This is a genomic window from Streptomyces sp. NPDC050738, assembly GCF_040654175.1.
In the GTDB taxonomy this organism is placed as follows: Bacteria; Actinomycetota; Actinomycetes; order Streptomycetales; family Streptomycetaceae; genus Streptomyces.
Genome location: NZ_JBFAHN010000006.1, coordinates 392,139 through 491,689, shown reverse-complemented (window position 1 = coordinate 491,689; position 99,551 = coordinate 392,139). Strand labels below are relative to the sequence as shown.

The 99,551-nt window shown below is 69.7% G+C and carries 96 protein-coding genes (1 of these 96 only partly in view); 56 read left to right on the top strand and 40 right to left on the bottom strand.

Annotated features, from left to right (window positions below):
* Positions 1 to 188 precede the first annotated feature (188 nt).
* On the bottom strand, positions 189 to 905 hold the full coding sequence (locus AB0H78_RS19240; RefSeq protein WP_363235630.1) for a PspA/IM30 family protein: 717 nt from the start codon (positions 903 to 905) through the stop codon (positions 189 to 191).
* 61 nt (positions 906 to 966) lie between these two features.
* Positions 967 to 3,069 carry a TPM domain-containing protein gene (locus AB0H78_RS19235; RefSeq protein WP_363235629.1) on the bottom strand — a complete coding sequence of 701 codons (2,103 nt, stop codon included), beginning with the start codon at positions 3,067 to 3,069 and terminating at the stop codon, positions 967 to 969.
* A gap of 133 nt (positions 3,070 to 3,202) precedes the next feature.
* On the opposite strand from AB0H78_RS19235, the gene AB0H78_RS19230 reads away from it, so the two are divergent.
* Complete coding sequence (locus tag AB0H78_RS19230; protein ID WP_363235661.1) at positions 3,203 to 4,246, top strand: hypothetical protein; 1,044 nt, start codon at positions 3,203 to 3,205, stop codon at positions 4,244 to 4,246.
* Positions 4,247 to 4,325: 79 nt separating this feature from the next.
* On the opposite strand, the gene AB0H78_RS19225 is transcribed toward AB0H78_RS19230, so the two are convergent.
* From AB0H78_RS19225 to AB0H78_RS19210, 4 genes are read right to left on the bottom strand one after another with little or no spacing between them, the layout of a single operon-like run.
* A complete protein-coding gene (locus AB0H78_RS19225) occupies positions 4,326 to 5,528 on the bottom strand; it encodes a family 1 glycosylhydrolase (RefSeq protein WP_363235628.1) in 1,203 nt (400 codons plus the stop codon).
* A gap of 60 nt (positions 5,529 to 5,588) precedes the next feature.
* Positions 5,589 to 6,434, bottom strand: a complete 846-nt coding sequence (locus AB0H78_RS19220; protein WP_363235627.1) for a carbohydrate ABC transporter permease — start codon at positions 6,432 to 6,434, stop codon at positions 5,589 to 5,591.
* Complete coding sequence (locus AB0H78_RS19215) at positions 6,431 to 7,426, bottom strand: sugar ABC transporter permease (RefSeq protein WP_363235626.1); 996 nt, start codon at positions 7,424 to 7,426, stop codon at positions 6,431 to 6,433. The genes AB0H78_RS19220 and AB0H78_RS19215 overlap by 4 nt, the downstream gene beginning before the upstream one ends.
* Before the next feature lie 5 nt (positions 7,427 to 7,431).
* Positions 7,432 to 8,682, bottom strand: coding sequence for a sugar ABC transporter substrate-binding protein (locus AB0H78_RS19210; protein WP_363235625.1), 1,251 nt, complete (start codon positions 8,680 to 8,682; stop codon positions 7,432 to 7,434).
* Between the two features lie 219 nt (positions 8,683 to 8,901).
* Here AB0H78_RS19210 and AB0H78_RS19205 point away from each other — a divergent pair, with 219 nt between their 5' ends.
* Positions 8,902 to 9,873 carry an acetylxylan esterase gene (locus AB0H78_RS19205; RefSeq protein ID WP_363235624.1) on the top strand — a complete coding sequence of 324 codons (972 nt, stop codon included), beginning with the start codon at positions 8,902 to 8,904 and terminating at the stop codon, positions 9,871 to 9,873.
* A 15-nt stretch (positions 9,874 to 9,888) separates the two neighbouring features.
* On the opposite strand, the gene AB0H78_RS19200 is transcribed toward AB0H78_RS19205, so the two are convergent.
* The 5 genes from AB0H78_RS19200 to AB0H78_RS19180 form a co-directional block, all read right to left on the bottom strand.
* Positions 9,889 to 10,953, bottom strand: a complete 1,065-nt coding sequence (locus AB0H78_RS19200; protein ID WP_363235623.1) for a LacI family DNA-binding transcriptional regulator — start codon at positions 10,951 to 10,953, stop codon at positions 9,889 to 9,891.
* Positions 10,954 to 11,060: 107 nt separating this feature from the next.
* Entirely contained in the window at positions 11,061 to 11,834 is a 774-nt protein-coding gene (locus AB0H78_RS19195; protein WP_363235622.1) for a succinate dehydrogenase/fumarate reductase iron-sulfur subunit, read from the bottom strand.
* Complete coding sequence (locus AB0H78_RS19190) at positions 11,831 to 13,786, bottom strand: fumarate reductase/succinate dehydrogenase flavoprotein subunit (RefSeq protein WP_363235620.1); 1,956 nt, start codon at positions 13,784 to 13,786, stop codon at positions 11,831 to 11,833. The genes AB0H78_RS19195 and AB0H78_RS19190 overlap by 4 nt, the downstream gene beginning before the upstream one ends.
* A 16-nt stretch (positions 13,787 to 13,802) precedes the next feature.
* Positions 13,803 to 14,621: a hypothetical protein gene (locus AB0H78_RS19185; protein WP_363235619.1), complete on the bottom strand. Its 819-nt coding sequence runs from the start codon at positions 14,619 to 14,621 to the stop codon at positions 13,803 to 13,805.
* 17 nt (positions 14,622 to 14,638) lie between these two features.
* Positions 14,639 to 14,926, bottom strand: coding sequence for a hypothetical protein (locus AB0H78_RS19180; RefSeq protein ID WP_363235618.1), 288 nt, complete (start codon positions 14,924 to 14,926; stop codon positions 14,639 to 14,641).
* Between the two features lie 301 nt (positions 14,927 to 15,227).
* On the opposite strand from AB0H78_RS19180, the gene AB0H78_RS19175 reads away from it, so the two are divergent.
* From AB0H78_RS19175 to AB0H78_RS19120, 12 genes are all read left to right on the top strand, one after another.
* Positions 15,228 to 17,261, top strand: coding sequence for an ABC transporter family substrate-binding protein (locus tag AB0H78_RS19175; RefSeq protein WP_363235617.1), 2,034 nt, complete (start codon positions 15,228 to 15,230; stop codon positions 17,259 to 17,261).
* Positions 17,262 to 17,552: 291 nt separating this feature from the next.
* On the top strand, positions 17,553 to 19,424 hold the full coding sequence (typA, locus tag AB0H78_RS19170; protein WP_363235616.1) for a translational GTPase TypA: 1,872 nt from the start codon (positions 17,553 to 17,555) through the stop codon (positions 19,422 to 19,424).
* A gap of 418 nt (positions 19,425 to 19,842) precedes the next feature.
* Positions 19,843 to 21,474, top strand: a complete 1,632-nt coding sequence (locus tag AB0H78_RS19165; protein WP_363235615.1) for an ABC transporter substrate-binding protein — start codon at positions 19,843 to 19,845, stop codon at positions 21,472 to 21,474.
* A gap of 141 nt (positions 21,475 to 21,615) precedes the next feature.
* Positions 21,616 to 22,545, top strand: a complete 930-nt coding sequence (locus AB0H78_RS19160; protein WP_363235614.1) for an ABC transporter permease — start codon at positions 21,616 to 21,618, stop codon at positions 22,543 to 22,545.
* The gene (locus AB0H78_RS19155; RefSeq protein WP_363235612.1) at positions 22,538 to 23,479 is read left to right on the top strand and encodes an ABC transporter permease; all 942 of its coding nucleotides are present in this window, start codon (positions 22,538 to 22,540) and stop codon (positions 23,477 to 23,479) included. The genes AB0H78_RS19160 and AB0H78_RS19155 overlap by 8 nt, the downstream gene beginning before the upstream one ends.
* Before the next feature lie 14 nt (positions 23,480 to 23,493).
* Positions 23,494 to 24,552, top strand: a complete 1,059-nt coding sequence (locus AB0H78_RS19150; protein WP_363235611.1) for an ABC transporter ATP-binding protein — start codon at positions 23,494 to 23,496, stop codon at positions 24,550 to 24,552.
* A complete protein-coding gene (locus tag AB0H78_RS19145) occupies positions 24,545 to 25,666 on the top strand; it encodes a dipeptide ABC transporter ATP-binding protein (protein ID WP_363235610.1) in 1,122 nt (373 codons plus the stop codon). Before AB0H78_RS19150 ends, AB0H78_RS19145 begins: the two co-directional genes overlap by 8 nt.
* 206 nt (positions 25,667 to 25,872) lie before the next feature.
* Positions 25,873 to 27,504, top strand: coding sequence for an ABC transporter substrate-binding protein (locus AB0H78_RS19140; protein ID WP_363235609.1), 1,632 nt, complete (start codon positions 25,873 to 25,875; stop codon positions 27,502 to 27,504).
* Between the two features lie 85 nt (positions 27,505 to 27,589).
* Complete coding sequence (locus tag AB0H78_RS19135; protein WP_363235608.1) at positions 27,590 to 28,513, top strand: ABC transporter permease; 924 nt, start codon at positions 27,590 to 27,592, stop codon at positions 28,511 to 28,513.
* A complete protein-coding gene (locus tag AB0H78_RS19130) occupies positions 28,506 to 29,474 on the top strand; it encodes an ABC transporter permease (protein WP_363235607.1) in 969 nt (322 codons plus the stop codon). Before AB0H78_RS19135 ends, AB0H78_RS19130 begins: the two co-directional genes overlap by 8 nt.
* Positions 29,475 to 29,480: 6 nt before the next feature.
* Positions 29,481 to 30,467: an ABC transporter ATP-binding protein gene (locus AB0H78_RS19125; protein ID WP_363235605.1), complete on the top strand. Its 987-nt coding sequence runs from the start codon at positions 29,481 to 29,483 to the stop codon at positions 30,465 to 30,467.
* Positions 30,448 to 31,494: a dipeptide ABC transporter ATP-binding protein gene (locus AB0H78_RS19120; RefSeq protein ID WP_363235604.1), complete on the top strand. Its 1,047-nt coding sequence runs from the start codon at positions 30,448 to 30,450 to the stop codon at positions 31,492 to 31,494. The genes AB0H78_RS19125 and AB0H78_RS19120 overlap by 20 nt, the downstream gene beginning before the upstream one ends.
* On the opposite strand, the gene AB0H78_RS19115 is transcribed toward AB0H78_RS19120, so the two are convergent.
* From AB0H78_RS19115 to AB0H78_RS19095, 5 genes are all read right to left on the bottom strand, one after another.
* On the bottom strand, positions 31,495 to 32,616 hold the full coding sequence (locus AB0H78_RS19115; RefSeq protein ID WP_363235603.1) for a dipeptide ABC transporter ATP-binding protein: 1,122 nt from the start codon (positions 32,614 to 32,616) through the stop codon (positions 31,495 to 31,497).
* A gap of 19 nt (positions 32,617 to 32,635) precedes the next feature.
* Positions 32,636 to 33,712, bottom strand: coding sequence for an ABC transporter ATP-binding protein (locus AB0H78_RS19110; RefSeq protein WP_363235602.1), 1,077 nt, complete (start codon positions 33,710 to 33,712; stop codon positions 32,636 to 32,638).
* Positions 33,713 to 33,724: 12 nt separating this feature from the next.
* Entirely contained in the window at positions 33,725 to 34,702 is a 978-nt protein-coding gene (locus AB0H78_RS19105) for an ABC transporter permease (RefSeq protein ID WP_363235600.1), read from the bottom strand.
* A gap of 109 nt (positions 34,703 to 34,811) precedes the next feature.
* Complete coding sequence (locus AB0H78_RS19100; RefSeq protein WP_363235599.1) at positions 34,812 to 36,593, bottom strand: ABC transporter substrate-binding protein; 1,782 nt, start codon at positions 36,591 to 36,593, stop codon at positions 34,812 to 34,814.
* A gap of 95 nt (positions 36,594 to 36,688) precedes the next feature.
* Positions 36,689 to 37,723 (bottom strand): ABC transporter permease, encoded by a 1,035-nt coding sequence (locus tag AB0H78_RS19095; protein WP_363235598.1) that lies wholly within the window; start codon positions 37,721 to 37,723, stop codon positions 36,689 to 36,691.
* Between the two features lie 385 nt (positions 37,724 to 38,108).
* Between AB0H78_RS19095 and AB0H78_RS19090 the strand changes: the two genes are divergently transcribed.
* On the top strand, positions 38,109 to 39,104 hold the full coding sequence (locus AB0H78_RS19090) for a hypothetical protein (RefSeq protein WP_363235597.1): 996 nt from the start codon (positions 38,109 to 38,111) through the stop codon (positions 39,102 to 39,104).
* Here AB0H78_RS19090 and AB0H78_RS19085 read toward each other — a convergent pair whose 3' ends face one another.
* Positions 39,105 to 41,246 carry a prolyl oligopeptidase family serine peptidase gene (locus tag AB0H78_RS19085; RefSeq protein WP_363235596.1) on the bottom strand — a complete coding sequence of 714 codons (2,142 nt, stop codon included), beginning with the start codon at positions 41,244 to 41,246 and terminating at the stop codon, positions 39,105 to 39,107.
* A gap of 163 nt (positions 41,247 to 41,409) precedes the next feature.
* On the opposite strand from AB0H78_RS19085, the gene AB0H78_RS19080 reads away from it, so the two are divergent.
* The 7 genes from AB0H78_RS19080 to AB0H78_RS19050 all read left to right on the top strand — a co-directional run bounded on the left by AB0H78_RS19080 (position 41,410) and on the right by AB0H78_RS19050 (position 47,880).
* A complete protein-coding gene (locus AB0H78_RS19080) occupies positions 41,410 to 41,604 on the top strand; it encodes a hypothetical protein (RefSeq protein ID WP_363235595.1) in 195 nt (64 codons plus the stop codon).
* 54 nt (positions 41,605 to 41,658) lie between these two features.
* Positions 41,659 to 42,570, top strand: coding sequence for an N-acetyl-1-D-myo-inositol-2-amino-2-deoxy-alpha-D-glucopyranoside deacetylase (mshB, locus tag AB0H78_RS19075; RefSeq protein ID WP_363235594.1), 912 nt, complete (start codon positions 41,659 to 41,661; stop codon positions 42,568 to 42,570).
* Positions 42,571 to 42,661: 91 nt separating this feature from the next.
* Positions 42,662 to 43,072: a DUF6113 family protein gene (locus tag AB0H78_RS19070; RefSeq protein WP_363235593.1), complete on the top strand. Its 411-nt coding sequence runs from the start codon at positions 42,662 to 42,664 to the stop codon at positions 43,070 to 43,072.
* Between the two features lie 265 nt (positions 43,073 to 43,337).
* On the top strand, positions 43,338 to 45,386 hold the full coding sequence (locus AB0H78_RS19065) for a hypothetical protein (protein ID WP_363235592.1): 2,049 nt from the start codon (positions 43,338 to 43,340) through the stop codon (positions 45,384 to 45,386).
* A gap of 145 nt (positions 45,387 to 45,531) precedes the next feature.
* Positions 45,532 to 46,467 carry an ABC transporter ATP-binding protein gene (locus AB0H78_RS19060; protein ID WP_363235591.1) on the top strand — a complete coding sequence of 312 codons (936 nt, stop codon included), beginning with the start codon at positions 45,532 to 45,534 and terminating at the stop codon, positions 46,465 to 46,467.
* Positions 46,464 to 47,204: an ABC transporter permease gene (locus AB0H78_RS19055; RefSeq protein ID WP_363235589.1), complete on the top strand. Its 741-nt coding sequence runs from the start codon at positions 46,464 to 46,466 to the stop codon at positions 47,202 to 47,204. The genes AB0H78_RS19060 and AB0H78_RS19055 overlap by 4 nt, the downstream gene beginning before the upstream one ends.
* A gap of 232 nt (positions 47,205 to 47,436) precedes the next feature.
* Positions 47,437 to 47,880: a hypothetical protein gene (locus AB0H78_RS19050; RefSeq protein ID WP_363235588.1), complete on the top strand. Its 444-nt coding sequence runs from the start codon at positions 47,437 to 47,439 to the stop codon at positions 47,878 to 47,880.
* 16 nt (positions 47,881 to 47,896) lie between these two features.
* Here the strand turns inward: AB0H78_RS19050 and AB0H78_RS19045 are convergent, their stop codons facing one another.
* Complete coding sequence (locus AB0H78_RS19045) at positions 47,897 to 48,340, bottom strand: DUF2000 domain-containing protein (protein ID WP_363235586.1); 444 nt, start codon at positions 48,338 to 48,340, stop codon at positions 47,897 to 47,899.
* Positions 48,341 to 48,389: 49 nt separating this feature from the next.
* Between AB0H78_RS19045 and AB0H78_RS19040 the strand changes: the two genes are divergently transcribed.
* Positions 48,390 to 49,271 (top strand): AraC family transcriptional regulator, encoded by an 882-nt coding sequence (locus tag AB0H78_RS19040; protein ID WP_363235585.1) that lies wholly within the window; start codon positions 48,390 to 48,392, stop codon positions 49,269 to 49,271.
* Here AB0H78_RS19040 and AB0H78_RS19035 read toward each other — a convergent pair.
* Positions 49,184 to 50,032, bottom strand: coding sequence for a transglutaminase-like domain-containing protein (locus AB0H78_RS19035; RefSeq protein ID WP_363235583.1), 849 nt, complete (start codon positions 50,030 to 50,032; stop codon positions 49,184 to 49,186). The genes AB0H78_RS19040 and AB0H78_RS19035 overlap by 88 nt on opposite strands.
* Positions 50,033 to 50,049: 17 nt before the next feature.
* Positions 50,050 to 51,060, bottom strand: coding sequence for a GNAT family N-acetyltransferase (locus tag AB0H78_RS19030; RefSeq protein WP_363235582.1), 1,011 nt, complete (start codon positions 51,058 to 51,060; stop codon positions 50,050 to 50,052).
* Between the two features lie 113 nt (positions 51,061 to 51,173).
* Between AB0H78_RS19030 and fdxA the strand changes: the two genes are divergently transcribed.
* Together fdxA and dapC are read left to right on the top strand one after the other, a co-directional pair.
* Positions 51,174 to 51,500 carry a ferredoxin gene (fdxA, locus tag AB0H78_RS19025; protein ID WP_363235581.1) on the top strand — a complete coding sequence of 109 codons (327 nt, stop codon included), beginning with the start codon at positions 51,174 to 51,176 and terminating at the stop codon, positions 51,498 to 51,500.
* A gap of 90 nt (positions 51,501 to 51,590) precedes the next feature.
* Positions 51,591 to 52,688 carry a succinyldiaminopimelate transaminase gene (gene dapC, locus AB0H78_RS19020; protein ID WP_363235579.1) on the top strand — a complete coding sequence of 366 codons (1,098 nt, stop codon included), beginning with the start codon at positions 51,591 to 51,593 and terminating at the stop codon, positions 52,686 to 52,688.
* A 77-nt stretch (positions 52,689 to 52,765) separates the two neighbouring features.
* Here the strand turns inward: dapC and AB0H78_RS19015 are convergent, their stop codons facing one another.
* Both AB0H78_RS19015 and AB0H78_RS19010 read right to left on the bottom strand, forming a co-directional pair.
* On the bottom strand, positions 52,766 to 53,248 hold the full coding sequence (locus tag AB0H78_RS19015) for an ATP-binding protein (RefSeq protein ID WP_363235578.1): 483 nt from the start codon (positions 53,246 to 53,248) through the stop codon (positions 52,766 to 52,768).
* A 283-nt stretch (positions 53,249 to 53,531) separates the two neighbouring features.
* Positions 53,532 to 54,428 (bottom strand): hypothetical protein, encoded by an 897-nt coding sequence (locus AB0H78_RS19010; protein WP_363235577.1) that lies wholly within the window; start codon positions 54,426 to 54,428, stop codon positions 53,532 to 53,534.
* Positions 54,429 to 54,467: 39 nt separating this feature from the next.
* On the opposite strand from AB0H78_RS19010, the gene dapE reads away from it, so the two are divergent.
* Positions 54,468 to 55,547: a succinyl-diaminopimelate desuccinylase gene (dapE, locus tag AB0H78_RS19005; protein WP_363235576.1), complete on the top strand. Its 1,080-nt coding sequence runs from the start codon at positions 54,468 to 54,470 to the stop codon at positions 55,545 to 55,547.
* Positions 55,548 to 55,612: 65 nt separating this feature from the next.
* On the top strand, positions 55,613 to 56,362 hold the full coding sequence (locus AB0H78_RS19000; protein WP_363235575.1) for a TIGR00730 family Rossman fold protein: 750 nt from the start codon (positions 55,613 to 55,615) through the stop codon (positions 56,360 to 56,362).
* Positions 56,363 to 56,572: 210 nt separating this feature from the next.
* Here the strand turns inward: AB0H78_RS19000 and folP are convergent, their stop codons facing one another.
* A complete protein-coding gene (gene folP / locus AB0H78_RS18995; protein WP_363235574.1) occupies positions 56,573 to 57,433 on the bottom strand; it encodes a dihydropteroate synthase in 861 nt (286 codons plus the stop codon).
* 54 nt (positions 57,434 to 57,487) lie between these two features.
* Between folP and AB0H78_RS18990 the strand changes: the two genes are divergently transcribed.
* Both AB0H78_RS18990 and AB0H78_RS18985 read left to right on the top strand, forming a co-directional pair.
* Complete coding sequence (locus AB0H78_RS18990) at positions 57,488 to 57,880, top strand: hypothetical protein (protein ID WP_363235573.1); 393 nt, start codon at positions 57,488 to 57,490, stop codon at positions 57,878 to 57,880.
* Positions 57,877 to 58,467: a DNA-3-methyladenine glycosylase I gene (locus AB0H78_RS18985; protein ID WP_363235571.1), complete on the top strand. Its 591-nt coding sequence runs from the start codon at positions 57,877 to 57,879 to the stop codon at positions 58,465 to 58,467. The genes AB0H78_RS18990 and AB0H78_RS18985 overlap by 4 nt, the downstream gene beginning before the upstream one ends.
* A gap of 3 nt (positions 58,468 to 58,470) precedes the next feature.
* On the opposite strand, the gene AB0H78_RS18980 is transcribed toward AB0H78_RS18985, so the two are convergent.
* Positions 58,471 to 59,274, bottom strand: a complete 804-nt coding sequence (locus AB0H78_RS18980; protein ID WP_363235570.1) for an enoyl-CoA hydratase-related protein — start codon at positions 59,272 to 59,274, stop codon at positions 58,471 to 58,473.
* A gap of 298 nt (positions 59,275 to 59,572) precedes the next feature.
* On the opposite strand from AB0H78_RS18980, the gene AB0H78_RS18975 reads away from it, so the two are divergent.
* Complete coding sequence (locus AB0H78_RS18975) at positions 59,573 to 59,740, top strand: DUF3117 domain-containing protein (RefSeq protein WP_003966491.1); 168 nt, start codon at positions 59,573 to 59,575, stop codon at positions 59,738 to 59,740.
* A gap of 152 nt (positions 59,741 to 59,892) precedes the next feature.
* On the opposite strand, the gene AB0H78_RS18970 is transcribed toward AB0H78_RS18975, so the two are convergent.
* A complete protein-coding gene (locus tag AB0H78_RS18970) occupies positions 59,893 to 60,558 on the bottom strand; it encodes an O-methyltransferase (RefSeq protein ID WP_363235660.1) in 666 nt (221 codons plus the stop codon).
* Positions 60,559 to 60,685: 127 nt separating this feature from the next.
* Here AB0H78_RS18970 and sigE point away from each other — a divergent pair, with 127 nt between their 5' ends.
* The 5 genes from sigE (at position 60,686) to AB0H78_RS18945 (ending at position 65,201) form a co-directional block, all read left to right on the top strand.
* Positions 60,686 to 61,477, top strand: coding sequence for an RNA polymerase sigma factor SigE (gene sigE / locus AB0H78_RS18965; RefSeq protein ID WP_363235569.1), 792 nt, complete (start codon positions 60,686 to 60,688; stop codon positions 61,475 to 61,477).
* Entirely contained in the window at positions 61,474 to 62,400 is a 927-nt protein-coding gene (locus tag AB0H78_RS18960) for a zf-HC2 domain-containing protein (RefSeq protein ID WP_363235568.1), read from the top strand. Before sigE ends, AB0H78_RS18960 begins: the two co-directional genes overlap by 4 nt.
* A 70-nt stretch (positions 62,401 to 62,470) precedes the next feature.
* The gene (locus tag AB0H78_RS18955; RefSeq protein WP_363235567.1) at positions 62,471 to 63,922 is read left to right on the top strand and encodes a trypsin-like peptidase domain-containing protein; all 1,452 of its coding nucleotides are present in this window, start codon (positions 62,471 to 62,473) and stop codon (positions 63,920 to 63,922) included.
* A 115-nt stretch (positions 63,923 to 64,037) separates the two neighbouring features.
* On the top strand, positions 64,038 to 64,499 hold the full coding sequence (locus AB0H78_RS18950) for a sec-independent translocase (RefSeq protein WP_329122415.1): 462 nt from the start codon (positions 64,038 to 64,040) through the stop codon (positions 64,497 to 64,499).
* Positions 64,500 to 64,559: 60 nt separating this feature from the next.
* A complete protein-coding gene (locus AB0H78_RS18945) occupies positions 64,560 to 65,201 on the top strand; it encodes a hypothetical protein (RefSeq protein ID WP_363235566.1) in 642 nt (213 codons plus the stop codon).
* Between the two features lie 69 nt (positions 65,202 to 65,270).
* Here the strand turns inward: AB0H78_RS18945 and AB0H78_RS18940 are convergent, their stop codons facing one another.
* The 3 genes from AB0H78_RS18940 to AB0H78_RS18930 are packed head-to-tail and all read right to left on the bottom strand — an operon-like array spanning position 65,271 to position 68,255.
* Positions 65,271 to 66,404, bottom strand: coding sequence for an Mrp/NBP35 family ATP-binding protein (locus tag AB0H78_RS18940; protein ID WP_363235565.1), 1,134 nt, complete (start codon positions 66,402 to 66,404; stop codon positions 65,271 to 65,273).
* A gap of 44 nt (positions 66,405 to 66,448) precedes the next feature.
* Positions 66,449 to 66,979, bottom strand: coding sequence for a DUF1003 domain-containing protein (locus AB0H78_RS18935; RefSeq protein ID WP_363235564.1), 531 nt, complete (start codon positions 66,977 to 66,979; stop codon positions 66,449 to 66,451).
* Positions 66,969 to 68,255 carry a CBS domain-containing protein gene (locus tag AB0H78_RS18930; protein ID WP_363235563.1) on the bottom strand — a complete coding sequence of 429 codons (1,287 nt, stop codon included), beginning with the start codon at positions 68,253 to 68,255 and terminating at the stop codon, positions 66,969 to 66,971. The genes AB0H78_RS18935 and AB0H78_RS18930 overlap by 11 nt, the downstream gene beginning before the upstream one ends.
* A gap of 189 nt (positions 68,256 to 68,444) precedes the next feature.
* On the opposite strand from AB0H78_RS18930, the gene AB0H78_RS18925 reads away from it, so the two are divergent.
* The gene (locus AB0H78_RS18925; protein WP_363235562.1) at positions 68,445 to 69,206 is read left to right on the top strand and encodes a hypothetical protein; all 762 of its coding nucleotides are present in this window, start codon (positions 68,445 to 68,447) and stop codon (positions 69,204 to 69,206) included.
* A gap of 43 nt (positions 69,207 to 69,249) precedes the next feature.
* On the opposite strand, the gene AB0H78_RS18920 is transcribed toward AB0H78_RS18925, so the two are convergent.
* A complete protein-coding gene (locus tag AB0H78_RS18920; RefSeq protein WP_363235560.1) occupies positions 69,250 to 69,756 on the bottom strand; it encodes a hypothetical protein in 507 nt (168 codons plus the stop codon).
* A 137-nt stretch (positions 69,757 to 69,893) separates the two neighbouring features.
* Here AB0H78_RS18920 and AB0H78_RS18915 point away from each other — a divergent pair, with 137 nt between their 5' ends.
* Positions 69,894 to 70,787 carry a DMT family transporter gene (locus AB0H78_RS18915; RefSeq protein WP_363235659.1) on the top strand — a complete coding sequence of 298 codons (894 nt, stop codon included), beginning with the start codon at positions 69,894 to 69,896 and terminating at the stop codon, positions 70,785 to 70,787.
* Positions 70,788 to 70,796: 9 nt separating this feature from the next.
* On the opposite strand, the gene AB0H78_RS18910 is transcribed toward AB0H78_RS18915, so the two are convergent.
* On the bottom strand, positions 70,797 to 71,912 hold the full coding sequence (locus AB0H78_RS18910) for a magnesium and cobalt transport protein CorA (protein WP_363235559.1): 1,116 nt from the start codon (positions 71,910 to 71,912) through the stop codon (positions 70,797 to 70,799).
* A gap of 371 nt (positions 71,913 to 72,283) precedes the next feature.
* Here AB0H78_RS18910 and AB0H78_RS18905 point away from each other — a divergent pair, with 371 nt between their 5' ends.
* Complete coding sequence (locus tag AB0H78_RS18905) at positions 72,284 to 72,868, top strand: suppressor of fused domain protein (protein WP_363235558.1); 585 nt, start codon at positions 72,284 to 72,286, stop codon at positions 72,866 to 72,868.
* Positions 72,869 to 72,874: 6 nt separating this feature from the next.
* On the opposite strand, the gene AB0H78_RS18900 is transcribed toward AB0H78_RS18905, so the two are convergent.
* A complete protein-coding gene (locus AB0H78_RS18900) occupies positions 72,875 to 74,092 on the bottom strand; it encodes an MFS transporter (protein ID WP_363235557.1) in 1,218 nt (405 codons plus the stop codon).
* Positions 74,093 to 74,243: 151 nt separating this feature from the next.
* Between AB0H78_RS18900 and AB0H78_RS18895 the strand changes: the two genes are divergently transcribed.
* From AB0H78_RS18895 to AB0H78_RS18885, 3 genes are all read left to right on the top strand, one after another.
* A complete protein-coding gene (locus AB0H78_RS18895; RefSeq protein WP_363235555.1) occupies positions 74,244 to 74,876 on the top strand; it encodes a DUF6758 family protein in 633 nt (210 codons plus the stop codon).
* 106 nt (positions 74,877 to 74,982) lie between these two features.
* The gene (locus AB0H78_RS18890; protein WP_363235554.1) at positions 74,983 to 75,840 is read left to right on the top strand and encodes a PHP domain-containing protein; all 858 of its coding nucleotides are present in this window, start codon (positions 74,983 to 74,985) and stop codon (positions 75,838 to 75,840) included.
* Between the two features lie 64 nt (positions 75,841 to 75,904).
* Positions 75,905 to 76,510, top strand: coding sequence for a MarC family protein (locus AB0H78_RS18885; RefSeq protein WP_363235552.1), 606 nt, complete (start codon positions 75,905 to 75,907; stop codon positions 76,508 to 76,510).
* Between the two features lie 63 nt (positions 76,511 to 76,573).
* Here the strand turns inward: AB0H78_RS18885 and AB0H78_RS18880 are convergent, their stop codons facing one another.
* Positions 76,574 to 76,726 carry a hypothetical protein gene (locus AB0H78_RS18880; RefSeq protein WP_206968883.1) on the bottom strand — a complete coding sequence of 51 codons (153 nt, stop codon included), beginning with the start codon at positions 76,724 to 76,726 and terminating at the stop codon, positions 76,574 to 76,576.
* A 261-nt stretch (positions 76,727 to 76,987) separates the two neighbouring features.
* Here AB0H78_RS18880 and AB0H78_RS18875 point away from each other — a divergent pair, with 261 nt between their 5' ends.
* Positions 76,988 to 77,884, top strand: coding sequence for an NYN domain-containing protein (locus AB0H78_RS18875; protein WP_363235551.1), 897 nt, complete (start codon positions 76,988 to 76,990; stop codon positions 77,882 to 77,884).
* Between the two features lie 10 nt (positions 77,885 to 77,894).
* On the opposite strand, the gene AB0H78_RS18870 is transcribed toward AB0H78_RS18875, so the two are convergent.
* Together AB0H78_RS18870 and AB0H78_RS18865 are read right to left on the bottom strand one after the other, a co-directional pair.
* On the bottom strand, positions 77,895 to 78,731 hold the full coding sequence (locus AB0H78_RS18870; RefSeq protein ID WP_363235550.1) for an alpha/beta hydrolase: 837 nt from the start codon (positions 78,729 to 78,731) through the stop codon (positions 77,895 to 77,897).
* 88 nt (positions 78,732 to 78,819) lie between these two features.
* On the bottom strand, positions 78,820 to 80,637 hold the full coding sequence (locus AB0H78_RS18865) for a DEAD/DEAH box helicase (RefSeq protein ID WP_363235549.1): 1,818 nt from the start codon (positions 80,635 to 80,637) through the stop codon (positions 78,820 to 78,822).
* Positions 80,638 to 81,060: 423 nt separating this feature from the next.
* Here AB0H78_RS18865 and AB0H78_RS18860 point away from each other — a divergent pair, with 423 nt between their 5' ends.
* Entirely contained in the window at positions 81,061 to 81,807 is a 747-nt protein-coding gene (locus tag AB0H78_RS18860; RefSeq protein WP_363235548.1) for a ferritin-like fold-containing protein, read from the top strand.
* 12 nt (positions 81,808 to 81,819) lie between these two features.
* On the opposite strand, the gene AB0H78_RS18855 is transcribed toward AB0H78_RS18860, so the two are convergent.
* From AB0H78_RS18855 to AB0H78_RS18840, 4 genes are all read right to left on the bottom strand, one after another.
* Positions 81,820 to 82,095, bottom strand: a complete 276-nt coding sequence (locus AB0H78_RS18855; protein WP_363235658.1) for a hypothetical protein — start codon at positions 82,093 to 82,095, stop codon at positions 81,820 to 81,822.
* A gap of 143 nt (positions 82,096 to 82,238) precedes the next feature.
* On the bottom strand, positions 82,239 to 82,466 hold the full coding sequence (locus tag AB0H78_RS18850; protein WP_363235547.1) for a DUF3107 domain-containing protein: 228 nt from the start codon (positions 82,464 to 82,466) through the stop codon (positions 82,239 to 82,241).
* Between the two features lie 121 nt (positions 82,467 to 82,587).
* Positions 82,588 to 83,229: a TetR/AcrR family transcriptional regulator gene (locus tag AB0H78_RS18845; RefSeq protein ID WP_363235545.1), complete on the bottom strand. Its 642-nt coding sequence runs from the start codon at positions 83,227 to 83,229 to the stop codon at positions 82,588 to 82,590.
* A 146-nt stretch (positions 83,230 to 83,375) separates the two neighbouring features.
* The gene (locus AB0H78_RS18840) at positions 83,376 to 83,552 is read right to left on the bottom strand and encodes a hypothetical protein (RefSeq protein WP_363235544.1); all 177 of its coding nucleotides are present in this window, start codon (positions 83,550 to 83,552) and stop codon (positions 83,376 to 83,378) included.
* Positions 83,553 to 83,675: 123 nt separating this feature from the next.
* Between AB0H78_RS18840 and AB0H78_RS18835 the strand changes: the two genes are divergently transcribed.
* The 12 genes from AB0H78_RS18835 (at position 83,676) to moeZ (ending at position 97,530) form a co-directional block, all read left to right on the top strand.
* Positions 83,676 to 84,632 carry an alpha/beta hydrolase gene (locus tag AB0H78_RS18835; protein ID WP_363235543.1) on the top strand — a complete coding sequence of 319 codons (957 nt, stop codon included), beginning with the start codon at positions 83,676 to 83,678 and terminating at the stop codon, positions 84,630 to 84,632.
* 149 nt (positions 84,633 to 84,781) lie between these two features.
* The gene (locus AB0H78_RS18830) at positions 84,782 to 85,798 is read left to right on the top strand and encodes a DUF3152 domain-containing protein (protein WP_363235542.1); all 1,017 of its coding nucleotides are present in this window, start codon (positions 84,782 to 84,784) and stop codon (positions 85,796 to 85,798) included.
* 67 nt (positions 85,799 to 85,865) lie between these two features.
* A complete protein-coding gene (locus AB0H78_RS18825) occupies positions 85,866 to 85,961 on the top strand; it encodes an Ms4533A family Cys-rich leader peptide (protein ID WP_363235541.1) in 96 nt (31 codons plus the stop codon).
* A 178-nt stretch (positions 85,962 to 86,139) separates the two neighbouring features.
* Positions 86,140 to 87,867, top strand: a complete 1,728-nt coding sequence (locus tag AB0H78_RS18820) for an ABC transporter substrate-binding protein (protein WP_363235540.1) — start codon at positions 86,140 to 86,142, stop codon at positions 87,865 to 87,867.
* A gap of 2 nt (positions 87,868 to 87,869) precedes the next feature.
* Entirely contained in the window at positions 87,870 to 88,859 is a 990-nt protein-coding gene (locus tag AB0H78_RS18815) for an ABC transporter permease (RefSeq protein ID WP_363235539.1), read from the top strand.
* Entirely contained in the window at positions 88,856 to 89,845 is a 990-nt protein-coding gene (locus AB0H78_RS18810; protein WP_363235538.1) for an ABC transporter permease, read from the top strand. The genes AB0H78_RS18815 and AB0H78_RS18810 overlap by 4 nt, the downstream gene beginning before the upstream one ends.
* Entirely contained in the window at positions 89,842 to 91,518 is a 1,677-nt protein-coding gene (locus tag AB0H78_RS18805) for an ABC transporter ATP-binding protein (protein ID WP_363235536.1), read from the top strand. The genes AB0H78_RS18810 and AB0H78_RS18805 overlap by 4 nt, the downstream gene beginning before the upstream one ends.
* Before the next feature lie 192 nt (positions 91,519 to 91,710).
* The gene (locus tag AB0H78_RS18800) at positions 91,711 to 93,315 is read left to right on the top strand and encodes a DUF3492 domain-containing protein (RefSeq protein ID WP_363235657.1); all 1,605 of its coding nucleotides are present in this window, start codon (positions 91,711 to 91,713) and stop codon (positions 93,313 to 93,315) included.
* A 112-nt stretch (positions 93,316 to 93,427) separates the two neighbouring features.
* Complete coding sequence (locus AB0H78_RS18795) at positions 93,428 to 94,459, top strand: hypothetical protein (RefSeq protein ID WP_363235535.1); 1,032 nt, start codon at positions 93,428 to 93,430, stop codon at positions 94,457 to 94,459.
* 158 nt (positions 94,460 to 94,617) lie between these two features.
* Positions 94,618 to 95,580 (top strand): NAD-dependent epimerase/dehydratase family protein, encoded by a 963-nt coding sequence (locus tag AB0H78_RS18790; protein ID WP_363235534.1) that lies wholly within the window; start codon positions 94,618 to 94,620, stop codon positions 95,578 to 95,580.
* The gene (locus AB0H78_RS18785) at positions 95,568 to 96,284 is read left to right on the top strand and encodes a spherulation-specific family 4 protein (protein WP_363235533.1); all 717 of its coding nucleotides are present in this window, start codon (positions 95,568 to 95,570) and stop codon (positions 96,282 to 96,284) included. Before AB0H78_RS18790 ends, AB0H78_RS18785 begins: the two co-directional genes overlap by 13 nt.
* Positions 96,285 to 96,351: 67 nt before the next feature.
* A complete protein-coding gene (gene moeZ, locus AB0H78_RS18780; RefSeq protein WP_329122474.1) occupies positions 96,352 to 97,530 on the top strand; it encodes an adenylyltransferase/sulfurtransferase MoeZ in 1,179 nt (392 codons plus the stop codon).
* A gap of 65 nt (positions 97,531 to 97,595) precedes the next feature.
* Here the strand turns inward: moeZ and AB0H78_RS18775 are convergent, their stop codons facing one another.
* Together AB0H78_RS18775 and AB0H78_RS18770 are read right to left on the bottom strand one after the other, a co-directional pair.
* Positions 97,596 to 98,390 carry a ParB/RepB/Spo0J family partition protein gene (locus tag AB0H78_RS18775; RefSeq protein ID WP_363235532.1) on the bottom strand — a complete coding sequence of 265 codons (795 nt, stop codon included), beginning with the start codon at positions 98,388 to 98,390 and terminating at the stop codon, positions 97,596 to 97,598.
* Positions 98,390 to 99,151 (bottom strand): ParA family protein, encoded by a 762-nt coding sequence (locus tag AB0H78_RS18770; protein ID WP_363235531.1) that lies wholly within the window; start codon positions 99,149 to 99,151, stop codon positions 98,390 to 98,392. Before AB0H78_RS18770 ends, AB0H78_RS18775 begins: the two co-directional genes overlap by 1 nt.
* A gap of 103 nt (positions 99,152 to 99,254) precedes the next feature.
* On the opposite strand from AB0H78_RS18770, the gene AB0H78_RS18765 reads away from it, so the two are divergent.
* On the top strand, positions 99,255 to 99,551 hold the beginning of the coding sequence (locus tag AB0H78_RS18765) for a PP2C family protein-serine/threonine phosphatase (RefSeq protein ID WP_363235530.1). 825 nt of this gene lie beyond the right edge of the window; the window shows 297 of its 1,122 coding nt (coding positions 1–297); the start codon lies at positions 99,255 to 99,257; its stop codon lies off the right edge, out of view.

Here is a 99,551-nt window from a genome sequence, read left to right as displayed (position 1 = left end):
GTCTGCACGTGGAAGCGCACGCCGGGCAATTTCAGCCCCTCCGGCGTTTGAGGAGCGGGGGTCCGGGGGCGGAGCCCCCGAAACGCCCGACGGGGTTCGGGGTCTGGGGCCTGCCCCAGTTCGGGAAGGGGCGGGTAGGGGAACAAGCCCGCGCAGCGGCCCCCGCGGCCCCCTCGGCCCCGGCCCCCCTATGACCCCGACTTGAGCGCAGCGAGCCTCGCCTCGACCTCCGCCGAGTCGCCCAGCCCGTCCAGCTGCTCGAACTGCGCGTCCAGCGAAGACTCCGCCAGCTCCTGCTTCCCCATCGCCTTCGCCTCCTCCCTCCGCACCTTGTCCTCGAACCGCCCCAAGTCACTCGTGGGATCGAGCACGTTGATGTTCTTCACCGCGTCCAGCATCGTGTTCTGCGCCTGCGCCGTCTTCGCCCGCGCCACCAGCTCGTCCCGCTTCGACTGGAGCTCGGTCAGCTTCACCTTCATCTGGTCGAGCCCGGTCTTCAGCTTCGCCACGACATCCGTCTGCGAGGCGATCGTCGGCTCCGCCGTCTTCGCCTCCTTCTCCGACTGGACCTGCCGCCCCAGCGCGACCTTCGCCAGGTTGTCGAACTTGTCCGCGTCGGCGGCCGAGCCGCCCGCCCGCAGCTCGTCGGCCTTCTTGGACGCGGCCAGGGCCTTTCCGCCCCACTCCTTGGCCGCCTCCACGTCCTCCGTGTGGTCCTGCTCCATCAGCCGCAGATTGCCGATGGTGGTGGCCACCGCCTGCTCGGCCTCCGCGATGTTGTTGGTGTAGTCGCGGATCAGCTGGTCGATCATCTTCTGCGGGTCCTCGGCCTGGTCGAGGAGTGCGTTGATGTTGGCCTTGGCGAGCTGGCTCACACGCCCGAAGATGGTCTGCTTGTCCGACATGGCATTTCTCCTTGTACGCAAAGGGAGTTACGGAGAGGGGAGTCGAGCTGCGAACGCAGGGTCAGAAGCGGCCGCCTCCGCCCATCCGGCCCCCCGTGCCCCCGCCGCCGAAGCTGCCGGGACCGCCGCCCCCGAACCCGCCGCCGTAGCCGCCTCCCCGGCCGCCGCCTCCGCCGAAGAGCCCGCCGAGGATGATCCCGCCGAGTACGGCGCCGCCGATCCCGCTGCCGCCGCCACCGCCCCGGCCGCCTCCCCCGAAGCCCCCGCCGCCGTAGCCCCGTACGTCCTGCTCGGCGAGCTGCTGCGCCTGCCGGGCCAGCGCGTCCGCCTGCTGCACCTCGGCCAGCGCCGCCTGCGGGTCGGACGCGGCCAGGCCCGATCCCTGCTGCAGCCTGCGCTGTGCCTCCGCGAGACGCGTACGGGCCTGGCTGCCCACCGCGCCCCTGTTGGTCGTGATGTAGTCCGCCGCGACCCCGACCGAGCTGGTCGCCGCCAGCGTCGCCTGGTCGAGCAGCGCCACCGCCCGCTGGGTCCCGGCCTCCCGCTCGCGCGCCCCGGCCAGGGCCTCGTCCAGCACCGCGTCCGCCTCCTCCAGACGCCGCAGGGCGTCGATGGGGTCGTAAGGACCGGCGGCCATCTCCTGTCGTACGTCGGCCGCCACCGACTCCGCCCGCGCGATTCGCCCCCGCAGATCGGCGGTGGAGACCTCGGACCCCGTGCCCTGCAGCAGCCCGCGCGCATCGGCCAGATCCGTCTCGGTCTCGGTCAGCGCGCCGGGCAGTTCGCCCTCCGCGGCCTTGATCTCCTGCCCGAGCCTGTCCACCGCGTCCACCAGCGTGCCCGCCTGGTCGACCGCGCCCTCGGTGGCCCGTACGTACACCGCCGCCTTGCCGTTGTCGCCCGCGTCGACCGACTGGCGCGCCTGGTTGAGGTTGGTCGTGGCGAACAGCAGCCGGTCCTTCGCCTGCTCCACATGCCCGGTGACGGCCGCCGAGGCGCCGGGCGCGTAACGCTGCCGCAGCGTCGCAAGGACGCTCTCGGCCGCCCCCGTACGTGCGGTGACCTGCCGGAACCTCGCCTCCGCCAGCTCCAGTGCCTGCGGGGCGTTCTGCTCCATGGCGCGCAGCCGGTCGAAGCTCTCGGACTCCGCGTCCAGCCGCCGGTTCGCCTCCTCGCAGCGGCTGACGATCTCGTCCATCATCTGCCGGCAGGTCGCGTCGTCCTCGGGGAAGGCGTCGTCGAGCTGCTGCCGGATGCGGAAGGCGGCGGTCAGCTCGCCCTTCGCGTACGTCACGGCGTCCTTGAAGGGCTGGGCCGCCTCGTCCCCGAACTGGGCGGCGGCGAAGCCGAGTTCCTCGTCGCTGGTGCGGATCGCGTTGTCCGTGTCGACGAGGAGCTGCTTGGCCTTCGCGTCGAGTTCGGGCAGCGGCATCGGGGCCGGCTCGGCGGGCGGCCCGCCCCAGCCCGCGCCACCGCCCGGCGTGGTCCTGGCCCCCGCGCGCTTCTTGCGCTGGGTGTACGCGAATGCCGCCAGCGCCCCGACCCCGCCCACCGCGACGACCGGCACCAGGACATCGGCGGCGCCGCCCCCGTCGTCCGAGGCGGAACCACCCGGGTCCGCAGGGCCCGGGGTGATCGCCGGCGTGGGGATGGGCGTGTCGGAGAGCACCGCGCTGTAGCCGTCGGCGGCGCCGATCGCCGCGCCCGCCCAGTCGTTCTGCCGCAGCGGCGGGACGATGGCGGTCTGCGCGACATCGGCCAGCTCGGAGGCGGTGAAGGCGGTGGTCTGGCTGCCGATCGAGTACGCGTACTGGCGGTCGTGGGTGGCGACCGCGAGCAGCAGGTCGTTCTGGCCCAGCCCGTTCTTGGTGGCCGTCGTGTCGGCCCAGCTCTGCGCGGACTGCCCGGAGAAGTCCCGTACGTACGCGACGAAGAGCTGGATCCGGTGCTCGTCGTAGAGCGCGTCGAGCGCCTTGACCGCATCGGGCCTGCGCTCGCGCAGCGCGCCCACCTTGTCGGTGATCTGTCCGTCGCTGGACAGCGTGATGGGGGAGTCGGCATGGGCGGCGGGGGCCGGCACGGGCAGGACAAGACCGCAGACCGCTGCGAGAGCGGCGACGAGAACAGCGGCCCAGCCGGGTATGTGCGGCCGGTCTGACTTCACGGACGGCGTCACATTGGGGAGCCTATGACCGCCTTTGCACCCCCGCTACTCGGCCGTGGGAACCGGAACGCCCCCTCCCGCACTCTTGGCGCTCACAGGCACGCGGATCATGGAGGCAGTACGGGTGAAAGCACTGGCGGCGATACGCGCACGGCTGAGCAGCCCGCGCCTGAAGTGGCCCAAGCGCATCGCGCTTGCGCTCACCCTGGTGATCCTGGTCCCGGTGATCGCCGGGGCCACGGCCCTGCGCATCGGCTACGCGGGCGACTACGAGGACGGCACGCTCACCCGCGGCCGCGACGCGATCTGGCTCGGCCACGCGTGGGTCGACGGCCGTAAGACCGAGGCGGACGTGGACGCCTTCGCGGACCGGATACGCGGGACGGGCATCCGCGACCTCTACGTCCACACGGGCCCGCTGGAGCACGACGGCACCCTGCCCGCGAGCGTGTACCCCAAGGCGAAGTGGCTGATCGACACGGTGCACCGGAAGATCCCCGGCGTACGGATCCAGGCCTGGCTCGGCGACGTACTCGCCTCCGAGGGACCCGACGGCATGAAGCTGAGCGAGGCGTCCACCCGCAGCGCGGTCGTCACCTCGACGCGCCAGGTCCTGGACACCGGCTTCGAGGGCGCCCACTTCGACCTGGAGCCCCTGCACTCCGACGACCGGAACTACCTCGCGCTCCTGGACACCCTGCACGCCCTCACCCGCTCACGCGGCGCCCAGCTCTCGGTCGCCTCGCACCAGATCGACCCGCTCCCCGGGCTCCACTCGCTCGCCGGAGTCCTGAGCGGTCACGAGAAGTGGTGGTCGCAGGAGTTCTTCGGGCAGGTCGCGCGGCGGGTCGACCAGATCGCGGTGATGTCGTACGACACCTCCATGCCGGTCCAGAGCCTGTACGGGGGGTACGTCGCCCAGCAGACGACCCTGGCCCTTGAGGTGACCCCCAAGAATGTCGACCTGCTGATGGGGCTGCCCTTCTTCCACGAGGACAAATGGGGCCACACGGCCTCCGCCGAGACCGTCTCCGCCGCGGTCCGCGGCGCCCGGCTCGCGCTGGGGCGCACGGACAAGGACCGGGAGCGGTTCGGGGTCGCGCTGTACGTCGACTTCGCGGCGACGGACGCCGACTGGACGGCGTACAAGAAGGGCTGGAGCCGGCAGGGGAGTTGAAACGGGAACGGCGGCGGGAGCCGGCGGATGTCAGGTGTCCGCCGGCTCCCGGGTCTGATCCTTCCCATCCGGGAAGGGGCTACGCGGCCGAGCGCGGCAGCTCTCGCGTGCGGCCGAGCCCGCCGAGCCAGCCGGCGGACGGCTTGGCCGTGCGCTCGAAGGTCTTCGGGTCGACGGAGATCAGGCCGAAGGTGGGCCTGAAGGAGCCCCACTCGTAGTTGTCGAGCGCGCTCCAGGCGAGATAGCCGTGGATGCTGAGCCCGTCCTCGATGCAGGCCGCGACCTCGCCGAGCGCCCCGGTGTAGTAGTCGACGCGGCGTGCGTCGTCCGCGGTCGCCATGCCGTTCTCGGTGACGATCAGCGGGACATCCGGGCCGACGACCTCGGCCGTGTGCCGCAGCGCGTGGCCGACCGCGGCCGGGTAGTACTCCCACTGCGTCAGGGTCCGCTCGGCGTCGGCGGGCGCGGGCAGCGGGCCTTCGGGGCCGATCTTGGTACGGGTGTAGGACTGCACGCCGATCCAGTCGTCGCCGCGCGAGGCCTCGATGAAGACGTCCTCGCGGGGGTGACGGTAGGCGGCGGTGACCTCTTCGGCGCCGGGCAGGGCCTGGTAGACCTGGTTGGCGATCGTCCAGCCGACCTGGATCGCGGGGTCGATCGCCTTGACCGCCCTGGCCGACGCGTGATGGGCGGCGATGACCGCCTCGGTGGTCTCGTCGTCGGGGGCGGGCAACCCGGCCGGCGGGAAGCCGACATTGCCGGACTTCGCGAGACCGGCCATCACCGAGATCATGTTGGGCTCGTTGATCGTGCAGACGTGACGGACGCCCTCGCCGATGATGGGCGCGCAGGCGGCGGTGTAGCGGGCGAAGAGCTCGACGGCCCCTTCGGTCGTCCAGCCGCCGCGGTCCTCGAACCAGCGCGGCACGGTGAAGTGGTGCAGCGTCACCATCGGCCGCAGACCGCGGGCGATCGCCCCCTCGACCATCCGGCGGTAGTGGGCGATCTCGGCGCCGGAGAACTGGCCCTCGGCGGGCTCGATACGGGCCCACTCGACGGAGAACCGGTAGTCGGTGAAGCCGAGTTCGGCCAGCAGGTCCATGTCCTCGTGCCAGCGGTGGTAGCTGTCGCAGGCGTCCAGGCTCGGCTCCTGGACCTGGTCGGTGCCGCTGTGCTCCTTGCGCCACCAGTCGCTGTTGATGTTGTTGCCCTCGATCTGGTGGGCGGCGGTCGATGCGCCCCAGAGGAAACCGTCGGGGAAGCGGGTGGAGGCGTGCGTCATCGCAAGTTCTCTCTCGTACGAACGTGTAAAGGGTGGGGGGGAGACGGGGCGGAGGCGGGGCTACTTCATGCCCGCGGTCGCGATTCCCTGGGTGAAGTGCCGCTGCAGTACGGCGAAGACCAGCAGCACCGGCAGCACGACCAGGAGGGACCCGGCCATCAGCATTCCGTTGGAGCCCGCCGACTGGTTGGGGTCGGTGGCGAAGGTGGCCAGGGCGACCGGCAGCGTGTATTTGTCGGGGTCGTTGGTCGCGATCAGCGGCCAGACGAAGTTGTTCCAGGATCCCAGGAACGTGATGATCGACAGCGTCGCGAGGGCCGGCTTGACCAGCGGCATCACGATCCGCCAGAAGATGTACCACTCGCGGGCGCCGTCCATCCGGGCCGCTTCGAGTAGCTCGTCGGGGATCGACTGCATGAACTGCCGCATCAGGAAGACCCCGAAGGCGCCTGCCGCGAACGGCAGTACCAGGCCCGCATACGAGTCGATCAGGTGCAGCTTGCTCATCAGGACGAAGAGCGGCAGCAGCATGAGGTTGCCGGGGACCATCAGGGCGCCGAGGACCAGCGCGAAGATCTTGTTGCGTCCCGCGAACCTCAGCTTGGCCAGGGCGTACCCGAGCATCGAGCAGAACACCAGGTTGGAGACGGTGACCAGGACGGCCACGATCACCGAGTTCATGAAGTAGAGCGGCATGTCCAGCTTGTCGAGCAGCTGGGAGAAGTGGCTCAGGGTCCACTGGCTGGGCAGCCAGACCGGCGGGGAGGCGGCGAGCTCCTTGTCGGTCTTGAAGGCGGAGAGCGCCATCCACAGGAAGGGCGCGGACATGACCAGCAGCCCGGCCGAGAGCAGGACGTAGACGAGGGGCTTCTTCGTACGGGGCCGCTTGAACTGCACGGTGCTCATTTGGTGTTGTCCTTCAGCAGTCGGAGCTGGAGCACCGTGATGCCCATGATCACGACGAAGAGGACGTACGCCATCGCGCTCGCATAGCCCATGTGGAAGAAGTTGAAGCCCTCGCGGTACATGTCCAGCGAGACGGTGAGGGTGGAGTCCGAGGGGCCGCCCTGGGTCATCACGAACGGTTCCTCGAAGACATTGAGGTACCCGATGGTGGTGATGATCGTCGCGTACAGCAGCGTCGGCCGCAGCAGCGGGACGGTGATCCGCCGGAACTCCTGCCACAGCCCTGCCCCGTCGAGCTTCGCCGCTTCCCGCACCTCGGTGGGGATGGCCTGCAGACCCGCGATGAAGAGCACCATGACCGTGCCGAGGTTGCGCCAGACGGCCATCGCGATCAGCGAGGGCATCGCCAGCGCCTCGTTGCCGAGGAAGTCCGGTGCGGTGAGCCCCACTTCGGAGAACAGGCCGGCGATCAGCCCGTCCGACGGGTCGAGGACGAAGCGCCAGACGACGGCGACCGCGACGATGCTGGTGACGACGGGAGCGTAGAAACCGATGCGGAAGAAAGTCCGCGCGCGGTCGATCCCGTTGTTCAGCAGGACGGCGACGACCAGACCCAGGACGATCGTCAGCGGTACGCCCACGACCACGAAGTACGCCGTGTTGAAGAGCGCCTTGAGGAACTTCTCGTCGCTGAACAGGTTCGTGTAGTTCTCGAAGCCGATGAACTTCGCGCTGAGCGGGTCGGTGACGTTACGGATCCCGAAGTCCGTGAAGCTCATGAGGAGCGTCGCGACGATCGGGAAGGCCATGAAGACGGTGAACAGGACGAGGAAGGGCGTCGAGAAGAGCCAGCCCGCCGCGTTCTGCACGCCCATGGAGCGCCGCTTGCGCTGCCGCCCTGCCCGCAGGCCCCCGGCGCCCGGGGAGCCGTTGCTCCCCGGTGCGCCTTCTGCCGCGGCCAGTTCGGCGGCCGCTCCGGTCGTGGTGCTCATGACGGTTAACCCAGGAGGCTTTCGATCGCGGACTGCGCCTTCTTGGCCGCGTCCTCGGCGGAGGACTTGCCCTGGGTGACGGACCCGATCGCGTCGTCGACCTTCGAGGTGATCTCGGTCCACTTCGCCAGCGGCGGCGAGGTCTTGGCGCTCGCCATCTGCTCGCCGTAGATCTTCAGGCTCGGGTCGGTGGCCAGGTCACCGGTCTTCCAGGCCGCGGTGTTGGCCGGGAGGTCCTTGGAGCGCTTGAACCAGTCGGCCTGGCCCTTGGCATCGGTGAGGTACGCGATGAAGTCCTTGGCGGCGGCCTTGTGCTCGCTGTCCTTGGAGATCGCCAGGCTGGAGCCGCCCGCCATCGAGACGGAAGTCTTGTCCGCCGGGATCTTGGCGACCGCCCACTTGCCCTTGAGCTGCGGCTGGCCGTCGTTGATGAGGCCGGTCTGCCAGGGGCCGCCGAAGAACATCGGGACGGTGTCGTTGCCGAAGTCCTTGATGACGTCGTAGCCGGGCTGGACGCTCTTCTTGGCGATGCCCTTGTCGAAGTACGAGCCGTACTCCTTCAGCGCCTTGACGGTCGCGGGGCTGTCGAAGACGGCCTTCTTGCCGCTGTCGTCGACGATCGCGCCGCCGGCCGAGTACAGGAACGGGTAGAAGTTCTGCACCGTGTCCAGACCGCTCGGCTGGATCGACAGGCCCCACTTCGTGCCGGCCTTCTTCTGGTACGCGGTGGCGAGGGCCTGCATCTCGGACCAGTTGGCCGGGGCCTTGGTGATGCCGGCCTTCTGCGCCAGGTCGGTGCGGTAGTAGAGGACCCGGGTGTCGACGTACCAGGGCACGCCGTATGCGGTGGAGTCCACGACGCCCTGGTTCCAGGCCGCCGGGAAGAAGTCGCCCTGCTTGAAGGTCTTGGTGTCCACCGGCTCGAGCACGCCCATGTCGGCGAACTCGCCCATGTAGCTCCCGCCCATCTGCGCGACGTCCGGCAGCGTGCCCGCCGCAGCCGCGGCGACCAGCTTCTGGTGCGCGACGTCCCAGCCGACCGGGGTGACCTTGATGGTGATGTTCGGGTGCGTCTTGTTGTACGCCTTCGCGACGTCCCCGAGCTTCTCGCCCTCGGCGCCCATGGCCCAGACGGTCAGCGTCTGCTTCGAGTCGGCGGCGACGTCCGCACCGCCGGAGCTTCCGCAGGCGGTGAGTACGAGTGCCGATGCGAGCCCGAGAGCGACGACCGAAGCGGTTCTGGCGGTGCGGTGCATGGAGGGCTCCTCCTTGAGCTTCCCTGACATCCCTGATGTATGCGCATCCTGTAAGCGCATACATCACTCTGTGGCAGCTGCTTCGGAAACCACAAGAGGGGTCTTGGTCACACTCCCGTAACGGGACTGCCTTATGTGAAAGGTAAATGAACCATTTGCGCGATACAGGTATATGTGACGCACTTCGCTCCCTCCCGGGCGCCGCATAGGCTCCCGCCCATGGCCGCCTTCGCACACGGTTTCCCCTTCGATCCCGCATACGGGCACACCCGGGAAGAGCTCCTGCGCGTTCCCGCGCCCGCCCCGCCCGCCGATTTCGGCGCCTTCTGGCGGTCCGCGTACGAGGCCGCGCGCCAGGTCGACACCGCGCCCGAGGTGGGCGCGCCGGTCGAGGAGCGCGACGGCGTACGGATCCACGAGGTGAGCTATCTCTCGGTGGGCGGAGTGCGCCTGGGCGGCTTCCTGGCCCTGCCCACCGAGGGCCCCGCCGCCCACGGCTTCGTCATCGCGCACGGCTACGGCGGCCGCGACCACGCGGGCCCCGACGTACCGCTCCCGCTGCCCCGCTCGGCGGCGCTGCTGCCCGCCGTACGCGGCATGAGCAGCGGCAGCCTGATCCCCGGCATCCCCTCGGACTCCGCGGCCCACGTCCTGCACGGCATCGCCTCGCGCGACAGTTACGTCATCGGCGAGTGCGTGGCCGACCTCTGGTGCGCGGCCTCCGCCCTGCACGAACTGGTCCCCGCGCTCGGCCCGCTCGGCCTCCTCGGCGAGAGCTTCGGCGGTGGCCTCGGTGCGCTGGCCCTGCCCTGGGACGACCGCTTCGCCGCCGCCCAGCTGACCGTCCCCACCTTCGGCAACCACCCGCTGCGGCTCACACTGCCGTGCACGGGCAGCGGGGAATCCGTACGCGCACACCATCGCGAACACCCCGAAGTCACCGCCGTACTGCGGTACTTCGACGCGGCGACGGCCGCATCCCTGATCCGGGTCCCGACCCTGGTGGCCCCGGCGCTCTTCGACCCCGCGGTGCCGCCGCCGGGCCAGTTCGCCGTGTACAACGCGCTGCCGCCGGGTTCACCGGAGCCGCACGTCCTGTCGGCGGGCCACTTCGAGCACGCGGGTACGGAGAAGGAGCGCAGGCTCCTGACCGAGGCGTGCGCCCGTTTCTTCGCCGAGCACCTGGCCTAGAAGCTCCCCGGCGGGTCAGCAGCCGCAGCTGCCCCGCCGCGCCACGTTCACGGGCAGCATCAGCGACACGGGCTCGCCCCCGCGTCCCGCCCCAAGGCGCTGCACCAGCAGGTCGACGGCCTCCTCGCCCATCCTGCGCATCGGCTGGCGCACGGTGGTCAGCGCGGGCCGCACCAGGCGGCTCAGCGGGATCCCGTCGAAGCCGGTCACCGCCATGTCCTCGGGCACCCGTACACCCCGCCGCTCCAGTGCGTGCAGGGCGCCCACCGCCATCTGGTCGTTGGCGAAGAGCATGGCCTCCAGGGGCTCGCCGCCCCGGTCGAGCAGGGCGTCGGCCGCCCGCGACCCCTCCGCCTGTGTCATGAGCGGCGCCTGCAGATCGGGCTCTTCGCGTACGGGGATGCCCGCCGCCAGACACGCCTCGCGATAGCCGGCGAACCGCGCCCGTACGTCCGGCGAGTACTCCTCCCCGCCCACGAAGGCGAGCCTGCGCAGCCCGTGGTCCTCCACCAGGTGCCGGGTCAGCTCGCGCTGGCCGTCGGCGTTGGCGACCTCGATGTGGTCGAGATGGTCCAGCTGGTCGCTCTCGCGCGGGCCCGCCAGCATCACCACGGGCAGCCGCCGCGAGATGACCTCCAGCTCCTCGGTCGGCACGGTCCTGGCCAGTACGGCGAACCCGTCCACGCGCCCCGCCACCTTGGCGACCAGACTCTCGGGCCCACCCTTCAGCGACGCGGCGATCAGCAGCGCGTACCCGTGCCGGCGCGCGGCCCGCTCCATGCCCCGGATGATCTGGTCGGAGTAGAGCATCGCGGCGTCGTCGTCGGCCTCGTCGCCGGCCTCCGCCTCGGTGGCCGGGTCGGCATAGTCAGGGAAGCAGAGGCCGAGGACGCCCGTCGACCGGCTGGCCAGGCCGCGCGCGTTCCCGCTGGGTACGTAACCCAGCTCGCGCGCGGCGGCCAGCACCCGGTCGCGGGTCTGCTGCCGCACCGAGTCGGGGTTGCGGTAGACCCGCGACACCGTCGCGATGGACACACCCGACTGCTCGGCGACGTCGTACACCGTGGGGGCTGAGCTCACCCGATCAACCGCCTAGATCTCTGGGAACGCACTGCGAACACCTCGCATGAAAGCGCATTCAGACTAGGCGCGGATCCGACCCGCGGGCAAGCAAGACCCCTCTGACCTCACCCGGAGCCGCGCCGCCCGATCTTGTTCCCGAGCCAGACCAGCGGGTCGTACTTCCGGTCCACGGCCCGCTCCTTCAGCGGGATCAGCGCATTGTCGGTGATCTTGATGTGCTCGGGGCAGACCTCGGTGCAGCACTTGGTGATGTTGCAGTACCCGAGCCCGTGCTCCTCCTGCGCGGTCCGCTTCCGGTCGAGCCCGGCCTCCTCCGCCGCGTCCAGCGGATGCATGTCCAGCTCGGCGACGCGCATCAGGAAGCGCGGCCCGGCGAAGGCGTCCTTGTTCTCCTCGTGGTCGCGCACCACATGACAGGTGTCCTGGCACAGGAAGCACTCGATGCACTTGCGGAACTCCTGCGAGCGCTCCACATCCACCTGCTGCATCCGGTACTCGCCGGGCGCCACCCCCTCGGGCGGTACGAACGACGGGATCTCCCGCGCCTTCGTGTAGTTGAACCCGACGTCCGTCACCAGGTCCCGTACGACCGGAAAGGCCCGCAGCGGGGTGACCGTGATGACATCGGTCCGCTCGAAGGTCGACATCCGCGTCATGCACATCAGCCGCGGCCGCCCGTTGACCTCCGCGCTGCACGAACCGCACTTGCCCGCCTTGCAGTTCCAGCGCACCGCCAGGTCGGATGCCTGGGTCGCCTGCAGCCGGTGGATGATGTCGAGGACCACCTCGCCGTCGTTCACCTCGACGGTGAAGTCCTGCAGATCGCCCCCGTCCGCATCACCACGCCACACCCTGAAGTCAGCTTTGTAGGACGTCACTCGTACAGCTCCTCTTCGGCGAGGTACTTGACCAGCTCCTCTTTCTCGAAGAGAGCCAGCAGGTCGGGACGGATGGCCACGGTCTGTTTCCGTACGAGCTCGATCTGCCCGCGCACCGGATCGGTGGCCGCCAACCCCCCGCTGGGGTCGGCCAGTTGGCAGAGCAGATTGACGGGCCGCCAGCCGCGGTCCATCGTCGGGAAGTCCTCCCGGGTGTGCCCGCCGCGGCTCTCGGTCCGCTCCAGGGCGGCCCGCGCGATGCACTCGCTGACCAGCAGCATGTTCCGCAGGTCGAGGGCGAGGTGCCAGCCAGGATTGAACTGGCGGTGGCCCTCGACGCCCGCCCGCCTGGCGCGTACGCGCAGATCCGCGAGCTTCTCCAGGGCCTGTTCCATCTCGGCCTCGCGCCGGATGATCCCGACGAGGTCGTTCATCGTCTGCTGGAGTTCCTGGTGGAGGGTGTACGGGTTCTCCGCGACCTGCCCCTCGGCCGAGAGGCCCTCCTCGGGCTCCTCCGCGCTGAAGGGCCGCAGCGCCTCGGCGGCTGCCGCGTCGATCTGCGCCTCGTCCACCGGGGGGCGGTCGGCGGCGCCGATGAGGGCGGCCGCGTACGTCGCCGCGTGCAGCCCTGCCCGCCGGCCGAACACCAGCAAGTCGGAGAGCGAGTTCCCGCCCAGCCGGTTCGAGCCGTGCATGCCGCCCGCGACCTCTCCGGCCGCGTACAGACCCGGTACGGCGAGGGCGGCAGCGGTGTCGGAGTCGACGGCGATGCCCCCCATGACGTAGTGGCAGGTGGGCCCGACCTCCATGGCCTCCGCCGTGATGTCCACGTCCGCCAGCTCCTTGAACTGGTGGTACATGGACGGCAGTCGGCGCCTGATCCGCTCGGCGGGCATCCGTGTCGACACGTCCAGGAAGACGCCGCCGTGCGGTGATCCGCGCCCCGCCTTCACCTCGGAGTTGATGGCGCGCGCGACCTCGTCGCGCGGCAGCAGCTCGGGCGGGCGCCGGTTGTTGTCGGGGTCGTCGTACCAGCGGTCGCCCTCGGCTTCGGACTCCGCGTACTTCTCCTTGAAGACATCGGGGATGTACTCGAACATGAACCGCTTGCCCTCGGAGTTGCGCAGCACGCCCCCGTCGCCGCGCACGGACTCCGTGACGAGGATCCCCTTCACCGAGGGCGGCCAGACCATGCCCGTCGGGTGGAACTGCACGAACTCCATGTTGAGCAGCGGTGCGCCCGCGAGCAGCGCCAGCGCGTGCCCGTCCCCCGTGTACTCCCAGGAGTTGGACGTCACCTTGAAGGACTTGCCGATGCCGCCGGTGGCGAGCACCACGCTCGGGGCCTGGAGCACGAAGAAGCGCCCGGACTCCCGCTCGTAGCAGAAGGTCCCTGAAACGCGGCCCTCCTCGTCCTTCAACACCCGTGTGACGGTGCACTCCTGAAAGACCTTCAGGCGGGCCTCGTAGTCCCCGAACTCCTTCTTGTCCTCCTGCTGCAGCGCCACGATCTTCTGCTGGAGCGTCCGGATGAGCTCAAGGCCCGTGCGGTCGCCGACATGGGCGAGCCGCGGGTACTCGTGCCCGCCGAAGTTCCGCTGCGAGATCCGCCCGTCCTCGGTGCGGTCGAAGAGAGCGCCCCAGGTCTCCAACTCCCAGACGCGGTCGGGTGCTTCCTGCGCGTGCAGCTCCGCCATCCGCCACTGGTTGAGGAACTTTCCCCCGCGCAGCGTGTCGCGGAAGTGCACCTGCCAGCTGTCGTTCGAGTTCACATTGCCCATGGAGGCGGCGATCCCGCCCTCGGCCATGACGGTGTGCGCCTTACCGAAGAGCGACTTGCAGATGATGGCGGTACGCGCCCCCTGCTCGCGCGCCTCGATCGCCGCCCGCAGCCCGGCGCCGCCCGCGCCGACCACGACGACGTCCCACTCCTGCCGGTCGAGCTGAGTCATCTAGAAGGCCCCATTTTCAAAAGAAGCGCGGATCGTCGAAGACGCCTGAAGCGACGAGATACACATAGAAGTCGGCGAGCCCCACACTGATCAACGAGGCCCAGGCGAGCTGCATATGACGGCCGTTCAGCTTGCCCACCCAGCCCCACAGCCGATAGCGCACCGGGTGCTTGGAGAAGTGCCGCAGCCGCCCGCCGATGATGTGCCGGCAGGAGTGGCAGGAAACGGTGTACGCCCAGATCAGGGCAATGTTCACCAGGAACACCACACTGCCGAGACCCATGTGCCCCCACCGGTAGTGCTCGTCACGGAAGGAGAGCACGGTGTCGTACGTGAGGATCCCGGCGACGATCAGCGCCGCGTAGAAGAAGTAGCGATGCAGGTTCTGCAGGATCAGCGGGAAGCGGGTCTCGCCGCTGTAGCTCTGGTGCGGCTCGGCGACCGCGCAGGCCGGGGGCGAGGCCCAGAAGCCCCGGTAGTAGGCCTTGCGGTAGTAGTAGCAGGTCAGCCGGAAGCCCAGCGGGAAGATCAGGATCAGCAGCGCGGGGGAGAGGCCCCACCAGCTGCCGAACAGGTCCCAGTTGGGGCCGTGCCGCATGGGGACGCAGTCGTCCGCCAGGCAGGGCGAGTAGAACGGCGAGACGTAGGGCGCCGCGTAATAGTTGCTGTTCGCGAAGGCCCGCCAGGTCGAGTAGACGACGAAGGCGAGCAGCCCGGCGGCGGTGATCGCGGGCGAGAGCCACCAGCGGTCGGTGCGCAGATGCCGGGCGGAGATCGCGGCGCGCGACGGGTCGTGCACGCCGGTGAGGGGTTGGGGTTCCGTACCTGTGGCCAACGAGGACTCCAGAGACGTCAGGGTGCGTGCCGGTCACGCGCGCCGAGACCCTCGTCGTCCGAGTCCGTCCACAGCGCCGCATCGTAGGGGGTGTCGGGAATGGTGATCAGGTCGGCTCTGTCCCGGGGCTGATCCCGCGGTACGGAGTCACGCAGCAGCGCGAGGGACTCGCGGAGGTGGGCCGCGTCGGTGCGTACGCGGCGGATCTCCAGGCCGGTGCCGACCTGCTGTTCCAGGCGGCCGACGGACCGGGTCAGATCGTCGAGACAGTGCTGAGCAGCCGTCAAATCGTCCTGCAGGGACATGACTTGCCTCACTTCCGCCGGTGCGGACGGCAACACTTGCGCGTCGGAGAGTGTCGCGCGTCACATCCCCACTTGTGAAGGGATGCGCACGAACTCCGGTAGCGCAGATCGCCGCGCGCCCCTCCGATGGCGGCCGCGCTACGCCGCACGGGTGGGTTCCGGACGCCCCCGCGCCGTGTCGCCCGCTCCTCTCCCCACTGGTCCTCTTCAGTGAATAGGCAATACGTGTGATCAGCTTCAAATGCCACCAAAAGCGAAGAATCCGGTCTATTTCGGTACCCGCCCCCCGGAGGTTCCAGCCATGTCCAGAGCGAAGCGACTGCTTCCCGTCGCGCTCCTCACCACTGGTGTACTCGCCCTGGCAGGCTGCGGCGCCAGTGACGACGCCGACTCCGCCCCGGCCGCCCCCCAGGACGTCGCCCCCGCGGGCCGCGCCGAGCTCGCCGACGGCGGCACGCTGCGCTGGGCCGTCGACGCGATGCCCGAGACGCTCAACGCGTTCCAGGCCGACGCCGACGCCACCACCGCGCGCATCACCGGCGCCGTGCTCCCCAGCCTCTTCACGCTCGACGCGAAGGGCCGTCCGCAGGCCAACCCCGACTACCTGGAGTCGGCCAAGATCGTCACGGCCGAGCCCAAGCAGGTCGTCCTCTACCGCCTCAACCAGAAGGCGGTCTGGAGCGACGGGCGCGAGATCGGCGCCCCCGACTTCGTCGCCCAGTGGCATGCGCTCAGCGGCAAGGACTCCTCGTACTGGACCGCGCGCAACGCGGGCTACGACCGCATCGAGAAGATCGAGAAGGGCGCCGACGACCTGGAGGTCAAGGTGACCTTCTCCAAGCCGTACGCGGACTGGCGCTCCCTCTTCTCGCCGCTGTACCCGAAGGAGGTCATGGGCTCCCCGACCGCCTTCAACGACACGGCGCGCACGGCGCTGAAGGAGACCGCGGGCCCCTTCAAGGTCAAGGAGCTCGACCGGGACAAGGGCACCACCACGCTCGTACGCGACCCGCGCTGGTGGGGCACGCCCGCCAAGCTCGACTCGCTCGTGCTGACCGCGGTCCCGCGCGAGAAGCGCGCCGCGGCCCTCACCGCGGGCAGCCTCGACCTCGCCGACGTGGACGCCGCCGTCGCCGACCGGATCACCCGCGCATCCGAGGACAAGAACGCGGGCGTCACCGGCGGCCCCGCCGCGGCGATCACCCCGGTCAGCGCCCTGCGCTCCTGGGCCCTGGCGCACGGCTCCGAGGGCGAGGAGAAGGCCGCCGCCGCACGCAAGGCCCGCAAGCAGACCCAGGCCGCGATCAAGGTGTACGACGCCCAGCAGTCGAACCTGCGCGGGTACGACGTCCGCAAGTCCCTGGAGCCCGCCTACACCCAGCTCGCGCTGAACGGCAGCTCGGGCCCGCTCGCCGACGAGCGCGTACGCCGCGCGGTCGCCCGCGCCCTGAACCGCGAGGAGCTCGCCGCCGACGTGCTCAAGCCGCTGGGCCTGCCCGCGGAGGCACCCGGCAGCCACCTCGCCCTGGCCGGCCAGGAGGCGTACGCGGACAACAGCAGCGCACTCGGCGACCAGGACACCCACGAGGCCCAGGCCCTGCTCGCCGACGCGGGCTGGAAGCAGGGCGGCGCCGCCCCCACCGCCAAGCCCGAGGGCGCCAAGGCGGGCAGCAAGGCGGACCAGGACGGCAAGCAGGACGGCAAGCACGACGGCCGGCACGCCGACGGCCACGGTCACCGGGTCGACGGTGCGTACGCACCCACCGGCACCCGCGCCCCGGCCGGCGGTGTGCCGTCGAACGTGCTGACCAGGGACGGGAAGCCGCTGACCCTGCGCTTCGTGCTCCCCTCGGGCCCCGGTTCGGAGTCGCTGCGCGCCACCGGTGAGCGGATCACGCAGATGCTGGACGCCGTCGGGATCACCACCGAAGTCACCAAGGTCTCCGACGACAGCTACTTCAAGGACCACGTCGCGTCCGGTGACTACGACCTGGCGCTCTACTCCTGGCCCACCACCGCCTACCCGGCCACCGACGGCCGCCCGATCTACGCGAAGCCCGTGCCCGCCGCCGACGGCTCGCTCACGGTGGAGCAGAACTACACCCGGGTCGGCACCGACCACATCGACCAGCTCTTCGACCAGGCGGCCGGTGAGCTGGACGAGGACGCTTCCCGCGATCTGGTGGAGCAGGCGGACGCCCGGATCTGGGCGGCTGCAGGATCGATCCCTCTCTACCAGCGCCCGCAGCTGGTGGCCGCCCGGCAGACCGTCGCCAACGCCGGGGCCTTCGGCTTCCAGACCCCCCGCTACCAGGACATCGGCTTCACGAAGTAGTCCCCGTACACGAGCCGTGAAGCTCAGATCGAGCTCAATACCCTTGCCCGCCGGCCACCCCGGCGGGCAAGGTCGTTTCCACCTCTTGACCCGAGGGCAGCTTCACCGCAGGTCCACCCCCCATGCACCGACTTTTCTCGTCCGGAACGGCTCGATACGGCCGCTGAGGATCGCCCGGGAAGCCCCCGGCGCGCCAGCCCCGTACCATGGGGCATAGCCGTGGCCTGTTCGCCCGGCGGGCGGACTCAGCAGAAACGCCGCATCCCACGATCGAGAGAAGCGCTAGCCAGTATGCCCACGCGCCATGACATTCGTAACGTCGCCATCGTCGCCCACGTCGACCACGGCAAGACCACCCTGGTCGACGCCATGCTCAAGCAGGCCGGCGCCTTCGCCGCGCACGCCGCCGAGCACCTCGACGACCGCATGATGGACTCGAACGACCTGGAGCGTGAGAAGGGCATCACGATCCTGGCCAAGAACACGGCCGTGAAGTACCACCCGAAGGATGGCGGCGACGTCATCACCATCAACATCATCGACACCCCCGGCCACGCCGACTTCGGTGGTGAGGTCGAGCGCGGTCTCTCGATGGTGGACGCGGTCGTCCTTCTCGTCGACGCCTCCGAGGGCCCGCTGCCGCAGACCCGCTTCGTGCTCCGCAAGGCGCTGCAGGCCCGGATGCCCGTCATCCTCTGCATCAACAAGACGGACCGCCCGGACTCCCGGATCGACGAGGTCGTCAACGAGACGTACGACCTGTTCCTGGACCTGGACGCGGACGAGGACCAGATCGAGTTCCCGATCGTCTACGCCTGTGCCCGTGACGGCGTCGCCTCGCTGACCAAGCCGGAGAACGGCACGGTCCCGGCGGACAGCGAGAACCTGGAGCCGTTCTTCAACACGATCCTCTCGCACGTCCCCGCCCCCGAGTACGACGAGGACGCCCCGCTCCAGGCCCACGTCACCAACCTCGACGCGGACAACTTCCTCGGCCGTATCGCGCTGTGCCGCGTCGAGCAGGGCGAGCTGCACAAGGGCGACACCGTCGCCTGGATCAAGCGCGACGGCACGATGTCCAACGTCCGCATCACCGAGCTGATGATGACCGAGGCGCTCACCCGCAAGCCCGCCGACAAGGCCGGCCCCGGTGACATCTGCGCGATCGCCGGTATCCCGGACATCATGATCGGCGAGACCCTGGCCGACCCGGCGAACCCGATCGCGCTGCCGCTGATCACGGTCGACGAGCCCGCCATCTCGATGACCATCGGCACCAACACCTCGCCGCTCGTCGGCAAGGGCGGCAAGGGCCACAAGGTCACCGCCCGCCAGGTGAAGGACCGCCTCGACCGCGAGCTCATCGGTAACGTCTCGCTCCGTGTCCTCGACACCGAGCGCCCGGATGCCTGGGAGGTCCAGGGCCGTGGTGAGCTCGCGCTCGCCATCCTGGTCGAGCAGATGCGCCGCGAGGGCTTCGAGCTCACGGTCGGCAAGCCCGTCGTCGTCACCAAGCAGGTCGACGGCAAGACGTACGAGCCCATCGAGCGCATGACGGTCGACTCCCCGGAGGAGCACCTCGGCGCCATCACGCAGCTCATGGCGACCCGCAAGGGCCGTATGGAGACCATGACGAACCACGGTTCGGGCTGGATCCGCATGGAGTGGATCGTCCCGGCGCGTGGCCTCATCGGCTTCCGTACGGAGTTCCTCACGCAGACCCGCGGCACCGGCATCGCGCACTCGATCTTCGAGGGCCACGAGCCGTGGTTCGGCGAGCTGCGCACGCGCCACAACGGCTCGCTCGTTGCGGACCGCGCGGGCTCGGTGACCCCCTTCGCGATGGTCAACCTGCAGGAGCGCGGTGTCATCTTCCTGGAGGCCGGCACCGAGGTCTACGAGGGCATGATCATCGGTGAGAACTCGCGTGCCGACGACATGGACGTGAACATCACCAAGGAGAAGAAGCTCACCAACATGCGTGCGGCCGCCGCCGACAACACGGAGAATGTCGTCCCGGCGCGCAAGCTCTCCCTGGAGCAGTCCCTGGAGTTCTGCCGCGACGACGAGTGCATCGAGGTGACCCCGGAGACCGTGCGTATCCGCAAGGTCGTCCTGGACGCCAAGGAGCGCGGCCGTACGGCTTCGCGCGCCAAGCGCTGACGCACTGACGCCGGTTCACGCTGAAAGGCCCGGACCCTGCCATCGATCGATGGCAGGGTCCGGGCCTTTCGTCAACTCCTTTTAGCCGGCGAAGCGTCCGGATATCGACCGTCGCTCTCCGGCTTGCGTGTTAACAGTCCGTTTCGTGCGTGTCTGTCTCGACTTGGTTTGTCCGGATTTCGGGTCTACGCGCGGGTACGCGCGGGACTGATGTTGTCAAACCGAGACCCTTTAAGTGTGGTTTACAGCCTGGTCGTACTTAATAGTTGCCTCATTGAGCTCGGGTCAATGGGTCAACCACTTTGGGGAGTGTCGACTCACGAGCACACTCGGGGCACTTGGTGCCATCGCCTGCAGGGGTGTCGGCGATGATCCAGGGCCCCTCTTGTTAGATCAGTGGACTCATGAGGAGGAACCCATGCGCGGTGCCAAGAGCGCCAAGTGGGTCGTCGGCACGATAGCCGTGGCCCTGGCAGCAACCGCTTGTGGCGGCGGCAAGTCGGACAGCGACAACGCCGGAGCCGAGGTCAACCCGGCCGGCGTGCTCAGCTACCAGAGCAGCGAGCCGCAGCACCCGATCCAGCCGGCCAACGTCATGGAGACGGGTGGCGGCCGTATCACCGACGCCCTCTTCGACGGCCTGGTGGACTTCGACGCCAAGACCGGTGCTCTCACGAACACCATGGCCGAAGGCATCACGCAGGAAGACGCCAGCCACTACACCATCAAGGTGAAGAAGGGCTGGACGTTCCACAACGGCGAGGCGGTCACCGCCAAGTCCTTCGTGGACGCCTGGAACTGGGGCGCGGACGCCAAGAACGCACAGCAGAACGCGTCTTGGTTCTCCGACATCAAGGGCTACGACGAGGTTCACCCCGAGAAGGGTGACCCGAAGGCCAAGACCATGTCGGGTCTGTCCACCCCGGACGACTACACGATCAAGGTCGAGCTCTCCAACCCGGCGCCGTACTGGACCTACAAGCTCGGCTACAGCTCCTTCCTGCCGCTGCCGAAGGTCTTCTACACGAACCCGAAGAAGTACGGCCAGGAGCCTGTCGGCAACGGCCCGTACCAGTTCGTGAAGTGGAACCACAACAAGGACTTCCTCACCAAGACGTACGCGAAGTACGCGGGTGCGGAGAAGCCGAAGAACGGTGGTGTGGACTTCAAGTTCTACACAACCTCCGAGGCCGCCTACCAGGACACCGTCTCCAACAACCTGGACATCCTTGACCAGGTCGACCCGAGCGACATGTCCAAGTACCACCAGGACCTCGGCAAGCGCGCCGTGGACGCTCCGCAGAACTCGATCCAGACCATCGCCGTCGCCGAGTACTCGCCGACGCTGAAGGGCGTCAAGGACCGCGGCAAGTTCGTCAAGGGCGTCTCGATGGCCATTGACCGCGCCACGATCACCAAGACGATCCTGGCGGGCTCGCGTACCCCGGCCACCGGCTTCGTGCCGCCGGCCGTCAAGGGCTACGTCGCCGACGCCTGTGGCGAGGCCTGCTCGTACAACCCCGCCAAGGCCAAGCAGCTGATCACCGAGGCCGGTGGCGCCAACGCCACGGTCTCCGTGCTCTACAACGCCGACGGTGGCCACAAGGAGTGGGTGACGGCCGTCTGCGCCAACATCACCCAGAACACGGGCCTCAAGTGCGAGCCCGACTCGAAGGCCGACTTCAAGACGGCCCTCGACGTCCGCACCAAGAAGAAGGTCCAGTCCTTCTACCGCTCCGGCTGGGTGCAGGACTACCCGCTGAACGCCAACTTCCTCAAGGACCTGTACGGCACCACCGCCGCGGGTAACGAGGGTGGCTACTCCAACAAGACGTTCGACGAGCTGACCGCGAAGGCCGACAAGGCCACGACGCTCGACGAGTCCGTCAAGCTGTACGGCGAGGCCGAGAAGGCGCTGTACGACGACATGCCGGCGATCCCGCTCTGGTACTACAAGACGAACGCCGGCTACTCGGCCAACGTCAAGGACGTCACCTACGACACCTTCGGTGTCCCGGTCTTCACCGACGTCCAGGTGCTGAAGAAGTAACCAGGCCGCTGACGGTCGATTCATCCTGGCTCCTTCGCGAAACGCAGGCGCCAACCGTGCATACGACGACCGGCCCGTTCCTCCCTCCCACAAGGAGGGGAACGGGCCGGTCGCCGGAGCGGCTCTGACAATGGAGGCTCCATGGGGCGCTACGTCGCAAGGCGACTGCTCCAGATGATCCCGGTGTTCATCGGGACCACTCTGCTCATCTTTCTGATGGTCTACTCACTCCCCGGTGACCCCGTCCGGGCGCTGTGGGGCGACAGACCTGCCGACCCGCAGGCAATGGCCAGACTGCGGCACGAGTACTGGTTCGACCGGCCCGTGCTGGAGCAGTACTGGCACTACATCAGTGGGGTCTTCCAAGGGAACTTCGGGACCAGCTTCGTCACCGGCCGCAAGGTCCTCGACGTGATCAGCGAAGCGTTCCCGATCACGCTCCGCCTCGCCTTTGTCGCCTTTGTCATCGAGATCGTCGTGGGTCTCACCCTCGGTCTGGTCTCCGGGCTCAACCGCGGCAAGATCGCGGACAAGATCGTCCTCGTGCTCACGCTGCTGCTGATCTCGATCCCGATCTTCGTGCTCGGCTACATCTTCCGTACGGTCTTCGGCAACCAGCTCGGCTGGGTCACCCCGACCGTCCAGGACTCCACCGACATCTCGCAGTTGATCCTCCCGGGCATCGTCCTCGGGTCGCTCTCCTTCGCGTACATCGCCCGGCTCAGCCGGACCTCTCTGGCGGAGAACCTGCGGGCGGACTACATCCGCACCGCGATCGCCAAGGGGCTCCCGCGCCGCAGGGTCATCGGTGTCCACCTGATGCGCAACTCCCTGATCCCCGTGGTGACCTACCTCGGCATGGACCTCGGCGCGCTGATGGGCGGTGCCATCGTCACCGAGGGCATCTTCAACGTGCACGGCATCGGCAACGAGCTCTACCGGTCGATCAACCAGTCGGACAACGCCACCGTGGTCGGCATCGTGACCGTCCTGGTGCTCGTCTATCTGGTGACCAGCCTCCTCGTCGACCTGCTGTACGCCGCTCTGGACCCGAGGATCCGTTATGCCTGAGGCCCTCACCACCACCACCGAGACCGACACCGAGCCTTCGGCCGCTGCCGTTCCGACTCCCGCTCAGGAGAAGGCGCGCAGCCTCTGGTCGGACGCCTGGCACGATCTGCGGCGCAATCCGTTCTTCGTCGTCTCCGCGGTGCTCATCGTCTTCGTCGTACTGGTCGCCGTCGCTCCGGGGCTCTTCACCTCGGTCGACCCCGCCCACGCGGACCTGGCCAAGCACTACCTCGGCAAGCCGAACTACAGCCACTTCTTCAAGGAGGACTGGTTCGGTTACGACGTCCAGGGCCGGTCGGTCTACGCCCGCACCCTGTACGGTGCCCGCGCGTCGGTCATCGTCGGTGTCTGCGTCACCGGGCTCGTCGCCATCGTCGGCGGCATCGTCGGCATGCTCGCCGGATACTTCGGCGGCTGGGTCGACTCGCTGCTCTCCCGGCTGACCGACGTGTTCTTCGGCATCCCGCTGCTCCTCGGCGCGATCGTCGTGCTCAACGCCTTCGCCCACCGCACCGTGTGGTCCGTGGTGATCGCGCTGGTCTTCCTCGGCTGGGTCCAGATCACCCGCGTCATGCGCGGTTCGGTGATCACGGTCAAGCAGGCGGACTACGTCCAGGCCGCCAAGGCGCTCGGCGCCAGCACCGGCCGGATCATGCTCCGGCACATCCTGCCGAACGCCATCGCCCCGGTCATCGTGGTCTCCACGATCGCCCTGGGCGGGTACATCGCCACCGAGGCGACGCTGTCCTTCCTCGGCATCGGGCTCCCGCCCAGCGCCGTCTCGTGGGGCAACGACATCTCCACGGCGCAGACCTCGATCCGTAACGCTCCGCACGCGCTGTTCTTCCCCAGCGCGATGCTCTCGCTCACGGTTCTGGCGTTCATCATGCTCGGCGACGCGGTCCGCGACGCCCTTGACCCCAAGCTGCGCTGAGGAGGGCGTACGACGTGACCATCATCGAAGAAACCGCGAGCGTTCCGGCGCCCCGGTCGGGTGACTCCGACAGCTCTCCGCTGCTCGAAGTCCGCGACCTGCACGTCGAGTTCCACACCCGTGACGGCATCGCCAAGGCCGTCAACGGCGTCAACTACAGCGTCGGTGCCGGCGAGACTCTCGCCGTCCTCGGCGAGTCCGGCTCGGGCAAGTCCGTGACCGCGCAGGCGATCATGGGCATCCTCGACATGCCGCCGGGGAAGATTCCGCAGGGCGAAATCCTCTTCCGCGGCCAGGACATGCTCAAGATGTCCAACGAGGAGCGGCGGAAGATCCGCGGCCAGAAGATCGCGATGATCTTCCAGGACGCGCTCTCCTCCCTCAACCCCGTGCTCTCCGTGGGCTATCAGCTCGGCGAGATGTACCGCGTGCACATGGGTCTCTCCCGCAAGGAGGCCAAGGCCAGGTCCATCGAGCTGATGGACAAGGTCAAGATCCCGGCCGCCAAGGACCGGATCAACGACTACCCGCACCAGTTCTCCGGCGGTATGCGCCAGCGCATCATGATCGCCATGGCGCTGGCCCTCGAGCCGGACCTGATCATCGCGGACGAGCCGACCACGGCACTCGACGTGACGGTCCAGGCCCAGGTCATGGACCTGCTCGCCGAGCTCCAGCGCGAGTACAACATGGGTCTGATCCTGATCACCCACGACCTCGGCGTCGTCGCCGACGTCGCGGACAAGATCGCGGTCATGTACGCGGGCCGGATCGTCGAGACCGCACCGGTGCACGAGCTCTACAAGCGCCCGGCGCACCCGTACACGCGGGGTCTGCTCGACTCGATCCCGCGCCTGGACCAGAAGGGCCAGGAGCTGTACGCGATCAAGGGCCTGCCGCCCAACCTGCTGGCCATCCCGTCCGGTTGTGCGTTCAACCCGCGCTGCCCGATGGCGCAGGACATCTGCCGTACGGACACCCCGGCGCTCGCGCCGGTCGCCGAGCAGGACGGCAGCGAGCTCGTCGGCCGCGGCAGCGCGTGCCACTTCTGGAAGGAGACGATCCATGGCTGACTCGACGCCGAACCTGGCGAAGGTGGACGTGGTCGACGCCTCGACCACCTCCGAGGTGGAGGCCGTGCTCGACGCCCCCGTCGACCGCGGTGAGCCGATCCTCCAGGTCCGCAACCTCGTCAAGCACTTCCCGCTCACCCAGGGCATCCTCTTCCGGCGCCAGATCGGCGCCGTGAAGGCGGTCGACGGGATCTCCTTCGACCTCTACCAGGGCGAGACGCTGGGCATCGTCGGCGAGTCCGGCTGTGGCAAGTCCACGGTCGCCCGGCTGCTGATGACGCTGGAGACGGCGACCGCGGGTGAGGTCTTCTACAAGGGCCAGGACATCACCAAGCTGTCCGGGCGCGCGCTGAAGGCCGTACGCCGCAACATCCAGATGGTCTTCCAGGACCCGTACACCTCGCTCAACCCCCGTATGACGGTGGGCGACATCATCGGCGAGCCTTTCGACATCCACCCCGAGGTGGCCCCGAAGGGCGACCGGCGCCGCAAGGTCCAGGAGCTCCTGGACGTGGTGGGTCTCAACCCCGAGTACATCAACCGCTATCCGCACCAGTTCTCGGGCGGCCAGCGCCAGCGCATCGGCATCGCCCGCGGCCTCGCGCTCAACCCCGAGATCATCATCTGCGACGAGCCGGTCTCCGCCCTGGACGTCTCCGTCCAGGCCCAGGTCATCAACCTGATGGAGAAGCTGCAGGACGAGTTCAACCTCTCCTACATCTTCATCGCGCACGACCTCTCGATCGTCCGCCACATCTCGGACCGGGTCGGAGTCATGTACCTCGGCAAGATGGCCGAGATCGGCACGGACGAGCAGATCTACGACCACCCGACGCACCCCTACACCCAGGCGCTGCTGTCGGCGGTCCCGGTCCCCGACCCGGAGGCCCGCGAGGGCCGCGAGCGGATCATCCTCACCGGTGACGTCCCCTCGCCGGCCAACCCGCCGTCCGGCTGCCGCTTCCGCACCCGCTGCTGGAAGGCCGAGGAGCGCTGCTCCGTCGACATCCCGCTGCTGGCGATCCCGGAGCGCTTCAAGGGCGCCGACACCCCGGCCGCCCATGAGTCGGCGTGTCACTTCGCCGAGGAGAAGGACGTCGTGCACGCGGCGTAATTCCTCCCTGAGCACTACGACTCAGCCCCCGTCCGCCGGTCATTCCACCGGCGGACGGGGGCTTTGTCGTGCGGTGCCCCGGCGACGCGGAACGCGTAGCCCTCCCGGTTCACAATGGTCCAAATGGGGCCGATAAACGTGCATTAAGTCTGGTGTGGGGACATATTTGGGCCTAAGTGAGACTTGAGGACCTGAGGAGGCACTCCATGCGCGGAGCCACGCACGCCAAGTGGACCGCATGCGCGGTCGTCGTTGCCCTGGCGGCGACCGCCTGCGGCGGCGGGGGGGACAGCGGCGGCAGCGGTGGCAGCGGTGGGGTGGTCAGCTCCTCGTGGGGCGACCCGCAGAACCCGCTGGAACCGGCGAACACCAACGAGGTCCAGGGCGGCAAGGTCCTCGACATGCTGTTCCGCGGACTGAAGCGGTACGACCCGAAGACCGGTGCGGCCAAGGACGCGCTCGCCGAGAAGATCGAGTCCTCGGACTCGCAGAACTTCACGGTCACGGTCAAGACCGGCTGGACCTTCTCCAACGGCGAGAAGATCACCGCGAAGTCGTTCGTGGACGCCTGGAACTACGGTGCCCTGCTGAAGAACAGCCAGAAGAACGCCTACTTCTTCGGCTACATCGAGGGCTACGACAAGGTCCACCCGGAGTCGGGCACGGCGTCCGCCGACACCCTCTCCGGGCTGAAGGTCACCGGCGACCAGACCTTCACGATCAAGCTCAACCAGAAGTTCTCGACGTTCCCCGACACCCTGGGCTACGCGGCCTACGCCCCGCTGCCCAAGGCGTTCTTCGACGACCACGACGCCTGGCTCTCCAAGCCCATCGGCAACGGCCCGTACACCGTGGACTCGTACACCAAGGGCTCGCAGATGAGCCTGCGCAAGTGGGACGACTACCCGGGCGACGACAAGGCGCAGAACGGCGGCGTGGACCTGAAGGTCTACACCGACAACAACACCGCCTACACCGACCTGATCGCCGGCAACCTCGACCTCGTCGACGACGTGCCCGCCTCTCAGCTCAAGAACGTCAAGAACGACCTGGGCGACCGGTACATCAACACCCCCGCCGGCATCATCCAGACCCTCGCCTTCCCGTTCTACGACAAGGACTGGAACACCCCGGGCGCGGTCAAGGTCCGCAAGGGCCTGTCGATGGCGATCAACCGCGAGCAGATCACCGACACGATCTTCCAGAAGACCCGCACCCCGGCATCCGACTGGACCTCCCCGGTCCTCGGTGCGGACGGCGGGTTCAAGGAGGGCCTCTGCGGTGACGGCTGCGAGTACAACGCGGCCGAGGCCAAGAAGCTGATCGCCGAGGGCGGCGGCATCCCCGGCGGCCAGCTGAAGATCTCGTACAACGCCGACACCGGCTCCCACAAGGAGTGGGTCGACGCGGTCTGCAACAGCATCAACAACGCCCTGGGCAAGGACTCGGCGTGTGTCGGCTCCCCGGTCGGCACCTTCGCGGACTTCCGCAACCAGATCGGCCAGCACAAGATGACGGGTCCGTTCCGGGCCGGGTGGCAGATGGACTACCCGCTGATCCAGAACTTCCTGCAGCCGCTGTACTACACCAACGCCTCGTCCAACGACGGCCTGTGGACCAACCCCGAGTTCGACAAGCTCGTCGACCAGGCCAACGCGGAGACGGACACGGCCAAGGCCGTCTCCCTCTTCCAGCAGGCCGAAGGCGTACTGCGGGACCAGATGGGCGCCATTCCGCTCTGGTACCAGAACGGCAGCGCCGGCTACTCGGACAAGGTCTCGAACGTCGCGCTGAACCAGTTCAGCGTCCCGGTCTACAACGAGATCAAGGTCAACTGACGCCCGAAGGCAGACGGCCCGGCGCGCACCTCGCGCCGGGCCGCACCCCTTCCCACGACCACGACCACGACCCCCGGAGCCCTTCATGGGACGTTATGTGATCCGGCGTCTGCTGCAGATGATCCCGGTCTTCTTCGGCACCACGCTGCTGATCTTCCTGATGGTGAACGTCATGGGCGATCCCATCGCGGGCCTCTGCGGCGACAAGCAGTGCGACCCCGCGACGGCCGCCCAGCTCAGCAAGGAGTTCGGCCTCGACAAGCCGGTGTGGCAGCAATACCTGACCTACATGGGCAATGTCTTCACCGGCGACTTCGGTACGGCCTTCAACGGCCAGAAGGTCACCGAGCTGATGTCCACCGCCTTCCCGGTCACCATCAGGCTGACCATCGTCGCGATCGTCTTCGAGGTCGTCATCGGCATCAGCCTCGGTGTGGTCACCGGGCTGCGGCGCGGCCGCCCCGTCGACACCCTGGTGCTGATGCTGACCCTGGTGGTCATCGCGATCCCCACCTTCGTCACCGGTCTGATGCTGCAGCTGCTGCTCGGTGTCCAGTGGGGGGTCATCAAACCGACGGTCTCCTCCGACGCCCCGTTCAACGAACTGCTCATTCCGGGGCTCGTCCTGGCCTCCGTCTCGCTGGCGTACGTCACCCGGCTGACCAGGACGTCGATCGCGGAGAACGCCCGCGCGGACTATGTGCGCACGGCCGTCGCGAAGGGGCTGCCCAGACGGCGGATCGTCGTCCGCCACCTGCTGCGCAACTCGCTGATCCCGGTGGTCACCTTCATCGGTACGGACATCGGGGCCCTGATGGGCGGCGCGATCGTCACCGAGCGGATCTTCAACATCCATGGCGTCGGCTACCAGCTCTACCAGGGCATTCTCCGCCAGAGCACCCAGACGGTCGTCGGCTTCGTGACCATCCTGGTCCTGGTCTTCCTGCTGGCGAACCTCATCGTCGACCTTCTCTACGCCGTACTGGACCCGAGGATCCGATATGCCTGAGCCGCAGCCTTACGACCCCGCCATCGCCGGCACCGGTGCCGGCGGCGCAATGGACCTCGCGGTGAGCGAGGCCGGCACCGTGGACGGCGGGCGTCCCCCCAAGGACCCCTCCGAGAAGGCCCGCAGTCTCTGGTCGGACGCGTGGCGCGAGCTGCGCCGCAACCCGGTCTTCATCATCTCCGGTCTCGTGATCGTCTTCCTGGTGATCATCTCGCTCTGGCCCTCGCTCATCGCGGGCGGCAACCCGCTCAGGGCCGACCTCTCCAAGGCCCAGCAGGGCTCGTCGCCCGGCCACCCCTTCGGCTACGACCCGCAGGGCCGCGACGTCTACACCCGGGTCGTCTACGGCACGCGTACGTCGGTGACCGTCGGCGTCTGCGCGACCCTCGGAGTGGCGATCCTCGGCAGCGTCCTCGGTGCGCTCGCCGGGTTCTTCGGCGGCTGGTCGGACTCGGTGCTCTCCCGGATCAGCGACATCTTCTTCGGTATCCCGGTCGTGCTCGGCGGTCTGGTGTTCCTGTCCGTGGTGCCGGGCACCACGGTCTGGCCGGTGATCGGCTTCATGGTCCTGCTGGGCTGGCCGCAGATCGCCCGTATCGCCCGCGGATCGGTGATCACGGTCAAACAGAACGACTTCGTGCAGGCGGCGCGGGCACTGGGCGCGAGCAACTCGCGGATGATGCTGCGCCACGTCGCACCGAACGCCATCGCGCCCGTCATCGTCGTGGCGACCATCGCGCTGGGGACGTACATCTCGCTGGAGGCGACGCTCTCCTACCTCGGGGTCGGGCTCAAGGAGCCGGCCATCTCCTGGGGCATCGACATCTCCGCGGCCTCCGGTTACATGCGCAACGCACCGCACATGGTGCTCTACCCGGCCGGCGCGCTGGCGCTGACGGTGCTCGCGTTCATCATGCTCGGCGACGCGGTGCGCGACGCCCTCGACCCCAAACTGAGGTAAGCGCCCATGCTGCTCGAAGTGCGCGATCTGCACGTGGAGTTCCACACCCGCGACGGTGTGGCCAAGGCGGTCAACGGGGTCAACTACTCGGTGGCCGAGGGCGAGACGCTCGCCGTGCTCGGTGAGTCGGGGTCCGGCAAGTCGGTCACCGCGCAGGCGATCATGGGCATCCTCGACATGCCGCCCGGCAAGATCTCCGGCGGAGAGATCCTCTTCAAGGGCCAGGATCTGCTGAAGCTCAAGGGCGAGGAGCGGCGGAAGGTCCGTGGCCAGGAAATGGCCATGATCTTCCAGGACGCGCTCTCCTCGCTCAATCCCGTACTGACGGTGGGCGAGCAGATCGGTGAACTGTTCACCGTCCACAAGGGGTTGTCCCGCAAGGACGCGAAGACCAAGGCCGTCGAGCTGATGGACCGGGTGCGGATCCCGGCCGCCAAGGAGCGGGTCGGGCAGTATCCGCACCAGTTCTCCGGCGGTATGCGCCAGCGCATCATGATCGCCATGGCGCTGGCCCTGGAGCCCTCGCTGATCATCGCGGACGAGCCGACCACCGCGCTGGACGTGACCGTCCAGGCCCAGGTCATGGACCTGCTCGCGGAGTTGCAGCGCGAGCTCAACATGGGGCTCATCCTCATCACCCACGACCTGGGAGTCGTCGCCGACGTCGCCGACAAGATCGCGGTGATGTACGCGGGCCGGATCGTCGAGACGGCGCCGGTGCACGAGATCTACAAGGCCCCGGCGCACCCGTACACCAAGGGTCTGCTGCAGTCGATTCCGCGCCTGGACCAGAAGGGCCAGGAGCTCTACGCGATCAAGGGCCTGCCGCCCAACCTGCTGCGCATCCCGCCGGGTTGCGCCTTCAACCCGCGTTGCCCGATGGCTCAGGACGTGTGCCGCAGCGACGTACCGCCGCTCGCCAAGGTGTCCGAGACGCGTCAGAGCGCCTGCCACTTCTGGAAGGAGACACTCGGTGACAACGACGCAGCCTGAGCCGATCCTCGAGGTCCGCGACCTCGTCAAGCACTACCCGCTCACCCAGGGCATCCTCATCAGGAAGCAGGTCGGCGCGGTCAAGGCGGTCGACGGGATCTCCTTCGACCTCGCGGCCGGCGAGACGCTGGGCATCGTGGGGGAGTCGGGCTGCGGGAAATCCACGGTGGCCAGGATGCTGGTGAACCTGGAGCGGCCGACCGCCGGGCAGATCAAGTACAAGGGCGAGGACATCACGACGATGTCCGGACGTGCGCTCAAGGCCGTACGGCGCAACATCCAGATGGTGTTCCAGGACCCGTACACCTCGCTGAACCCCCGGATGACGGTCGGCGACATCATCGGGGAGCCGTACGAGATCCACCCCGAGGTGGCGCCCAAGGGCGACCGGCGCAAGAAGGTCCAGGATCTGCTGGACGTCGTCGGGCTCAACCCGGAGTACATCAACCGCTATCCGCACCAGTTCAGCGGCGGTCAGCGCCAGCGCATCGGCATCGCGCGCGGGCTCGCGCTGCAGCCGGAGATCATCGTGGCCGACGAGCCGGTCTCGGCGCTCGACGTCTCCGTGCAGGCGCAGGTGGTGAACCTGCTGGACAAGCTGCAGACCGAGTTCAATCTGAGCTACGTCTTCATCGCGCACGACCTCTCCATCGTGCGGCACATCTCCGACCGGGTCGGGGTGATGTACCTGGGGCGGATGGCGGAGATCGGGACCGACGAGCAGATCTACGAGCACCCGACGCACCCCTACACCCAGGCGCTGCTCTCGGCGGTCCCCGTACCGGACCCGGAGGCCCGCGCGCAGCGCGAGCGGATCATCCTGGCCGGCGATGTGCCCTCGCCCGCCAACCCGCCGTCGGGCTGCCGCTTCCGCACCCGGTGCTGGAAGGCGCAGGAGCGGTGCGCGCAGGAGGTTCCCGAGCTGGCGGTGCCGGCGGTGTTCCGGCTGGAGAAGGGGCCGGCGCAGCACGACTCGGCCTGCCACTTCGCGGAGGAGAAGGTCGTGGTGCCGCCGTCCCAGGGGTAGTTACTCGCTTTCCAGGGTGCGCAGGGCCGGGTCGAGGATGATGTCCTCCGCCCGGTCCGCGGCGTCTGTGGTGGGGTCCTCGGGGAAGTGGCAGGCCGTGAGGTGGCCGGCGCCGTTGCCGGAGATCTGCACCAGCGGGGGCTCCTCGGCGGCGCACTTGTCCTGGGCCTTCCAGCAGCGCGTACGGAAGCGGCAGCCCGATGGCGGGTTGACCGGGGACGGGACGTCGCCCGCCAGCCTGATGCGCTCGCGGCTGCTGTCCTCTTCGGAGTCGGAGAGGGCGGCCTCGGGGACCGCGGACAGCAGGGCGTGGGTGTAGGGGTGGCGGGGGCGGAGGTAGATCGCGTCGCGGTCGCCGACCTCGACGATCTTCCCCAGGTACATCACGGCCACGCGGTGCGAGAAGTGGCGTACCACCGCCAGGTCGTGGGCGATGAACAGGAACGCGATGTCCAGTTCGCGCTGCAGTTCCTGGAGCAGGTTGACCACCTGGGCCTGGATGGAGACGTCCAGGGCCGAGACGGGTTCGTCGGCGATGATGAGCCTGGGTTCCAGGGCCAACGCCCTTGCCACGCCGATGCGTTGGCGCTGGCCGCCGGAGAACTCGTGCGGGAAGCGGTTGAAGTGCTCGGGGTTGAGGCCGACGATCTCCAGGAGTTCGCGCACCCGGGTCTCCCGGCCGCCGGCCGGGTTGATGTTGTTGATCTCCATCGGACCCGAGATGATCTTGCCGACCGTCTGGCGCGGATTGAGCGAGGAGTACGGATCCTGGAAGATCATCTGGATCTCGGAGCGGATCGGCGCCAGCTGGCGGCGGTTCGCGTGGGTGATGTCCTGGCCCCGGTAGGTGAGCTTGCCGGCCGTCGGCTCCAGGAGGCGGGTCAGCAGCCGCCCCGTGGTCGACTTGCCGCAGCCCGACTCGCCCACCAGGCCGAAGCTCTCGCCCTGGTAGATGTGCAGGTCGATGCCGTCCACCGCCTGTACGGCGCCGACCCGGCGCTTGACGGGGAAGCCGCCCATGATCGGGAAGTGCTTGGTCAGCCCCTCGGCGGTGAGCAGAACCTCGCCGGGTGCGGCGGACGCCTTGTCCCTGGGCGCGGGGATGGTGGCCTCTTGAGCCATGGTGTGTCGCTCCTAAGACCTAGGACTGGGACAGCCCGAGACGGGGCTTGATCTGCTCGATGAAGAGGGACTGCTTCTGGTCCGCGGTGAGGTGGCAGGCCGCGCCGCGTCCCGCCGGGATCTGCGGCCGTTCGCTCTCGCACCGGCCGCCGCCCACCTCGGAGGGGAAGGTGCAGCGCGGATGGAAGGCGCAGCCGGACGGCGGGTCGAGCAGGCTCGGCGGGGTGCCGGGGATCGGTGTGAGGGGCTCGTTCACGTCCGACGTCAGCCGGGGCATGGATCCCAACAGGCCCCAGGTGTAAGGGTGTTGCGGGGACTTGAGTACCTCCCGTACGGAACCGCGCTCCACCGCCCGGCCCGCGTACATCACCAGGAGGTCGTCCGCGACATTGGCGACCACCCCCAGGTCGTGGGTGATCAGGATGATCGCCGAGCCGAACTCCTGCTGCAGGTCGGAGAGCAGGTCGAGGATCTGCGCCTGGACCGTGACGTCCAGGGCCGTCGTCGGCTCGTCCGCGATGAGCAGTTCGGGGTTGCAGACCAGCGACATCGCGATCATCGCACGCTGGCGCATTCCGCCGGAGAACTGGTGGGGGTAGTCGTTCGCCCGGAGCCGCGGATTGGGGATGCCGACCTTGCCGAGCATCTCCACCGCCCGGTCCCAGGCCTCCTTCTTGGAGACGCCGCGGTGCTTGCGGTACGGCTCGGAGATCTGGCGGCCGATCGTGTAGTACGGCGAGAGCGCGGTGAGGGAGTCCTGGAAGATCATCGCGACCTTGTTGCCGCGCAGCTTCTCCAGGGTGCGCTCGCCCGCACCCGTCATCTCCTGTCCGTCCAGGATGATTTCGCCGCGGGTCTCGGTGTGGCGGGGGTCGTGCAGGCCCAGTACGGACAGGTTGGTGACCGACTTGCCGGAGCCGGACTCGCCGACGATGCCGAGCGTCTTGCCGCGCTCCAGATCGAAGGAGAGGCCGTCGACGGCCTTGACGGTGCCGTCCTCGGTGGAGAAGTGGACGTACAGATCGCGTACGGACAGGAACGCGGACCCGGCGGAGGAGGGCGCCGGGGATCCCTCCGGTTTGGTCAGAGTGGTCACGGAAGTGGGCTCCTAGGACAGGCGCACGCGCGGGTCGATGTAGGCGTAGGCGGCGTCGACGATGATGTTGGCGACCACGATGGCGCTGCAGCCGACGAGCATCACCCCCATCAGCGTGGGCAGATCGGTCTGGCCCACGGAGTCGACGGCCAGCCGGCCCAGGCCGTGCAGATTGAAGGTGAACTCGGTGATGATGGCGCCGCCGAAGAGGCTGCCCAGGTCGATGCCGAAGATGGTGACGATCGGCGCGAGCGCACCGCGCCAGGCGTAGCGGAAGAAGACCGTGGAGCGGCTCATGCCCTTCGCGCGGGCCGTGCGCACGTGTTCCTCCTCCAGCTGCTCGATCATCTGCGAGCGGGTCATACGGCTGTAGTTGGCGATGAAGATGATGGAGAGCACCAGCCAGGGCAGCAGCATGCCCGCGAACCACTTGCCCGGGTTCTCGGTGAAGGGGTGGTACGCGGGTTCGTCCAGGAGGCCGATGCCGCTGACGAAGAAGGCGAGGGCGAGCGTGCCGACGAAGTAGATCTGCAGCGAGTTGCCGATCAGCGACAGCGAGCTGAAGAGCTTGTCGATGTACGTGCCCCGGCGGGCGGCGGCGATCATGCCGATGCCGACGCCGACGATCAGGAAGACGAAGGCTCCGCCGAGCGTGAGCGAGAGCGTCGTCGGGAAGCGGTCGACGATGGTGCCCCAGACCGGCTGCTGGTTGGAGAAGGAGTAGCCGAGGCAGGGCGCCGGGCAGTGGCCCACGGAGAAGTCGCGGCCCACGAAGATCCCGGACATGTAGTGCCAGTACTGGACCGGGACGGGCTGGTCGAGGCCCAGGTTCTTGTTGATGAGGGCGATCGCGCCCGGGGTGCAGTTCTTTCCGCAGGACATCAGCGCGGGCTGCGAGGGGATCGCGAAGAACAGGAAGAACGTGATCGCGCTGATCAGCAGGATGATGACGAGTGCGCCGAGCGAGCGGCGGGCCAGGAATCGAAGCATGGTGTCGCGGTTCTTCCCGTGAAGGCCGGCGGTTCAGGCGGGGGAGAGAGGACCTGCCCGCTGCCGCCGCCCCTGGTGTGGGCGGGCGGCGGCAGCGGACGCGGACGTGCTACTTCACGAACACGGCGGTCGGGTCGACCGTGCCGTACACGGAGTGGTACTTGACCCCTCCGACGTTCGAACCCCACAGCGAGTACTGCTTGTTGTAGAAGGTCGGAACGCCGGGGATGTCCTCGGTGAAGATCTTGTCCGCGAGCGTCATCCACTCGGGGGCGGCGGTCTTCACGTCGGGCACCGCGTTGATGCGGTCGATCTCGGAGTTCACTCCGGGGACGTTGATGTGCGCGTAGTTCGAACCGCCGTCGGCGATCGTCCGGCCGTCGTACAGCAGCGGGACGACGGTGGAAGCGACCGGCCAGTCGGCGCCCCACGAGGTGCGGTAGATGTCGAACTTGTTGCCCACCTCGGCGATCGCGGTCCGCCAGACGTTGGAGTCGATCTCCTTCTTCTGGACCTTGAAGCCGGCCCGCTCCAGCGCCTGGGTGATGACCACGGAGACCTTCTGCTGGACGTCCGTGTTCGGGTAGCCGTAGACGATCTCGGTGTTGAGCTTGTTGGCCTTGGTCAGGATCTCCTTGGCCTTGGCCGTGTCACCGGCGGGGTGCGTCTTCTTGCCGTACGGGTCGGATGCCTTCCACCCCGCGAGCGAGGGGGAGAGCAGGTTGGTGGCGACCTCGCCGGCCGTGGCGCCGCCGTTCTGCTGCAGGATCTGGCTGTTGGGCATCGCGTACGCGAGCGCCTTGCGGACTTCGGGGTCCTTGAGGCGCGTCATGTTGAAGCTGATGTAGTCGACGTAGGGCTGGACCTCGACGAAGCTGCGCGCCTTGGCCGTGGAGTCCGAGAGGACCTTCTGCGTCAGCTCGGGGGCCACCGCGTTCGAGAACGAGAGGCCGTTCTTGTCCTCGCCCTGGTCGGCGAGGAAGCGCCGGGTCGAGTCGGCGAACTGATGGCCGAAGTCGATGTTGAAGGAGTCGACGTACTGGTGGCGGATCGGGTCCGTCTTCGGGTCCCAGTTGGTGTTCTTCACCAGTGTCAGCGACTTGCCGACCTTGTACGTGCCGACCTTGTAAGGGCCGGACGAGAAGGGGGCGTTGTCGTACTTCTGCTTGGTGTCCTTCGCCTGCTTGATCGCGCCGACGTTGGGCATGGCGACCGCGTAAGGGGCGTCGGCGTGCGGCTTCAGGAAGTGGAAGATGATGGTCTTGGCGTCCGGCGTCGAGAGCACCGAGTCGGGCAGGTGCTTGCCGTCGTACGGGCCGTTCGGCAGCGCCTTGCGGAAGGAGACGCCCTCGCCGGACAGCCACTGCGGGATGTAGAGCGGGCCGTCGGTCTCGAAGGGCGCGTACAGCCGCTCGATGCCCCAGCGCACGTCCTGCGAGGTGATGGGCGAGCCGTCCTCGAACTTCAGGTTGTCCTTGAGCGTGTACTTCCAGGTCTTGCCGCCGTCGGAGGACGTGCCGGTGTCGGTGGCGAGGTCGCCGACGACCTTGACCGTGCCGTCCTGCGCCACCTTGTAGGAGGTGAGCGTGCGGTTGTAGAGCATCTGCACGGTGAGGACGTCGGAGTAGTAGATCTGGCCCGGGTCCAGGTGGTTGAAGGCGTCGCGCTGCAGGACGGTGATCGCCCCGCCCTTCTTGGCGCCGGGGACCTCGGCGGCGGGGCCTGTGGAGTCCGCCGCGGTGCCGAGGGAGTAGTTCTCCGCCTTGTTGTTGTCCTTGGTCGGGGCGGACGAGTTCTTCTCGCCGCTTCCGCCCCCGCCTCCGCTGCTGCAGGCGGTGAGCGCCAGTGCCCCCGCCGCAAGAGCGACGGCTGCCAGCCGTACTCTGCTCATCACGGTTTTCCTCATGAAATGTCGCACCTGCCTGTCCATCGTTGCCCTGATGTGACGTGCTCTTCGCGCTGTTCCTGGTGCTCGGTACGTGGTGCTCAGTGCTTGGTCCGGGGATCGAACGCATCCCGGACCGAATCCCCCAGCAGGTTGAAGGCGACCACGAAGACGATCATCGCGATGCCGGGGAAGAACAGGTAGGTCAGGTCGCTGACGTAGTACTGGGCGCCGTTGGCGAACATCCGGCCCCAGTCGGGCGTCGGTTCGAGGATGCCGACGCCGATGAAGGAGAGACCGGCCTCGATGGTCACGAACGACGGCAGCATCAGCGTCGACTGGATCAGGATCGGCGTCCACAGATTGGGGATCAGCTCCTGGCGGATGATCCGCCACGGGGATGCGCCGGTGACCCGGGCCGCTTCCACGAACTCCCTTTCGCGCAGGCTGAGCACCTGCCCGCGCAGCAGCCGGGCCAGGCCCATCCAGCCCAGGAACCACAGCACCAGGATCAGCGTCACCACCCGCAGGTAGGTGGGCGTCTCCTTGTCGGGGCTCACGAAGAGCGAGTAGACGACCGGGGTGAAGGCGACGAAGGAGAGCTGGGCGGGGAAGGCGAGCAGCAGATCGATGAAACGGCCGAGGAAGTAGTCGGCCCTGCCGCCCACATAGCCGGCCGTGACCCCGATCAGGACCCCGGTGACCACGCAGAGGATCGTGGCCGCGACGGCGATCAGCAGCGAGGTCCGGATTCCGTAGACCAACTGCATGAACACGTCGCGGCCCAGCGTCGGTTCGATGCCGAACCAGAAGTTGCTGTCGATGCCGCCGTTCGCCTTGATCGGATAGCCGAACTCATTGAGGAGACCGGGCTTGTCGAGGCCGTAGGTGGCGGTCGGGTTCTTTCCGTACATCTTCGAGATCAGTGGTGCGGCCAGCGCCACGATGAAGAAGAACAGGACGATGAATGCGGACACGACGCCCGTACGGTCCCGTTTGAAACGGCGCCACATGATCTGGCCCGGAGAACGCCCCTCCAGTTTGACCGGACCTCCGCCGGGCCCGCCGGGTGCGAGACCGGGGTCCAGAGAAGGGGCGTCAACTCCGGCTGCCGCAGCCTGAGATGGACTGGTCATCACTCTGCCCCCGCTGTGTGAATCTCGTCTGCAGTCGTCGCAGCTGAGCGGACTGTGGCAAGCGATATCTACGCGAGTCAAGGGCTTGGGAAGGAAAGGTATGGGGCGCATGCGCATCTTGAGCGAAGGTTTTGCAGATTGACGTGATGACGTGCTTGACAGGCAATCTCTACATCCGGCATCGGATGAAATATGCGGATCAAATTCGTTAACACGCAGGCAACTTGACTGTCGCAACTCCGATATACGAACGCGACAACCTGAACAGCGTACGGCCGTGCGGGTGCCGTAGATCGGCCGGGACGCGCCATGTCGTTCCGGCCGGTCGCCCGGCCGCTGCCGTACCTCTTGTTCAACTGCCGTACCGCAGTGGATTATCGCGAGCGTGCTACTCACCCGTGGGGCCCGCGTCACCGGCGCCGTCGTCTGTGTGCTGCTCGCGCTGATCGTCGCGGCATGGATCGTGCGCGACCTCACGACTGCGGACGGCCCCGCCCAGTTGTGGCGGTTCTGGGAATCCGGGCCCTCCGGGCTCGGGCAGGCCTCGCTGACGACCACGCCGTACGACCTGCTGCTGGTCGTCGTGTACGTCGCCGTGGCTCTCGCCGCCCTCCGATCCCCGCTGGCCGCCCAGGCGTTGGTCGCAGCGGCCGTGATCACGCTGGTGGTGCGGCTGCCCGCGCTCTGGGTGGTCCGCGCCGACTGGATGCGGCAGTGGTCCGGGCACGATCTGCGCGATCGGGCCCTGTGGAGCGCCTTCGCCGCGCTGGCGGGCGCTCTCGTCCTGCTGATCGTGGCGGCCGCGGGGCGCGGGCCCGCCGACGGAGCGGATGATCCGGTGCCGACCCGGCCTCGGCTGGGCGCGGGAGTAACCGCCTTTGTCTTCCTGGGAGTTGCCGGGGGTGCGGCGCTGGCCCTGGAGGGATGGACGGCCGTCGACGTGATGGACATCAGCCGGCGGGCGTACGAGCACCGCTTCACCGGCGAGGCAGGCCTCTACACCCCGCTGCTCGGGGTCCCGGCCGGCTGGCTGAACGTGACCCTCGGCGCACTGAGCCTGGTGGCGGCCGTGGCCGCGGTGGCCCGCGCCCGGTTCTCCCGGCCGCTGGGTCTTGTGGTGGGCCTCGTCCTGGCGGGTGCGGGCGGGATCTTCCTCTCGTCCATGGTGCGCCACAAGGCGTTCCCGCACATCGACGAACTGCCCGCCCGTGGCCAACTGGCCGTCTACCTCCAGCTGTTCTATCTGCTGGCCGGTGTGGTGGTGCTGCTCGTGTTCGCCCGCCGGGGCGTGAGCGACGAGGCCGGATTCCGTCCGGCCCCGTCGTGGCAGCAGCCCGGATTCGGGCCGCCGCCGCCCAGTGCTCCGCCGCCCGGATGGTGACTAGCTCAGGCCCAACGACCGCTTGAGGAAGTCCACTTGGAGCAGGAGCAGATTCTCGGCCACCTGCTCCTGCGGCGTCATGTGGGTGACACCGCTGAGCGGCAGCACCTCGTGCGGGCGGCCTGCCGCCAGCAGCGCCGAGGAGAGCCGCAGGGTGTGGGCGGCCACCACGTTGTCGTCCGCCAGGCCGTGGATGACCATCAACGGGCGTGCGGGGTCGGCCGGTTCGGTGAGCCCGTCGTCGGTGACCAGCGAGTTTGCCGCGTACGCCTCGGGCTGCGCGGTGGGGTCCCCGAGGTACCGCTCCGTGTAGTGGGTGTCGTACAGCCGCCAGTCGGTCACCGGCGCCCCGGCGATCCCCGCGTGGAAGACATCCGGACGGCGCAGCACCGCGAGCGCGGCGAGGTAACCGCCGTAGGACCAGCCTCGGATGGCGACCCGGCCGAGGTCCAGCGGGAAGCCCTGCTCCGCCAGCCCGTGCAGCGCGTCGATCTGGTCGTCCAGGGTGAGGACGAAGTTGTCCCTGATCGCCTTCTCCCAGCCGGGCGAACGCCCGGGCGTGCCCCGCCCGTCGGCGACGACCACGGCGAAGCCCTGGTCGGCGAACCACTGGGAGGTGAGGTAGGGATTCTGCGCGGCGAGCACCCGCTGGCCGTGCGGACCGCCGTACGGGTCGAGCAGCACCGGAAGCACCCCGTCCGACTCCCGGTGACCGGTGGGGAGCAGGACGGCGCACGGAATCTTCCGTGCGCCCCCCTCGGTCAACTGCACGCGGGCGGTGAGCGACGGCTTCTCGGCGTACGAGACGATCGTGGCCGCCTCCTTGCCGTCCCGCTCCACCCGTACCACCGTGCCCGGCCGGTCCGGCCGGGCCGATGACAGGACCGTGACGCGGCCGGAACGCACCGCCGAGTGGACGCCCGCGCCGTCCGAAATCCGCTCCACGCCCAGCTCGTTGACCCGGTAGACATGGATCTCCCCGGTCTCGGGGGCTGCGGCCTCCTCGCCCGCCGAAGCCGAGACCAGGACATCGGACGCGGAGATGTCGAGCACGGCCCGTACGTGCAACTGCCCGCCGGTCAGGGTCCGGTCGCCCACCGCGAGGACCCGCGCCCCGCCCTCGTCCGCGATCCGTACGAGCTTTCCGTCCGGCGACCAGGCGGGCACGCCATGGAACAGATCCAGCCACACCGGGTCCTCGTCCATGTGCACGGTCCGGGTGGCACCCGACTCCGTGTCGACCGCCAGGAAGCGCTGGCTGCGCTGGTCGCGCGCCTGGACGAGAAGCAGCGGCGCGCCCTCGGACGACCAGTGCACGGACGCCAGATACGGGTGGCGTGCCCGGTCCCACACCACCTCGGTGCGGGTCCCGTCCAGCTCCTGCACGAAGAGCCGCACCTCGGCGTTGGGCGTCCCCGCCGCCGGATAGGCGACCTCGGCCGGCTCGCGGTCCGGATGCGCGGGATCGGCGATCCACCACCGCTGTACGGCGCTGTCGTCGGCCCGCGCGACCAGCAGCCTGGCCGAGTCGGGCGCCCACCAGTAGCCGCGGCTGCGCTGCATCTCCTCGGCCGCGATGAACTCCGCGAGGCCGTACGTCGTGCGCGCGTCCTCGGGCTCGGCCAGCGCCCTGTCGCCCTCGCCGTCGGCGCCGACCACCCGCAGCGCGCCGTTCGCCACGTACGCGACGAGCAGGCCGTCGGGGGAGGGGCGGGGGTCGAGCACCGGTCCCGGCACGGGGAGTTCGCGGGTGGCCCCGGTCCTCACCTCGGCCGTGAAGAGGCGGCCCGAGAGCGCGAAGGCCGCGAGGGAGGCCTCGGCGTCAACCGCGTAACCGACGATGCCCGCCGAACCCTCCCTGCTGCGCTCACGGCGCGCCCGCTCCTGCGCGGAGAGCTTCTCCGCGGTGCCGCCGAGCAGCGCCTGCGGGTCGGCGACCAGGCGTTCGGCCGGGCCGGCCGGTTCGTCGAGCGACAGCGCCCAGAGGCCGCCCGCCCGGTCGGTGCCGGAAGGAGAGCGCAGAAACAGGACATGGTTCCCGTCGGGCGAGACGGTGAAAGCGCGCGGGGCGCCGAGGGTGAAGCGCTGGGTCCGTGCGTACTGGCGCGGGAACGAGAGCTGCTTCGGCGAGTTGGTCGGCATGGCATGAACCTAGGGGATGCCCGGCGGGCATGCGCCCCCCGTGCTGCCGTGCACGGATCAATGCGCTGCCACGGATAGTTATGATCCGTAGCGCTGGGTGGGTATGCAGCTACCGGCTGCAGTCGTGCTGCCCTTTTTCGACGCGTGGGAGGTGAACCGCCACATGGCACTCTCGATTTCGGCGGTCGTGCTGCTGGCGATCATCGTTGCTCTGATGGTCAAGAAGTCCGGGCTCAAGGCCGGTCACGCAGTGGTCTGCACGCTGCTCGGCTTCTATCTCGCGAGCTCCTCCATCGCACCCACGATCCACACGCTGACCACCAACGTGGCCGGGATGATCGGCGGCATCAAGTTCTGAGGCGCGGATCGGGGGCGCGCGGATCAGGGGGCGCGGGCTCGTAGGCTGTCGGGTATGACGGACCTCCCTGCCCGTCGTCTGCTTCTGGTGCACGCGCACCCCGACGACGAGTCGATCAACAACGGCGCCACCATGGCCAAGTACGCCGCCGAAGGCGCACTGGTCACCCTGGTGACCTGCACCCTCGGCGAAGAGGGCGAGGTCATCTCGCCCGGACTCGCCCACCTGGCCCCGGACCAGGAGGACTGCCTGGGACCGCACCGCATCGGCGAACTGGCCGCCGCGATGAAGGAGCTGGGGGTCGACGACCACCGCTTCCTCGGCGGTCCCGGCCGGTTCCGCGACTCCGGGATGATGGGCGTCGAACAGAACCACCGCGAGGGCGCGTTCTGGAACACGGACGTCGACGAGGCGGCCACGCACCTGGCGGAGATCATCCGGTCCGTGCGCCCGCAGGTGATGATCACGTACGACACCGAAGGCGGCTACGGCCACCCCGATCACATCCAGGCGCACCGGGTCGCGATGCGCGCCGCCGATCTGGCGGCCGAATCCGCCTTCCGGCGGGACCTCGGAGAGCCGCACACGATCCCCAAGATCTACTGGAACCGCGTACCGCGCTCGGTCGCCGACGAGGGCTTCGCGCGGCTGCGCGCTTCGGGCGCGGAGTTCCCCGGGATCGCGGACGTCGGCGATGTGCCTGGCGTGGTCGACGACGAGCTGATCACCGCGGAGATCGACGGGGAGCCGTACCGGCAGCAGAAGACGGCCGCGATGCGCGCCCACGCCACCCAGATCGCGGTGAACGGGCCTTTCTTCGCGCTCTCCAACGACCTGGGGCAGCCGCTCTTCGCGCGGGAGTACTACCAACTGGTGCGAGGGGTCTCCGGGGCGCCCGAGGGCGAGCGCGAGACGGATCTCTTCGCCGGTACGGCAGTGGGCGCGGCAGCGGAGGAGCACTCGTGACTGTATTTTCCCGGGGGACGACCCCCGGACCCCCGGCCGAACAAGCAGGTCAGCCGGGCCAACCGGAGCGGAATCTGCGAGGCGGCACGGAGTGAGTACGCAGCAAGGGCCCGGCACCGGGCTCGCCGCCCCGCTGAACTTCGGCCGGATCGCCGCCTACTTCGGGCTGCTGGTCCTCGGCGCGCTGACGGGCGTCGCCGGCGCGCTGATCCAACCCGCCTGGTTCCCCGGCGGCTTGATCCTGGCGCTGGCGGCATCGGCCGGAGTCTTCTACGGCGGCCGGCTCGCCACCGGCACCACCCTCGGGGTCGGAGCACCCGCCGTGGGCTGGCTGCTCGCCGTCATGTTCCTGACCTCGACCCGTCCCGAAGGCGACTTCGTCTTCGGCGCCGGCACCGGTTCGTATCTCTTCCTGCTCGGAGGGATGATCGTCGCTGTGATCTGCGCCACCCTCGCCAAGCTGCCGCAGGCGCCCGGAGGTTCTGCCCGACCTGGGAAGTGATGTGGTGCTTCGCCCGGCGCGCGGAAGCGCCCGGGAGGGGAGTCGGAACGGTTCATTCCCCTGGGCGGGGGGTGTCATCCGGCGTCGGCCAGTATGGTGGTGCGCGCCGCCGAGCCTCCCGCGCCGGACCGCGTCACCCGGGGGGCACCCCTCAAATCCCCGGCCGGACAAGCTGGTCAGCTCGGGTGTTTGGGGCTGACTCCGCGAGGAGAACCGGAGCGATCCGGAGCAAAACGGGCGGCGGAGTCAACCGGGAGAACCTGCCTTGAGTCGTGAAACCGACAGTTCGTCCACCGGCCCCCAGGGGCGTGGCGGAGCCGCGTACCCCTCGGGTACGCCGCCCTACGGAACGCGCCAGTCACCTGAAGACGCCGCGGCTCCGGCCCCTTCGCCCGCGCCGCTGCCGGATGAGCCGAAGACCGAGACCACGCTGACGACGCGTATCCGGATCAACATCCCCGGATCGCGGCCGATCCCGCCGGTCGTGATGCGTACGCCGATGAGCGACGTGGACGGCGGGCCGAGCGGCGAGCGCACCGGCTCGACGCCCCGGCCCGAGGCGGTGGAGGAGCCGGCGCCCGCGCCGGAGCCCACGCCCGCGGCGGCCGAGGAGAAGCCGACCAGCGACTGGTTCGCCCCGCGCAAGTCCACTCCCGCCGCTGCGGCATCCGCCCCGGGGGCCGCTCCGGCCCCGGCACCCGCTCCGGCCGCGCCCTCCTCGGGCGGCAGCGGCGGCGGCGGGCAGCGGCCCGATCTTCCGTACTTCTCCGACGGGGCGCAGCGAGAGGGCAGCCCGTTCGGCGGTCCGTCAGGTCCGTCAGGTCCCGCGGGCCGCGTAGGTCCTTCGGGTCCCGGCGGTCCCGGTGGTCCTTCGGGTCCCGGAGGCGCCGGCGGTCCTGCCGGGCCGACGACCGGTCCCGCCACCGGTTCGGCGCCGCTGCTGAGGCCGACCGTCGTACGTCCCGATCTGCCGACCCGCTCGGGTGCGGGGGCCCCTCCCCGGGGCGCCACCCCGCCCGCGCCGCAGATGTCGGACGACACGGCCGTGCTCACCCCGCAGAAGGCCGCTCCCGCTCCTCCGGGGACGGGATCCCCGGCCGGTCCGCCCGCCGGTGGCAATGTCTCTGGCGACACGCTGACCAGCGGTATCCCGGTGATTCCCGCGGACCGGCGCTCGCCGTTCCCGCCCGGCCCCCTCGGCCAGGGCGGCCCCGCGGGCATCGGCGGACCCGGAGGGCCCGGCGGCCCGCAGGGCCCCCGCCCCGCAGGGCCCGACATGACACCGCGGCTCCCGGACACCCCGGGCGCGCAAGGCCGGGCCCCCGCGCCGGATGCGGCTCCCGCGGCGCCCGCCCCGGCCCGTACCGCTGCCAGGCCCGCCAAGAAGGGACGCTCGAAGCTGGTCCTGCTCGGCGTGGCCGTGGTCGTCGTCGCCGGTATCGCCTACGGCGCGGGCCTGCTGATGAACCACTCCGACGTACCGACCAACACCACGGTCCTCGGCGTCGACATCGGCGGCGGGACCCGCGAGGACGCGGCCAACAAGCTCGACGCCGCCCTCGGCAAGCGCGTCAACGACCCGCTGAAGCTCACCGTGGACGGCAAGCAGACCAAGCTCTTCCCGGAGAAGTCGGGCCTGACGCTGGACAGCCAGGAGACCGTCCGTAACGCGGCCGGAAGCGACTACAACCCGGTCACCGTCATCGGCTCGCTCTTCGGCCAGGAGCGCGTCGTCGAGCCGGTGATCAAGGTCGACCAGGAGAAGCTGAGCGTCGCGCTGAATGATCTGGCGGGCGTCTCGGGATCCGCCTCCGAGGGCACGATCAAGTTCGTCCCGGGCAAGGCCGTCGCCGTACCCGGCAAGGCGGGCAAGTCGCTGGACGTGGGCCGGTCGATGATTTCCGTACGCGACGCCTACCGCAACCAGGTCGAGACGGGCAGCGCGAACACCGTCCAACTTCCGGTCGCGGCCCGCCAGCCCACGATCACCCAGGCCGAACTGGACCGTGAGATGAAGGACTTCGCGAACCCCGCGATGTCCGGCCTGATCACGATCTACGCGGGCGGCAAGCACATCGACTTCGGCCCCGCGCGCTCGCTGCCGAAGATCCTTTCGGTGACTCCGGCCAACGGGAAACTGGTCGAGCACTACGACAAGGCGGCGATCGACAAGCTCCTGGAGGGCGTCTTCAAGGGCGTCATGGTCAACCAGGGCGGCACGAAGCACGAGGTGACGGCGGACGACGTGGCCACGGCCATGAAGACGGCGCTGCTGGGCAAGACCAAGGCGGACCGTACGGTCACGATCACCTGACCTGACCGCAACGCGCTGATCGGAGCCCCCGCACCTTCTGGGTGCGGGGGCTCCGTCATGCGCGCGCGGCCATGACATTTGTCATCGCAGACTCACGACAGGTGGTTCTGCCGCGAAGGGCCCCCGCTGCGCGAATCTTGACCGCATGACCACACAACCCGCTCCGGCCACCTCCGTGGTGAGCTTCGAGAACGTCAGCAAGAGCTACGGAGACGTACGTGCCGTGGCCGACCTCTCGCTCACCCTCCACCCGGGGGAGACGGTCGCACTCCTGGGCCCCAACGGAGCGGGCAAGTCCACCACCCTCGACCTTCTCCTCGGCCTCCGCCCCGCCGACACCGGCACCGTCAGCGTGTTCGGCACGACGCCCATAGACGCCATCGCGGCCGGGCGTGTCGGAGCGATGCTGCAGAGCGGCGGCCTGATGGAGGAGGTCACCGTCCGCGAGATCGTGAAGCTCGCCTGCGCACTGCACCGCAAGCCGCACCCGGTCGACGAGGTCCTCGCCAGGGCAGGGATCGACAAGATCGCCGACCGCAAGGTCAACAAGCTCTCAGGCGGCCAGGAGCAGCGCGTACGTTTCGCCATGGCCACCGCCGGCGACAATGACCTGATCGTCCTCGACGAGCCGACGACCGGCATGGACGTCACCGCCCGCCAGGCCTTCTGGGCCACCATGCGCGAGGCGGCGGACCAGGGGCGCACGGTCCTGTTCGCCACGCACTATCTGGAGGAGGCGGACGCGATCGCCGACCGCGTCCTGGTGCTCCACAAGGGCCGTCTGCTCGCGGACGGCACGGCCTCGGAGATCAAGGCGAAGGCGGGTGCCCGCCGTATCGCCTTCGACCTGGAGGGCGCGATCGACGAGCCCGCCCTGCGCGAACTCCCGTTCCTGACAAGCTTCACGCTGTCCACCAGCGGCTCCGCCCGCACGGTCCGCATCCAGTCCACGGACGCGGACGCGACGGTCCACGCGATCTACTCGCTCGGCCTCTACCCGCGCAACCTCGAAGTCGCGGGCCTCGGCCTGGAACAGGCCTTCGTCGCCATCACCGAGGCCGAGGAGGCCAAAGCAGCATGACCACCCTCATCAGGCTCGAAATCGTGCGGACCCTCCGCAACAAGAAGTTCATGTTCTTCTCGATCCTCTACCCGTCGATGCTCTACCTGATCATCGCGAGCGGGGCGTCTGCCACCGACAAGGTCCCCGGCACCGACCTCACCCTGCAGAACTTCTACGTCGTCGCGATGGCCTCCTTCGGCGCGCTGACCGCCGTCCTCATGGGCAACAGCGAACGCATCGCCAAGGAGCGCGAGAAGGGCTGGGTCCGCCAACTGCGCCTCACCTCGCTCCCCGGCCGCGGGTACGTCCTGGCGAAGATCGCCAGCGCGGCGGTGGTCACGCTGCCCTGCATCGTCGTGGTCTTCATCGTCGCGGCATCCGCGAAGAACGTCCGCTTCGACGCCTGGCAGTGGCTGGCGCTCACCGGTGCGATCTGGGCCGGCAGCCTGGTCTTCGCGGCCCTGGGTGTCGCCATCGGCTATATCGCCAGCGGTGATGCCGTCCGCCCGATCACCATGATCATCTACTTCGGTCTCTCGATCCTCGGCGGCCTGTGGATGCCGACCACGGTCTTCCCCGACTGGCTGCAGACCATCTCCAAGTGGCTGCCCACGCACGCGTACGCTGCCCTCGGCCAGTCCATCGAGATGGGCAACGCCCCGCAGGCCAAGGACGTGACGCTCCTCTTCGTCTACTTCCTCCTCTTCGCGGGCGGCGCGGCCTACCTCTACCGCAAGGACACCCTGAAGGCGTGAGCGAAGCACGGGACATCGGGATCGGCCGGGCACCCACGTCCGCCCGTGAGGCCGCGCGCAAGATGCTCTGGATCGGCGTCTGGCTGATCTCCCTCGGCCCTGACGCTCACGCTCACGCTCGACTCGGCCTGGCCGGTCCTCTTCGTGTGCGTGGCCGTGGGCGCCGGCGCCATGCTCCCGCGAGAAGGGCCGGCTTTGACCCGGGCATGACCTGCTCGCGACATGGGGCGGCATGGGGCTGATCGCACTGGCGGTGCTCTGGGCAGTGGGCGCGGGGGAAGCCGTGCCGGGCCGTTCGCTCGCCGACCAGCTGACCATTCCGCTCGGCATCCTGATTGCGGCGCCGATCGCCGCCAAGTTCGTCAAACGTCCGGTGCTCGAAGCGCTGGAGGAGTCCGGGACGGTGGACCTCGTGGAAGGTGATGCCTTCCCGATGTCCGCCTGGCGGGTCAGCGGGCCGAACGTCCTCGCCCTCGCGGCGGCATTCGCCGTGGTGCTGGTCATGGCCGGGATGTTCACCCGCAGCCTCGCTCCGGCAGGCATGGAGTTCGTCTTCGCGTTCGTCTCCCTGTCCCGTCTCCGCGTCATCCGCCGTTGGGAGCGTCGCAACGCCACCACGGCCTGGCTGGCGCACGGTCCCACCGCCCTCTACTTCCGTGAGGCCGCCGCGGCCTGAGTGCCCCGCTCGACGCTTACGGGTGCATCCGGGCCCCCTTCAGTACCTTGTCCACCGCGTTGCGCGGCCCGTGCACCGCGATGCCCACCAGGTCCAGCTGGTCCTTGCCGACCGCCCGTACCGCCGCGCGGTTGTCGGCGTCGTTGCCCGTCATGAACATGTCCGACGTGAACACCGCCACCGGCAGTGCCCGGCCCAGCGCCTTGGCGTGCGCGGACGCCAGCGTCTCCTTCGTACCCTCGAAGACCAGCACGGGCTGGCGGAGCATCGGCAGGTAGGCGGTGCCGTCGGCGTCGGCGTACGGCTCGCCGATCACCTCGGGGATCACCGTGCCCAGGCCGCTGACCAGGAAGGCCGTGACGTTCAGCCGCTGCCAGGTCTCCAGGTCCTCCCTCAGCAGTACGGCGATCTTGGTGTCGAAGCGGACGGGTGCGGCGCCGGTGGCGTTGTCGGTGGTCATGTACTGAGACTGCCGGACCCGCCTCTCCGCCGTCTTGTACGTTCTTTGCATGGTGGCCCGGCAGGAAATCTCCGCTTGGCGCCCGCCGGTCGCGGGCGTCGTCGAGGTCTTCCACGCCCACTTCACCGAGCACGCCTACCCGATGCACGTCCACGACTCCTGGACCCTGCTCATCGTCGACGACGGCGCCGTCCGCTACGACCTGGACCGCCACGCGCACGGCACCCCAGGCGACACCGTCTCCCTGCTTCCGCCGCAGGTCCCGCACAACGGCTCGCCCGCGACCCCCGGCGGCTTCCGCAAGCGCGTGCTCTACCTGGACATGTCCGTGCTCGACGCGAGCCTCATCGGCCCCGCGGTCGACGGGCCCGATCTCGTCGACCCCGTACTGCGCCGGCGCATCGGACAGTTGCACACCGCCCTCGCGGCGAGGGGCGACGAGCTGGAGGCGGAGAGCCGGCTCGCCTTCATCGGGGAGCGGCTGCGCGGACACCTCGGGCAGGCATCCGGTACGGGGGCGGGACCCGACCGCGGCCTCGCCCACCGCCTGCGCGAGCTCCTCGACGCACGGCTGGTCGACGGGGTCACCCTGGAGGAGGCCGCGCGGACGGTGCACGCCGATCCCACCCATCTCGTACGGGCCTTCAGCGGCGCCTTCGGGATCGCCCCGCACCAGTACCTGATGTCCCGCCGGGTCGACCGGGCCCGCCGCCTGCTCCTCGACGGGCGGCCCGCGGGGGACGTCGCCGCGGCCACCGGCTTCTACGACCAGTCCCATCTGACCCGGCACTTCAAGCGCGTCGTGGGCATCGCCCCCGGCCGCTACGCCCGTACGGGAGGGCGTCAGTTCAGCATGGCCCGCGCCGACCGCGCCCGGCCCCTGATCACTTCCGCCGTCGCCGGTTCGACCTCGGCCACGACATCCGCGTAATCCTCCAGCTCCGCCGCCCCGCGCAGGAAATCGCCGCGCTGGACCAGGAGTTGAGCGTGCTCGTAGCGCAGCCGCGCCGGATGGGAAGGCAGCAGCAGGGACAGCTCCACCGCCCAGAGCTGGACGTCCGAGCGCTCGGGACGGATGGCCGCCCAGGCGCGGATGTTGTTGAGGATGCGCAGGACGATGTCGAGCGGATCGGCGGGGGCCAGCATGGAGGGCTCCAGCGGGGCGCCCGTCGCACCCGCCACCAACAGGCCCGCGTCCTGCCCGGTGAGCAGCCGCCCCCCGTCGAACGGGTCGACCAGGACCAGGTCGTCAGGGGCGCCGAAGCCGACCACGAAATGACCCGGAAGGGCCACCCCGTACACCGGTGCGCCCGCACGCCGCGCGACCTCGATCCAGACGACGGAGAGCAGGATCGGCAGGCCTCTGCGACGGCGCAGCACCTGGTGCAGGAGGGAGGACTCCAGACGCTGATAGTCCCCGGGTACGCCCCTGAACCCCCCTGCCGTGCCCAGGAGTTCGCCCAGCGCAACCGCCCACGAGCGTGCCCCCGAGACCCCGAAGGGCAACAGGCCTGCCAGCCTGTCGAGTTCGATCTGCGCGGCGTCGATGCCGGTCCGGCCGAAAGTGGCGTCCGCCTGGGTGCCGATGAGCAGACACAGCTGCGCGAGGTCGGGGCGTTCCGCTCGCGCCTCGTCGGCGAACTCCCGCCGCCAGTCGGCGGCTTCGGGAGTCTCGGGTGATTCCTCGCGCATAACAGCCCCGTACCCGGCTAGAGCAGCCGGAAGTGGTGGTAGGTGTGGTGGGTCTGAAAACCCATGCCGTCGTAGAGGGCACGGGCCCCGATGTTGTCGTCCTCCACCTGCAGCCACGCCGCCGACGCCCCCTCGTCCAGGGCGCGGCGGGCGAGCGCGGCCATCACGGCCTTCGCCAGACCCTGGCGGCGGGCCGCCGGAGCCACCTCGATCGCCATGAAGCCGGCCCACCGGCCGTCGACCACACAGCGGCCGATCGCCGCCGGTGTGTCTCCCTCGGCGGCGGGCACGGCGGCGGGCACGGTGGCGAACCAGGTGGAAGGGCCGCTGCCGATCACCTTCAAGACCTCGGGGCCCGGCGTCCCGAAGCGCTTGTAGCGCGAGAGCCACGCCTCGTCGACGGAGCGGGAGAGCCTGACCCGCGAGACGTCCGCGTCGAGGTCGCCGATCGGCGCGAGCGCGGCGATCCGTACGAGCGCGCTGACCTCGCTCGACCAGCCGTGCGCGGTCAGCTCGGCACCCAGCAGTTCCTGGGTCCCCTCGGCGCCGGTGGCGAGCTGGATGTACGGGGGCAGCCCCCGTGCCTCGTACCACTCCCGTACGCAACCGAGCGCCTCGCCCAGCGGCCGTCCCGGGTCCCCCAGCGGCAGCACGGAGTTCGCCCGCCGCGTGAACCCGGCGGCGGCCCGCAGCTCCCACTCGCCCAGCCGCTCGCTCTCGACGGGCTGCCAGGCACGCGCCGTCACCCGGGCCAGTTCGGCGAAGCCCGCCGAAGGGCCCCTGCGACGTGCCGGAGCGGCCGGTACGACCTTGCCCGCGACCAGCGACGACTCCGGAACCTGGGCCGATTCGCCGCTTCTGCGTGTGATCGAGAGCACACCGTCGTTCCAGGATGTGAGAACACCCACCGTGTCGGTGAACTTCTCGCCCTCTTGCGCGCCTTCGGTGAACTGCCTGACCGATACGCGTTTTCCCACGTCATCAGGTGTAATTCGGACTTCAAGACGTCCGCCGGTGGTGAATTCCACAGCTCTCTCCGCCCCTCCTGTTCGGATCGTGCCCAGGAACGGAGATACTAGGGGCGGGCATCGACGACGCCGCGCTCCCGCGCAGAGCAGCCCTACCGAGGAGGAACGACAGCGTGACTTACGTCATCGCGCAGCCTTGTGTCGACGTCAAGGACAAGGCGTGCATCGAGGAGTGCCCCGTCGACTGCATCTACGAGGGCTCCCGGTCCTTGTACATCCACCCCGATGAGTGCGTCGACTGCGGAGCCTGTGAGCCGGTCTGTCCCGTGGAAGCGATTTTCTACGAGGACGACACCCCGGAGGAGTGGAAGGACTACTACAAGGCGAACGTCGAGTACTTCGACGAGCTCGGCTCGCCCGGTGGTGCCTCCAAGCTCGGCCTGATCGAGCGGGACCACCCCTTCATCGCAGCGCTGCCGCCGCAGAACCAGGCCGGCTGAGTCCAGCCGCCAACGCTCTGGGTCCCGTACGGCTTGCGCGCCGTGCGGGGCTCTGGTGTTTTCCCGTACGAAACCGAAAGTGAGCGCCCCGTGAGCAGCGCAGTCTCCTCGCGCCTCCCCGCCTTTCCGTGGGACAAGCTCGAGCCCTACAAGGCGACGGCCAAGGCCCACCCGGACGGCATCGTCGACCTGTCGGTCGGCACGCCCGTGGACCCGGTCCCCGAGATCATCCAGAAAGCGCTGATCGCGGCCGCCGACTCGCCGGGCTATCCGACGGTGTGGGGGACCACGGAACTGCGCGACGCGATCACCGGCTGGTGCGAGAAGCGGCTGGGCGCGGTGGACGTGCGGCACACGAACGTCCTGCCGATCGTCGGCTCCAAGGAGCTGGTGGCCTGGCTGCCCACGCAGCTGGGACTCGGCGCGGGCGACAAGGTCGCCTACCCCCGGCTCGCGTACCCGACGTACGAGGTCGGCGCGCGGCTGTGCGGCGCGGAGCCTGTGGCCTACGACGACCCGACAGACCTCGACCCCACCGGCCTGAAGCTGCTCTGGCTCAACTCGCCCTCGAATCCGACCGGTCGGGTCCTGTCCAAGGACGAACTCGTACGCATCGTGGCCTGGGCCCGCGAGCACGGCGTGCTCATCGCGAGCGACGAGTGCTACCTGGAGCTGGGCTGGGAGGCCGACCCGGTCTCCGTCCTGCACCCCGACGTCTGCGGCGGTACGTACGAAGGTCTGATCGCCGTCCACTCGCTCTCCAAGCGCTCCAACTTCGCCGGCTACCGCCTCGCCTTCCTCGCCGGTGACGCGACGCTCGTCGGCGAGCTGCTGCAGATCCGCAAGCACGGCGGCATGATGACCGCCGCCCCCGTGCAGGCCGCCGCGGCCGCCGCGCTGCGCGACGACGCGCATGTGCGGGAGCAGCGGGCGCGGTACGCGGCCCGGCGGACCGTGCTGCGTACGGCACTTGAGGCACACGGCTTCCGCATCGAGCACAGCGAGGCGAGCCTCTACCTGTGGGCGACGCGCGGCGAAGGCTGCTGGGAGACCGTGGCGCATCTCGCGGATCTTGGCATCCTGGTCGCGCCGGGGGACTTCTACGGCGAGGCGGGCGCGCAGTTCGTACGCGTCGCGCTGACGGCCACCGACGAGCGCGTCGAGGCCGCCGTGAAGCGGCTGGGCTAGCCGCCTCTCGTACGTACACGGGGAAGGGCCCCGGGAGTTCGTGCTCCCGGGGCCCTTCCGTACGCAGAGGCCGAAACTCAGCCGAGCGGCAGACCCTGGACCGGCAGCGAGCCGGTGGACGGCAGGCCGCTCACGGGGAGGCCGCCACCACCGGTGGGCAGCCCGCCGGTGGGCAGGCCACCGATCGGCAGACCGCCGTCGGTCGCCGACTTGGCGGTCTCGCCGAGGATGTCACCGGCGCTGCCCGCGGCGTCACCGGCGGCCTTCTGGGCGGCGGGGGTCGCGGTCTTGCCCGCCTTGCCGAGGGTCTTGCCCGCGGTCGGGACGGCCTTCTTCACGGCCTTGCTGCCGGCGTCGCCCGCCAGGCCGGTGGCCTTCTGGGCGGCACCGTCGACGGTGTCACCCAGGCCGGCGCCGTCCAGGGCGCTGAGGCTGCCCAGGTTCGGGGCCTGCGGGAGGTCCACGGCGCTTGCGGAGCCGGCCGCCGCGACCACGGGGGCTGCTCCAGCCGCGATGAGAAGCGCGGCACGGGCGATCCGACGGGCCAGGGGGAGGGACATGATGCTCCTTGGTACGGGGTCAGTAGGACGCCATGACAACTGCCGGAAGGGAGGGAGAGGTTGCGGTCCGGCAACGTAAAGAATCTGCAATGCGTCGCATAATCGGCTGCGGATAAAAACGGGCAAATGATCCACAGCGGATAGGGTCGGAAACCCGCCGGATCCCTGTGTTCACAAGGGAATTGAGTGATCCGGGCGCAGCGCTCAGGGAGCCGTTCGCGGAGCCTTCACGGCCCCGCAGGTGTGCCACTGTCGGGTGACGCACTGGATCTCTGCCCGAGTGCTATTTCGACAGGGTGAGGCGTACGCCGGCCGTCTTCTCGTCGGTCTTGTGCCAGGTGTTGTCCGCATCGCCCGCGGTCCACTCGCGGCCCGCGTAGGAGACCTGTTCGATCTGCAGCTCGGAGGAGTGGGCCACCGCCCAGTGGGCCAGCTCCCAGCCGCGCTGGGTGCGCTGCGGGCCGCCCGTCGCACCGGCCGCGGCCGTCGAGGCCACCGGGAGGTCGAGCACGGGGCCGCTGACCGCACCCCGGGCCGTGGGCAGCACTCCGGGGCCGAAGTCCCGTGCCAGCTCGGTCCGTACGCGCGCCGCGTCGCCCTTCGTCGCGCCCTTCGCGGCGGAGCAGGTGAATGCGGCCGGGGTCCGGCCGGTGAGGGCGGCGGAGAGGAGCGCGGCGTCGGGCTCGTGCTTGGCGTACGCCTGCGGGAAGCCGCTGCGCTGGACGCGCTGGGCGGCGACGGTGAGGGGGAGGCGCGAATAGCCGGGGACCTTGGCGAGGTGGTCGTAGAACTTCCCGGCCGCGTACACCGGATCCGTGATCTGCTTCGCCGTCCCCCAGCCCTGCGAGGGGCGCTGCTGGAAGAGGCCGAGCGAGTCGCGGTCGCCGTGGTCCAGATTGCGCAGCCCGGACTCCTGGAGCGCGGTGGCCAGCGCGATGGTCACGGCGCGCTCCGGCATACCGCGGGTGGTGCCGACCGCGGAGATCGTCGCGGCGTTGACCGCCTGCTCCGGGCTCATCCGGTAGCTGTCCCCGTCGGCCGAGGCCGCGGTGCAGCGGGGCGGGCCGCCGCCTCCGGTCTCGTACTGCGCCACCAGATACCCGGCGACAGCCAGCGCTACGGCAACGGCGGCGGCGATACGCAGGAGGCGGCCGCGACGGGGGAGGGCGGTCTGGGACACGCGGTCCACCGTACTGGAGCGCGAGATATCGTCGGTGCCATGCCCGAAACACCGCTTGACCTCACCCTGGACGCCCCCGCGCTGACCGCCTGGCTCGTCGACTTCCCCTCGGTCAGCGGCACCGAGAAGCCCCTGGCCGACGCGGTCGAGCAGGCGCTGCGCGCGCTGCCGCACCTGACCGTCGACCGGTACGGAAACAACGTCGTGGCCCGTACGAACCTGGGGCGCGCCGAGCGCGTCATCCTCGCCGGCCACCTCGACACCGTGCCGATCGCCGACAACGTGCCCTCGCGCCTCGACGAGGACGGCATGCTCTGGGGCTGCGGCAGCTGCGACATGAAGTCGGGCATCGCGGTCCAGCTGCGCATCGCGGCGACCGTTCCCGAGCCCAACCGCGACCTCACCTTCGTCTTCTACGACCAGGAGGAGGTCGCCGCCGAGCTCAACGGCCTGGGCAAGGTCGTCGCGGCCCACCCCGACTGGATCAAGGGCGACTTCGCGGTCGTCCTGGAGTCCTCGGACCTGGAGGTCGAGGGCGGCTGCCAGGGCACGCTGCGCGTCCTGCTGAAGACGAAGGGCGAGCGCTCGCACTCGGCCCGCGGCTGGATGGGATCCAACGCGATCCACACCGCGGCCCCGATCCTGGCGAAGCTGGCGGCGTACGAGCCGAGGTGGCCGGTCATCGAGGGACTGGAGTACCGCGAGGGCCTCAACGCGGTGGGCATCGAGGGCGGCGAGGCGAAGAACGTCATCCCCGACTCCTGCACGGTCACGGTCAACTTCCGCTACGCACCCGACCGTACGGCGGACGAAGCACTCGCCCACGTCCGCGAGGTCTTCGCCGACTGCGACATCGACGAGTTCATCATCGACGACCACTCGGGCGCCGCCATGCCGGGCCTGACCCAGCCGGCCGCGAAGGCCTTCATCGAGGCGGTCGGCGGCACCCCGCGCCCCAAGTTCGGCTGGACGGACGTGGCGCGCTTCGGCGAGCTGGGCATCCCCGCCGTGAACTACGGCCCGGGCAACCCCCTGCTCGCCCACAAGCGCGACGAGCGGGTCAAGGCCTCGCTGATCGCCGACTGCGAGACGCGACTCCACGCCTGGCTGACGGCGTAAGTTTCGCTGTTCGTAACGCCCCTCCGCCTACGCTGACCTGACACGCACAGCGGAGGGAGCACGTCATGGACAACCCCGAGGGAGCGCCGGCCCTGGACGAGCAGAGGCTGGGCCCGGTGGTACGCCGCCGGGAACAGGTCCAGCCGGGCACGACCGACCAGCGCCTGCTGGACTCCGAGGGCGACTCCGAGTGGGTGCACACCGACCCCTGGCGGGTCATGCGCATCCAGTCGGAGTTCGTGGAGGGCTTCGGCGCACTGGCCGAACTGCCCAGCGCCATCAGCGTCTTCGGCTCGGCGCGCACGCCGGTGGGCTCGCCGGAGTACGAGGCGGGCGTACGCATCGGCCACGCCCTGGTCGAGGCGGGCTTCGCGGTGATCACGGGCGGCGGCCCCGGCGCGATGGAGGCGGCGAACAAGGGGGCCAGGGAGGCCAAGGGCGTCTCGGTGGGCCTCGGTATCGAGCTCCCCTTCGAGCAGGGACTCAACCCGCACGTCGACATCGGCGTGAACTTCCGCTACTTCTTCGTCCGCAAGACGATGTTCGTGAAGTACGCCCAGGGCTTCGTGGTCCTGCCGGGCGGCCTCGGCACCCTGGACGAGCTCTTCGAGGCGCTGACGCTGGTCCAGACGGGCAAGGTCACCCGCTTCCCGATCGTGCTCTTCGGGACGGCGTACTGGGGCGGCCTGGTGGACTGGCTCCGGGACACGGTGATCGCCCAGGGCAAGGCGTCGGCGAAGGACCTGCTGCTGTTCCACGTGACGGACGACGTGGACGAGGCGGTGGCGCTGGTGACGAAGGAGACGAGCAAGTGAAATCAAGCCCGTCCGGCGCTTGAGGACAAGCGGCCGAAGGTCGCTTACGGGGGCGCAGGGGGCGAAGCCCCCGCAAAGGCGGGGTCCGGGGTGCGCAGACCCCGCCCGCCCCGCCCCCGCCAGGGGGTCCGGGGGTCACCCCCGGTTTCGGGAAGGGGCGGGTAGGGGAATGCGCCGCAGGCAACCCGCACCCGTCCCCCGCCCGCACCTCTACGCCAACCCCCGCCGCGCCACAGCCGGTGCCCGATGCCCCGCAATGGACGCCACCATGTCCAGCACCTGCCGCGTCTCCGCGACTTCATGCACGCGATAGACCTGCGCCCCGAGCCACGCCGAAACGGCAGTCGTGGCCAGCGTCCCGATCACCCGCTCCTTGACCGGCTTGTCGAGCGTCTCCCCGACGAAGTCCTTGTTGGACAACGACACCAGCACCGGCCACCCCGTCGCCGTCATCTCGCCCAGCCGCCGCGTCGCCTCCAGCGAATGCCGGGTGTTCTTCCCGAAGTCATGACCGGGGTCGATCATGATCCCGTCCCGCCGCACACCGAGCGAAACGGCCCGCTCGGCCAGCCCCACGGTGACCCGCAGGATGTCCGTCACCACGTCCTCGTACGTCACCCGGTGCGGCCGCGTCCGAGGCTCCGCACCCCCCGCGTGCGTACACACCAGACCGGCCCCGAACCGTGCGGCCACCTCGGCCAGCTTCGGATCGACGCCGCCCCAGGCGTCGTTGAGGACATCGGCCCCCGCCTCGCAGACGGCCTCTCCCACGTCATGCCGCCACGTGTCCACACTGATCACGACGTCCGGGTGCCGTCGCCGTACCTCCGCGACGAAACCGACCGTCCGCCGCGCCTCTTCCTCGGCGGAAACCTCGTCGCCAGGACCCGCCTTGACCCCGCCGATGTCGATGATGGCAGCACCCTCCGACACCGCCTGCTCCACGCGGGCGAGCGCGGGCTCGTCACGGAAGGTGGCTCCCTGGTCGTAAAAGGAGTCCGGAGTCCGGTTGACGATCGCCATGATCACCGGCTCCTGCGCGCTGAATTCGCGCCGTCCCAACCGCAACATCCGCCGTACCTTCCCTCGCACCTGGTCGCCTGCGACCTTAACTCTCAGCCGCGCATGGCACGATCGGCACCGACGGTTTCGGATCCCGGGGAGATACGCGTGTTCTGGTTCTTGCTGATCGCGATGGTCGTGGTGGTCGCCGCGGTGACGCTGGCAGTGGTCGGCGGCAGTGACGGCGGAAGTGACGGCGACGGAGCGGTGCTGCCCGAGGTGGCGCCCGAGCGGCTCGTCGACCCGCTGCCCGAGCACCGCCCGGTCGACCGTGCCGACATCGAGGAGCTGCGGCTCCCGATGGTGGCGCGCGGCTACCGCATGGCCGACGTGGACGACGTGCTGAGCAGGCTCGGAGCGGAGCTCGCCGAGCGCGACGCCCGGATCGCCGAGCTCGAATCGGCGCTGGCCGGGGCGCACCGAACCCCCGCCCCGAACGACGAGCCGCAGCAGTGACGGCGACGACCGGCGCCGTCGCGGGCCCGGACGGGAAGCTCCGCTGCGCGTGGGGGCTGTCCGCCGACGACTACATCGCGTACCACGACAGCGAGTGGGGCCGCCCCGTCCACGGCGACGACGAGCTCTTCGAACGGCTCTGCCTGGAGGCGTTCCAGTCTGGCCTGTCCTGGATCACGATCCTGCGCCGCCGCGAGGGCTTCCGTAAGGCCTTCTCGGGCTTCAGGATCGCGACCGTCGCCGACTTCACCGACGCGGACGCCGAGCGGCTGCTCGCCGACCCCGGGATCATCCGCAACCGCGCCAAGATCGCGGCGACCCTCGCCAACGCGAAGGTGCTCAGCGGCTGGGGGAGCGGCGAGCTCGACGCACTGATCTGGTCGTACGCACCGGACCCGGCGGCCCGCCCCGCGCCCCGAGCGCTCTCCGACGTGCCCGCGGTGACGGCCGAGTCGACAGCCCTGGCCAAAGACCTCAAGAAGCGCGGTCTGCGCTTCGTGGGGCCGACCACGGCCTACGCCCTGATGCAGGCGTGCGGCCTGGTCGACGACCACCTTGCGGACTGCTTCGTACGAGACGCTTCGTAGGCGTCAGCGCCCCAGGTACTTCGGCTTCTCCTTGTTGACGAAGGCCTGGACGGCGATCACATGGTCCTCCGACGCGCCCGCGCGCGACTGCAGTTCGTCCTCTTTTTCGAGGGTCTCGGCGAGCGAGTGCCCGGCGCCGTACGCCAGGGACTCCTTGAGCGCGGCGTAGGCGAGCGTCGGGCCGGCGGCGAGTGCGCGCGCCACGGCGGCCGCCTCGGCGGCGAGGTCGGCTGCCGGTACGAGCTTGTTCGCGATCCCCAGGTCGTACGCCTCCTGGGCGGTGATCGAACGCGGGAAGAGCAGCAGGTCGGCGGCGCGGCTCTGGCCGATCAGCCGCGGCAGCGTCCACGAAACGCCCGAGTCCGCGGTGAGTGCGACACCCGCGAAGGAGGTCGTGAACTTTGCGGTGTCGGCGACCACCCGGTAGTCGGCGGCGAGCGCGAAGCCGAGACCGGCTCCCGCGGCGACCCCGTTGACGCCCGCGACGACGGGCTTGGGCATCTCGGTCAGCGCCCGCACGATCGGGTTGTAGTGCTCGCGCACCGTGTTCATCGTGCGACCGGTCCCGGCCTCGCGGTCGGCGGCGAGGAGCTGGATGTGCTCCTTGAGGTCCTGGCCCACGCAGAAGGCGCGGTCGCCCGCGGAGGTCAGCAGTACGGCCCGTACGGCATCGTCCGAGGCTGCGGCCTGCACTGATTCCCGGAGGGCGACCTTGGTCGCGATGTTCATCGCGTTCATGGCCTCGGGCCGGTTGATCGTGATCGTCGCGAGTCCGTCCGCCACCTCGTACAGCACGGTGTCCGCCATGGGGCCCCTCCAAAGTTACTGAGTCGTCGTCACCGACCAGCATGGCGGAGATCATCGAGGCCGCGCATGTGACGTGCGTCAAACAAAAAAGCCCTCAAGGGGCGCGCTGGGCGGCGAAGTATCGCAGCAGGATCGCCGAATTGGGTGGTTTTGAGAGAGCGCGTTGCGCAAGCGATGCGGACTGATGTTGGTCATCGGGTCCTGGGATGCGGGATAATGGCTTGGAAGCAATGTGTTCGATGCCGGTGACACCTGGGTTGTCGGCTGCGATGAGCTGGTTTCAGGAAGGGGAAACAGCATGGCGGCCATGAAGCCGCGGACGGGCGACGGCCCGCTCGAGGTGACCAAGGAGGGGCGGGGCATCGTCATGCGCGTTCCGCTCGAAGGCGGCGGTCGGCTCGTCGTCGAGCTGACTCCGGACGAGGCCGACGCGCTCGGCGATGCGCTGAAGAAGGTCGTCGGCTGACGTTCTGAAGCCCAAACTTTTCGCTGCCCCCGGCCACACAGGCCGGGGGCAGCGTTGTTTGAAAAATAAGCCTCTCCGGCGATTGAGGAGCGGGGGCCTGGGAGCGGAGCCCCCAGGAAGGCGCAGGCTCAGCAGGACGCAGGCCTACCCGGTCAACCCCTTCGCACCGCGCAGAGCAGCCCGTCCCCGACCGGCAGCAGCGCCGGCAGCAGCTCCTGACTCTCCCGTACGGCCCGCAACAGCTCGCGCAGATGCAGAACCTCCGCCGGCTGAGCCGCCGAGTCGACGGTGCGCCCATCGGCGAAGACACCCTCGAAGCAGACGAGTCCGCCGGGCCGCAGCAGGCGCAACGATTCAGCGAGGACGTCCAGGGATTCCAGCCGGTCGCCGTCCACGAAGACCAGGTCGTATCCGCCGTCGGCGAGCCGTGGAAGCACGTCCAGGGCCCGCCCCGGGATGAACCGGGCCCGGTTGCCGGCGAACCCGGCCGCCCGGAACGCCTGGCGGGCGAAGCCCTGCCGTTCCGGCTCCGGATCCACCGTGGTCAGCACACCGTCGCGCCGCATCCCCTGCAGCAGATAGATCCCCGAGACGCCGGTACCCGTGCCGATCTCTGCCACGGACTTCGCACCCGCTGTCGCGGCCAGCAGTCGCAGCGCCGCGCCGGTTCCGGGTGACACCGAGGGCAGCCCTGAATCGCGGGCCCGGTCACGGGCCCAGCGCAGGGCTTCGTCCTCGGCGACAAAGGCGTCGGCGAACGCCCAGCTCGTCTGCCGGTTGGCGGTAATGGCCCTCTCCTGTCCCCGTAGTTGACGCAGAGTTGACTGTATCCGCTGCGCTCGGGAACCCGCAGATGGGACCGGGCGTTATGAGGAGGCAGGGGGGACGGTCATGAACAACGATTCCGGCAATCAGTCTTATCCGGAGCTAACGGGCGAGGTGGCTATGGTAGGGGCTCCACTGGACACCACCAGAGCCGACAGGGGAGGTGCGGCTGCGCCTGTGGATCGGGGAGGAGTGCTGCGGCGCTTTCTCAGGTCGGCGGGTGAGCCGAAATCCGTGACCAACAATGCTGCCGACAGCGCCATCGCCGCCGACTCTTCTACGGCTCAGACCGCGACGTTCTCCACGGACGCCGACGCGCAGGCGTGGACTCCGCCCTCATGGGAGGAGATCGTCAGCACGCACAGCGGCCGGGTGTACCGACTCGCGTACCGACTGACCGGCAACCAGCACGACGCCGAGGACCTCACCCAGGAAGTCTTCGTCCGCGTCTTCCGCTCGCTGTCGACGTACACGCCCGGCACGTTCGAGGGCTGGCTCCACCGCATCACCACCAATCTCTTCCTGGACATGGTCCGCCGCAAGCAGCGCATCCGCTTCGACGCGCTCGGCGACGACGCGGCCGAGCGGCTGCCCAGCCGCGAGCCGTCCCCGCAGCAGGTGTTCAACGACACCCACTTCGACGCGGACGTGCAGCAGGCGCTGGACACCCTGGCCCCGGAGTTCCGTGCGGCCGTCGTCCTCTGCGACATCGAGGGGCTGAGCTACGAGGAGATCGCGGCCACCCTCGGGGTCAAGCTCGGTACCGTACGCAGCCGCATCCACCGCGGCCGTTCCCACCTGCGCAAGGCGCTGCAGCACCGTTCGCCGGAGGCCCGCCGTGCCGAACAGCGTGCGCTGGCCGGGGTGACCTCCGGCTCGTCCGGGGCGGGTGGAGAGGACGGGACCGCGTGAGTGGAACCGGTCCGTCCCCTGCCGAGCAGCATCTCGGTGACCGGCTCGCCGCCCTGGTCGACGGCGAACTGAACCACGACGTCCGCGAGCGGGTCCTCTCCCATCTCGCGAGCTGTTCCAAGTGCAAGGCCGAGGCCGACGCGCAGCGCCGGCTGAAGAGCGTGTTCGCGGAGACCGCACCGCCACCGCCCTCCGAAGGACTGCTCGCGCGCCTCCAGGGGCTGCCCGGCGGACCCGGGGGTGACGACACGGGGCGTGGCGGATCAGGAGGATCGGCCGCCTTCGGCGCGGGAAGATTCGCCGAAGGCGTCTTCGGACTGACCCCCGCTTCCCGCGGGTTCTCCCCGGACCCACGGGAGACCTTCGGGTACATCCCGGCCAGGCCGCACCCCGCTGCCGCCACCGGTTTCCCGATCCACCCCGTCGGCCGTCAGGACACTGACCGCTCGGCCTCCTCCTCGCGACGCAGGTTCGCCTTCGCCGCCGCGAGCGCGGTCTCGCTGGCCGCGATCGCGCTGGGCGGCGCCATGCCGAACGGCGTGTCCGGCGCCCCGACCTCGGCCGGTGCGGGCGGCGGTGGCACCGCCGCCCCGCAGCAGACCGGCGGTCAGGCCGCTGTGGGTACGGAAGTTCTCCGCCGCCAGGGCGGAGCCGCTTCCGCTTCAGTGCTGTCGGCCGAGGAGACCGGTCCGCCGGCGACGGCGACGAGCACCTCGCCGATCACCGCGCTCTCCGCGCCCGTCGTCTCGACGGGGCCCTTGCAGGCACCGCTGTCGCACCCCCTGTCGGCGGCGCTGCTCACCGGCGCCTCACTGCCGCCGCTGATACCGGCAACCGCTCCGGCACCTTCCGTGGTGCCGAGTCCGGCGGCCACTCCGGCGGCCACCCAGCTTGCCGGGGCACCGCAGCTGACCCGGCACTGACAACCTGGTTGAATCCCAGCAGGGGTGCCTCCACGGGGCACGCAGGAACTGGGGCGGGTGCGGGACGAGCATGGACGACGGGAAGCCCACGGGGCCGAAGCCGAAGTGGTGGAGCAGGCCCGAACACCGGCACGCGCCCGTTCCTCCGGAGCCCGTTCCGGGGTCCGGGCCGCAGCCGCAGCCGCAGCCGCAGCCGTTGCACGCGCCCGACCCGTACAGCACGCCGCCCTACGGCGGCCCCGGACCCTGGGCCCCCGCGCCGCCCGTACAGCGGCCGGTGCCGACCCCCGCTGGGGGCACACCGGTTCCGCCGGGGCCGGGGCCCGAGTTCGTACCTCCGCAGCCGCCGCCCTCGCAGTGGATGAACTACGACCCCTGGGCTGCCAGGCCGCTGCCCGCGGCCCCCGTGCGGCGCAGGCGCAGGGGCGGGGTCGTGGCCGCCGTCCTGCTCGCCGTGGTCACCGGTGTGGTGGGCGGTGGCGTCGGTGCGTACATCGAGCGCAACAACGGGATCTCCCCGGACGTGAAGCTTCCGCAGGCCGCCGAGGAGGCCAAGGGCCGGGCACCCGATAGCGTCGCCGGCATCGCGGCCAGCGCGCTGCCCGGCGTGGTCACCCTGCATGTGAAGGGGGACAGCGAGCAGGGCACCGGCACCGGGTTCGTCCTGGACCGCGAGGGTCACATCCTCACCAACAACCATGTGGTGGCGCCCGCTGCGGCCTCCGGCGAGATCTCCGTCACCTTCAGCGGCGGCGAGGTAGCCCAGGCCGAGGTCGTCGGCAAGGACAGCGGTTACGACCTTGCCGTGGTCAAGGTGACCGGCGTCTCGGGCCTCAAGCCGCTGCCCCTGGGCAATTCCGACAACGTCCAGGTCGGCGACCCCGTGGTGGCCATCGGCGCCCCCTTCGACCTCTCCAACACCGTGACCTCGGGCATCATCAGCGCCAAGGGCCGCCCCATCACCGCCGGCGGTGAGAAGGGCGACGGCAGCGACGTCAGCTATGTCGACGCGCTGCAGACCGACGCCCCCATCAACCCGGGCAATTCCGGCGGCCCGCTGCTCGATTCCAGGGCCCGCGTCATCGGCATCAACAGCGCGATCCGGGCGGCCGACAACGGCACGGGGACGACCGGCGCCCAGAGCGGCTCCATCGGCCTCGGTTTCGCGATCCCCGTGAATCAGGGAAAGCGCGTCGCCGAGGAGCTCATCAACACCGGCAAGGCCACCCACCCGGTGATCGGCGTCACACTCGACATGCAGTTCACCGGCGACGGCGCACGGGTCGGGGACAAGGCGAAGGACGGCGGCCCGTCCGTGGCGGCGGGCGGTCCGGGGGCCAAAGCCGGGATCCGGCCGGGCGACATCGTCACCGCCGTCGACGGCGGGCGCGTGCACAGCGCGGAGGAGCTCATCGTGAAGATCCGCGCGCACCGTCCGGGCGACCATCTTGAACTCACCGTGAACCGTACGGGGCGTGAGGTGTCCGTCGTGCTGACCCTCGGATCGGCGAGCGGCACGTGAACGTCATCTTCTTGGCAATCCAGAGGTACCGCCGTGACAGCTTGGACGGGTACCGTGAACGAAGCCCGGACCGACCCCGACCTTCGGGCCGCGGAGCACACGAGGAGCAAGCAACGTGTTCACTGACGTAGGCCCACTTGAAATAGTGACGCTCGTGGTCCTTGCCGTGCTCGTCTTCGGTCCGGAGAAGCTGCCGAAGGTCATCCAGGACGTCACGCGGACGATCCGCAAGATCCGCGAGTTCTCGGACAGCGCGAAGGAAGACATCCGCGCGGAGCTCGGCCCCGAGTTCAAGGACTTCGAGTTCGAGGACCTCAACCCCAAGAACCTGGTGCGCAAGCACCTGCTGGACGGCGACGACGACGCGCTGGGGCTGAAGGAAATCCGCAGCAGTTTCGACCTCAAGAAGGAAATCACCGACATCGCGGACACGGTGACGGGCAAGGAGAGCGCCACCAGTTCCGTGGCCTCCACGCCGACCACTTCCGCGAACGGCAGCGCCACTCCTGACCTGCTGAAGAAGAGCGACAAGCCGGCCGTCGAAGAGCGCCCGCGCTTCGACGACGACGCCACCTGAGTATTCTCCATCTGGTCCGGCAGTCAGGACGCCCGAGGGGGGCGGGCCGCGCCGGACCCGATGGATCGAGGAGGCGGCCAGGCAGTGGAGACGACGAGTCAGGCAGGCCCGCGCACGGTTGACGAATACCTGCGCGCGCCTTTCCCCTGGTACGGACTGGACGAGGCCTTCACCGGGCCGCGTTGGCTGATGCAGGTCGGCACCGCTGCCGACGGCACCGTGCAGCACGGCTCGACGGGGCACGGGGACGAACCGTCGTCGATACGGACTTCGGACAGCGGTCAGGAGCGCGAGCGCTTCGCCGTCGTGGTGACGGTGGCCTCCAACCCGCTGCGGCGCAGCGGCGACGGCACAGGCGTGCTGGAGGCCACCTCGGTCTCCTCGGCCGCCTGGCTGGCCGGTTCGGGTCTGCTCGCCTACACCTGGCCGGCGCAGATGGACCACACCCTGCGCGACGACTGGCTCGACCAGCAGACGGAGACCGCGTTCGAGCTGGCCGACGACCTGGCAGGCCCCGAGTGGTCCTCGCTGTCGCTGCCGGTGGACGGTGTCGCGACCCGGTTCGCCTACCGCGAGTCCGAGTTCGGCTGGGTCCTGGCCGGCTCCACCGAGGGCGGGGTCCCGCTCGGTGCGTACGGGCGCGGGATGAGCGCGTACGGTCTCGGGTTCTCCGTGGTGCAGGACATCACCGCGTACGAGTAATCACGGACACGCAGGCATACGTAAGGGGCGGCCACCTGGGTGGCCGCCCCTTACGTCGTCGCACGCGCTCTAGAACTTGTTGCGGGGCGTGACACCCAGCGACATGCCCGCAAGCCCCCGCTGACGGCTGCTCAGCTTGCCCGCGATCGCGCGCAGGGCGGCACCCGCGGGGGAGTCCGGGTCGGTGAGGACGACCGGCTTGCCCTCGTCGCCGCCCTCGCGCAGCCGCAGGTCGATCGGGATCGAGCCGAGGACCGGGACGGTGGCGCCCGTCGTCTTCGTCAGACCGTCGGCGACCTTCTGCCCGCCGCCCGTACCGAAGACGTCGACCATCTCGTCGCAGTGCGGGCACGGCATGCCCGACATGTTCTCGACGACGCCCACGATCTTCTGGTGCGTCTGTACGGCGATCGACCCGGCGCGCTCGGCGACCTCGGCGGCCGCCTGCTGAGGCGTCGTCACCACGAGGATCTCGGCGTTCGGGACGAGCTGGGCCACGGAGATCGCGATGTCGCCCGTGCCCGGCGGCAGGTCGAGGAGCAGGACGTCCAGGTCGCCCCAGTACACGTCCGCCAGGAACTGCTGCAGCGCGCGGTGCAGCATCGGACCGCGCCACACCACCGGCGCGTTGCCCGGGGTGAACATCCCGATCGAGATGACCTTCACGCCGTGCGAGGACGGCGGCATGATCATGTTCTCGACCTGGGTGGGCTTCCCGTCCACGCCCAGCATGCGCGGCACGCTGTGGCCGTAGATGTCCGCGTCCACGACGCCGACCTTCAGCCCGTCGGCGGCCAGCGCGGCCGCGAGGTTCACCGTCACCGAGGACTTGCCGACGCCGCCCTTGCCGGAGGCGACCGCGTACACACGGGTCAGCGAACCGGGCTTGGCGAAGGGCACCTCGCGCTCGGCGGTCCCGCCGCGCAGCGACGTCGCCAGATCCTTGCGCTGCTCGTCGCTCATCACGTCGAGCTCGACGGAGACCGAGGTGACGCCCTCGACGCCCGCCACCGCGTCCGTCACGTTGCTGGTGATGGTCTCGCGCATCGGGCAGCCGGAGACGGTCAGGTAGACCGTGACAGCGACCGCACCGTCCGCCCCGATGTCGACCGATTTGACCATGCCGAGCTCGGTGATCGGCCGGTGGATCTCGGGGTCGTTCACTGTCGCCAGCGCTTCAAGCACCGCGTCTTCCGTAACCATGACCCCGATGTTACGGCGCAGGCACCCCCTCCCGGACAGGGCGGTCAGCGGTCGCCTTCGTCACGTGGCCCCGAGGGCTCGTACGGGAATACGCTGCGCTGCTTGTCCAGCTCCCTGACCAGGTCCTGGAGTTCGGAGCGGATCCAGTCGCGGGTCGCGACCTCGCCGAGCCCCATCCGCAGCGAGGCGATCTCGCGGGTCAGATATTCCGTGTCGGCGATGGAGCGCTCGTTCTGCTTGCGGTCCTGCTCCAGATTCACGCGGTCGCGGTCGTCCTGGCGGTTCTGCGCGAGGAGGATCAGCGGGGCCGCGTACGAAGCCTGCAGCGACAGCACCAGGGTCAGGAAGATGAACGGGAACGGGTCGAAGCGCCAGGCGGACGGCGCCATCGTGTTCCACACGACCCACACGATGATCACCACCGTCATCCAGACGATGAAGCGCCCCGTCCCGAGGAAGCGCGCGACCTGCTCCGAGAGCCGCCCGAAGGACTCCGGGTCGTACTCGGGCAGGAACCTCCGGCGCGGGGCCCGCGGCTGGTCCAGACGGCGCCTGGGGGACGGCTCAGTGCTCATCGCGCACCTCCCCGTCATGGGCATCCCCGTCGTGGAACTCCGTCTCGCGCCAGTCGTCGGGCAGCAGATGGTCGAGTACGTCGTCGACCGTGACGACCCCGAGCAGCGACCCGTTCTCGTCCACGACCGGGGCCGAGACCAGGTTGTACGCCGCCAGATAGCTGGTCAGCGCCGGCAGCGCGGTGTTCGGCGGCAGCGACGGCAGGTCGGTGTCCGCGATCGATCCGACCAGTGTGAACGGCGGGTCGCGCAGCAGCCGCTGGAAGTGCACGGTGCCCAGGTACTTGCCGGTGGGCGTCTCGTACGGCGGCCGGCAGACGTACACCTGCGCCGCCAGCGCGGGCGACAGGTCCTGCTGGCGTACCCGGGCGAGCGCGTCGGCGATCGTGGCGTCGGGCCGCAGCACGATCGGCTCGGTCGTCATCAGACCGCCCGCGGTCCGCTCCTCGTAGGAGAGCAGCCGTCGCACGTCGGCGGCGTCGTCGGGCTGCATCAGGGTCAGCAGCCGTTCCTGGTCCGCCTCGGGCAGCTCGCTCAGCAGGTCGGCGGCGTCGTCGGGGTCCATCGCCTCCAGGACGTCGGCGGCCCGCTCCTCCTTGAGCTTGCCGATGATCTCGACCTGGTCGTCCTCGGGCAGCTCCTCCAGGACGTCGGCGAGCCGGTCGTCGTCGAGGACCGCGGCGACCTCGGCACGCCGCTTGGGGGAGAGGTGGTGCAGGACGTTGGCGAGGTCGGCGGGGCGCAGCTGTTCGTACGTGGCGACCAGCGACTCCGCGCCCTGGCCCTCCTCCTCCAGCGAGAAGCCCGTCACCGATGACCACTCGACGGTCAGCGTCTCGCCCTTGCGGCGCAGGGCGCCGCCCTTTCCCTTGCGCACGAAGACCTTGTCGATCTCCCAGTCGCGGCGGGCGGGAAGCTGCGTGACCGATACGTCGAGCACGGTCACCTCCTCGCCCCCGTCGACCAGCCGCACCCGCCGGTCCAGGAGCTCGCCCAGGACGAGGCGTTCGGTGGGCCGCTGCTCGAAGCGGCGCATGTTGACCACGCCGGTGGTGATGAGCTGGCCGGTCTCGACGCCTGTCACGCGAGTCAGCGGGAGGAAGATCCGCCGCCGGGTGACCACTTCCACGACCAGGCCGAGGAGCCGGGGAGGGCGGTTGCCGACGCGCAGCATCGCCACGAGATCGCGGACACGCCCGACCTGGTCGCCGTTGGGGTCGAAGACGGCGACGCCGGAGAGGTGCGAGACGAAGACCCGGGGGGCGCCTGCTGCCACTGCGCGCGCCTCCTTCTGCCCAGGTCCGCCGTGCGATTCACGGTTCAGGCTAGCCCGTGACGGCAGGGGGCGCTCTTGAGGGGCGCCCGTACGGAGTTCGTACGCCGTCCGCACGGGGTCCGCACAGCGGCTCCTTCGATGCACGTAGGCCGCACAGGTACGCTGCGGTCTGCTGTTGAGGACACCCGCATGAGAGGCAGTGCGCTTGTGGCTGCATTCCCCCAGGTCGCCCGAGCCCGCCGAGCCGCGGTCGCCGGGGCCGTATGTGCCGGTCTGGCCGCATCGCTCACCGCGTGCGGCAGCGAGGACCCCGACGCCGGGACCAACGGCGTCGGCAAACTCTCCGCTCAGGAGATCGAGACGAAGGCGCGTACGGCCGTCGACGGCGCGCACGCGGTACGGCTGTCGGGGACGCTGATCGGCAAGGGCGGCTCGTACAAGCTGAACATGCAGCTCAAGGCGGACGGCGGCACCGGTTCGGTCACCTCGAAGAACAGCACGTTCGCGCTGCTGCGGGTCGGTGACGCGCTCTATGTGAAGGCCGACGCGGGCTTCTGGGACCAGGCGGACGGCAAGGGCGATGCGACCGCCGCGGACAAGCTCGACTCGAAGTACGTGAAGGTGCCGCAGGGCGACCCGGCGTACAAGCAGTTCCGTGGCTTCACCGACATGAACGGGCTCCTGGACGGGCTGCTCAACCTGCAGGGCGAGCTGGACAAGGGTGACCGGGCGACGGTCGGCGGGATCCGCACGGTCCGGATCACGGCCGGGGACGAGGGCGAGGGCGGCACGCTGGACGTCTCGCTCAAGGGGACCCCGTACCCGCTGCGCTTCGCGCGGGCCGGTGGCGCGGGGGTCCTGCAACTCGCCGACTGGGACAAGGACTTCACCCTCGCCGAGCCCGGCAAGGACGAGACGGTCGATTACGGGCGCCAGCTCCCGAAGACCTGACCTGACCCAACCCGACCCGACCGGTCCTGGCGGCCCGACCTGCTCAGCGCTTGCGGCGCTTGAAGAGGAGTGAGGGAAGCGCCGCCGGCACCGGCTCGCGCGTGGTCGCCGTGGTGACCGGCGGTGCGGTGGCCAGAGACCCCTCGGGCATCTCGGTCGACACCGCCGAAGGCTCCAGCCGCAGGATCCGGCACTCGCGGGCCCAGCGCTCCACCATCTGCTCGCCGTCGGGCGCGTTCAGGCGCTTGCCCTTGAGCTCGGCGACCGCGGCGTCCCAGGCCTCGCTGCCGGGCGCGATCTCCTGGACAGCGGCCGTCCAGACGACGAGCCGCCCGCCCTTGTCCTTGCTGCGTACGGTGACCTCGGCGCTCCCGCCGTCGGTGAGCCCTTCGAGCGGCTGCTCACCGGGGCCGTCCCCCAGCAGGTAGGCGGCTCCGTCGAGCCATACGTGCCAGAGCGCACGGGCCTGGCCGGTGCCCCGCACCCAGATCAGCCCGGACTTCTTGGTGGCCTCTTCGGCAAGGGCCTGCGTCAGCAGCGACTCGGTCATGGGCCCAGGGTAGGCGGGGTGTCGGGCGGCGCGGGAACGGGTCCATGTCCAGGGTGCGGATGGACAGTTCCAAAGCGTACGTACGCCCCTTACTCTGAACCGTGCCCATCACCCGCTCCCCGCGGACCGCCGCCCCCGTGCCGCTCGCCGCCCCCGCGCCCGCCCTCCCCCGTGCCGACCTCGTGCTCCTCGCGGTCGCCATCGCCGGCGTCTCGCTGTCCGCGCCTCTCATCGCCGCGACCGCCGCCCCGGCCCTGGCCATCGCGTTCTGGCGCAACGCCATCGCGGTGGGCGTCCTGGGACCTGTCGCTCTGCTCAAGCGGGTCCACCGCACGGAGCTGCGCACGATGGGCGGCCGCACGGCCCTGCTCGCGGTCGCTGCCGGGGCGATGCTCGCGCTGCACTTCGCGCTCTGGCTGCCCAGCCTCCGTATGACCTCGGTCGCCTCGTCGACCGCGCTCTGCACCACCACCCCGATCTGGACCACGCTCGCCCTTCGGCTGCGCGGCAAGCAGGTCGCCCGCATGGTCTGGGCCGGGTGCGCCGTGGCCTGCGTCGGCGTGCTCATCCTGAGCGGGGTCGACATGAGCCTCTCGCCGCGCGCCGTGCTGGGCGACGCGCTCGCGCTGGCCGGCGGGATCGCGGCCGCCGGTTACGTCCTGCTCGGCGCGGAGGTGCGCCGGACGGTGTCCACGACCTCGTACTCCGTGCTCTGCTACTCCACCGCCGCCGTGCTCCTGCTCGCGGGCTGCCTGGCGACGGGCGCGCAGCTCGTCTCGTACGACGCCGGAACCTGGGCCAAGCTCGCCGCCCTCACCTGCGCGGCGCAGCTCATCGGCCACACCATCCTCAACCGGGTCGTCCGCAGCCTCGGCCCGTCCGTGACCTCGACGTCGATCCTCCTGGAGACCCCGGGCGCGGCCCTGATCGCGGCAGTCTGGCTCGGCCAGCTCCCGCCGGTCGCCGCCTATCCGGCGCTGGCGGTGATCCTGGTGGGTCTCCTGCTCGTGATCAGGGGCGAGCGGCAGTGACGGTGAGGGTCAGAGCCAGCCGTTGCGCTTGAGCGTGCGGTGGATCGCCAGACAGATGCCGACGATGCCGGCCATCGCCACCGGGTAGCCGTACTGCGAGTGGAGCTCCGGCATGTGCTCGAAGTTCATCCCGTACACGCCGGTGATCATCGTGGGTACGGCGATGATCGCGGCCCACGCCGTGATCTTCCGCATGTCCTCGTTCTGCGCGACCGTCGCCTGCGCCAGGTTGGCCTGCAGGATCGAGTTGAGCAGCTCGTCGAAGCCGACGACCTGTTCCTGCACCCGGGCCAGGTGGTCGGCGACGTCGCGGAAGTACTTCTGGATGTCGGGGTCGATCAGCCGCATCGGCCGCTCGCTGAGCAGCTGCAGCGGCCGCAGCAGCGGGGACACGGCCCGCTTGAACTCCAGGACCTCGCGCTTGAGCTGGTAGATGCGGCCCGCGTCCGTGCCGCGCGAAGTGCCCTTCGTGGGCTCGGAGAAGACATCGATCTCGACCTCGTCGATGTCGTCCTGCACAGCGGACGCGACCGCCAGATAACCGTCCACCACCTGGTCGGCGATCGCGTGCAGTACGGCGGAGGGCCCCTTGGCCAGCAGTTCGGGCTCCGACTGCATGCGGTGGCGCAGGGCGCGAAGGGAACCCTGTCCGCCGTGCCGGACCGTGATGACGAAGTCCCGGCCGGTGAAGCACATGACCTCGCCGGTCTCCACGACCTCGCTCGTCGAGGTGAGTTCGGCGTGCTCGACGTAGTGGATGGTCTTGAAGACGGTGAAGAGCGTGTCGTCGTACCGCTCCAGCTTGGGCCGCTGGTGTGCGTGGACCGCGTCCTCCACGGCGAGCGGGTGCAGCCCGAACTCGGCCGCGATACCGGAGAATTCGGCCTCGGTCGGCTCGTGCAGCCCGATCCAGGTGAAGCCGCCCGCGTCCCGTACCCGGTGCTGCGCGGCGCGCGGCGTGAGGCAGGCGTCGCCGTCGACGCGCAGCCCCTCGCGGTAGACCGCGCAGTCGACGACCGCGCTGCTGGCGGAGGGGTCGCGGGTGGAGTCGTAATTGCTGTACGGGGCGTTGCCCTTGCGCTGGGACGGGCGGACTGCTGCGCGCAGGTCACGGATCATCGACATGGCAGGCTCCTTCACGGAGGGGCCGTCGGCGACGGTGGCACTGCCCGGAATGGGGACGTTTCTGCGTGACGTCCGCAAAGCGGGCGGAACCGCATCATCGCGGATGGCGGCTTTCGCTACAGACACAGACAAAGCAAAACGAAGTGCTCTTCCGGCGTGCGAAGTGCCCAGTCTCAGAGCAGATGAAGGGCGGAAGAGCGGCATGTACTGCCCGGTCGACTAGGTTCTCGATCCATCGCAGTCCCACCTCCTCCGGCCGGTCCCCCGTGGGGGACGATCAATGCTGCCCTGACCAGCGGCCAACCTTATCAGCCGACTACAGGCCCAACCCCGTTCTTTGCCCGTTCCATACGCGCCTTATGCTCGCGAGCATGGACGAAGTTCTTGCTCTGGTCGAAGCCCGGCTGCGCTCCGCACTGGGCGAGCCGGACGCACGCGCCGCCGTGACCTTCCTCGGTACGGACCGCATTGAGGTCCTGCGTTTCATCGACGGCGATGTGGTGCGCTACGCCACCCTCGGCATGTCCGCCCAGCCGATGGCCGATCCGACCGCCGCTCTCGCCGACCCGGTGAAGGGCCCGCGAGCCGAGCTGGTCCTCTCGGTGCGGGCCGGTCTCGCCGACACCGACAAGGCGCTGCGGCCGCTCGCCGTACTGGCCGCGTCCCCGCAGGTCGAAGGGGTGATCGTCGCTCCGGGCGCCTCGCTCGACGTGGGTGAACCGCTCTGGCCGGGGGCGTCGTTCAGTTCCGTACTCGTGGCGGAACCGGGCGGTCTCGTCGAGGACCTCGACCTCGACGCGCCCATGGACCCGGTCCACTTCCTTCCGCTGCTGCCGATGACGTCCAACGAGGCTGCGTGGAAGCGGGTGCACGGCGGCCAGGAGCTCCAGGAGCGCTGGCTGGCACACGGAACGGACCTGCGCGATCCGCTGCGCAGGTCCGTGACGCTGAGCTGAAGCAGGCTAGTTGGCGAAGACGGAGACCCCGTCCTCGGTGGCGTGCGTCTCGGCGAACTCCTCTTCCTCGTGTACGAGGGCCGAGCGCCGCACCCACACCACGCCTGCCCCCACGACCGCGGCCGCGGCGGCCACCACGAACGGGATGTGGATGTCGGTCCACCCCTCGATGTGCGGCGCCAGGAAGGGAGCCGCTGCGGCGGCGAACCAGCGGACGAAGTTGTAGCCCGCGCTCGCCACCGGCCGGGGCGCGTCCGAGACGCCCAGTGCCAGCTCCGTGTAGATGGTGTTGTTGAGGCCGATGAAGGCACCCGAGATGATCGTGCAGACGATGGCGGTCGCGTGATTGCCGTAACCGAGCACCACCAGGTCCGCCGCGAGCAGGACCAGTGAGCCGCCGAGCACCTTGAGGGTGCCGAACCGCTTCTGCATACGGGGTGCGACGAGCACCGAGAAGACGGCGAGCAGGAGGCCCCAGCAGAAGAACACCGCGCCCGACTTGTACGGCGTCATGTTCAGCACGAACGGCGTGAAGGCCAGCACCGTGAAGAAGGCGTAGTTGTAGAAGAATGCGGATCCGGCGACCGAGGCGAGCCCGCCGTGGCCGAGTGCACGGATCGGATCGAAGAGCCCGGTCTTCTTCGCGGGCCTGGGCTGTTCCTTCAGGAACGCCGAGATGCACAGGAAGCCGATGGCCATCAGGGCGGCGGTGCCGAAGAACGGGTAGCGCCAGCTCGCGTTGCCGAGGGCCGCGCCGAGCAGCGGGCCGCAGGCCATGCCGAGGCCGAGCGCGGACTCGTACAGCAGGATGGCCGCCGCGCTGCCGCCGGCCGCGGCGCCGACGATGACGGCGAGCGCGGTCGAGACGAAGAGCGCGTTGCCGAGCCCCCAGCCGGCCCGGAAGCCGACCAGTTCGCCCACCGAGCCCGAGGTGCCGGAGAGCGCGGCGAAGACGACGACCAGGGCGAGCCCGACGAGCAGGGTCTTCTTGCCGCCGATACGGCTGGAGACGTAGCCGGTGACGAGCATCGCGACCGCGGTGATCAGGAAGTACGAGGTGAACAGGAGCGAGACCTGGCTGGCGCTCGCGTCCAGGCCCTTGGCGATGGACGGCAGGATCGGGTCCACCAGGCCGATGCCCATGAAGGCGACGACGGATGCGCCCGCGGTGGCCCAGACGGCCTTCGGCTGCCGCAGGAGGCTTCCTGGTTCGGCTTCGCTCATGACTGCCTCAATCTCTCCTCGACTGGTTGTGTTATACACACAATAAGTTAGCCGAGCTAATAAATGCAAGATGCATCTAGTTTCGGCCGGTCAAGCCCGGACGGGTGATCGTCCTTGACGCGGCGACGGGTGGGGAGGACCGTTGAGCTCTATGAGGGGCGAACCCAGTTGCCCGAAGTGTGGTGGCCGGGTCAGGGCGCCCGGTCTCTTTGCCGACTCCTGGCAGTGCGATGTGCACGGTGTCGTTCATCCGCTGCAGCCGGTGATCCCGCCCAGCGTCGAGGCGCTCGGCGTGGTGGTGCACCGCGCGCAGGTCCCGGTGTGGATGCCGTGGCCCCTGCCGGTCGGCTGGATGTTCACCGGAGTGGCCTGCGCGGGCGACGACCGCAGCGGCGGCCGCGCGACCGCCGTCGTCTGCTCGGGGCCAGGCCCGCTCGGCGGTTTCGGCGAACTGATCCTGGTCGCCGAGGAGCTCGGCGTCGGACTCGGTGCGCGGTATGCGGGGATCGAAGGCCCCGACCCGGGCCCGCACATGAAGGTCGACGAACCCCCGCACACCAAGGTCCTCGCCGCAGGCCGCCCCACCCCGCTCTGGCACGTCAACGCCCCCGCCGACCGCGCGGTCTTCGCGGGCGAGGCGCGCGGGCTCTGGCTCTGGGCGATCGTCTGGCCCGAACAGTCGGGGCTCCTGATGTACGAGGAGCTGGTGCTCACCGATCTGCGCGACGCGGGCGGAGAGGTGGACCTGGTGCCGGTCGGGGCGCTCTCGCCGCGCATCCTCTAGCGTCGCGCCGGCTTCCGCGGCAGGATTCCGGGCGTCCGGATCTGTTCGATGCGCCCGTTATCCTGGATCGTCCCCTGTACGTCCCCCAGCCCCGGAGTCACGCGTCGTGCGCATCGACCTGCACACCCACTCCACGGCTTCGGACGGTACGGACACCCCGGCAGAGCTGGTCCGCAACGCGGCCGCCGCCGGACTCGACGTGGTGGCGCTCACCGACCACGACACCACCCGCGGCCACGCCGAGGCGATCGCCGCCCTGCCCGACGGACTGACGCTCGTCACGGGTGCCGAGATCTCCTGCCGCATCGACGGCGTGGGGATGCACCTCCTCGCGTACCTCTTCGACCCCGAGGAGCCGGAGTTCCTGCGCGAGCGCGAGCTGGTGCGCGACGACCGTGTGCCGCGTGCGCAGGCGATGGTCCGCAAGCTGCGGGAGCTGGGCGTCCCGATCGACTGGGAGCACGTCGCGCGCATCGCGGGCGACGCCTCGCTGGGCCGTCCGCACATCGCCACCGCGCTGGTCGAACTCGGCGTCGTGGAGACCGTCTCGGACGCCTTCACGCCCGAGTGGCTGGCCGACGGCGGCCGGGCGTACGCCCACAAGCACGAGCTCGACCCCTTCACCGCGATCCGCCTGGTCAAGCAGGCCGGCGGCGTCACCGTCTTCGCGCACCCGCAGGCCCTCAAGCGCGGTCGGTGCGTGCCCGAGTCGGCGATAGCCGAACTCGCCGCGCACGGCCTCGACGGCATCGAGGTCGACCACATGGACCACGACGCCGCGACCCGCGCCCGACTGCGCCCGCTCGCGGCCGACCTCGGGCTGCTCGCCACCGGCTCCAGCGACTACCACGGCAGCCGCAAGTTCGTGGAGCTCGGGGAGTGCACCACCGACCCCGAGGTGTACGGCGAGATCACCCGTCGGGCGACGGGTGCCTTCCCGGTGCCCGGCGCCGGCGGACGCTGACCGGGACCGCCGGGTCTCCCCTCCGTAACCCCCTCTTCTCACCCCTCACGCGCAAGGCCTCACTGTGTTCGACGTTGCCGTTTTCGGATCCCTCTTTGTCACGCTTTTTGTGATCATGGACCCCCCTGGGATCACCCCGATCTTCCTCGCCCTCACCGCGGGCCGGCCCGCCAAGGTCCAGCGCAAGATGGCGCTGCAGGCGGTGATGGTCGCCTTCGGTGTGATCGCCGTCTTCGGCCTGCTCGGCCAGCAGATCCTGGACTATCTGCATGTCTCCGTCCCCGCGCTGATGATCGCGGGCGGTCTGCTGCTGCTTCTGATCGCGCTCGACCTGCTCACCGGCAAGACGGACGAGCCGACCCAGACCAAGGACGTCAACGTCGCGCTCGTACCGCTCGGCATGCCGCTGCTCGCGGGCCCCGGCGCGATCGTCTCGGTCATCCTGGCCGTGCAGCACGCGGACACCGCGGCGCAGCAGGTCTCGGTCTGGGTGGCGATCGTCGCCATGCACATCGTGCTCTGGGTGACCATGCGCTATTCGCTGCTGATCATCCGCGTGATCAAGGACGGCGGCGTGGTCCTGGTGACGCGTCTCGCGGGCATGATGCTCTCCGCGATCGCCGTGCAGCAGATCATCAACGGCGTCACCCAGGTCATCCGCAACAGCTGAGAACGCAAGGCGCCCCCGTGCATGTGCACGGGGGCGCTTCGTCTTCAGTAACGTACTTAAAGGTTACGAAGCCGAGCTGTCGGCCGGTCGGATGTAGATGCGCTGGCCGATTGCGGCGGCCTGCTGCACGATCCGGTTGACGGAGGCGGCGTCCACAACGGTGCTGTCCATGGCGGTGCCATCGACGTCGTTGAGGCGCATGATCTCGAAGCGCATGGCTTCTCCCTTCGTCCGATCCTCCTGGTGGAGAACTGTGTGTAGTGCAGTTATTGACTCTGCTCCTGTGCTGCGTCAGGGCGATTGCCCGTCCGTTAAGAGTGGATTGCGTGACTACAGTGCCGCACGTTCCATATGGGTCCAACGGCTTGCCTTCCTCAAACATTCCCTACGCTAAGGAAAAGTTTCGCGAGCCTAATTACTGACCGGTAGTGCGACCGGTTGTGCCCTGAGCGTGACGCCCGGGACAATGGGCGGCGTATGAATGACGAAGCAGACATCAGCGCTCACCTGCAGCGCACCAACGACCTCCTCACGCGCATGCTCGCCGAGGTGGCGAAGACCCCCTCGACGCATGCGATCTTCGTGGACGCCGGATACGTGTACGCGGCGGGCGGACTGCTGGTGACCGGGACCGAGGACCGGAGATCCTTCGATCTCGACGCGGAGGGCCTCATCGAGGCCTTCATCGACAAGGCGCGGATCATCTTCGCGGACAGCCGGCTGCTCCGGGTGTACTGGTACGACGGCGCCCGGCGCCGTATCCACACCCCCGAGCAGCAGTCCATCGCCGAGCTCCCCGACGTCAAAGTGCGCCTGGGCAACCTCAACGCCAACAACCAGCAGAAGGGCGTCGACTCCCTGATCCGCACCGATCTGGAGTCCCTCGCCCGCCACCGCGCCATCTCGGACGCGGCCCTGGTCGGCGGCGACGAGGACCTCGTCTCGGCCGTCGAGGCGGCACAGGGATACGGCGCGCGCGTCCACCTCTGGGGCATCGAGGCCGCGGAGGGCATGCGCAACCAGGCCGAACCGCTGCTCTGGGAGGTCGACAGCCAGCGCACCTTCGACCTGGACTTCTGCAAGCCGTACGTGACCCGGCGGCCGGTCACCACGTACGAGCAGGAGTCCACCCCGCTGCCCTCGCGCGAGGACATCCGCTTCGTCGGCGCCCAGATCGCCGCGACCTGGCTCGCGGAGCGGGGGCGTCAGGAGCTGGCCGAACTGCTGCCGAACCGCCCCTATCTGCCGGGCCCGGTCGACCAGGAGCTCCTGGTCGACGCGGAGCGCCTGCTCCAGCGGTCGCTGCGCGGGCACGGGGACCTGCGGCGGGCGCTGCGCGACGGCTTCTGGAACCACCTGCAGTCCCAGTACTAGAGGCCGCGTACTAGAGGCCGCTCCAGAACGCCGCGAGCGCGGCGGCGGTCTCGGCGGGCCGGTCGGTGTTGGGGGAGTGCTCGGCTCCGGCGATCACGGTCCGCCGTGCGCCGAGCCGTCGGGTCATCTCGTCCAGGAGCGGCACCGGCCAGGTGTCGTCGCGTTCGCCCGAGACGATGTGCCGGGGCAGGGCGATGGCGGCGAGTTCGTCGGTGCGGTCCGGCTCGGTCACCAACTGGCGTCCGGTGGCGATGAGTTGGGCCGGGTTGTGCAGCAGCCACCGTCGGCGCATGTCGCCGTCGTCGCCGTCCGCCTCGCCGGGCGGGTCCATGGCCCGCATCGCCTCCCACACCTGCTCCATGTCCATCACCGCGAGCGCGTCGCCGAGCAGCTTGATCTTCTGCTGCTGCTCGGCGGTGACCTGGGCGGGGCCCGATGACATGAGGGTGAGCGAGGCGAAGGGGCTCGGGTCGAGGAGTACGGCGGCGCGGGCGATCTGCCCGCCCAGGGAGTGCCCGACGAGGTGCACGGGGGTCGCGAGGGCGCGGGCCTGGGCGATGACGTCCCTGGCCAACTCGCCCTGCCCGTAAGCCTCCTGATCGGCGCCCCCGGCGGACTCGTACTGCCCGCGTCCGTCCACGGCGACCGTACGGAACCCGGCGTCGGCCAGCGGCTCCAGCATCGCGATGAAGTCCTCCTTGCTGCCGGTGTATCCGGGGAGGAGGAGGGCGGTGCCGTGCGCCTGCCGCGCGGGTGCGGTGTCCAGTACGGCGAAGTCGCCGCGGGTGGTGGCGAGGGCGTACGCGCGGGTGCGCGTGGGTGGGCGGAAGGTGGGCGGCCGGCTCATACGACGAGGCTAACCGGGGTGGGGCGGGGAAAGGCCACTGGCCCGGACCTCGAGCGAGGTCCGGGCCAGTGGTGTGGTGCAGGGTGCGTCAGCTTTCGGGCTGGGCCTTCGGGGCGCGTGTGCGACGGCGACGCGGCTTCGCCTCGGCGTCGGCCTCGGGGGCCGCCTCGGCCACCGGCGCCTCGACGGCGACCTTCGGCTTGGCCGGTGCGCGCTTGCGCTTGGGCTTGACCTCGACGTCGGAGACGGCGTCGACCGCCACCTCCGCAGCAACCTTCGGCTTGGCAGCCGCACGCTTGCGCCTGGGCTTCGCCTCGGGCTCGGTCGGCGGGGCGATCTGGAACTGGGGCTCGTCCTCGGCGGCGGGCTTCACCGTACGCGTACGACGACGCTTCGGCTTGACCTCCGCGAGGACCTCGGGCTCGGCCTCGACAACCGGTGCCGCAGTCACGACGGCCGCCTCGGCGACCACGTCCGCGACGGCGACACGCGTACGACGACGGCGCCGCGGCGTGCGCGGACCCTCGGCGACCTCCGCAGCCTCCTCGGCCACAGGTGCGGCCACGGCGACGGCCACGGCTGCCGGTGCGGCGGCCTCCGCCTCGCCGAGCGCCGAACCGTTGCGCGTCCTGCGACGCTGCCGCGGCGTACGCGGCGGGCGCTCCTCCTTGACCGGAGCGGCAGCGGCAGGCGCGGACTTGCGCCCACGGCCACCGGTCTCGCCCAGGTCCTCCATGACCTCGGCACCCAGACCGGCGCGCGTGCGCTCCGCCCGCGGCAGAACACCCTTCGTGCCGACCGGGATGGAGAGGAGTTCATAGAGGTGCTCGGAGGTGGAGTACGTCTCCTCCGGCTCGTCGAACGGCAGGTCGAGCGCCTTGTTGATCAGCTTCCAGCGCGGGATGTCGTCCCAGTCGACGAGGGTGATCGCCGTACCCGACTTGCCCGCGCGGCCGGTGCGGCCGATCCGGTGCAGGTACGTCTTCTCGTCCTCGGGGGACTGGTAGTTGATGACGTGCGTGACGTTGTCGACGTCGATGCCGCGCGCGGCGACATCGGTGCAGACCAGCACGTCGATCTTGCCGTTGCGGAAGGCCCGCAGCGCCTGCTCGCGCGCACCCTGGCCGAGGTCGCCGTGGACGGCGCCGGAGGAGAAGCCACGGGTGGCCAGCTGCTCGGCGATGTCGGCGGCGGTCCGCTTCGTACGGCAGAAGATCATCGCGAGACCGCGGCCGTCGGCCTGCAGGATGCGCGAGACCAGCTCCGGCTTGTCCATGGAGTGGGCGCGGAAGATGTGCTGCTTGATGTTGGCGACGGTCTGGCCCTCGCCGTCGGGCGAGGTCGCCCGGATGTGCGTCGGCTGCGACATGTAGCGACGGGCCAGGCCGATGACCGCGCCGGGCATGGTCGCGGAGAACAGCATGGTCTGACGCTTGGGCGGCAGCAGGTTCATGATGCGCTCGACGTCGGGCAGGAAGCCCAGGTCCAGCATCTCGTCGGCCTCGTCGAGGACGAGCGCGCGGATGTGACCGAGGTTGAGCTTCTTCTGGCCCGCCAGGTCGAGCAGTCGGCCCGGGGTGCCGACGATGATGTCGACGCCCTTCTTCAGGGCCTCGACCTGCGGCTCGTACGCCCGGCCGCCGTAAATGGCGAGCACGCGGACGTTGCGCACCTTGCCGGCGGTCTGCAGGTCGTTGGTGACCTGCTGGCACAGCTCGCGGGTGGGGACGACGACGAGCGCCTGCGGGGCGTCGGTCAGCTTCTCCGGCGCGGCACGGCCGGCCTCGACGTCGGCGGGAACGGTGACGCGCTCGAGCAGCGGCAGACCGAAACCGAGCGTCTTGCCGGTGCCGGTCTTGGCCTGGCCGATGACGTCGGAGCCGGAGAGCGCTACGGGAAGCGTCATCTCCTGGATGGGAAAGGGGGACACGATGCCGACGGCTTCAAGCGCTTCGGCGGTCTCGGGGAGAATCCCGAGGTCTCGGAACGTAGTCAGGGTGCTGCCTCTTCTGTGAGACGCGGCCCAAGGCGAACGAGGGGGGTCGTACCGTGCCGATCAGCGCGGGACCACTGCCTTCGCTCAAGCGCTCGTGCCGCTGAGGGGGCCCCTCACATCGGAAAAAGTGAGGGCGGTCGGGTGGAGCCGATCGGGCCACCGACCGGGCATCCTCATTCGGATGACCTGCCGAACTTGTAGAACATTCGACAGGCGCATTACCACTGTACCCCGGATTCGCGCATGTGTGTTGGGTGAAATGAACGAGAGGCCATGGTCACACTGACCGACCGGCACCTTACGCATTCCGCTCAGACGGCTATTCTGCGCTGCATGGAGACGCCTGACACCGCCAAAACCGCCACCGACGAAGCCCCCGCACCGACCGGGATCGCAGCCCAGGACTGGGAGACCGCCGCAGCCGATCCGAAGTACCGCGCGGCTGTCGTGGACCTGCTCGGTGCGCTCGCGTACGGAGAGCTGGCGGCCTTCGAGCGGCTCGCGGAGGACGCCAAGCTCGCGCCCACGCTCGGTGACAAGGCGGCGCTGGCGAAGATGGCGTCGGCCGAGTTCCACCACTTCGAGCGACTGGCCGACCGGCTCACCGCGATCGACGCGGACCCCACGGCCTCGATGGACCCCTTCGCCCAGGCCCTGGACGACTTCCACCGCCAGACCGCGCCGTCCGACTGGCTGGAGGGCCTGGTGAAGGCGTACGTCGGCGACTCGATCGCCAGCGACTTCTACCGCGAGGTCGCGGCCCGCCTGGACACCGACACCCGGGGCCTGGTGCTCGCGGTCCTCGACGACACCGGGCACGGCAACTTCGCGGTGGAGAAGGTCCGTGCGGCCATCGAGGCCGAGCCCCGGGTCGGCGGCCGGCTCGCGCTCTGGGCGCGACGGCTGATGGGCGAGGCCCTGAGCCAGGCGCAGCGCGTGGTCGCTGACCGCGATGCGCTCTCGACGATGCTGGTCGGCGGAGTCGCCGACGGGTTCGACCTGGCCGAGGTCGGCCGGATGTTCTCGCGGATCACGGAAGCCCACACCAAGCGGATGGCTGCGCTGGGCCTGGCTGCGTGACCGCCTGGCTGCTTACGCTGCTGATCGGCGTAGGCGGCCGCCCGCCGGGCGCAGGAGCAGGGACAGCAGGACCACGGCTACCGCCGCCGCTCCGAGCAGTGTGGCGATCACGCCCGCGGCGCTGCCGGGGTCGATCGCCGAGTGGGTCAGGAAGGCGCCGAAGAGGGCGCCGACCGGGCCGGTCACCAGCACCGTGCGGCGTGCGGGCAGTCGGTCGGACAGCCGGTGTGCGGCGGTCCAGGACAGGGCGAGTCCGAGGAGTACGGAGCCGAGGGCTTCCCAGATCATGCTCATGTGGTCCCTCCCGCGAAGCCTGGGCAAATCGGTCGAGGCGGTACTACCCGCGGCTCGCGGAATGCAACCCTCCCGATACCCATGACAACGGCCCGGCGGTGATCACCGCCGGGCCGTTGTCGTACTGCTGAGAGGTGCTACAGGGCGCCGAATCCGACCCGGCGCTGGGCCGGCTCGCCGAGCTCCACATACGCGATGCGGTCGGCCGGCACCAGGACCTTGCGGCCCTTGTCGTCCGAGAGGCTGAGCAGCTTCGCCTTGCCGGACAGGGCGTCCGCTACCGCGAGTTCGACCTCGTCGGCCGACTGTGCGCTCTCCAGAACGATCTCCCGGGGCGTGTGCTGCACACCGATCTTGACCTCCACGGCTATGTCCCTCCGAGTGCTCTGCGGTGCGCGGTCAGCCGCGCTGTACGGATCACCACATTAGCCCGGTGCGGGGACACCCAAGGCGCTGTGCGAACACGCCCGCAGCGAACACGCGGTCTCAGTGCCCGTCGACCCCGTGCAGCGGGAAGCCGGCGATGCCCCGCCAGGCCAGCGAGGTGAGCAGCTGTACGGCGCTGTCGCGCGGGATGGCCGACTCGCTGGAGAGCCAGTAGCGGGCCACCACCTGCGAGACGCCGCCCAGGCCCACCGCGAGGAGCATCGACTCCTCCTTGGAGAGGCCGGTGTCGCCCGCGATGACGTCCGAGATCGCCTCCGCGCACTGCAGCGACACCCGGTCCACGCGCTCGCGCACGGCGGGCTCGTTGGTCAGGTCGGACTCGAAGACGAGACGGAAGGCGCCGCCCTCGTCCTGTACGTACGCGAAGTACGCGTCCATCGTCGCGGCCACGCGCAGCTTGTTGTCCGTGGTGGAGGCCAGCGCCGTGCGGACTGCCAGGAGGAGCGATTCGCAGTGCTGGTCGAGCAGGGCAAGGTACAGGTCCAGCTTGCCCGGGAAGTGCTGGTAGAGCACGGGCTTGCTGACGCCCGCCCGCTCGGCGATGTCGTCCATCGCGGCCGCGTGGTACCCCTGTGCGACAAAAACTTCCTGGGCGGCCCCAAGGAGCTGATTGCGTCGGGCTCGGCGCGGCAGGCGCGTGCCTCGCGGGCGCGCTGCCTCTGTCTGCTCGATGGCTGTCACGCCGCCTCCCAATGTCTCGCTGAACAAGCAAAGCTCTAACGTCGCGCCGCCATCGTACTTTTGAGTAACCGTGCTGTGCGCGGTGCGGACGCAGAATTTCACGGACCGGACAGCCTGTGAAGGTGTTGCCGCTGTTCAGCCACACTTCAGGCGCGGTATTCGTCCTCGTCGAGCGGGACCACGCGCGTCTGTTCGGTCGCGTCCGCCTCGTTGACCACGGCCGGATCGATGGAGGTCAGCGGGTCGTCGTCCTGCGGCGCGAGGTCGGTCTGCTGTTCGGCTGTGTCCGCCGGATCCGCTTCTCGGTAGGGCTCGGTGGGCATGGGATGTCACCTTCCCTCGGGAGCACTCTCCTTACGAGCCTAGGAGTGCCCGTGCTCCGGCGCCAGGCGATCTGTGACTGCGAACACACGATCCAGTGCGTGATCGTCTCGTAACATCGCCTTATGTCTTCGACCGAGCTGCCGGGAATCGCCACGTCCGTGGCACCCAAGGTGAGCGCCGTCCGCATCGCCGAGGGGGAGAAGCTGCGGACCTCCGTGCTCCCCGGACTGACGCTGAACGTGCGCTCCAGGCCCGGAGCACGGCCCGGCCTTGAGCCCGCACTGTTCGTGCACGGGCTCGGTGGGTCGTCCCAGAACTGGTCCGCGCTGATGCCGCTGGTCGACGATCTGGTCGACGGCGAGGCGCTGGACCTGCCCGGTTTCGGGGACTCCCCGCCGCCGGACTCGGGGGACTACTCGATCACCGGGCACGCGCGTGCCGTCATCCGCCACCTCGACGCGAGCGGGCGCGGGCCCGTGCACCTCGTCGGGAACTCGCTGGGCGGGGCCGTCTCGACGCGGATCGCCGCTGTCCGGCCCGATCTCGTACGCACCCTCACCCTCGTCTCGCCGGCCCTGCCGGAGCTGCGCGCCCAGCGCACCGCATGGCCGACCGTGCTGGTCGCGGTGCCCGGGGTCGCCGGAATGTTTGCGAAGATGACGAAGGACTGGACGGCCGAGCAGCGCACCCTCGGGGTGATGTCGCTCTGTTACGGGGATCCGGGCCGGGTGAGCGAGGAAGGGCTGCGCAACGCGGTCGACGAGATGGAGCGCAGGCTCCAACTCCCCTATTTCTGGGACGCGATGGCGCGTTCCGCGCGGGGGATCGTGGATGCGTACACCCTGGGCGGCCAGCACGGACTGTGGCGGCAGGCGGAGCGGGTGCTCGCGCCGACGCTGCTGGTGTACGGCGGCCGGGACCAGCTCGTCTCGTACCGTATGGCGCGCAGGGCGGCGAAGGCTTTCCGGGGGTCGCGGCTGCTGTCACTGCCCGACGCCGGGCATGTGGCGATGATGGAGTACCCCGAGACGGTCGCGACGGCCTTCCGGGAATTGCTGGACGATTGCAGTAGGAGCTGATCCCGGGCGTGGGACGTCATAGCCGCCGAGGTGCCACCGGCACCGGCACCGCCGACACGGGGCCCATACCCGTCGGCGAAAGATCGCCGGTACGGACCGAACAGGGGTCCGGCCGACGCAGGAGGGCACCGGAGCAGACGCATGCGCCGGTGCGCGGCGGGCATCCCGAGCACCGTGAGTGGGGCGCCGCGCCGATGCCTCAGCGGTACGGCGACTGGCAGGGCGGACCGGGTGCGCAGGGCGGTCCTTCGCGCGTGCCGGGGCCGCGGCGGGAGTTCGTGCAGGCCTTCGAGGCTCCGTCGACCGAGCGCGAGCGGGAGCCCGAGTACGCGCCGATCGTTCCCGCGCCCGGGCCGGAGACCGCGAAGGGCGGCAAGGGGCGGGCCTTCACCGGGATCGCCGCCGCAGCGGTGACCACGGTGCTCGCCGTGGTGGTGGCCGGGCAGGTCGCCTCGGGCAGCGGGACGTCGCACACCGACGCACAGAGCTCCGCGACCGGCCGGGGCGACAGCTCCGCCGCCTCGCGCGGGGAGCACCGGGCCACGCCGGAGGCCGCCGCTCTCCTCACGTACGACCAGAAGATGGCCAAGCAGTACCCGCTGGACGCGAAGCTGACGGCGTCGGGTGATTTCGCGACGGTGCCGGGGGCGGCGAAGGCGCCGGGGGCCGGGCGCAAGTACCGCTATCGGGTCGATGTCGAGAAGGGGCTCGGGCTCGACGGCGCGCTTTTCGCCGAGGCGATCCAGAAAACCCTGAACGACAACCGGAGTTGGGCGCACAACGGCGCCAAGACCTTCGAGCGGATATCCACCGGGACACCGGATTTCGTCATCACTCTGGCCAGCCCGGGGACCACCGCGAAATGGTGCATGAAGTCTCAGCTCGATACGGCTGAGGAGAATGTGTCGTGCGATTCTGCGGCCACCGAGCGCGTCATGATCAATGCGTATCGCTGGGCGCAGGGGTCCGACACCTATGGCGCCGACAAAATGTTCCTTTACCGGCAAATGCTGATCAATCACGAGGTCGGTCACCGGCTCGGCCACTCGCATGTGAACTGCACCACCCCGGGCGCGCTCGCGCCCGTCATGCAGCAGCAGACCAAGTCCCTCGACATCGGCGGGATCAAGTGCAAGGCCAACCCCTGGGTGTATCCCACCAGTTGAGGCGGGGTGGCGACGGGCGCCTTATGTCACATTGACATCGAGTGTGTGTTCGTTCATATTTCTCCTCATGTCGCACCGCCTCGTTTCCTCCGATCACGCCGCCATAGAGCTGGCGCTGATCGGCGTGACCGGGCACAGCGTCGCCGACATTCTCTGTCGCTGACGCCTGCCCTGGCGTGCGTCGGCTTCTGCCTCTTTCTGCCGCGCCCGGGCATCACCTGCCCGCAGGCGCGGCATTTCCGTATGTCTGAACAGTCCGGTCCCGGACCTCGGTTGCTGCTGCCTGCGCGGATATTCCCTTTCCGTAGTTTCTCCGCAGTGCACCGAGAGGTCTTCTTCCCATGCGTCATCTGTCCCCACGTACAGCGTCCGCGGTGGCCGCAGGTCTGGTCCTGGCCCTGGGCGCGGCAGCGTGCGCCGGGCCCAAGGGCAGCGACAGCGGCTCCGGTTCCGGATCCGGCGGCGCCGCGGGCAAGCCCGCCAAGGGCGGCACGCTCACCGTCCTCAACAGCCAGCCGCAGGAGGACTTCGACCCGGCGCGGCTCTACACCTCGGGCGGCGGCAACGTCCCCTCGCTGGTCTTCCGTACGCTCACCACCCGCAACCGCGAGGACGGCGCCGCGGGTGCGAAGGTCGTACCCGACCTCGCGACCGACCTGGGCACGCCCAGCAAGAACGCCACCGTGTGGACGTACACGCTCAAGGACGGGCTGAAGTACGAGGACGGCACGGCCATCACCAGTGCCGACATCAAGTACGGCATCGAGCGGTCCTTCGCCGCCGAACTCTCGGGCGGCGCACCGTACTTGAGGGACTGGCTGATCGGCGGGGCCGACTACCAGGGCCCGTACAAGGACAAGAAGGGCCTTGCCTCCATCGAGGTCCCGGACGCGAAGACCATCGTCTTCCACCTGAACAAGCCCGAGGGCGAATTCCCCTACCTGGCCACGCAGACGCAGACCACTCCGGTCCCGAAGGCCAAGGACACCGGCACGAAGTACGAGGAGCACCCGGTCTCGTCAGGACCGTACAAGGTCGTCAAGAACGAGAACGACGGCGAGCGGCTGACCCTGGAGCGCAACGCGTACTGGTCCGCGGCGACCGACGAGGAGCGCAAGGCGTACCCGGACACCATCGACGTCCGCTCCGGGCTCGACTCCTCCGTGATCAACCAGCGGCTGTCGTCCTCGCAGGGCGCGGACGCGGCCGCCGTCACGACGGACACGAACCTCGGTCCGGCGGAGCTGGCCAAGGTCACCGGTGACAAGAAGCTCGCCGCCCGGGTCGGGACGGGCCACTTCGGTTACACCAACTACATCGCCTTCAACCCGAAGGTGAAGCCGTTCGACAACCCGAAGGTGCGCCAGGCGATCTCGTACGCCGTCGACCGCTCCTCGGTCATCAACGCGGCCGGCGGCTCCGCGCTCGCCGAGCCCGCGACCACGTACCTGCCCAACCAGAAGTCCTTCGGCTACACGCCGTACGACCACTTCCCGGCCGGCGCGACGGGTGACGCCGCCAAGGCCAAGCAGCTGCTGAAGGACGCGGGTTACGCGGACGGCCTGACCGTCACCCTCACGCACTCCAACGACAAGGACTTCGAGACCAGCCCGGAGATCGCCACCGCCCTCCAGGACGCTCTCAAGAAGGCCGGGATCACCGTCAAGCTGCAGGGACTCGAAGTCAACGACTACAAGGACAAGACCCGCAGCGCGACGAAGGAGCCCGGCTTCTTCCTCGCCCACTGGGGTGCCGACTGGCCCTCCGGCGGCCCCTTCCTCGCCCCGATCTTCGACGGCCGCCAGATCGTCAAGGACGGCGCGAACTTCAACTCCGGCTTCCTGAACGACGCTTCGGTCAACAAGGAGATCGACGAGATCAACAAGCTGACCGACCTGAGCGCGGCAGCCAAGCGCTGGGGCGCCCTCGACCAGAAGATCGGCGAGCAGGCGCTGACCGTTCCGCTGTTCCACCCGGTCTACAAGCGGCTCTACGGATCCGCCGTCAAGAACATCGTGATCAGCGACTGGACCGGTGTGCTGGACATCTCCCAGGTGGCGGTCAAGTAACAATGAGCGAAGCTCTGTTGGCCAAGGAGGTGGGGGGCGTCGCCGCGGCGGCCCCCGCCCCCGGGGCCCATCGTTTCTGGCGGCGGCTGCGTGCACAGCGCGCCGCCGTCGTGGCGGCCGTGGTCGTCGCTCTGCTGGTGCTGGTCGCCATCGGAGCGCCGCTGCTCACCGCGATCGAGGGGCAGGACCCCAATGCCTACCACCCGGATCTCATCGACTCGGCGCGCGGCGGCGTCCCCGTCGGCACCTTCGGCGGTGTGAGCGGCGACCACTGGCTGGGGATCGAGCCGCAGACCGGACGCGATCTCTTCGCGCGCCTCGTGTACGGGGCCCGCGTCTCGCTCGCGGTCGCCTTCTCCGCGACCCTCCTGCAGGTGGCGCTCGGCGTCTTCTTCGGGGTCGTGGCCGGGCTCGGCAACAAGCTCGTCGACGGTGTGGTCAGCCGGATCACCGATGTCGTGGTCGCCATGCCGCTGATGATCCTCTCGCTGGCCCTGATGGCGATCGTGCCATCGGGCTTTCCGCGTCCGGTGCTGGTCACGCTGGTCATCGGCCTGATCGCCTGGGGCAGCATGGCGAAGATCGTGCGCGCCCAGACGCTGACGCTGAAGTCGCTGGACTACGTGGCCGCGGCCCGGCTGAGCGGCTGGTCCACCTGGCGCATCGCACGGCGCGAGCTGCTGCCGGCGCTGGGTGCGCCCGTCCTCACGTACGCGGCGATCCTCGTCCCCAGCAACATCACCGTGGAGGCGGCGCTCTCCTTCCTGGGCGTCGGGGTGAAGCCGCCGACTCCCTCGTGGGGGCAGATGCTGACCGCGGCGGACGTCTGGTACCAGGCGGCGCCGCAGTACCTGCTGCTGCCCGCCGCGATGTTGTTCATCACCGTGCTCGCGCTGACCGTGCTCGGCGACGGCGTACGGACCGCGCTCGATCCGCGTGCGGCCTCGCGGCTGCGGATCGGTACGGGGCGCAAGCGGGAGGCGTCGGCATGACCGGATTCCTGCTGCGGCGCCTGACCGGAGCCGTCATCACGCTTCTCGCCATCTCGGTGATCATCTATGTGGTCTTCTACGTCGCCCCCGGCAACGTCGCACAGATCACCTGCGGGCCGCGCTGCTCGCCCGTCCAAGTCCAGCAGGTCAGCGACCAGTTGAGGCTCGGGGACCCGCTGTACGTGCAGTACTGGCACTTCCTTCAGGGCATCTTCGTCGGACGCGACTACTCGACCGGGACCTCGGTCATGCACTGCGACGCACCGTGCCTGGGCCTCTCGTACCGCAACGACCAGCAGGTCACCCAGCTCATCTGGACCAAACTGCCGGTGACGGCGTCGCTCGCGCTCGGCGCGATGGTGATGTGGCTGATCCTGGGCGTCGGCACCGGTGTGCTGTCGGCATGGCGGCGCGGGCGGCTGAGCGAGCGCCTGCTGACCGGCGTGACGCTGGCGGGGACGGCAACTCCCGTCTTCGTCATCGGACTTGTGCTGATGATCGTGGTGTGCGGGACGCTGGCCTGGCTGCCGTACCCGACCTATGTGCCGTTCTCCGACGACCCGACGCAGTGGGCGTGGAATCTGCTGCTGCCGTGGCTGTCGCTGGCGCTGATCGAGTCGGCCAAGTACGCGCGGCTGACGCGGGCCTCGATGCTGGAGACGCTGGCCGAGGACCATGTGCGGACCTTCCGGGCGTACGGGGTGAGCGAGCGGAAGATCATCGGGCGGCATGCCCTGCGGGGCGCGCTGGCGCCGGTGATCGCGCTGAACGCCAATGACTTCGGGTCGATGTTCGGGGGCGCGGTCCTCACGGAGTCGCTCTTCAACATCCCCGGGCTCGGGCAGGCGCTCGTGACCGCTGTGAAGGATGTGGATCTGCCCGTGGTCGTCGGGATGGTGCTGGTCACCGGCTTCTTCGTGGTGCTGGCAAACGCTGTCGCCGACGTGCTCTACGCGGTGGCCGACCGACGGGTGGTGCTGTCATGAGTGCACTGGTGGAGGTCACGGACCTCTCGATCGGCTTCGGCGCCGTACAGGCGGTGGACGGGCTGTCCTTCACGCTGGAGGCGGGCGGTGCGCTGGGTGTGGTGGGGGAGTCCGGGTCGGGCAAGAGTGCTTCGGCGTACGCGCTGCTCGGGCTGCACCGGGGGAGCGGGGCTGTGGTGTCGGGCTCGGTGCGGGTGGCCGGGGTCGACGTACAGGCCGCCACCGAGGCGGAGTTGAGGGGGCTGCGCGGCGCTGTCGCCGCGATGGTCTTTCAGGATCCGCTGTCCTCGCTGGACCCGTACTACGCGATCGGCGACCAGATAGCCGAGGTGTACCGGGTCCATGTGAAGGCGTCGCGGCGGGCCGCGCGGGCCCGTGCCGTGGAGGTCCTGGAGCGGGTCGGGATCCCGGATGCGGCGCGGCGGTCGCGGTCGCGGCCGCACGAGTTCAGCGGCGGGATGCGGCAGCGGGCGCTGATCGCGATGGCGCTCGCGTGCGAGCCGCGGCTGCTGATCGCGGACGAGCCGACGACCGCGCTGGACGTGACGGTGCAGGCGCAGATCCTGGACCTGCTGCACGAGTTGCGGGCCGAGACGGGGATGGGGCTGCTGCTGGTCACGCATGACGTGGGGGTGGCCGCGGAGTCGGTCGACGACGTGCTGGTGATGCGGGGCGGGCGGGCCGTGGAGCGGGGGCCCGTCCGGGCTGTGCTGGGTTCGCCTCGCGAGGCGTATACGCGGTCGCTGCTGGCGGCGGTGCCAAGGGTGGAGCAGGTGCGGGCGGACGGGGTCGGGATATCGCAGCCTGCGGCTGCTCGTCCTCAAGCGCCGGACGGGCCTGATATCGCCGGCACCGGCTCGCTCGTGCCGGCACAAGCAGGCCCGAGGGGCGGAGCCCCCAGGGACGGGGCTCTGGTGCGTGGGGTCGGGCTGCGGCAGGTGTTCGGGCGGGGCAAGCACGCCTTCGCCGCCGTCGACGGAGTCGACATCACCCTCCAGCCCGGCGAAACCCTCGGCATCGTCGGCGAAAGCGGCAGCGGCAAGACCACCCTGGGCCGCATGCTCGTCGGCCTGCTGCAGCCCACCTCCGGGACGATCGCCCGGGACGACCGCGTCCAGATGGTCTTCCAGGACCCGGTCTCCTCCCTCAACCCCCGCCGCTCCATCGGCGAATCCGTCGCCGACCCCATGCGCGCACGCGGCGGGCTCGACGACGCCGCCATCCGCGCCCGGGTGCGCGACCTGCTGAAGCGGGTGGGGCTCGACCCCGAGGCGTACGACCGCTATCCGCACGAGTTCAGCGGCGGTCAGCGCCAGCGCGTCGGGATCGCCAGGGCGCTCGCCGCCGACCCCGCGCTGATCGTCTGCGACGAGGCCGTCTCCGCGCTCGACGTCACCACCCAGGCCCAAGTGACCGCGCTGCTCGCTGAGTTGCAGCAGGAGCTCGGGATCGGGCTCGTCTTCATCGCGCACGACCTCGCCGTCGTACGGCAGGTGAGCGACCGGGTCGCCGTCATGCGCAAGGGTCGGATCGTGGAGGAGGGTCCGGTCGCGGAGGTGTACGGCAATCCTCAGGACCCCTACACCCGGCAGCTCCTGGCGGCCGTCCCCGCCCTGGATCCCGCGCTCGCGGCGGTGCGCCGCGCGGCACGCAGGGAGCTGGCCGCAACCTGACTCAACGTGACGAGACCGCACCTTAGCGCGACAGAACGTCAGCGGGGCGGGAAAGTTACGACGGTTCACCCCTTCTGGTGGCGTGATGGACAACCGTCCGTCGCGCCACCTCTCCGTCCGCTTACGGTCGTCCCGCTGCGAGTCACCGCCACCAACGGCGGCCGCGGTCAAGGGAGATCGGGGGTGTTTCGGTTGCGGATCGGACTGCTTACGGAAGGTGGTTATCCGTATGCGACGGGTGAGTCCAGGCTCTGGTGCGACCGGCTGGTGCGCGGGCTCGAACAACACGAGTTCGACGTCTACGCACTGAGCCACAGCGCGCAACAGGAGGAGCGCGGCTGGATCGCGCTGCCGCCCCAGGTGCATCTGGTGCGCACCGCCCCGCTCTGGGCGCCCGGCGACGACGGCCTCGCCCACGGACGCCGCGAGCGCCGCCGCTTCGCCGGCCACTTCGCGGACCTCGCGGCAGCGGTCTGCGGTGACGGCGAGAACTTCGCGCAGGGCCTCTACGGACTGGCCGAACTCGCCATCGAATGCGGCGGTCTCTCCACCGCGCTCCGCTCCGAGGCGGCCATACGCATCCTCGAATCCGCCTGCCGCACCCCCGGCGCGAGCCGCACCGTCCAGGCCGCCAGGATCCCCGACCTCCTCGACTTCGCCGCCCTCCTGGAGCGTGCGCTGCGCCCGCTGTCGCTGAGCGACTGGTACGACGAGGACGGCCTCGGCGCGGTCGATCTCTGCCATGCCACGTCCGGCGGATCCGCCGCACTTCCCGGTCTGCTGGCCAAGCGCTTCTTCGGGGTGCCGCTGCTGGTCACGGAGTACGGGGTCCGGCTGCGCAGTCAGTACCTCGACCTCGCTGCGGACCAAGTCCCCGCTCCCGTACGAGCGTTGATCGCCTCCTTCCATCGCCGGCTGGCCGCCGAGGTGTACGCGCAGGCCGACTTCGTCACCCCCGGCAACACCCACGCCCGCCGCTGGCAGGAGAAGTGCGGGGCCGACGTGGCGAAGCTGCGTACGGTCTACCCCGGCATGGAGGCCGGCCGCTTCGCGGCGGTGGGCGACGCGGAGGGCCCCGGCGAGGCGGACACGCTGGTCTGGGTGGGCCGTATCGACCCGTCCAAGGACCTCATCGCGCTGCTCCACGCCTTCGCGGAGGTACGGAAAGAAGAGCCGGAGGCCCGGCTGCGCATCGTCGGAGCCCCCGCCCAAGGACCCGAGGGCGCGGCATACCTCTCCCACTGTCGCGCCCTCGCGGCACAACTGTTCCCCGACGAGGCCGCCGACCTGCACGCGGTCGGCTCCAACCCCGTCACCTTCGAGGAGATCGGCGGCCCGGAGACACCGGACCTGGCCGCCGCGTACGCCTCCGGCGCGGTCGTCGTGCTCTCCAGCGTGGTCGAGGGCTTCCCGATCAGTCTGGTCGAGGCGATGTTCTGCGGGCGTGCGACGGTCTCGACGGATGTCGGTGCGGTGGTCGAGGTCATCGGCGGTACGGGTCTGGTGGTGCCGCCGCGCAATCCGCGTGCGCTGGCCGACGCGTGCGTGATGCTGCTGCGCGATCCGGAGCGCAGGGACCGGCTCGGGGCGGCGGCGCGCGCGCGGGCGCTCGAACTCTTCACGGTCGAACAGAACCTCGCGGCATTTCACGGCATTTACCTGGAGATGATCTCGCGCAGTCCGGTGCGGCGGGTGGGGTCGTCGCCCCAACTCTTCGCGAATCCTGCGGAGTTGTACGTGGAGGCTCCGCTGGCGGCAGGGACGCATCTGCCGAGCTGGGCGGGGGTGGAGCAGTGACCGCAGTCCAGCTGGACCTCCTCCGGGGTTCAACCCCGACCCGGGCTCCTCAATGGCCGGCAGGGCTTGATCCTGCCGGGTGTTCGGTTTCGTTCGCCGGGGAGGGCTGCGCATGAGTACCCCCGCCCCCGCGCGCAAGCAGCCGCCCCGCGGGCCCGCCGACCCCGTCAAGGCCCTCATGCACCGGCATCGTGAGCTCTGTGAGCGGGCCGTCGACCCGCTGGAGATCGCCGCCGGGCTGGAGGCGCACGGGGTCACCGACCGCACCGCCGCCCGCTTCCGGCACCGCGACGTCTTCTCGCTCGCCGAGGAGCTCTACGCCCGCGTCCCGCGCCCGGACGATGCCGCGGCCCCGGACCCCGTCCCGCAACCCGGCCCTGCCGTCCCGCACGCACCTCTGTACGGGCTGCTGCCCGGCGTCGTGACAGCCGCCGCCGTGGCCGGAGTTCACCTCACCCACGGGGAAGCGCGGCTCGGCGTCATCGCGGGGGGCGCCATCGGCCTCTCCCTGGCCATGGGGTTCACCCTGCGCCGTGGCCCCCTCCAGGTGCGTGGCCGTATCGTCCCCGCCACCCGCCTCTACGTCCTGTGGCTCCTCGCGTACACCGTCTACGGACCCACTCTCCTCGACCAGCTCATCACCGGCGGCCCCGACGGGCCCTGGCCGATGACCTCCGGCCCGCTCCTGGCCCTCGCCCTCGCGGTGGCCCCGGCGGCCTGGTGTGCCTGGCTCTTCTCCACGCGGGCCCGCCGCAAGCTCGCGACCAGCCGGGGTACGGGCGAATTCGCCGCGCACACACGGCCGTTGCTCCTCCTCACCACCGCACTCCACCTCGCCCTGCTCACCGGGCTCCTCCTCCTCACCCAGAGCCTCACCCCCGCCAACCTCGCTCTCGGCGCCGCCCTCCAGCTGGCCAGGCTGCTGACCGTGCACGGCTTCCCCGACGGCCCCGCCGCCGTCCTGGCCGCCGTCTGCGCAGCCCAAGTCCTCGCCGCCGCAGCCGCGTTGATCAGCAGGCTCCCCGGCTGCGGGTTCATCGAGACCGGAGCAGCCGCCATCCCCGTCGTCGCCGTCACCGCCGCAGCCCTCGCGCTCCTCGCGCACGCGGCGACCGCACTCACCCGCGCCTCGGCGCACGCCTGAGACCGCTTCATCCGCCTTCATCCACTCCACCCGCGGAGCCGACACCGCGGGCGGAACCCCTCCCGTACGACCGAGCAACATCCCTAAGGAGAAAGCCACATGAGCCCCGCACCCCCAATCGCCGCCCCGGCCCGTCGGTCCCGAAAGGTGGTCGCGCGATGAGGGTCCTGCTGCTCGGAGCCAATGGTTACCTCGGCCGCTTCGTCGCCGACCGGCTGCTCGCCGACCCCGCCGTGCACCTCACGGCGCTGGGCCGCGGCGACGACGCCGACGTCCGTTTCGACCTCGCAGGAGGGTCGCCGGGCGCGCTCACCCGCTTCCTTGACGCCGTCCACCCCGGCGTCGTCATCAACTGCGCCGGCGCGACCCGTGGCGGCGCCCGCGACCTGACCCGCCACAACACCGTCGCCGTCGCCACGGTCTGCGAGGCGATGCGCCGCTCCACCTCCAGCGCCCGCCTGGTGCAGCTCGGCTGCGCCGCCGAGTACGGCCCGTCCCAGCCGGGCTCCTCGACCGCGGAGGACGCCGTCCCGCGCCCCGGCGGCCCGTACGGCGTCTCCAAGCTCGCCGCATCGGAACTCGTCCTCGGCTCGGGCCTGGACGCGATCGTCCTGCGCGTCTTCTCACCGGTCGGCCCCGGCACCCCTGCGGGCTCCCCGCTCGGCCGCCTCGCCGAGGCGATGCGGCGCGCGATGCAGTCGGGCGACGGGGAGCTGAAGCTCTCCGGCCTCGGCGTCCAGCGCGACTTCGTCGACGTGCGCGACGTGGCCCGTGCCGTCCACGCCGCCTCGCTCTCCGCCGCCCAGGGCGTCGTCAACATCGGTACGGGCCGTGCGGTCAAGCTCCGCGACGCCGCCGCCGTCCTGGCCCGCGTTGCCGGGTACGGAGGCGCGCTGCACGAGCTGGACGCCCCGCCCGCCCGCCACTCGGGCCTCATCTCCCCCCGTACGGAACAGAACCCGATGGAGCACCTCGGCGCCCCGGCCCCGTACCCCGACGGCTGCGGCAGCTGGCAGCAGGCGGACGTCCGCACCGCCCGCGACCGCCTCGGCTGGCGCCCCCGTATCAACCTCGAAGAGTCGCTGGCCGACATCTGGATGGAGGCGGCATGCCGCATCTGACAGCGCAGCCCATCACCCGGCTCGGATTCGGTGTGCCGGGCTACGCGCACCCCCTCGTCGCCCCCGTCGAATGGGCCGAACTCACGCGCCCCGGAACGCCGTTGCACTGGACCGTGCTGAACGTCTCGCACGGCCCAGGTGCCCGCCCCGACCCGCACTGCCTGGACGCGGCGGGGAAGCTGCGCAACGCGGGCATCAAGGTCCTGGGCCATCTCGACATGACGTACGGCGCCCGCGCCTACGGCGAACTGATGACCGACGCCGAGCGGTTCCGCGAGTGGTACCGCGTCGACGGCTTCTACCTGGACCGCGCCCCCACCGAGCGCTCCGACCTCCCCGAGACCCGCCGCCTGACCTCCGCCCTGGAGGGCCACACGGTCCTCGGCCACGGCACCCACCCGCACCCCGGCTACGCGGAGGCCGCAGACCAGCTGGTCACCTTCACCGGGCCGTGGACGGACTACCGCTGGTCACAGGTGGCGGAGTGGACGGCGGAGTACGACGCGTCGCGCTTCTGCCACTTCGTGCACGGCCTGCCGCGCACCCACCTGGAGGAGGCCGTTCGCATCGCGCGCTGGCAGGGCGCGGGGACGATCTTCTTCACGGACCGCACCGAGACTTCGGCCGATACCAGCCCATTCGAGACCCTGCCCGGGTACTGGGACGAAATCGTCTCGCGGATCGGACCGGGTGTCTCGGAATGAGAAGGGGCGTGGCAGTGTTACGGAGAGAACAACCGTACGTAGATACATATCGACCAACGGAGTCCCCGTGTCGCTGCCACCCCTGGTTGAGCCGGCTGCCGAGCTCACCGTCGACGAGGTCCGCAGGTACTCCCGCCACCTGATCATCCCGGATGTCGGGATGGACGGGCAGAAGCGGCTGAAGAACGCCAAGGTCCTCGCCGTCGGTGCGGGCGGCCTCGGTTCGCCCGCCCTGATGTACCTCGCCGCCGCCGGTGTCGGCACGCTCGGCATCGTGGAGTTCGACGAGGTCGACGAGTCGAACCTGCAGCGCCAGATCATCCACAGCCAGGCCGACATCGGCCGCTCGAAGGCGCAGTCCGCGAAGGACTCGGTCCTCGGGATCAACCCGTACGTCAATGTCGTCCTGCACGAGGAGCGCCTCGAAGCAGAGAACGTCATGGAGATCTTCTCCCAGTACGACCTGATCGTGGACGGCACGGACAACTTCGCGACGCGCTACCTGGTCAACGACGCGTGCGTGCTCCTGAACAAGCCGTACGTCTGGGGCTCGATCTACCGCTTCGACGGCCAGGCGTCCGTCTTCTGGTCCGAGCACGGCCCCTGCTACCGCTGCCTCTACCCGGAGCCCCCGCCCCCCGGCATGGTCCCCTCCTGCGCCGAGGGCGGCGTGCTCGGCGTGCTCTGCGCGTCGATCGGCTCCATCCAGGTCACCGAGGCGATCAAGGTCCTCACGGGCATCGGCGACCCGCTCGTCGGCCGCCTGATGATCTACGACGCCCTGGAGATGCAGTACCGCCAGGTCAAGGTCCGCAAGGACCCCGACTGCGCGGTCTGCGGCGAGAACCCGACCGTCACCGAGCTCATCGACTACGAGGCCTTCTGCGGCGTCGTGTCCGAGGAGGCCCAGGAGGCGGCGCTCGGCTCCACGATCACTCCCAAGCAGCTCAAGGAGTGGATCGACGCGGACGAGAAGATCGAGATCATCGACGTCCGTGAGCAGAACGAGTACGAGATCGTCTCGATCCCCGGCGCGAAGCTGATCCCCAAGAACGAGTTCCTGATGGGCACGGCGCTCGAGTCGCTCCCGCAGGACAAGCGCATCGTCCTGCACTGCAAGACGGGCGTCCGCAGCGCGGAGGTCCTCGCGGTCCTGAAGTCCGCGGGCTTCTCGGACGCGGTGCACGTGGGCGGCGGCGTGATCGGCTGGGTCAACCAGATCGAGCCCGAGAAGCCGATCTACTAGACCGGGTGACGTCAGAGGGGCCGGCCCGCACAGAACGTGCGGACCGGCCCCTTTGTCGTACGCGGCTATCGGCTGCCCAGCAGCTCCACAAGACGCTCCAGCGCCGCCGGTGACAGATGGCGCCGCAGCCCGTCCACGACCTCCTCGGGCGTGGACCGCGCGCTCAGCTTGATTACGCCGTAATCACGCCGCGCCTTGGGCACGGAGGCGGCCGCCGCGTCCGGCAGTGCCTGCTCCTCCACGGGCAGCCGGGCGATCCGCCGGGCGTCCTCCACCGACAACAGGCCCTCGGCGAGCGCCTCCTGGAGCTCGGGACGCAGCCGCATCAGCGAAAGCCGCTGCGAGACGAAGCCCTGCGACTTCCCGATGCGCCCGGCGACGTCGCGCTGCGAGTAGCCGTAACTGCCGATCAGCCCCTGGATCGCCTGGGCCTGCTCCAGCTCCGTCAGGTCGTCGCGCTGCACGTTCTCGATCAGCGCGTCCTCGCCGCTGCGCGAGGCGTCCTCACGTACGAGAACCGGCACCTCCCGCAGTCCCGCGATCTTCGCCGCGGCCAGCCGCCGGTGCCCGTGCAGCACCACGTACGGGGCGTCGCCGACCGCGTCCGCGTGCTGCGGATGGGCGGCGAGAAAGGTCCCGCGCGAGACGACGCCCAGCGCCTGCAGCACCCCGCGCTCGCGCAGCGTCTCCGCGAGCCCGTCCAGGTCGCGCAGTTCGTGGCGGGGGTTGTCGGGATTCTCGGTGAGGTCGGTGAGCGGGACGGTCAGCTGGTACGTGTCCCGGGCGACCGGCTCGCGCACGGCCGCCTGCCCGCCCTCCGGGGCCCCGAGGAGGGACGAGAGGTCCCTGCGCCGCCCCATCAGGCGCTCACCCGCTTCTTCGCTCGCGGCCTGCGGGCCTTCGCCGGGGCCGGGATGACGGCGAGGCCGACCTCCAGCGCGAGCCGGAAGAAGTCCTCGCGGGCCTGCAGGGCGACGCGGTTCGCCCCGTACTGCGTGACGACGAGGCCGTCCGCGGAGGCCCGGGTGTGCAGCTTGTAGTGGCGTACGACGGCCCGCGCCAGCGGCCACCCCTGCGCCTCGACGAACGCCCGGGTCTGCTCCAGGTCGGCCTTCCCGTCGCGCGGGTCCCAGTTGTTGATGACGACCCGGAACGGCAGCCCCCGCGGCTTCACGACCCGCTCGATCGTCCGCTGCGTGGGCTGGAAGCCCAGCGGCTCGGGCTCGATGGGCACGATGACGTCGTGCGCGGAGTCCAGGACGGCCCGCAGCGCATCGGCGGCAGGCCCCTTGCCGAGGGGGTCGTCGCCGGGCCCGTCGGCCAGATCGAGCCAGCCCGGGGTGTCCACGAAGACGTGCTGCACGGAGGGGATCCGCGCCAGCGCGGCCAGTCCCGGCAGGTCGTCGTGGGCCTGCACGAAGTCGAAGGGCAGCGCCTCGCCGACCCGCTCCGACCACCACGCCGCCGACCCCTGGGGGTCGATCGAGACGGCGACCACCGGCGGCTGCCCGCCCGCGACGCCCGCCCCCAGGACGTCGGCCGTGACCGCCGCGAGGTTGACGGCAAGCGTGGACTTACCGACCCCACCCTTCTGGTTCAGGATCACGTGCACATGGGCCATGGCCACTCCCTTGGGCGGTTCTTAACGGGCATTTAGGGTGTACGGCTACTGTGGCAGCGAGGCCCACCAAAGGGTCACATACGCGCCGAAAAGGGATCCGACCATGCCGACGCCGGGACGCCGCTTCACCCGCTTCCTCATCGAGCGGGACGCGACCGTCACGCAGCAGCGCGTCTGCTTCGCCGTCCTGCTCCTGACCATCGCGGTGATCAACTTCGCCGAGTACACGACGCCTCAGACCGTGCGCGTCATCCTGATCGTCTCTCTTATCCCGCTCGTCGGATCCCTCGTTCTGGGCATCGCCCGCACCGCCGTTCTGGCCGCCATCGCGAGCGCGTCGGTCGCCGTCGCGTACGCCGTGCTCGTGCCCGACGAGCACGGCCCCAGCGAGGAGGCCGTC

What these genes read in the sequence shown, in the direction of transcription:
- AB0H78_RS18955 (WP_363235567.1), top strand. Translation starts at nt 62,471, where the DNA reads ATGGACGACGGGAAGCCCACGGGGCCGAAGCCGAAGTGGTGGAGCAGG.
- AB0H78_RS19180 (WP_363235618.1), bottom strand. Translation starts at nt 14,926, where the DNA reads ATGTCCCTGCAGGACGATTTGACGGCTGCTCAGCACTGTCTCGACGAT.
- AB0H78_RS19095 (WP_363235598.1), bottom strand. Translation starts at nt 37,723, where the DNA reads ATGACCAGTCCATCTCAGGCTGCGGCAGCCGGAGTTGACGCCCCTTCT.
- AB0H78_RS18770 (WP_363235531.1), bottom strand. Translation starts at nt 99,151, where the DNA reads ATGGCCCATGTGCACGTGATCCTGAACCAGAAGGGTGGGGTCGGTAAG.
- AB0H78_RS18860 (WP_363235548.1), top strand. Translation starts at nt 81,061, where the DNA reads ATGGAGACGCCTGACACCGCCAAAACCGCCACCGACGAAGCCCCCGCA.
- AB0H78_RS18825 (WP_363235541.1), top strand. Translation starts at nt 85,866, where the DNA reads ATGTCGCACCGCCTCGTTTCCTCCGATCACGCCGCCATAGAGCTGGCG.
- AB0H78_RS19105 (WP_363235600.1), bottom strand. Translation starts at nt 34,702, where the DNA reads ATGCTTCGATTCCTGGCCCGCCGCTCGCTCGGCGCACTCGTCATCATC.
- AB0H78_RS18875 (WP_363235551.1), top strand. Translation starts at nt 76,988, where the DNA reads ATGAATGACGAAGCAGACATCAGCGCTCACCTGCAGCGCACCAACGAC.
- AB0H78_RS19240 (WP_363235630.1), bottom strand. Translation starts at nt 905, where the DNA reads ATGTCGGACAAGCAGACCATCTTCGGGCGTGTGAGCCAGCTCGCCAAG.
- AB0H78_RS18815 (WP_363235539.1), top strand. Translation starts at nt 87,870, where the DNA reads ATGAGCGAAGCTCTGTTGGCCAAGGAGGTGGGGGGCGTCGCCGCGGCG.
- AB0H78_RS18880 (WP_206968883.1), bottom strand. Translation starts at nt 76,726, where the DNA reads ATGCGCTTCGAGATCATGCGCCTCAACGACGTCGATGGCACCGCCATG.
- mshB (WP_363235594.1), top strand. Translation starts at nt 41,659, where the DNA reads ATGACGGACCTCCCTGCCCGTCGTCTGCTTCTGGTGCACGCGCACCCC.
- AB0H78_RS18775 (WP_363235532.1), bottom strand. Translation starts at nt 98,390, where the DNA reads ATGGGGCGGCGCAGGGACCTCTCGTCCCTCCTCGGGGCCCCGGAGGGC.
- AB0H78_RS19210 (WP_363235625.1), bottom strand. Translation starts at nt 8,682, where the DNA reads ATGCACCGCACCGCCAGAACCGCTTCGGTCGTCGCTCTCGGGCTCGCA.
- AB0H78_RS18785 (WP_363235533.1), top strand. Translation starts at nt 95,568, where the DNA reads ATGCCGCATCTGACAGCGCAGCCCATCACCCGGCTCGGATTCGGTGTG.
- AB0H78_RS19080 (WP_363235595.1), top strand. Translation starts at nt 41,410, where the DNA reads ATGGCACTCTCGATTTCGGCGGTCGTGCTGCTGGCGATCATCGTTGCT.
- AB0H78_RS19100 (WP_363235599.1), bottom strand. Translation starts at nt 36,593, where the DNA reads ATGAGCAGAGTACGGCTGGCAGCCGTCGCTCTTGCGGCGGGGGCACTG.
- AB0H78_RS18790 (WP_363235534.1), top strand. Translation starts at nt 94,618, where the DNA reads ATGAGGGTCCTGCTGCTCGGAGCCAATGGTTACCTCGGCCGCTTCGTC.
- AB0H78_RS19220 (WP_363235627.1), bottom strand. Translation starts at nt 6,434, where the DNA reads ATGAGCACCGTGCAGTTCAAGCGGCCCCGTACGAAGAAGCCCCTCGTC.
- AB0H78_RS19045 (WP_363235586.1), bottom strand. Translation starts at nt 48,340, where the DNA reads ATGACCACCGACAACGCCACCGGCGCCGCACCCGTCCGCTTCGACACC.
- AB0H78_RS18925 (WP_363235562.1), top strand. Translation starts at nt 68,445, where the DNA reads ATGAGAGGCAGTGCGCTTGTGGCTGCATTCCCCCAGGTCGCCCGAGCC.
- AB0H78_RS19190 (WP_363235620.1), bottom strand. Translation starts at nt 13,786, where the DNA reads ATGACTCAGCTCGACCGGCAGGAGTGGGACGTCGTCGTGGTCGGCGCG.
- AB0H78_RS19050 (WP_363235588.1), top strand. Translation starts at nt 47,437, where the DNA reads ATGGGGCTGATCGCACTGGCGGTGCTCTGGGCAGTGGGCGCGGGGGAA.
- typA (WP_363235616.1), top strand. Translation starts at nt 17,553, where the DNA reads ATGCCCACGCGCCATGACATTCGTAACGTCGCCATCGTCGCCCACGTC.
- sigE (WP_363235569.1), top strand. Translation starts at nt 60,686, where the DNA reads ATGGTAGGGGCTCCACTGGACACCACCAGAGCCGACAGGGGAGGTGCG.
- AB0H78_RS18905 (WP_363235558.1), top strand. Translation starts at nt 72,284, where the DNA reads ATGGACGAAGTTCTTGCTCTGGTCGAAGCCCGGCTGCGCTCCGCACTG.
- AB0H78_RS19135 (WP_363235608.1), top strand. Translation starts at nt 27,590, where the DNA reads ATGGGACGTTATGTGATCCGGCGTCTGCTGCAGATGATCCCGGTCTTC.
- AB0H78_RS19145 (WP_363235610.1), top strand. Translation starts at nt 24,545, where the DNA reads ATGGCTGACTCGACGCCGAACCTGGCGAAGGTGGACGTGGTCGACGCC.
- AB0H78_RS19125 (WP_363235605.1), top strand. Translation starts at nt 29,481, where the DNA reads ATGCTGCTCGAAGTGCGCGATCTGCACGTGGAGTTCCACACCCGCGAC.
- AB0H78_RS18835 (WP_363235543.1), top strand. Translation starts at nt 83,676, where the DNA reads ATGTCTTCGACCGAGCTGCCGGGAATCGCCACGTCCGTGGCACCCAAG.
- AB0H78_RS19160 (WP_363235614.1), top strand. Translation starts at nt 21,616, where the DNA reads ATGGGGCGCTACGTCGCAAGGCGACTGCTCCAGATGATCCCGGTGTTC.
- AB0H78_RS18975 (WP_003966491.1), top strand. Translation starts at nt 59,573, where the DNA reads ATGGCGGCCATGAAGCCGCGGACGGGCGACGGCCCGCTCGAGGTGACC.
- AB0H78_RS18795 (WP_363235535.1), top strand. Translation starts at nt 93,428, where the DNA reads ATGAGTACCCCCGCCCCCGCGCGCAAGCAGCCGCCCCGCGGGCCCGCC.
- AB0H78_RS19130 (WP_363235607.1), top strand. Translation starts at nt 28,506, where the DNA reads ATGCCTGAGCCGCAGCCTTACGACCCCGCCATCGCCGGCACCGGTGCC.
- AB0H78_RS19055 (WP_363235589.1), top strand. Translation starts at nt 46,464, where the DNA reads ATGACCACCCTCATCAGGCTCGAAATCGTGCGGACCCTCCGCAACAAG.
- AB0H78_RS18820 (WP_363235540.1), top strand. Translation starts at nt 86,140, where the DNA reads ATGCGTCATCTGTCCCCACGTACAGCGTCCGCGGTGGCCGCAGGTCTG.
- AB0H78_RS18980 (WP_363235570.1), bottom strand. Translation starts at nt 59,274, where the DNA reads ATGGCGGACACCGTGCTGTACGAGGTGGCGGACGGACTCGCGACGATC.
- AB0H78_RS19115 (WP_363235603.1), bottom strand. Translation starts at nt 32,616, where the DNA reads ATGGCTCAAGAGGCCACCATCCCCGCGCCCAGGGACAAGGCGTCCGCC.
- AB0H78_RS19035 (WP_363235583.1), bottom strand. Translation starts at nt 50,032, where the DNA reads ATGCGCGAGGAATCACCCGAGACTCCCGAAGCCGCCGACTGGCGGCGG.
- AB0H78_RS18895 (WP_363235555.1), top strand. Translation starts at nt 74,244, where the DNA reads ATGAGGGGCGAACCCAGTTGCCCGAAGTGTGGTGGCCGGGTCAGGGCG.
- AB0H78_RS18920 (WP_363235560.1), bottom strand. Translation starts at nt 69,756, where the DNA reads ATGACCGAGTCGCTGCTGACGCAGGCCCTTGCCGAAGAGGCCACCAAG.
- AB0H78_RS19155 (WP_363235612.1), top strand. Translation starts at nt 22,538, where the DNA reads ATGCCTGAGGCCCTCACCACCACCACCGAGACCGACACCGAGCCTTCG.
- AB0H78_RS18840 (WP_363235544.1), bottom strand. Translation starts at nt 83,552, where the DNA reads ATGCCCACCGAGCCCTACCGAGAAGCGGATCCGGCGGACACAGCCGAA.
- folP (WP_363235574.1), bottom strand. Translation starts at nt 57,433, where the DNA reads ATGTTGCGGTTGGGACGGCGCGAATTCAGCGCGCAGGAGCCGGTGATC.
- AB0H78_RS19085 (WP_363235596.1), bottom strand. Translation starts at nt 41,246, where the DNA reads ATGCCGACCAACTCGCCGAAGCAGCTCTCGTTCCCGCGCCAGTACGCA.
- AB0H78_RS18865 (WP_363235549.1), bottom strand. Translation starts at nt 80,637, where the DNA reads ATGACGCTTCCCGTAGCGCTCTCCGGCTCCGACGTCATCGGCCAGGCC.
- AB0H78_RS19165 (WP_363235615.1), top strand. Translation starts at nt 19,843, where the DNA reads ATGCGCGGTGCCAAGAGCGCCAAGTGGGTCGTCGGCACGATAGCCGTG.
- AB0H78_RS18855 (WP_363235658.1), bottom strand. Translation starts at nt 82,095, where the DNA reads ATGATCTGGGAAGCCCTCGGCTCCGTACTCCTCGGACTCGCCCTGTCC.
- dapE (WP_363235576.1), top strand. Translation starts at nt 54,468, where the DNA reads ATGCCCGAAACACCGCTTGACCTCACCCTGGACGCCCCCGCGCTGACC.
- AB0H78_RS19060 (WP_363235591.1), top strand. Translation starts at nt 45,532, where the DNA reads ATGACCACACAACCCGCTCCGGCCACCTCCGTGGTGAGCTTCGAGAAC.
- AB0H78_RS19205 (WP_363235624.1), top strand. Translation starts at nt 8,902, where the DNA reads ATGGCCGCCTTCGCACACGGTTTCCCCTTCGATCCCGCATACGGGCAC.
- AB0H78_RS18805 (WP_363235536.1), top strand. Translation starts at nt 89,842, where the DNA reads ATGAGTGCACTGGTGGAGGTCACGGACCTCTCGATCGGCTTCGGCGCC.
- AB0H78_RS18990 (WP_363235573.1), top strand. Translation starts at nt 57,488, where the DNA reads ATGGCACGATCGGCACCGACGGTTTCGGATCCCGGGGAGATACGCGTG.
- AB0H78_RS19040 (WP_363235585.1), top strand. Translation starts at nt 48,390, where the DNA reads ATGGTGGCCCGGCAGGAAATCTCCGCTTGGCGCCCGCCGGTCGCGGGC.
- AB0H78_RS19175 (WP_363235617.1), top strand. Translation starts at nt 15,228, where the DNA reads ATGTCCAGAGCGAAGCGACTGCTTCCCGTCGCGCTCCTCACCACTGGT.
- AB0H78_RS18810 (WP_363235538.1), top strand. Translation starts at nt 88,856, where the DNA reads ATGACCGGATTCCTGCTGCGGCGCCTGACCGGAGCCGTCATCACGCTT.
- AB0H78_RS19215 (WP_363235626.1), bottom strand. Translation starts at nt 7,426, where the DNA reads ATGAGCACCACGACCGGAGCGGCCGCCGAACTGGCCGCGGCAGAAGGC.
- AB0H78_RS19225 (WP_363235628.1), bottom strand. Translation starts at nt 5,528, where the DNA reads ATGACGCACGCCTCCACCCGCTTCCCCGACGGTTTCCTCTGGGGCGCA.
- AB0H78_RS18945 (WP_363235566.1), top strand. Translation starts at nt 64,560, where the DNA reads ATGGATCGAGGAGGCGGCCAGGCAGTGGAGACGACGAGTCAGGCAGGC.
- AB0H78_RS18940 (WP_363235565.1), bottom strand. Translation starts at nt 66,404, where the DNA reads ATGGTTACGGAAGACGCGGTGCTTGAAGCGCTGGCGACAGTGAACGAC.
- AB0H78_RS18910 (WP_363235559.1), bottom strand. Translation starts at nt 71,912, where the DNA reads ATGTCGATGATCCGTGACCTGCGCGCAGCAGTCCGCCCGTCCCAGCGC.
- AB0H78_RS18935 (WP_363235564.1), bottom strand. Translation starts at nt 66,979, where the DNA reads ATGAGCACTGAGCCGTCCCCCAGGCGCCGTCTGGACCAGCCGCGGGCC.
- AB0H78_RS19140 (WP_363235609.1), top strand. Translation starts at nt 25,873, where the DNA reads ATGCGCGGAGCCACGCACGCCAAGTGGACCGCATGCGCGGTCGTCGTT.
- AB0H78_RS19000 (WP_363235575.1), top strand. Translation starts at nt 55,613, where the DNA reads ATGGACAACCCCGAGGGAGCGCCGGCCCTGGACGAGCAGAGGCTGGGC.
- AB0H78_RS18870 (WP_363235550.1), bottom strand. Translation starts at nt 78,731, where the DNA reads ATGAGCCGGCCGCCCACCTTCCGCCCACCCACGCGCACCCGCGCGTAC.
- AB0H78_RS19015 (WP_363235578.1), bottom strand. Translation starts at nt 53,248, where the DNA reads ATGTCCCTCCCCCTGGCCCGTCGGATCGCCCGTGCCGCGCTTCTCATC.
- AB0H78_RS18900 (WP_363235557.1), bottom strand. Translation starts at nt 74,092, where the DNA reads ATGAGCGAAGCCGAACCAGGAAGCCTCCTGCGGCAGCCGAAGGCCGTC.